Origin of the sequence: Paenarthrobacter ilicis (assembly GCF_016907545.1) — a bacterium.
Taxonomy (GTDB): Bacteria; Actinomycetota; Actinomycetes; order Actinomycetales; family Micrococcaceae; genus Arthrobacter; species Arthrobacter ilicis.
The window spans coordinates 3892183-3973023 of the sequence record NZ_JAFBCD010000001.1 but is presented as its reverse complement, the minus strand read 5'-3'; the positions used below and the strand labels follow the sequence as shown (position 1 = coordinate 3973023).

At 62.6% G+C, this 80841-nt stretch carries 82 protein-coding genes and 1 tRNA gene (1 of these 83 only partly in view); 40 read left to right on the top strand and 43 right to left on the bottom strand.

The window, feature by feature from the left end:
* The 6 genes from JOE60_RS18240 to JOE60_RS18215 form a co-directional block, all read left to right on the top strand.
* Positions 1–1000 (top strand): diacylglycerol/lipid kinase family protein (locus JOE60_RS18240; RefSeq protein WP_204814968.1); only part of this gene is annotated, 1000 nt, incomplete at its 5' end.
* A gap of 140 nt (positions 1001–1140) precedes the next feature.
* Positions 1141–2085, top strand: a complete 945-nt coding sequence (locus tag JOE60_RS18235) for an ABC transporter ATP-binding protein (protein WP_167268116.1) — start codon at positions 1141–1143, stop codon at positions 2083–2085.
* 2 nt (positions 2086–2087) lie between these two features.
* The gene (locus JOE60_RS18230) at positions 2088–2939 is read left to right on the top strand and encodes an ABC-2 transporter permease (RefSeq protein WP_167268113.1); all 852 of its coding nucleotides are present in this window, start codon (positions 2088–2090) and stop codon (positions 2937–2939) included.
* Positions 2940–2965: 26 nt separating this feature from the next.
* Entirely contained in the window at positions 2966–4255 is a 1290-nt protein-coding gene (locus JOE60_RS18225) for a sensor histidine kinase (protein ID WP_167268111.1), read from the top strand.
* Positions 4252–4941, top strand: a complete 690-nt coding sequence (locus JOE60_RS18220) for a response regulator (RefSeq protein WP_167268109.1) — start codon at positions 4252–4254, stop codon at positions 4939–4941. The genes JOE60_RS18225 and JOE60_RS18220 overlap by 4 nt, the downstream gene beginning before the upstream one ends.
* A 67-nt stretch (positions 4942–5008) precedes the next feature.
* Entirely contained in the window at positions 5009–5452 is a 444-nt protein-coding gene (locus JOE60_RS18215; RefSeq protein WP_167268107.1) for an Lrp/AsnC family transcriptional regulator, read from the top strand.
* 84 nt (positions 5453–5536) lie between these two features.
* Here the strand turns inward: JOE60_RS18215 and JOE60_RS18210 are convergent, their stop codons facing one another.
* Genes JOE60_RS18210 through JOE60_RS18200 form a run of 3 tightly spaced genes read right to left on the bottom strand, consistent with a single transcriptional unit; the run spans position 5537 to position 9382 of the window.
* Entirely contained in the window at positions 5537–6916 is a 1380-nt protein-coding gene (locus JOE60_RS18210) for an aspartate ammonia-lyase (RefSeq protein WP_167268105.1), read from the bottom strand.
* Between the two features lie 11 nt (positions 6917–6927).
* Entirely contained in the window at positions 6928–8343 is a 1416-nt protein-coding gene (locus JOE60_RS18205) for an aldehyde dehydrogenase family protein (protein WP_167268103.1), read from the bottom strand.
* Positions 8336–9382, bottom strand: coding sequence for a homoserine dehydrogenase (locus JOE60_RS18200; RefSeq protein ID WP_167268100.1), 1047 nt, complete (start codon positions 9380–9382; stop codon positions 8336–8338). Before JOE60_RS18200 ends, JOE60_RS18205 begins: the two co-directional genes overlap by 8 nt.
* Positions 9383–9668: 286 nt before the next feature.
* On the opposite strand from JOE60_RS18200, the gene JOE60_RS18195 reads away from it, so the two are divergent.
* The 3 genes from JOE60_RS18195 to JOE60_RS18185 all read left to right on the top strand — a co-directional run bounded on the left by JOE60_RS18195 (position 9669) and on the right by JOE60_RS18185 (position 13148).
* Positions 9669–11111, top strand: coding sequence for an amino acid permease (locus tag JOE60_RS18195; protein ID WP_167268098.1), 1443 nt, complete (start codon positions 9669–9671; stop codon positions 11109–11111).
* A gap of 82 nt (positions 11112–11193) precedes the next feature.
* Positions 11194–12348 carry an alanine racemase gene (gene alr, locus JOE60_RS18190; RefSeq protein WP_167268096.1) on the top strand — a complete coding sequence of 385 codons (1155 nt, stop codon included), beginning with the start codon at positions 11194–11196 and terminating at the stop codon, positions 12346–12348.
* Positions 12349–12383: 35 nt separating this feature from the next.
* Complete coding sequence (locus JOE60_RS18185; protein ID WP_167268094.1) at positions 12384–13148, top strand: IclR family transcriptional regulator; 765 nt, start codon at positions 12384–12386, stop codon at positions 13146–13148.
* Here the strand turns inward: JOE60_RS18185 and JOE60_RS18180 are convergent.
* Genes JOE60_RS18180 through JOE60_RS18170 form a run of 3 tightly spaced genes read right to left on the bottom strand, consistent with a single transcriptional unit; the run spans position 13145 to position 15154 of the window.
* On the bottom strand, positions 13145–13945 hold the full coding sequence (locus tag JOE60_RS18180) for an IclR family transcriptional regulator (protein ID WP_167268092.1): 801 nt from the start codon (positions 13943–13945) through the stop codon (positions 13145–13147). The genes JOE60_RS18185 and JOE60_RS18180 overlap by 4 nt on opposite strands.
* Before the next feature lie 25 nt (positions 13946–13970).
* On the bottom strand, positions 13971–14708 hold the full coding sequence (locus JOE60_RS18175) for a cyclase family protein (protein WP_167268091.1): 738 nt from the start codon (positions 14706–14708) through the stop codon (positions 13971–13973).
* A complete protein-coding gene (locus JOE60_RS18170) occupies positions 14705–15154 on the bottom strand; it encodes a hypothetical protein (protein WP_167268090.1) in 450 nt (149 codons plus the stop codon). The genes JOE60_RS18175 and JOE60_RS18170 overlap by 4 nt, the downstream gene beginning before the upstream one ends.
* A gap of 139 nt (positions 15155–15293) precedes the next feature.
* Here JOE60_RS18170 and JOE60_RS18165 point away from each other — a divergent pair, with 139 nt between their 5' ends.
* Positions 15294–16601 carry a M18 family aminopeptidase gene (locus JOE60_RS18165; RefSeq protein WP_167268089.1) on the top strand — a complete coding sequence of 436 codons (1308 nt, stop codon included), beginning with the start codon at positions 15294–15296 and terminating at the stop codon, positions 16599–16601.
* A gap of 222 nt (positions 16602–16823) precedes the next feature.
* Positions 16824–18230, top strand: a complete 1407-nt coding sequence (locus tag JOE60_RS18160) for an amino acid permease (protein WP_167268088.1) — start codon at positions 16824–16826, stop codon at positions 18228–18230.
* A gap of 109 nt (positions 18231–18339) precedes the next feature.
* On the opposite strand, the gene JOE60_RS18155 is transcribed toward JOE60_RS18160, so the two are convergent.
* Together JOE60_RS18155 and JOE60_RS18150 are read right to left on the bottom strand one after the other, a co-directional pair.
* Complete coding sequence (locus JOE60_RS18155) at positions 18340–18999, bottom strand: DUF1345 domain-containing protein (protein ID WP_239528910.1); 660 nt, start codon at positions 18997–18999, stop codon at positions 18340–18342.
* Positions 18996–19157 carry a hypothetical protein gene (locus tag JOE60_RS18150; RefSeq protein ID WP_167268087.1) on the bottom strand — a complete coding sequence of 54 codons (162 nt, stop codon included), beginning with the start codon at positions 19155–19157 and terminating at the stop codon, positions 18996–18998. The genes JOE60_RS18155 and JOE60_RS18150 overlap by 4 nt, the downstream gene beginning before the upstream one ends.
* Positions 19158–19276: 119 nt before the next feature.
* Here JOE60_RS18150 and JOE60_RS18145 point away from each other — a divergent pair.
* Positions 19277–19359 (top strand) — tRNA-Leu (locus JOE60_RS18145).
* 67 nt (positions 19360–19426) lie between these two features.
* Here JOE60_RS18145 and JOE60_RS18140 read toward each other — a convergent pair.
* Positions 19427–19765: a YnfA family protein gene (locus tag JOE60_RS18140; RefSeq protein ID WP_167268086.1), complete on the bottom strand. Its 339-nt coding sequence runs from the start codon at positions 19763–19765 to the stop codon at positions 19427–19429.
* Positions 19766–19996: 231 nt separating this feature from the next.
* Here JOE60_RS18140 and rpsF point away from each other — a divergent pair, with 231 nt between their 5' ends.
* The 4 genes from rpsF (at position 19997) to rplI (ending at position 21784) form a co-directional block, all read left to right on the top strand.
* Positions 19997–20302: a 30S ribosomal protein S6 gene (gene rpsF / locus JOE60_RS18135; RefSeq protein ID WP_167268085.1), complete on the top strand. Its 306-nt coding sequence runs from the start codon at positions 19997–19999 to the stop codon at positions 20300–20302.
* A 50-nt stretch (positions 20303–20352) separates the two neighbouring features.
* Positions 20353–20940, top strand: a complete 588-nt coding sequence (locus JOE60_RS18130; protein ID WP_167268084.1) for a single-stranded DNA-binding protein — start codon at positions 20353–20355, stop codon at positions 20938–20940.
* A 134-nt stretch (positions 20941–21074) separates the two neighbouring features.
* Positions 21075–21314 (top strand): 30S ribosomal protein S18, encoded by a 240-nt coding sequence (gene rpsR, locus JOE60_RS18125; protein WP_003800144.1) that lies wholly within the window; start codon positions 21075–21077, stop codon positions 21312–21314.
* 17 nt (positions 21315–21331) lie between these two features.
* On the top strand, positions 21332–21784 hold the full coding sequence (gene rplI, locus JOE60_RS18120) for a 50S ribosomal protein L9 (RefSeq protein ID WP_142937339.1): 453 nt from the start codon (positions 21332–21334) through the stop codon (positions 21782–21784).
* A 92-nt stretch (positions 21785–21876) separates the two neighbouring features.
* Here the strand turns inward: rplI and JOE60_RS18115 are convergent, their stop codons facing one another.
* Complete coding sequence (locus JOE60_RS18115; protein WP_167268081.1) at positions 21877–22299, bottom strand: DUF1801 domain-containing protein; 423 nt, start codon at positions 22297–22299, stop codon at positions 21877–21879.
* A 58-nt stretch (positions 22300–22357) separates the two neighbouring features.
* On the opposite strand from JOE60_RS18115, the gene JOE60_RS18110 reads away from it, so the two are divergent.
* Positions 22358–23209, top strand: a complete 852-nt coding sequence (locus JOE60_RS18110) for a PhzF family phenazine biosynthesis isomerase (RefSeq protein WP_167268079.1) — start codon at positions 22358–22360, stop codon at positions 23207–23209.
* A gap of 7 nt (positions 23210–23216) precedes the next feature.
* On the opposite strand, the gene JOE60_RS18105 is transcribed toward JOE60_RS18110, so the two are convergent.
* The 3 genes from JOE60_RS18105 to JOE60_RS18095 are packed head-to-tail and all read right to left on the bottom strand — an operon-like array spanning position 23217 to position 25663.
* The gene (locus JOE60_RS18105) at positions 23217–24749 is read right to left on the bottom strand and encodes a DUF6297 family protein (protein WP_167268077.1); all 1533 of its coding nucleotides are present in this window, start codon (positions 24747–24749) and stop codon (positions 23217–23219) included.
* Between the two features lies 1 nt (position 24750).
* Positions 24751–25428, bottom strand: a complete 678-nt coding sequence (locus JOE60_RS18100) for an ABC transporter ATP-binding protein (protein ID WP_167268075.1) — start codon at positions 25426–25428, stop codon at positions 24751–24753.
* Between the two features lie 25 nt (positions 25429–25453).
* Positions 25454–25663 (bottom strand): hypothetical protein, encoded by a 210-nt coding sequence (locus JOE60_RS18095; RefSeq protein ID WP_167268073.1) that lies wholly within the window; start codon positions 25661–25663, stop codon positions 25454–25456.
* A 189-nt stretch (positions 25664–25852) separates the two neighbouring features.
* On the opposite strand from JOE60_RS18095, the gene JOE60_RS18090 reads away from it, so the two are divergent.
* Both JOE60_RS18090 and JOE60_RS18085 read left to right on the top strand, forming a co-directional pair.
* Positions 25853–26752, top strand: a complete 900-nt coding sequence (locus JOE60_RS18090; protein ID WP_167268423.1) for a diacylglycerol/lipid kinase family protein — start codon at positions 25853–25855, stop codon at positions 26750–26752.
* Positions 26753–26806: 54 nt separating this feature from the next.
* The gene (locus JOE60_RS18085) at positions 26807–27544 is read left to right on the top strand and encodes a GAF and ANTAR domain-containing protein (protein ID WP_167268071.1); all 738 of its coding nucleotides are present in this window, start codon (positions 26807–26809) and stop codon (positions 27542–27544) included.
* Positions 27545–27549: 5 nt separating this feature from the next.
* On the opposite strand, the gene JOE60_RS18080 is transcribed toward JOE60_RS18085, so the two are convergent.
* Positions 27550–28434: a hypothetical protein gene (locus JOE60_RS18080; protein ID WP_239528908.1), complete on the bottom strand. Its 885-nt coding sequence runs from the start codon at positions 28432–28434 to the stop codon at positions 27550–27552.
* 125 nt (positions 28435–28559) lie between these two features.
* On the opposite strand from JOE60_RS18080, the gene JOE60_RS18075 reads away from it, so the two are divergent.
* On the top strand, positions 28560–29009 hold the full coding sequence (locus JOE60_RS18075; protein WP_167268069.1) for an SRPBCC family protein: 450 nt from the start codon (positions 28560–28562) through the stop codon (positions 29007–29009).
* On the opposite strand, the gene JOE60_RS18070 is transcribed toward JOE60_RS18075, so the two are convergent.
* Both JOE60_RS18070 and JOE60_RS18065 read right to left on the bottom strand, forming a co-directional pair.
* Positions 29002–29961: a beta/alpha barrel domain-containing protein gene (locus tag JOE60_RS18070; protein ID WP_167268067.1), complete on the bottom strand. Its 960-nt coding sequence runs from the start codon at positions 29959–29961 to the stop codon at positions 29002–29004. The genes JOE60_RS18075 and JOE60_RS18070 overlap by 8 nt on opposite strands.
* Positions 29958–31208: a CaiB/BaiF CoA transferase family protein gene (locus JOE60_RS18065; protein WP_167268065.1), complete on the bottom strand. Its 1251-nt coding sequence runs from the start codon at positions 31206–31208 to the stop codon at positions 29958–29960. Before JOE60_RS18065 ends, JOE60_RS18070 begins: the two co-directional genes overlap by 4 nt.
* Before the next feature lie 143 nt (positions 31209–31351).
* Here JOE60_RS18065 and JOE60_RS18060 point away from each other — a divergent pair, with 143 nt between their 5' ends.
* On the top strand, positions 31352–32317 hold the full coding sequence (locus tag JOE60_RS18060; RefSeq protein WP_338112586.1) for an alpha/beta hydrolase: 966 nt from the start codon (positions 31352–31354) through the stop codon (positions 32315–32317).
* Positions 32318–32409: 92 nt separating this feature from the next.
* On the opposite strand, the gene JOE60_RS18055 is transcribed toward JOE60_RS18060, so the two are convergent.
* The 7 genes from JOE60_RS18055 to JOE60_RS18025 all read right to left on the bottom strand — a co-directional run bounded on the left by JOE60_RS18055 (position 32410) and on the right by JOE60_RS18025 (position 38708).
* Entirely contained in the window at positions 32410–33174 is a 765-nt protein-coding gene (locus JOE60_RS18055) for a DUF1648 domain-containing protein (protein WP_167268061.1), read from the bottom strand.
* 14 nt (positions 33175–33188) lie between these two features.
* The gene (locus tag JOE60_RS18050; RefSeq protein WP_167268059.1) at positions 33189–33563 is read right to left on the bottom strand and encodes a hypothetical protein; all 375 of its coding nucleotides are present in this window, start codon (positions 33561–33563) and stop codon (positions 33189–33191) included.
* Between the two features lie 367 nt (positions 33564–33930).
* Complete coding sequence (locus tag JOE60_RS18045) at positions 33931–34356, bottom strand: hypothetical protein (RefSeq protein ID WP_167268057.1); 426 nt, start codon at positions 34354–34356, stop codon at positions 33931–33933.
* A 290-nt stretch (positions 34357–34646) separates the two neighbouring features.
* A complete protein-coding gene (locus JOE60_RS18040) occupies positions 34647–35147 on the bottom strand; it encodes a hypothetical protein (protein ID WP_204814967.1) in 501 nt (166 codons plus the stop codon).
* A 1036-nt stretch (positions 35148–36183) separates the two neighbouring features.
* Positions 36184–37062 carry a hypothetical protein gene (locus JOE60_RS18035; RefSeq protein ID WP_167268053.1) on the bottom strand — a complete coding sequence of 293 codons (879 nt, stop codon included), beginning with the start codon at positions 37060–37062 and terminating at the stop codon, positions 36184–36186.
* Between the two features lie 2 nt (positions 37063–37064).
* Positions 37065–37571, bottom strand: a complete 507-nt coding sequence (locus tag JOE60_RS18030; RefSeq protein ID WP_167268051.1) for an RNA polymerase sigma factor — start codon at positions 37569–37571, stop codon at positions 37065–37067.
* A 180-nt stretch (positions 37572–37751) separates the two neighbouring features.
* Complete coding sequence (locus JOE60_RS18025) at positions 37752–38708, bottom strand: hypothetical protein (protein ID WP_167268049.1); 957 nt, start codon at positions 38706–38708, stop codon at positions 37752–37754.
* Between the two features lie 577 nt (positions 38709–39285).
* Here JOE60_RS18025 and JOE60_RS18020 point away from each other — a divergent pair.
* Together JOE60_RS18020 and JOE60_RS18015 are read left to right on the top strand one after the other, a co-directional pair.
* A complete protein-coding gene (locus JOE60_RS18020; RefSeq protein WP_167268046.1) occupies positions 39286–40251 on the top strand; it encodes an alpha/beta hydrolase in 966 nt (321 codons plus the stop codon).
* Between the two features lie 90 nt (positions 40252–40341).
* On the top strand, positions 40342–40968 hold the full coding sequence (locus JOE60_RS18015) for an FMN reductase (protein WP_167268043.1): 627 nt from the start codon (positions 40342–40344) through the stop codon (positions 40966–40968).
* 29 nt (positions 40969–40997) lie between these two features.
* On the opposite strand, the gene JOE60_RS18010 is transcribed toward JOE60_RS18015, so the two are convergent.
* Together JOE60_RS18010 and JOE60_RS18005 are read right to left on the bottom strand one after the other, a co-directional pair.
* Positions 40998–41573: a hypothetical protein gene (locus tag JOE60_RS18010; protein WP_167268042.1), complete on the bottom strand. Its 576-nt coding sequence runs from the start codon at positions 41571–41573 to the stop codon at positions 40998–41000.
* A 7-nt stretch (positions 41574–41580) separates the two neighbouring features.
* Positions 41581–42060, bottom strand: coding sequence for a hypothetical protein (locus tag JOE60_RS18005; protein WP_167268040.1), 480 nt, complete (start codon positions 42058–42060; stop codon positions 41581–41583).
* Positions 42061–42640: 580 nt separating this feature from the next.
* Here JOE60_RS18005 and dnaB point away from each other — a divergent pair.
* The gene (dnaB, locus tag JOE60_RS18000; protein ID WP_167268417.1) at positions 42641–44026 is read left to right on the top strand and encodes a replicative DNA helicase; all 1386 of its coding nucleotides are present in this window, start codon (positions 42641–42643) and stop codon (positions 44024–44026) included.
* Positions 44027–44120: 94 nt separating this feature from the next.
* Positions 44121–44846, top strand: a complete 726-nt coding sequence (locus tag JOE60_RS17995) for a hypothetical protein (RefSeq protein WP_167268038.1) — start codon at positions 44121–44123, stop codon at positions 44844–44846.
* A gap of 69 nt (positions 44847–44915) precedes the next feature.
* Here JOE60_RS17995 and JOE60_RS17990 read toward each other — a convergent pair whose 3' ends face one another.
* The 4 genes from JOE60_RS17990 to JOE60_RS17975 are packed head-to-tail and all read right to left on the bottom strand — an operon-like array spanning position 44916 to position 48804.
* Entirely contained in the window at positions 44916–45374 is a 459-nt protein-coding gene (locus tag JOE60_RS17990; protein ID WP_167268036.1) for a ribose-5-phosphate isomerase, read from the bottom strand.
* Positions 45375–45383: 9 nt separating this feature from the next.
* A complete protein-coding gene (locus JOE60_RS17985) occupies positions 45384–47126 on the bottom strand; it encodes a dihydroxyacetone kinase family protein (protein WP_167268034.1) in 1743 nt (580 codons plus the stop codon).
* A 39-nt stretch (positions 47127–47165) separates the two neighbouring features.
* A complete protein-coding gene (locus JOE60_RS17980; protein ID WP_167268032.1) occupies positions 47166–47939 on the bottom strand; it encodes an SDR family NAD(P)-dependent oxidoreductase in 774 nt (257 codons plus the stop codon).
* Between the two features lie 22 nt (positions 47940–47961).
* On the bottom strand, positions 47962–48804 hold the full coding sequence (locus tag JOE60_RS17975; protein ID WP_167268414.1) for a sugar phosphate isomerase/epimerase family protein: 843 nt from the start codon (positions 48802–48804) through the stop codon (positions 47962–47964).
* A 206-nt stretch (positions 48805–49010) separates the two neighbouring features.
* On the opposite strand from JOE60_RS17975, the gene JOE60_RS17970 reads away from it, so the two are divergent.
* The 6 genes from JOE60_RS17970 (at position 49011) to JOE60_RS17945 (ending at position 55167) form a co-directional block, all read left to right on the top strand.
* Positions 49011–50348, top strand: coding sequence for an MFS transporter (locus JOE60_RS17970; RefSeq protein ID WP_167268030.1), 1338 nt, complete (start codon positions 49011–49013; stop codon positions 50346–50348).
* 66 nt (positions 50349–50414) lie between these two features.
* Positions 50415–51314, top strand: coding sequence for a transketolase (locus JOE60_RS17965; protein ID WP_167268028.1), 900 nt, complete (start codon positions 50415–50417; stop codon positions 51312–51314).
* The gene (locus tag JOE60_RS17960) at positions 51314–52333 is read left to right on the top strand and encodes a transketolase family protein (RefSeq protein ID WP_167268026.1); all 1020 of its coding nucleotides are present in this window, start codon (positions 51314–51316) and stop codon (positions 52331–52333) included. Before JOE60_RS17965 ends, JOE60_RS17960 begins: the two co-directional genes overlap by 1 nt.
* A 115-nt stretch (positions 52334–52448) precedes the next feature.
* Positions 52449–53105, top strand: a complete 657-nt coding sequence (locus JOE60_RS17955; RefSeq protein WP_167268024.1) for a GntR family transcriptional regulator — start codon at positions 52449–52451, stop codon at positions 53103–53105.
* Positions 53106–53230: 125 nt separating this feature from the next.
* Entirely contained in the window at positions 53231–54496 is a 1266-nt protein-coding gene (locus JOE60_RS17950) for a hypothetical protein (RefSeq protein WP_204814966.1), read from the top strand.
* Positions 54497–54615: 119 nt separating this feature from the next.
* Positions 54616–55167: an Ig-like domain-containing protein gene (locus JOE60_RS17945; RefSeq protein ID WP_167268022.1), complete on the top strand. Its 552-nt coding sequence runs from the start codon at positions 54616–54618 to the stop codon at positions 55165–55167.
* 76 nt (positions 55168–55243) lie between these two features.
* Here the strand turns inward: JOE60_RS17945 and JOE60_RS17940 are convergent, their stop codons facing one another.
* Both JOE60_RS17940 and JOE60_RS17935 read right to left on the bottom strand, forming a co-directional pair.
* On the bottom strand, positions 55244–56296 hold the full coding sequence (locus tag JOE60_RS17940; RefSeq protein WP_167268020.1) for an LCP family protein: 1053 nt from the start codon (positions 56294–56296) through the stop codon (positions 55244–55246).
* A gap of 75 nt (positions 56297–56371) precedes the next feature.
* Complete coding sequence (locus tag JOE60_RS17935; RefSeq protein ID WP_167268018.1) at positions 56372–57058, bottom strand: hypothetical protein; 687 nt, start codon at positions 57056–57058, stop codon at positions 56372–56374.
* A gap of 176 nt (positions 57059–57234) precedes the next feature.
* On the opposite strand from JOE60_RS17935, the gene JOE60_RS17930 reads away from it, so the two are divergent.
* From JOE60_RS17930 to JOE60_RS17920, 3 genes are all read left to right on the top strand, one after another.
* The gene (locus JOE60_RS17930; protein WP_239528907.1) at positions 57235–58719 is read left to right on the top strand and encodes a sugar transferase; all 1485 of its coding nucleotides are present in this window, start codon (positions 57235–57237) and stop codon (positions 58717–58719) included.
* Positions 58720–58772: 53 nt separating this feature from the next.
* Positions 58773–59165, top strand: coding sequence for a hypothetical protein (locus tag JOE60_RS17925; protein ID WP_167268015.1), 393 nt, complete (start codon positions 58773–58775; stop codon positions 59163–59165).
* 83 nt (positions 59166–59248) lie between these two features.
* A complete protein-coding gene (locus JOE60_RS17920; protein WP_239528906.1) occupies positions 59249–59947 on the top strand; it encodes a DUF305 domain-containing protein in 699 nt (232 codons plus the stop codon).
* Here the strand turns inward: JOE60_RS17920 and JOE60_RS17915 are convergent.
* The 9 genes from JOE60_RS17915 to JOE60_RS17875 form a co-directional block, all read right to left on the bottom strand.
* On the bottom strand, positions 59944–61488 hold the full coding sequence (locus tag JOE60_RS17915; RefSeq protein WP_167268013.1) for a tyrosine-protein kinase domain-containing protein: 1545 nt from the start codon (positions 61486–61488) through the stop codon (positions 59944–59946). The two genes, JOE60_RS17920 and JOE60_RS17915, sit on opposite strands and share 4 nt — an antisense overlap.
* A 128-nt stretch (positions 61489–61616) precedes the next feature.
* Positions 61617–61922 carry a PqqD family protein gene (locus JOE60_RS17910; protein ID WP_204814965.1) on the bottom strand — a complete coding sequence of 102 codons (306 nt, stop codon included), beginning with the start codon at positions 61920–61922 and terminating at the stop codon, positions 61617–61619.
* 107 nt (positions 61923–62029) lie between these two features.
* On the bottom strand, positions 62030–63253 hold the full coding sequence (locus JOE60_RS17905) for a glycosyltransferase (protein ID WP_167268009.1): 1224 nt from the start codon (positions 63251–63253) through the stop codon (positions 62030–62032).
* Positions 63246–64310 (bottom strand): glycosyltransferase family 4 protein, encoded by a 1065-nt coding sequence (locus tag JOE60_RS17900; RefSeq protein WP_167268007.1) that lies wholly within the window; start codon positions 64308–64310, stop codon positions 63246–63248. Before JOE60_RS17900 ends, JOE60_RS17905 begins: the two co-directional genes overlap by 8 nt.
* A complete protein-coding gene (locus JOE60_RS17895) occupies positions 64300–65577 on the bottom strand; it encodes a glycosyltransferase family 4 protein (protein ID WP_167268004.1) in 1278 nt (425 codons plus the stop codon). The genes JOE60_RS17900 and JOE60_RS17895 overlap by 11 nt, the downstream gene beginning before the upstream one ends.
* Entirely contained in the window at positions 65574–66476 is a 903-nt protein-coding gene (locus JOE60_RS17890; protein ID WP_167268002.1) for a hypothetical protein, read from the bottom strand. Before JOE60_RS17890 ends, JOE60_RS17895 begins: the two co-directional genes overlap by 4 nt.
* Positions 66460–67785, bottom strand: coding sequence for a lipopolysaccharide biosynthesis protein (locus tag JOE60_RS17885; RefSeq protein ID WP_167268000.1), 1326 nt, complete (start codon positions 67783–67785; stop codon positions 66460–66462). The genes JOE60_RS17890 and JOE60_RS17885 overlap by 17 nt, the downstream gene beginning before the upstream one ends.
* Positions 67782–69080 carry a hypothetical protein gene (locus JOE60_RS17880; protein ID WP_167267998.1) on the bottom strand — a complete coding sequence of 433 codons (1299 nt, stop codon included), beginning with the start codon at positions 69078–69080 and terminating at the stop codon, positions 67782–67784. The genes JOE60_RS17885 and JOE60_RS17880 overlap by 4 nt, the downstream gene beginning before the upstream one ends.
* Positions 69077–69643 (bottom strand): DapH/DapD/GlmU-related protein, encoded by a 567-nt coding sequence (locus JOE60_RS17875; RefSeq protein ID WP_204814964.1) that lies wholly within the window; start codon positions 69641–69643, stop codon positions 69077–69079. The genes JOE60_RS17880 and JOE60_RS17875 overlap by 4 nt, the downstream gene beginning before the upstream one ends.
* Positions 69644–70330: 687 nt before the next feature.
* Here JOE60_RS17875 and JOE60_RS17870 point away from each other — a divergent pair.
* Genes JOE60_RS17870 through JOE60_RS17850 form a run of 5 tightly spaced genes read left to right on the top strand, consistent with a single transcriptional unit; the run spans position 70331 to position 75941 of the window.
* A complete protein-coding gene (locus tag JOE60_RS17870) occupies positions 70331–71569 on the top strand; it encodes a glycosyltransferase (RefSeq protein WP_208381568.1) in 1239 nt (412 codons plus the stop codon).
* Positions 71566–72609 carry a GDP-mannose 4,6-dehydratase gene (gene gmd, locus JOE60_RS17865; protein ID WP_167267995.1) on the top strand — a complete coding sequence of 348 codons (1044 nt, stop codon included), beginning with the start codon at positions 71566–71568 and terminating at the stop codon, positions 72607–72609. Before JOE60_RS17870 ends, gmd begins: the two co-directional genes overlap by 4 nt.
* A complete protein-coding gene (locus tag JOE60_RS17860; RefSeq protein WP_167267993.1) occupies positions 72609–73574 on the top strand; it encodes a GDP-L-fucose synthase family protein in 966 nt (321 codons plus the stop codon). Before gmd ends, JOE60_RS17860 begins: the two co-directional genes overlap by 1 nt.
* Positions 73575–73578: 4 nt before the next feature.
* Positions 73579–74502 (top strand): nucleotidyltransferase family protein, encoded by a 924-nt coding sequence (locus JOE60_RS17855; protein WP_167267990.1) that lies wholly within the window; start codon positions 73579–73581, stop codon positions 74500–74502.
* A 50-nt stretch (positions 74503–74552) separates the two neighbouring features.
* Positions 74553–75941: a UDP-glucose dehydrogenase family protein gene (locus JOE60_RS17850; RefSeq protein WP_167267988.1), complete on the top strand. Its 1389-nt coding sequence runs from the start codon at positions 74553–74555 to the stop codon at positions 75939–75941.
* Here JOE60_RS17850 and JOE60_RS17845 read toward each other — a convergent pair.
* On the bottom strand, positions 75934–76398 hold the full coding sequence (locus tag JOE60_RS17845; protein WP_204814962.1) for a helix-turn-helix domain-containing protein: 465 nt from the start codon (positions 76396–76398) through the stop codon (positions 75934–75936). The two genes, JOE60_RS17850 and JOE60_RS17845, sit on opposite strands and share 8 nt — an antisense overlap.
* A gap of 154 nt (positions 76399–76552) precedes the next feature.
* Entirely contained in the window at positions 76553–79156 is a 2604-nt protein-coding gene (locus JOE60_RS17840) for a LuxR C-terminal-related transcriptional regulator (protein ID WP_167267984.1), read from the bottom strand.
* A 318-nt stretch (positions 79157–79474) separates the two neighbouring features.
* Between JOE60_RS17840 and JOE60_RS17835 the strand changes: the two genes are divergently transcribed.
* Positions 79475–80038, top strand: coding sequence for an arsenate reductase/protein-tyrosine-phosphatase family protein (locus JOE60_RS17835; RefSeq protein WP_167267982.1), 564 nt, complete (start codon positions 79475–79477; stop codon positions 80036–80038).
* On the opposite strand, the gene JOE60_RS17830 is transcribed toward JOE60_RS17835, so the two are convergent.
* Positions 80035–80841, bottom strand: partial view of an acyl-CoA thioesterase gene (locus tag JOE60_RS17830; RefSeq protein WP_167267980.1) — the 3' portion only. The gene runs 165 nt beyond the window's last position; only the last 807 of its 972 coding nucleotides appear in the window; the start codon falls outside the window, past its right edge; the stop codon is at positions 80035–80037. The two genes, JOE60_RS17835 and JOE60_RS17830, sit on opposite strands and share 4 nt — an antisense overlap.

Below are 80841 nucleotides of genomic sequence, written 5' to 3'. Positions count from 1 at the left end.
TGCCGGCTCGGCATTCCTGACCCGGAAATGGTGGCCCGCCACTCCTGCGGAGCCCAAGCCCCGCCGTACTCCGGCGGAAGCGCCCGCAATTCACGACGGCGACGGGCTGAGTATCGCTGTTAACGCCCTGGGAGGCTCGTACACCCCGGAGACTGCGGACCTGTTGAAGGAGCTCTTCCCGAAGGCATATATCAAGGAGATCGCTGAAGGCGAGGACGTGGCCGGAGAGATCAAGGCGACGGCGACCCGGCCGGGCACCGTAGCGCTTGGCGTGTGGGGCGGTGACGGAACGGTGGGAGCTGCGGCGGCTGCCGCCGTCGAGCATTCACTTCCGCTGGTGGTGCTTCCCGGTGGAACGTTGAACCACTTTGCCCGGGACCTGCGGACCACTTCCATCCAGGAAACGGTGGCCGCCGTGACGAAAGGCCAAGCGGCCTCCGTTGACCTTGGACATGTGGTGGTTCAGCGAGGCCTGGCCGACAATCCCGAGACCATCGAACTGGCCATGCTCAACACAGCCAGTGTGGGCGTCTACCCCAACATGGTGCGCCGGAGGGAGCGGCTCCAGCCGGCCATGGGCAAACCCTTGGCCAGCATTGTGGCGTCCCTGCGCACCTTTGGGATCAACTCCCCCACCACGCTCCTGGTGGACGGCGTGAAACACAAACTCTGGATCCTTTACATGGGCAGGGGGCGCTTCTACCCCAGTGACCATGCCCCGTTGCGCCGGCCGGTGCTGGACGATGGCGTGCTGGATCTGCGCCTCATCTCCGCGGATGAGCCTTTCGCCCGCGCCCGCCTGCTGTGGGCGGTGGTGACGGGCACCGTGACAGCCTCCAAGGTCACGCACCTGACCGAAGCCACGGAGGTCACCATCGAGGCCGTGGGTCAGCCCCTGGTGATCGCCGTTGATGGTGAGGCCAAACCGGGCGTCCGTAGCGCCACTTTCACTGTGAAGCCACGGGTGCTGCGGGTCTACTCGCCCTTGCCCGAAGCTTAGGGGTCATCCGCGAGGACTACCCTGACCGGACCCTGAATCATCCCTGAGACCGGCGATTTCCACACCCTCCCTGAGTAGCGTTGTCAGTACATTCGAAACTCATCTGCACACACAGTGTGCTCCGAGGAGGGAACGCTTCCATGATCGAAGCAAAAGGCCTGACCAAGGTCTATGGCGAGAAAACCGCCGTGGGCGGCGTCAGTTTCACTGTCCAGGCCGGACGGGTAACGGGCTTCCTGGGCCCCAACGGTGCCGGCAAGTCAACCACCATGCGCATGATCATGGGCCTTGACTCTCCTTCGTCCGGATCTGTGACCGTGAACGGCCAGCCGTTTGTCCAGCACAAAGCGCCGTTGCGTGAGATCGGTGCCCTGCTGGATGCCAAGGCCGTCCACACCAGCAGGACGGCCTACAACCACCTGCTGGCCATGGCTGCCACCCACAGCATTCCCACTAGCCGGGTCCGCGAAGTCATTGAAATGACCGGCCTGGGCGATGTTGCCAAGAAGAAGGTCAAGGGATTCTCCCTGGGCATGGGCCAGCGCCTGGGCATCGCCGCCGCACTCCTTGGCGATCCGCAGACCATCATTTTGGATGAGCCGGTCAACGGCCTGGATCCGGAAGGCGTGGTGTGGGTCAGGAACCTGGTCAAGTACCTGGCCTCCGAGGGCCGCACCGTGTTCCTCTCCAGCCACCTCATGAGCGAAATGGCGTTGACGGCCGACCACCTGATTGTCATTGGACGCGGCAAGATCATTGCCGATGCTCCCATCAATGACATCATCACGGGCAAGGGCCACGCCCGGACCCGCGTCCGCACCGATCAGCCGGAGCGGCTGATGCAGTTGCTCGCCGGAACCGGTGTTTCCGTGGAAGTCCATGAGCGCGAACTGCTGGAAGTTTCCGGGATCGATCCCCGCGGCATCGCCACCACTGCCCTGGAGAACCAGGTGATGGTTTACGAGCTCACTCCGCTGCAGGCCAGCCTGGAAGAGGCGTACATGGAGCTCACCAAGGACGAGGTCGAATACCACTCACACATCACCGCCGGGGCACCCGCACCCGCTCAGGCCGGAGGGAAATAGACATGAGCACCAATACTTTGGACCGTAAATCCGTCCGCAATTCGGTGGGCCCGGGACCGGCATTCCACCGCGTCCTGAACTCTGAATTCATCAAGTTCCGCACCCTCATGTCCACCCTCATCCTGCTGGCGTCCACCGCCGTGGTGATGGTTGGCTTCTCAGCCCTCGGCGCGTGGGGAACGGGCCAGTTCGCCAAGCAGGCAGCACAGGATCCCCAGGCCGCCGCAGCGATCGCCGCGCAGGGTGGGGACCTGGCCGTGACCGTACCGACGTCCGGCATCGTGTTTGCCCAGCTGATTCTCGGTTCCTTGGGCGTGCTGCTCATGAGCTCCGAGTTCACCACGGGCATGGCCCGCTCCACGTTCGCTGCCGTACCCCGGCGGATGTCGCCGTTCCTGGCAAAACTGATTGTGGTGATGGTCAGCGCGTTCGTCCTCACCGCAGTGGCAACCTACGTTGCAGGTCTGGTGGCACTGCCCATCCTGACCAACTACGACCTCAAACTTGACCTCGCCAGCTCACAATCGGTCAAGCTCCTGCTGGTCAACAGCATCTACGTGGCTGCCGTGGCAGCCATCGGCATGGCTCTTGGAACCCTGGTCCGGAACTCGGCCGGCGGCATCATGAGCCTGGTGGGCCTGTTCTTCGTGGCGCCGATCGCCTTCCAGCTGATCCCCGGCGATTTCTTCAAAGAGGCCAGCAAGTACCTTCCCGGCAACACCATCAGCCCGCTGACCGCCGTCGAGCATGTCCCGGACACGCTTGAAGCGTGGCAGGCCGCCCTGGTCCTGGGTGCCTGGGTAGTGGTTCCGGTGGCGTTGGCCATGGTGCTCCTGCAGAAGAGGGACGTCTAGGACGGGTGTCCGTCTAGGCTCATTCCATGACTGAAGCTCCACAGATGAGGGACGCGTCGGCCACATCGGCTGACGCGTCCTTCGCTGAAATCGCCCAGCGCCGGCGCGGCAGGATCCGGCGCTACTTCTTCAAGCGCCCCCGCGCCATGGACGCAGTGGTGATCATTTGTTACCTGCTGCTGGCGCTGCCCACCGTCATCACCTCGCTGATTGACGCCAAATGGTTCGTGGTGGCGCTGCTGGTGATGATCGCCGTGGCGTTGATCTTCAGGCGACGCTTCCCACTGCCGGTGGTGGCCGCCGTCGCACTGCTGGAAATCGCTGCCGCCATTTTGAACCCCTGGGGTTCCAACGTTTCGGTGGGCCTCTGGTTCGCCCTGTACGCGCTGGCGTCCCTGCGGAAGCGCTCCACCGCGCTGGTGGTATTCGTGGTGGCGAGCTTGCCGCTCAGCGTGCTGTACCTCTTTATGTGGACAAGTCCCACGCAGATGAGCACGTTGCAGGAAGTGCCGGAAAACTTCCACCTGATCAACAACATCGCCACGGCGATCACCATCATGTTGTCCAACCTCCTGGCCACGGGGATCGGCATTTCCGTCCGTCAGCGCCGCGAACACGAGGCTGAAATTGCCGCGTGGGCAGCCAGGACCACCCAGCTGGGCAAGGTCAGCGAACGGAACCGGATTGCGCGGGAAATGCACGATGTTGTGGCACATTCGCTCACCGTGATGATCAGTTTGTCCGACGGCGCAGCGGTGGTGGCAAAGAAGGATCCGGAACGCGCGGACCAGGTGCTCGGCGAACTGTCACGCACTGGACGGGCCGCGTTGGCGGACATGCGGCGTGTGCTGGGTGTCCTGCGGGATGATTCCGGCCGTCCGGCGCCCCTGTCACCCCTTGAGTCAGGCCACAACCTGGCAAAACTGCTGGAAGGGTTCCGGACCGCGGGACTTCCAGTGCATTACGCGCATACGGGCCCCGCCCTTCCCGCTGATCCCGCCTTCGAGCTGACCATTTACCGGATTGTCCAGGAGTCGCTGACCAACGTGTTGCGCTACGGCCGCGCGCTGAGCCGCGTGGATGTGCAGGTGACGCGGGACGGCGATCTGGTCACCATTGACGTTCACGACGACGGCAGGGGCACCCGGGAGGGCAGCGGCGAAACCGAGGGCAGCCTGGGCAGCGGCCAAGGCATCGCCGGGATGCGTGAGCGCGCCGGGATTTATGCTGGAATTGTCACCGCCGGTCCCAGTAAACGGGGAGGCTGGGCGGTCCACGCCGAGCTCCGCTGGAACGGCGACAAGGGGGAAAAATGACCGACTGCATCAAAGTCCTGCTGGTGGATGACCAGCCACTGCTGCGGATGGGCTTCAGGCTGATCCTGGAAGGCGAAGAGGACTTTACCGTTGTGGGCGAAGCCTCGGACGGTGCGGAGGCCGTCCGACAGGTTGAGGCGCTTCAGCCCGACGTCGTACTGATGGATGTCCGCATGCCCACAGTTGACGGGATCGAAGCCACCCGGCGCATCTCGGACTCCGGTTCTGAGGCGCGGGTGATCATCCTGACCACCTTTGACCTGGACGAATACGCCTTCAGTGGCCTGCAAGCCGGCGCGTCAGCGTTCCTGCTCAAGGATGTTGCGCCGTCGGAGCTGGTCCATGCCGTGCGGCTGGTGGCCAGCGGGGATGCGGTGGTGGCTCCCCGGGTCACCCAGCGCCTGCTGGAAACCTATGTCCGCGGAGGTGCGGTGCCTGGCAGCCAAACCAACCACCACAAAGATCCCCTGTTGGACGATCTCACGCCCAGGGAGACGGAGATCCTCACCACCATCGCCGAGGGCCTCTCCAATGCGGAGATCGCCCACAAGTTCTTCCTCTCCGAGGCGACCGTCAAAACGCATGTGCGCCGGATCCTGAGCAAGCTGCAGTTGCGGGACCGGGTGCAGGTTGTGGTGTACGCCTACGAGACCGGCCTGGTAGTGCCGAGCAACCCGGACTACTGAGCGGTCCGGCGCCCAGTATCATTTCCTTCTGGGCCGACTGGCCAAACGATCCTTTGGAAGGGGACGAATGGAGCGAGCGGGCCTCGACGCCATAGACCAAAGGATCCTGTCAGAGCTGACCAAAAACGCCCGCATTCCGCATGCCGAACTGGCGGGCAAGGTCCTGCTCTCCCGCAACGCGGTGCGCCAGCGGATCGAGCGCATGGAGCGGCAGGGCTACATCCAGGGGTACACCGTGGTGGCGGGCCTTGATACCCAGGATCTGGTGTCCGCCTTCCTCATGGTTTACAGGAAAGACCGGATGCGGGGCGCCGACGTGCTCAGCGAACTCCGCGCCATCCCGGAAGTGGTCCTGTGCGATGTGCTCAGCGGGGATTTCGATCTGATTGTCCGGGTGGAAGCGCGTTCGCATGGGCGGATCCGGGAGATTTGGGAACAGATTTCAGCCCTTCCCGGGGTCACGGATACGGTGACGGCAGTGACGCTGTCCACCGTGATCCGCAGGGCCTGACCCCGGGACAGTGGCCGCCGCCCAGGTGCCGACAGCGGTCCGTCAGGTGCTGACGGCGGTCCGTCAGGTGTTGACGGCGGTCCGTCAGGTGCTGACGGCGTCCAGAATCAACTGCGCGTCGTTTCTTTCCATGAAGCCCAAAGCCGCTACCGCATCTATCACCGCCATCTGCCCATCTTTGGCCTTGTGCGCGACCTCAGCTGCGGCGGCATAGCCAATCGCCGGAATAAACGCGGTGGCAAGGCCGGCAGACCGGGATACCCGCCGCCCGAGCTCTGCCTCGTTGGCCGTGATCCCTTCGATGCAGTGCGTCCGGAGGGTCCGCACGCCATTGGTAAGCCAGTCGAAGCCCTGGAACAGCGCGTTGGCAATCACCGGTTCAAAGGCGTTGAGCTGGAGTTGCCCGTTGTCCGCTGCCATGGTCACAGTGGTGTCCGCGCCCGCTATGGCGAACGCTATCTGGTTCAGGGTCTCCGGTATCACCGGATTGACCTTGCCCGGCATGATGGAGGAGCCGGCCTGCCGGGCCGGCAGCAGGATTTCAGCAAAGCCATTCTGGGGACCGCTGGAAAGCAGCCTCAGGTCGCTGCTGATCTTGGACATCTTGATGGCTGACCGTTTCAGCATTCCTGAGACGTGCATGAAGACTCCGACGTCGGAAGTCGCCTCGAGCAGGTCCGCTGCGGGTACCAACGGCAAACCGGAGATTTCCGAAAGAGCATCGACTGCCCGGGCCCGGTAGCCCGGCACGGCGGTGATCCCAGTGCCAATGGCCGTAGCCCCCAGGCTGCATTCGAGCATGAGGTCCGCCGATTCCTGCAGCCTGCACCGGTCCTCTTCGATCGTGGCGGCAAACGCGTGGAACTCCCGGCCCAGGGTCATGGGAACCGCGTCCTGCAACTGGGTGCGACCCATCTTCACCACATGTGCGAATTCGTCGCCTTTGACCCGCATGGACTCCGTCAAAGCGGCCAACTCATGATCCAAGCAACGGATCGCGGAGATCAGGGCCAGTTTGATGGCCGTGGGGTAGACGTCATTCGTCGATTGGCACCTGTTGACGTGGTCAATGGGGTGCACATACTCATAACGCCCCTTGGCGTGGCCCAGGTGCTCCAACGCTACGTTGGCGATCACCTCGTTGGCGTTCATATTGGTACTGGTTCCGGCACCACCTTGAATCATGTCCACGCAGAATTGGCCGTGGTGTTTCCCGTCCTCGATTTCCCGGCATGCGTGATCAATGGCCGAGGCAACCACGGGGTCGATCGCCCCAAGATCCCTGTTGGCCCGGGCCGCGGCGCGCTTCACCCTGGCCAAGGCCACCACCAGTCCCGGGTACCGGGAAACGGGGACCCCGCTGATGGGGAAGTTATCCAGTGCCCTGGCAGTGTGGGCACCCCAATAGGCAGCTTCCGGAACCGGGATGGATCCCAGGGAATCCCGCTCAAGTCGATGCGTCATGATCCATGTCCTCAGTTATTGATGCAGATGACTTTGGGTTGGGTCATTTCTTCGTAGGCGAAGCGGACTCCCTCACGCCCCATGCTTCCGTACTTGGAACCTCCGAAGGGCATGCCGTCGAACCGGTAGTCGGAGGAATCATTGATCATGACGCCGCCGGCCTGGATCCTGCGGGCTGCTTCCATGGCCTGGCCCAGCGAGGCTGTGAAGATCCCGGCGTGGAGACTGAAGTCAATCGAGTTGGCAACCTCTATGGCTTCGCCGAGGCCGTCCACCGGACGCAGCATCACCACGGGGCCGAACACTTCCTCTGCCCACAAGCGGCTGTCTTCCGGGACGTCTTCCAGGACTGTTGGGTGCAGGACGTTTCCCTGCACCTGGTTCCCCGCGAGAATGACGGCTCCCGCGTTCACCGCGAGATCGATCTTGGTGCGCACTTCTTCCAGGGCGGAGGCGCTGATCATGGGACCCACGTCAGTTGTTTCGTCCGAGGGGTCGCCGGCCACCAACGCCCTGGTCCCAGCGAGGAACAGTTCCTTGAACCGGCCGTATACTTCCTTGTCCACCAGGATTCTTTGAACGCCCACGCAGTTCTGGCCGGCTGCCCAGAACGCTCCGGATACGCAGGACGCTGCCGCCTCCTGAAGATCTGCATCGCCCATGATGATCACCGGCGCGTTTCCGCCCAGATCCATGGACAGCCTTTTGAGGCCCGCCGTCTTCGCGATGCTTTCGCCGGTGGAAAAGCCGCCAGTGAAGGACACCATGCGGACATCCCGTGCAGCAATGATGTGTCCTGCGATCCCGCGGCCGCCGTGGACCACGGTGAGCACGTTGTGGGGCAGGCCGGCTTCCATCAGGACTTCAGTGAGCAGCTGGGCTGACAAGGGGGTAAGGGCGGAGGGCTTGAGGATGACGGCGTTTCCGCCCGCAATAGCCGGTCCGATCTTGTGGGCCACAAGGTTGAGGGGATCGTTGAAGGGCGTGATCGCCAGGATCATTCCCAGTGGCTCCCGGGTGAACCATCCTGTCCGGTTTTCAGAGCCCTGGTAGGCATCGAAAGGGATGACCTCCCCGGCGCTGCGACGCGCTTCGGCCGCGGACAGCCGCAGGGTGTTGACGGCGCGCAGGACCTCCTTGCGTGCCTGCCGGATGGTCTTGCCGGCTTCGGCAACGATTGTCCCGGCAAAGGTGTCCCGCCGTTCTTCCATCAAGGCGGCGGCCCTGTCCAGAATCTCTGCCCGGGCGTGCCGGGAAAGGCCGGCAGCCACACGGGCTCCCGCACGAGCGGCTTCCAGGACGGCGTCAACATTCGCCTCGTCGGTCAGGGGGACAGCACCCACCACGCTGTGGTCGTAGGGGCTGGTGACATTCTGGAAGGCCGGAAGGGACGGAGATTCCGTCGCGGTACCTGTTGCCTTAAGCATGGGAGGCCACCTTTGATGCAGCGTGCATGGCAATGATGTCCGAAAGCAGGGCGTAGGCGGTCTCCACGCGTCCGGCACCCGGTCCGGACACCGTGACCGGTCCCAGGAGGTCGGTGGTGAAGGAGACTGCGTTGGTGGCGCCGGATATTCCTGCCAGGCCATGGTCCAGGGGCAGTGCCACGGGTTTGACGCTCGCGATGACGGAGCCGCTTGGCGTGATGCGCGCGGCGCCCACCAGCTTCCAACGCAGCCCTTGGCGGGCGGCATCCTCGATAGCCCTGCGGGTGACGGAGGAGATGCCTTCGCAGCTGACGTCCTGCAGGGAGATGCCTGCCCCCAGAAGCTGGTTGGCGAGGATCAGGACCTTGAGGCGAACATCGTAGCCCTCAATATCGGCGGCCGGGTTGGCCTCCGCGTAGCCCAGATCCTGCGCTTCCTTGATGGCATCTTCCAGGTCCATCCCGGATTCCATACGGCCAAGCACGTAGTTGCTGGTTCCGTTGAGGATGCCTTCGAAACCGCTGATTTTCAGTCCGGAGAACATCTTCCTGGCGAGCCGGATCACCGGGGTTCCGCTCATCACGGCGCCTTCGAATTCGAAGTGCACGCCATTCATCTCGGCCAATGCCGACAGCTCAGGCCCCTGCAGTGCCACCGGCCCCTTATTGGTGGTGCATACGCTCTTGCCTGATTCCAGTGCCCAGCGGACGTGGGATACAGCAGGCTCCCCGTCTTCAGGGTTGGTGAACGTTGCTTCACACACGATGTCAGCCGTGCAGGTGCGGATCACTGACTCATTGTTGGTGTCCTCCGAACCGCCATGGTCCGCAAACGTCTGGCCCTGGCCCAGACCAAGCACCAGTGGAAGATCGATTCCGTCGGCCTGCACCAGCGAACCCAGGCGAAGATCGGTGATGGCCACTACGCGGAGGCCAAAACCCAGTTCGCTGGAGAGTTCCTTGCCCCGGGTGGCAATGAGTTCGGCCAGGGTGCGGTTGACGCCGCCGAAACCGATCAATGCGAGGTCATAGGTCTTCATGGTTCTCCTTCATGGATGGGGTGGATGGTTCAATCTTGTGGCAGCCCCCTGTCCGTCCCACCATGTTGTTCTGCCCTAATCCGTGGGCAGATCGACCATTCGGCTGCCGTTGTGTTCAGGCCCAGTTTCCGAGCCTGCGTGCATCATGTGCATGAACAAATGCATTTAATGACTACTGGAGCGATTTCTGTGTTACCTTCGTCACTACAGACGCCATCCCCGGCACCCTCACCCCCGGATGTCCCAAGGCGTACCTTCCGCATCTGCCACTTACCGGAGACACCACATGGAATCTTCAACACCCCTGCAACTGGACAATCCGCCCACGGCCACGGCTGCCGAAGCTGAGGCCGGGCTTCGCCGCTCAATGGGCCCACGGCACCTCATCATGATCGCGATGGGTGGTGTGATCGGATCCGGCCTGTTCCTGAGTTCCGGATACACCATTTCCCAGGCCGGTCCCCTGGGTGCAGTGATCGCCTACCTGATTGGCGCCTTCGTGGTGTACCTCGTGATGGCCTGCTTGGGGGAGCTGGCAATCGCCTACCCCGTGTCAGGGGCATTCCACATCTACGCGTCCCGATCCATCGGCCCTGCCACCGGTTTCGCCACTGCCTGGCTCTACTGGCTCTGCTGGGCCGTGGCCATCGGGTCCGAGTTCACCGCCTCCGGACTCCTGATGCAGCGCTGGTTCCCCGACGTCGAGGTCTGGGTTTGGTGCCTCATCTTCGCGGCGGTTCTTTTTGGCTTGAATGCCTTCTCTTCCAAGTTCTTCGGTGAATCCGAGTTCTGGTTCTCCATCGTGAAGGTGGGTGCCATCATTGCGCTGATCGTGTTTGGCGGTGCCGCCTTGTTGGGCTTCCATCCGCTATCCGGGTCCACCAACCACCCATTCCTCCTGGAGAACTTCACCACCTCCGGCGGGCTCTTCCCCAACGGCTTCACAGGGGTACTCGTCACGGCTCTCGCGGTGTTCTATGCCTTCTCCGGCTCAGAGTTGATTGGTGTTGCGGCCGGCGAGACCAAAGACCCTGCAAAGAACATCCCCAAGGCCATGCGCAGCACTGTGATCCGGCTCCTGATCTTCTTTGTAGGCGCCATCGCCGTCATTGCGGCCACCGTTCCCTATGACCAAGTGGGGCTGGACGAGAGCCCCTTCGTCACCGTTTTCTCCTCGGTAGGTATCCCCTTCGCGGCGGACATCATGAACTTCGTCATCATCACGGCCCTGCTATCCGCCGGCAACAGTGGGCTGTTCTCCTGCGCACGCATGCTTTATTCACTGGCCGATGAAGGCCAGGGCCCCAGGGCCCTCAAGCGCCTGACCCGCCGGGGCATTCCCTTGGTGGCGCTGTCCGTGAGCATGGTGGGCGGATTGGCTTCCTTGGTCAGCAGTGTTGCGGCCCCTGAGACCGTCTACCTTGCCCTGGTTTCCATCGCCGGTTTCGCGGTGGTGGGTGTCTGGATGTCCATTACGGCCTCCCACTTCTTCCACCGCAGGGCGTTCATCCGCAACGGTGGACGGCTGTCCGATCTCAGCTACAAAGCTCCGTTCTTCCCGGTGGTGCCGGTCCTCGCTTTCGCCCTGTGCCTGGTGTCCCTGGTAGGCATTGCCTTTGACCCAACGCAGATTGCTGCCTTGTACTTCGGTATTCCGTTCGTGGCGGCCTGCTACCTGTTCTTCCACTTCCGTTACGGGGCGAAAGCCAAGGCGAAGCGTTCACGCTGACGTAAAACCATTGAGGTGTACGTATACCAGCAGCACGGCCGGGCACCATGTCCGGCCGTGCTGCCTTATCCGAGGAACCGGGATGACCTTGAGTGACACCAAGCATGCGGTCACGGCAGGCCTTCCGAGCTGGCTGGAGATCGATGGCTCCGCTTTTGGCCGGAATGTGCAGGCTGTGCAGGGCATGCTGGACGGCCGCGCCCTGTTGTGTGCGGTGATCAAGTCCGATGCGTACGGGCATGGAGCGGACATGCTGCTGCCGTCCCTGGTGGCTGCGGGTGTTCCCTTCATAGGGGTTGGAACCAACGCTGAAGCCGGTTTGGCCCGCAAGCACGGATTCGCGGGCCGGCTCCTGCGGGTCCGGGCAGCGGCACCGCAGGAGGTGCACGCAGGCCTCCCCCATATGATCGAGGAGCTGGTTGCCGATCCGCAGAGCGCCTGGGAAATGAGTCGGATAGCCTCCGGGGCGGGGCGAAGGCTGCGCGTCCACCTGGACATCAACTCGTCCGGAATCAGCCGGCACAGCCTGGATGTCTCGTCGTCCTTGGGCCGGGCCTGCGCGGCAGGAATCGTGGGCCATCCAGGTTTGGAACTCGCCGGCATCATGACTCATTTCCCCCTGGATGACCCGGAGCATATCCACAGTGGGCTCCGGCGGTTCAGGTCAGAGGCGACCGCAATTCTCCGCGCGGCCAACGTGGACCGCAGGAAGGTGTTGCTGCACGCCGCAAACTCTTTCGCAGCGCTCAACGTCCAGGACTCGTGGCTGGACATGGTGCGCGCGGGTGCTGTGCTCTATGGCGACTCGGACCCGAAGCACACCGGATTCGAGCGGTGCCTGGCGTTCAAGGCCCGGATCGGATCCGTCAACCGGTATCCGGCCGGGACCAAGGTGGGTTACGGCCATACCCATACGCTGGCGGTGGACTCCAGGCTGGCCACCGTGACCGTGGGCTACGGCGACGGGTACCGGCGGGCCTTGGGCAGGGGCGGAACTGTCCTGGTCCGGGGGCAGCGGGCTCCGGTGGTGGATGCCATTTCCATGAATTCCATGGTCGTCAACGTTTCCGGGATCAACGATGTGAACCCCGGAGATGAGGTGGTGCTCTTTGGGCGTCAGAATGATGCGGAAATCACCGCGGCCGAGCTCGAGTCCGCCAATGCAGGAATACTCGCGGACCTGTACACGGTGTGGGCCAGGGACTCCCGTGTCCTCAGGGCGGATGTGCACGTGTGAGAATGGCGTGAGTGCTTGGTGGAAGGAGCGGATCAGTGGAGGTGTCTCCGGAAGCTTCGTCTTTGGCGCAAGGCCTGCGCCTGGTCCGGCTGGTTACTGACCGCGAAAAACAGGGCCGCCAGCTGCTGGGAGTCTCCCAGCTGGCCGCCGAGCTGGACATGGAGCAGAGCCGCGTCTCACGCCTGGCGCAGGAACTGTGTGACTTGGGATTGCTGGAAAGGGTGGACCGCGGCCCCTTCCGCGCAGGACCGGGTTTCTTCAGCCTGGCCGCCTCCCTCAACGTTGGCTGGGTCCAGGAATCCCGGGCAGAGCTAGAAGAGCTGGTCTCAAGCCTGGGCCTGAGGTCCCGGCTCTCCGTGCGGCAGGGTGTCCGTGTCCTTTTGCTGCGGTCCTCAACAAATAACTCAGTGCTGGGTGGCTTTGCGAAGCCCGGCATGGTCACGCCTGTATGGTGCACGGGAGCCGGGCGGGCCCTGCTTTGGGACCACACCCCCGAGGACCTTGAATCCTTGCTCCATGGCGTGAACTTTATTGGCACCGGTGGTCCCGCTGCGGCGCATTCCGCGGCGGAAGTCATGGATCTGATGGTGCGGGACAAGCCCGGCGGAGTTGTTGTTGCCGCGGAGGAGTTTGAGCACGATGTGTGGGAACTGGCTGTCCCTGTCCGCTCGGCAGACGGGAAGATCCTGGGAGCCCTCAGCGTGCTGGGGAGCCGATCACAGGTGGAAAACGGCACTCCGGAGATCGCCCCGGTTCTTCATTCGGCCGCGCAACGACTGGGCAGGACGCCCCAGGCCTAACTGTTCCCGACGGAACCGGGCAAGCCCTCCGTGGGCCCCGCACGCCCGCCTGCGGTGGTTTCGAGCCATTCACTCCACGAGTGCAGCGCCACAGCGAGGCTTTCGCGCTGCGGTTCCAGCCTCGATTTGGGGCCAACGATCTGCAAGGCAGCCGTTACTTCGCCTTTGAAGTCCCGGATGGGTGCCGCCAGGGAGTAGAGGCCCGGCTCGGCCTCCTCATCAACAATTGAATATCCGCGTTCGCGGGCGGCACGGAGCCTCTCCAGGAAGTCGTCCACGGACACCGGGGTGTTGGGTCCGTGTTTGGCGAAGTCCACCGATTCCAGGATCTTCCGCACTTCCTCGTCCGAGGCATCCCACAGAAGAGCCTGGCCCGCGTCACTGCAGTAGGCGGGGTAGGGGCGGCCCAACCAGGACCCTACGAGGTTGGCGCTGGCAGGCACTTGCTCGGCAATGGTGACTGTACTGTTTCCGCTCAGCACGCCAAGGAAGCAGGCTTCGCTGGTTTCGGCGGCCAGTCCTTCAAGGGCGGTCAGGCCGTTGGTTTTGAGGCGTTGTTCCGTCACCAGTTGCGCGTCGGCCAGTATTGACCAGTCCAGGCTGTACTCCCGTTGCTCGGATCGCGTCAGGAAGCCGGCCTGCTGGGCACCTTTGAGGCTTCGCGAAACCTGGCTGCGGTCCTTGTCCAAGAGGCCTGCGACGTCGGCCACGGTCCCTCCGGCATGGCCGGAGGCGTGACGGGCTCCGACGGCGAGGATGGCCATCATGCCGCGGCCCATGCTGGAGGTCTTAGACATGGATCGATTCTAGCCATCCGCCCAATCAGTGGATGGCAAAGACCCTGGCAGGGAATCCGCTGCCGCCCAGGGGCTTGGCCCACGTGGCGATCAGCACGGCGCCTGATTCCGGCAGGGAATCGAGGTTGGCCAGCAGTTCTATCTGCCACTTGTTGCGGGCCAGGACGTAGGTTTCCAGGCTGAAGTCCTGCTGGGACGTTGCAAGGCCGGGGTCCGTATCCGTCTGTTCGTGGCCGACGGCGGCCGCGCCCCGCTGTTCGAGCAGGTACTCCAGGACTTCCCGGGACCATCCGGGCGTGTGGCTCAGGCCGTCGTCGTCCTTGTTCGCCATGGCGTCCGGGTTGGGCCAGCGCTTGCTCCATCCGGTCCGGAGGGCCACGAAGGATCCTTCGGGGATCCCACCGTATTGTGCTTCCCAGGCGAGGACATCAGCCATGGTGGGGACGGCGTCGTCGTCGTTTTCAACACGGCCGCTGATGTCGAGCACCACCAATGGCAGAACCATCTCTTCCACGGGTATCTGGTCCAGCGTCCGCCCACCACGAATGAAGTGCGACGGCGGATCGACGTGGGTGCCCCACTGGCCCACTATCGAGTACCTGTGGGCGGTGAAGCCGTCGCCCTTCTCCAGGTCGAAGAGCGCCTCCCGGGTTTCGTCCGGGAAGGCAGGGAAGTGGGGTTGGCCGGGATGGAATGCGTGGGTCAGGTCGGTGAAGGTCTTGTTGTCGAGGAGCGGAGCGAGTTGCTCCCACAGGGTGGTCACGAGGCCACCGCCTGCTGGCCAGCGGACGTCAGGGAGCTGCTGGAGACGCTCAACGGTCCTGAAACCTCAATGACCGGTACCTCCCAGGGGTGGATGTCCACGATCCGCTGGACCAGTCGCTGGACTTCTGCGTCGTCCAAAGTGTCGTCAAAGTAGGAGGTGAACACGAAAGTGGGCGAGATGGTCCGCTGACCGACGCGGCCCAACGTGGGGTTGGCGCCTTCCGCCACGGTGAATCCTTCGAAGCCGGCGGAGGACTCAAAGACGTGGTGGTAGTTGCCGAAGCCGCCTACTTCGGGGCTTTCGCCCAGCGTCTGAAGGAGGGACGCGATTCCGGCGTCTTCTTCCAGCGCAGCAAGATTGCCTCCGGCCAACTGGGTCATGGTTTCCAGGGGGATGGGCCAGTGGATGCGGATCTTCCGGACCGGTTTCAGGTGAATGTTCATGGGTGGTGACCTTCCGTGATGATGTGCTGGAGCCATCGTGGCACACTGTGACGGGCATTACAAGCATATGAAATTGCCTATAGTGACCATTGCTTGGAATGAGCCCTGCTCCTCAAGTCCCGGGGCTAGACTCGAGGGCATGCCTTCGAATGCTCCTTCAGCAGTTGCCCACATTCAGGACCTGGGCGCCTATGTATCGGCGTCTCCCTCCAGCTTCCACGCTGTTCATGAGGCAGCCCGCAGGCTGGATGCGGCGGGGTTCACGGCCTTGGACGAGCTGCAGGCGTGGGAAGCCGGGGCAGGCCGGTTTTACATCATCAGGGACGGCGCGCTGATTGCCTGGGTAACGCCGGACAATGCGGGTCCCACCACGGGATTCAACATTCTGGGCGCGCACACTGACTCGCCGTCCTTCAAACTCAAGCCCAAACCAACCACCGGTAAGTTCGGGTGGCTGCAGGCCGGCGTCGAGGTGTACGGCGGACCGCTGCTGAACTCCTGGCTGGACCGGGAGCTGCAGTTGGCCGGACGCTTGGTGATGCATGATGGCACGCAGCACCTCACGGCCACCGGTCCACTTCTCCGCTTCCCGCAGTTGGCCATCCACTTGGATCGCGCGGTCAACGACAATGGCGTGCAGTTGTCCAAGCAGCAGCACATGAACCCCATTTTCGGGCAGGGGGATCCGGCCGGGGAGGACCTGCTGGCCCTGCTCGCCGAACGTGTGGAGGGCGCCACTGTTGATGCTTCCCGCATCGGGGGGTACGACGTCGTGGTGGCGGACACGCAGGCACCCGCGGTTTTCGGGGCCAACGGTGAGTTCTTCGCTTCAGGCCGTTTGGACAACCTTTCGTCCACGCATGCGGGCCTGGCGGCCCTGATCAGCCACGCAGGTGACGTTCCCGCGGACGGCCCCATAGCTGTGCTGGCAGCCTTCGACCACGAGGAAATCGGCTCCAATTCCCGTTCCGGGGCCTGCGGTCCCATCCTTGAGGACATCCTGGTGCGCATCTCCGACGGCCTTGGCGCTTCGGTGAGCCAGCGGCGGCAGGCCTTGGCGGCGTCGTTCTGCGTTTCCGCGGACGCGGGCCACGCTGTCCACCCGAACTATTCCGAGCGGCACGATCCCGCCAACAGGCCGGTGCTCAACGGTGGACCGCTCCTGAAGATCAACGCAAACCAGCGGTACGCCACGGATGCCCCCGGAGCAGCGTTCTGGGCCAGGCTGTGCAATGAGGCCGGAGTGCCCTACCAGGAGTTCGTTTCCAACAACGATCTTCCGTGTGGCTCAACCATCGGCCCGCTGACGGCCACCCGTTTGGGCATCCGCACGTTGGACGTAGGTATTCCGCTGCTGTCCATGCACTCCGCCAGGGAGCTGTGCGGAGTGAAGGACCCGGCCTATTTGGCCTCCGTCTCAGCCCTGTTCTTCCGCACCGCCGTGTGACCGAACCCTCAAACAGTCATTTCAGGGGTATTTCCAATATTCTTCACAAGAAACATTGGATGCATAAAAGGCTACATTTTGTGCATGATCCCTGTTTGGGTCGCCCCAAAATGGCCGTCTGCACAAGAGCGCAGAAACTTTTGGGGGTTAACGTGAATGAGTCATGTGGCCCGTGGCACACGCCGCGGCCAACCCCAAAAACCTAAAGGACGGCGCAGATCCATGCACGCTGACCAACAACTTTCAAAGTCCCTGAAGCCCCGCCACCTCTCCATGATCGCTATTGCCGGCGTGATTGGTGCGGGGTTGTTTGTGGGCTCCGGAGCTGCCATCCAGCAGGCAGGTCCCGGCATCCTTGTGGCCTACCTTGCCGCAGGGCTCGTGGTCATCCTGGTCATGCGCATGCTGGGCGAAATGGCCGCGGCCAACCCGGAAACCGGTTCTTTTTCCACATACGCCGATAAGGCACTGGGCCGATGGGCAGGCTTCAGTATTGGCTGGTTGTATGCCTGGTTCTGGATCATTGTCCTCGGAATTGAAGCGACGGCGGGAGCCGCCATCATGCACCGCTGGGTGCCCGGCGTTGACCAATGGGTCTGGGCGCTGATCCTCATGGTGCTCCTGACGCTGACCAACCTTGGCTCCGTGAAGTCCTACGGTGAGTTCGAATTCTGGTTCGCCTCCATCAAGGTCGCTGCCATCGTCATCTTCCTCCTGGCCGGCATTGCCGCCATCCTGGGCCTGATGCCCGGTGTCTCCGCCCCGGGTGTGGCGAACCTCCTGGACCAGGGCGGCTTCATGCCCAATGGCCCCGGTGCTGTCCTGGCCGGCATCCTCGTGGTGGTCTTCTCCTTCTTCGGAGCCGAAATCGCCACCATCGCTGCTGGCGAATCCGAGAACCCCGTGGACGCCGTCAAGAAGGCCGTGAAGTCCACCGTGTGGCGCATCCTGATCTTCTACATCGGCTCCATCGCCATTGTGGTCACCCTTCTGCCGTGGAACGACGCTTCCGTGGCAAAGAGCCCCTACGTTGCCGTGATTGAGCTTTACGGCATCCCGGGAGCCGGCACCATCATGGACATCGTGGTCCTCACCTCGGTGCTGTCCTGCTTGAACTCCGGCCTCTACACCGCAAGCCGCATGCTGTTCTCGCTGTCACAGCGCGGCGATGCACCCCGGGCCTGGATGAAGATTTCCAAGCGCGGCGTTCCCGCGGCCGCTGTGCTGGCATCCACCGTGGTTGGCTTTATCACCGTGGGCCTGAACTACATTGCCCCGGATACGGTCTTCCTGTTCCTGGTCAACACTTCCGGCGCCATCGCGCTCTTCGTCTGGCTGGTGATCTCTGCGTCACAGCTGATTCTGCGCCGCCGCATGGGTGCTGCAGCCAAGGACCTGGAGCTTAAGATGTGGTTCTTCCCGTATCTGACCTGGATTGCGATCGCCAGCATCGTGGCGCTCATTATCGGCATGGTCATCATCGAATCCACCCGTGAGTCGCTGTTCCTGTCACTGGGCCTGGCCGCAGTCGTGGTCGGTATCGGTGTATGGCGCTACCGGTCCAAGGGTGCATCGCCCTCGGCTCCGGTGCGTGGAGGAGAAGCCGAGCACACCAACGTGGGTTCCTGACCGGCGTCGTACGAAACAAACGCAGCGGGATGGCTGCCGTCGGAGACGACGGCGGCCATCCCGCTCCGCGTTTAACCCGCAGCACGGGCTATTGCGCCAGCCCGATGACCTATTGCGCCAGCCCGATAACCAGGTTGATGGTGACTGCCAGAATCACGGTGCCGAACAGGTAGGACAGCAGGCTGTGCTTCAGGGCCTCCACGCGGATGCGGTGGTTGCCAAGGTTGGTATCGGACACTTGGTACGTCATTCCCAGGCTGGTGGCAAGGTAGGCAAAATCCGTGTACTGGGGTGGGCGGTCCTGGTTGAAGCTGATCCCGCCCACTTCTCCACCCGCGTCCTCGCCGGGGCTGTAGTACAGCTCTGCGTACCGGAGCGTGAACAGCGTTTGGACCAGCATCCAGGAGAGCGCCACACAGGCCAATGCAAGCGCCCCGGAGCCCAGTTTGTTGCCGCCGCCCTGGGTGTGGGAGTCAACGATGACGGCGGCTGCAGCGGCGATGCTCGCCAGATTGGCCACCAGGATCAGTAGGTCGGTGACGCCCCTGGAAGGGTCCTCCGAGGTCGCGTGCAGTTCTGTTCCTTGGGGATCAAGCCTTCCGATCACCATCCACACCCACACCACATAGACCAAGGCAGCTGTTGCCCACGCGATGGCTGGAGCGCCCACCCAGTTGCCCAGTACACCGGAAAGAACGAACGCCGCTGCCCCGGCGGCCAGCATCACCACAAAGCGAAGCCTGCTCCGACGGGCCCTGAGGGTGCTCATCGCTCGCGTCCATCGGGCGGAGTCATGGCCGCCTCACGCTGCTTGGCCTGCAGGATGCCGTCCCGGACGCCTGAGCGCACCACGAGGTAGAGGCAATAGAGGGCTATCGCCGCGAAAACGATCGTCAGGACCAAAGTGTTCAGAGGTGTGGCATCCATGGGGCCACCCTAGCTCCAAGCCCTTCAGCAAGGCCGAATCCACAAAACAAGGGCAACCGTGTTACTGTCTTTGTCGCTGTCAAGGAGAAAAACGAACACCGACTTCTCCTGATCACTCTGCGCGGGTGGCGGAATGGCAGACGCGCTAGCTTGAGGTGCTAGTCCTCGAAAGGGGGTGGGGGTTCAAGTCCCCCTCCGCGCACAGGGAAACCCCTGGAAGGCTTCGGTCTTCCAGGGGTTTTTTCGTTAACCAGTTTTGTCGTTAACTGTTACGCGCCGGATCGTGGCGCGAACATGATCACACCCACACCGATGATGCAGATGGCAGCGCCGATCACATCCCAGCGATCCGGCCGGAATCCGTCCAGCAGCATGCCCCAGGCCAATGATCCGGCAATGAAGACGCCGCCGTACGCAGCCAGGACGCGGCCAAAGTTCGCATCGGGCTGGAATGCGGCGAAGAAGCCGTAGATTCCCAGCGCAACAACCCCCAGCCCGGCCCACCACCAGGCCTTGCCTTCGCGGACGGCCTGCCAGATCAGCCAGGCTCCGCCGATCTCCGCAACGGCGGCGAGGGCAAAGAGGACGATGGATTTCAGGACTGTCATGGAACCAGTATTCCCCGACGGCCCGTCGCGTTTTCCACATACGCTCCGTGGCCCCTTCACCCCACCCAGCGGGCCGAATAGCTTTGTATGCAGGAGATGCACTAGGATATTGAAGTCTGTGTTACGCCGTCCTGCCGTGTTTTGGTCGGAAAGCGTCAACGCAGCATCGCAAATGAACCTCCTGTTACGGAAATACCGTAACCGCTTAGCCCAAAGGAGGTGGGTTCACATATGCGTCCTTACGAATTGATGGTAATCATCGACCCCGAGGTCGAAGAGCGTACCGTAGAGCAGTCGCTTCAGAAGTTCCTCAATGTCATCACCACCGATGGTGGAACCATCGAAAAGGTAGACATCTGGGGCCGTCGCCGTCTGGCATACGACATCAAGAAGAAGTCCGAAGGTATCTACGCAGTGGTGAACTTCACCGCTGAGCCGGCTACCGCCAAGGAACTTGATCGCCAGCTGTCTCTTAACGAGACGATCATGCGCACCAAGATCATCCGCCCTGAAGACCAGAAGGTTGTTGCTGAGTAATCAGCCCCTTTCAGATCTTTAACCCGCAGGAACGAACAAGGAGGCAGTAGATGGCAGGCGAAACCACTATTACGGTCATTGGTAATCTCACCAATGACCCGGAGCTGCGGTTCACCCCGTCTGGCTCAGCAGTAGCGAACTTCACCATCGCTTCTACTCCCCGGACCTTTGACCGCCAGTCCAATGAATGGAAGGACGGGGAAACCCTGTTCCTTCGCGCATCGGTTTGGCGTGAAGCAGCTGAGAACGTGGCCGAATCCCTCACAAAGGGTATGCGGGTCATCGTTTCCGGCCGGTTGAAGAGCCGTTCCTACGAAACAAAAGAAGGCGAAAAGCGCACCGTAATCGAGCTTGAGGTCGACGAAATCGGCCCCAGCCTCCGTTACGCCAACGCCAAGGTCAACCGTACCCAGCGCTCCGGCGGTGGCCAGGGTGGCTTTGGTGGAGGAAACGCCGGTAACGCCGGCGGCGGCTTTGGAGGCGGCGCTCCTGGTGGAAACCAGGGTGGCGGCAACTCCGGCGGAAACTGGGGCGGCAACAACCAGCCCGCGCAGCAGGATGACCCCTGGGCTACGCCCGGTGTCAGCAATGCAGGCGGCGGTTGGGGCAACGGCCCGGATTCCGAACCTCCCTTCTAAACACCACATAAAAACGTCCGACGCCGGGCGACCCACCCGCAGGTGCCGAACAGGCACCCGGGGTGACAACCGCCGTCGAACACCACCATCCCGTGGATCAATATCCACGGGCTCCATAGAAAAGGAGCTCCACGATGGCTAAGGCTGAACTCCGTAAGCCCAAACCAAAGTCCAACCCCTTGAAGGCCGCTGACATCACCGTCATCGACTACAAGGACGTAGCATTGCTGCGCAAGTTCATCTCCGATCGCGGAAAGATCCGCGCTCGTCGCGTCACTGGCGTTACCGTTCAGGAACAGCGCAAGATCGCCCAGGCAATCAAGAACGCCCGCGAAGTTGCTCTGCTGCCTTACTCCGGCGCTGGCCGCGGCTAAGGAAGGGATTAACTAACATGGCAAAGCTCATTCTGACCCACGAAGTAACCGGTCTCGGTGCTGCTGGCGACGTTGTGGAGGTCAAGGACGGTTACGCACGTAACTTCCTGCTCCCCCGCGGCTTCGCTCTGACCTGGACCAAGGGTGGCGAGAAGCAGGTTGAGACCATCAAGGCTGCCCGCGCCGCTCGTGCGCACGCTTCTGTTGAAGCTGCACAGGCACAGGCTCAGGCTCTGTCCTCCAAGAAGGTCAAGCTCGAGGTGAAGGCCGGCGAGTCCGGTCGTCTCTTCGGCACCGTCAAGCCTGCTGATGTCGCTGCTGCTGTTGAGGCCGCTGGCCTCGGCGCCATCGACAAGCGCAACGTTGAACTGCCGAACCACATCAAGTCTGTCGGTTCGTACACGGCCAACGTTCGCCTGCACGAGGATGTTTCCGCTGTTATCGACCTCGAGGTCGTTGCCAGCAAGTAGTCTCTGACTGCAAAGAAAGCCCCCGCTTCCGGTTATCGGAGGCGGGGGCTTTTCTGTGCCCCCATCCCGGCGGCGAGGGGCTGCGGGGCAGGTCAGGGGGTGTGCAGTTCGGCCATGACGTACTGGTAGCCGGCACGGACCAGTGCTTCCAGCACGTCCCGGTCCACGTCGTCCAGCTTGTTGATGTACACGCAGGCCGTGCTTGTCTTGTGCCTCCCCAGCTGCGGCAACAACGTCTCTGCCTCGGGGTTGCCGGTGATGCCGTAGAGCACCAGGTTGGCCTTGCGGGGTGAAAAGCCCACAGCGGCCGCATCACCCTCCCGGCCACTGGCGTAAGCGTAGTGATAGCTCCCGAAGCCAACAATGGTTGGCCCCCACATGACGGCTTCCTGGCCTGTGGCGTTCCGCATTATCTCCAGCAACTCAAAGCCGTCAGCCCGCCGTTGCGGATCCTCCACCGCGCCTAGGAAGTCCTCCGCGGAAACGGAGGTGGGCTGGGTTTTGTTCTCTGCCATGCCCGTAGTCTTACAGACCGGAAGCGGCGCAGCCAGCGCCCGGTGATAGCCTGCATCAGTGATTCCAGAAGCTCCCCGCAGCCGCCCTTTCAGCCAAGTAGACGTCTTCGCGGACCATCCGTACTACGGGAACCCGCTGGCCGTGGTGGTGGATGCGGAGGGCCTCAGCAGTGGGACCATGCAGCACTTCGCCAACTGGACCAACCTGTCCGAAACAACGTTCCTCCTTCCACCCACAGACCCCGCAGCGGATTATAAAGTCCGTATCTTCACGGGGAGCGAGGAATTTCCGTTTGCCGGCCACCCCACCCTGGGCTCCGCGCACGCGTGGCTGGAGGCTGGGGGAGTACCAAAGAACAGCGGCGTGGTGGTCCAGGAGTGCGGCGCCGGCTTGGTCCGGATCAGGCACGACGGCGGCAGGCTGGCTTTCGCTGCGCCGCCCCTGACGCGGTTCGAACCAGTTGATGCCGGGGTCCTCGCCCAACTGGCGGCAGGGCTACGGCGCTCCGAGGACTCCTTGGTGGACGCATCATGGCTGGTCAACGGCCCTGAATGGATTGGCGTGCTGCTGGAATCGGCAGAGGTGGTGCTGGCCCTGGAACCGGATCTGGCTGCGCTGGGGGATCTCAAGGTGGGTGTGATCGGCCCGCACAGTGAGGGATCCGGCGTCGACTTTGAAGTACGCACCTTTATCCCCGGGGACGCGATGGTGGAGGATCCCGTCACGGGCAGCTTCAACGCCGGGGCGGCCCAATGGTTGATCGGCAGTGGCCGGGCGCCGGAGGAGTACATGGCGGCACAAGGAACGGTGCTGGGGCGGGCCGGCCGCATCCACGTGAGCTCCCGGGATGGGGTGATCTGGGTGGGCGGAGCGTCGGCAACGTGCATCCAGGGCACCGTGGTTCTTTAGCGACCCCTCAAGCCTGCTTGGGCCGGGACAAGGCAACGGTGGCGATGATCCCGGCACTGAAGACAGCTTGGACCAGCATGACGGTCACGGGAACAGCACCCAGATAGAGGGCAAGCAGCAACGGAATCATCGCCAGGATGGTGACGTCCAGCCCGCGCACCAGGGACCCCAATTGAGCGCGGGGAACCGGCCCGAAGGGAGTTTCCACCGGGGGAGCCGTCCAATCGGGTTGGGTCCTGGTGGCTGCACGCAAAGACCCCGCACCCATTGCCGCTCCGGCCAAGGCGCCCACCAGGACCAACCCCGCGTCCGCAGCGCCGAGGATCACCAGGAACGTAGCCAGGACGGCCGTCCAGAGGGCCATGACCATGCAGGGCATCACCAGGCGGCTCACCCTGACCAAGGCCGGGTGCAGGGGCAGCAAAGCATCGACTTCCGGGATCATGGCCGTCTTGCGGGCCACCGTGCCCATGCCGGACGCAGTCGCGCAGCCCGCGATGACAATGACGGCCAACTGGACGAACACCGGAAGTCCGCCGTTCACCAACAAAACGGCCAGCACTCCGACCAGCCACAGGACGGGTGGAAGCAGGGGAGGGCTGAGCCTGAGGAAAGCCACAATGTCAGCCCGGACAAGGGCGCGGAACGGCGTACGGGTGGGCCGCGCGAAGAATGCCGCCGCCCTGCCGCCGTCGGGCCTCTTCCTGCCGGCGTTCAGCGCACGCAGTACCTCATTCGAATCCATCAGAAACAGTGACGCGCCTGCATGTCCCGCCACGGCTCCGCCGCGCATCAGCTCCAGCCCGCCCACCTCGCCCGCGCGCCGGGCCACCAACGCCAGGAGCACGACGGCGGCCATACCGCCCGCGGCTGCCGGCCAGCCGGAAGCCGATGCCAGGGGAAGAACGGACAGCCCCGCAAGGATCAACACTGTGATCGCCCTCCCGGACCGAGCAGGCAAAATACCGAGCTGTTGGGCGGCCGCCAACAGCACCGCGATCATGGCAGAAGCGCCGAAAGTGAGCGTTGCCAGGGCGTGCTCGGCAATGCTGCGATCCACCGAGGTGACCAGGCTGAAGGGGAAGTACCCAATGATCGCGGCGGCCGCGGTCAGCGCAAGATGGCGCAGGAAGGGCGGCAGGACCATCGGCCCCCTGTCCACGGGAAGCGGAAGCCACCACGCGCCCTCCGGACCATTGACCATAAGTGGCCCGAGTTTCCGGGCGAGGTTGGACACGGCCAGTAGGACAACGAACGTCACGGATGTCCAGAGGAACGGCTCCGGCAAGTGGAACCAGGCGCTCCTGATGATGGAATCGGCCTGATCCTGGCGCGCGGCGATCTCATTGCGCAGGGCCAACACGAAGGCGGCGGCAATGGTCAGCGAGACTCCCAGGCCGAGCCCCCAGCTGTACAGGTCAATGAAGCGATCGGCCAAGGAAATTCTGGAACGCCGGTACTGCCGGGCGGATCGGCGCGTGAAGCGCACTATGTCCGTGGCAAGGGTGCGGCTGCCGGGGGCCTGGTCGCTGATAACCATCTCAGGCCCCTGCAATGATCGATGCCCCTTGCTGGGGAGTGAATGCGGCCACTTCCTCATCGATCACCAGGCACGTGGACGCGGTGGCCAGCAGCAACTGCGGATCATGGGTCACCAGAACCACCGCCCCACCCTTTCCGGCGTGTTCGGTGATGCGTTCACCTACGGCACTGCGCATTTGCGGGTCCAGCCGCTGCTCCGGTTCGTCCAGGATCAACAACGACGACGGGCGGATGAGTCCCGCTGCCAGGAGAAGCCTTCGCCTCTGGCCTGAAGAGAGGGCATCTGGAATCGCATGGGCCCTGCCCAGCAGGCCAAAGAATTCCAGCTCCCGTTCCACCCGTTCTTCGGGTTGATCCAAGGAATGGCCGCGGGCGATCAGGAGCAGGTGCTCCCGGGCTGTCAGGGACGGGAAAAAGAGGTCTTCGTCAAAGACGGCGGAGACTTCCCGGCGGAAGCCGATGGCGTCGGGGTCGATTAATAGTCCGTGAACTTTTACCTCGCCGGCCAAGGGGGATTGCCGCCCGGCGATGGTCCGGGCCACAGTGGATTTGCCGGCTCCGTTGACTCCAACGATCCCCAGGACTTCTCCGGCATTCACCACTGCGCTGACGTCGCCGCAGACCGGCGCGCCGGCGTATCCAACGCTCAGACCAGCAATGTCAAGAACTGTCCCCATGCTGCAACCCTACCGTCGGGCGCAGCTACAACACGGAGCGGGCTTCCAGGTCCTCCATGGCCCAGCCGAGGATTTTCAGGTCGAAGGGATCACGTTCCTGGATCCCGAAGAGGTAGGCGTCAAAGTCCCAGGGCCTGGCGTTTCCACCGTTGGCCCAGTACCAGGTCCACAAGTCTTCAATGGCGATGTCGTGCTCCAGGACCATTGTCCTGGCAGTCTCCCGAGAGTCTTCCATGAACGTCCCCCCACTGCTGACGCAGCTCCGGCCGCATCAGGCTGATTGGCTTCGGTCCCGTTTCCTAAGACCCAATTTCATGCTTGCACGATCCGCGTCCCACCGGAACCCCCTGGAATTTGTGAATACTATGGGAGCTTCGAGGGAATGCCGTCTGTAAGGGACCTCGCAATGAATCAGGAGAGCGTCATGGATTCTGCCCGGACCTTTGAGTCGATCGTTATCATCTTCAACCCCAACAGCACGGGGGATGCGCCGGAGTTGGCGCAGCAGTTGCATGACAAGTTGAAGAGCCTCCTTAGCTATAACCCGGAAATCGTTCTGCAGCCCACCGAGCACGCCGGGCACGCCGTGGACCTGGCCAGGGAGGCCGCTGCCAAGGGTGGCGACGTCCTGGTGGTTTCGGTGAGCGGAGATGGCGGTTACAACGAGGTTGTGAACGGCGTGATGCAGGCAGGAAACCCCAAGGCCGTTTGTGCAGTGCGGGCCGCCGGCAACGCCAATGACCACAGCCGGATCATGGCCACCAAGCCTCTGGAAGAGGCCATTGCCGAAGGGCACGTCCACTCCATTGATCTTTTGCGGATCCACGCCGGCCAGCAGGAGGGTGGGGCCGCTGAGTATGCCCACTCCTACATTGGTTTTGGGCTCACGCCTGTGGTTGCTACTGAGTTGGAGAAGGGCGGCAAAGGTGCTTTGACGGAGATGGTGACGGTGATTCAGACGTTCTCCAAGTTTGAGCCATTCGGTATCCGCCTCCCCGATGGCAAGAAGCACAAGTTCGACAGCCTGGTCTTCGCAAACATCCCTGAGATGGCCAAATATGCCACCTTGAGCGACGCTGAGCCCATTCCCAATGACGGCAAGTTCGAGGTGATCATCTTCCCCCACATGCCCAAATGGCGGGTGCTGCTGACGGCATTGCGTGCCACCACTCAAGGCCTGGGGGAGCAGCCTAGCGTCAGCCGTTACGAGTTCACCACGCTGAAACCGTTGCCCTACCAAATGGATGGTGAGGTTAAAGCGGTGGAGGCAAATGTCACCGTCACGGTGGAGAGCGCCCCGTCCGCGTTGGCCACTATCGGCTAGGAGCCATGTCCGGCACTGTTGTGGCGATCATCAGGGTTCTCTAAATTGGTGAGCATGGATGGTGAAGGTTGGGCAGAAGACTTCGAGCAACTGGTGGACATCATTGCGGGCACGGAAGATGTCCACGCCTTTCTGGAAGGACTCACCGGTTTCGCTGCAGCCATGATGACCAGGGCGTGCAACGCCCACATTGAATGCGCGGTGACCCTGCGCCGCCGCAAGCGCACAGCCACTATTGGTGGCAGCAGCAGCCGGGCCGTCACCCTGGACCGCATTGAGCAGTCTTTGGGCTCGGGGCCGTGCGTGGACGCCTTGGATGCCGGCATGCCGGTTCTTCTTGGCGATGTTGATTCGGATCCGCGGTGGCCCGAATACCAGCGTGCCCTTGACGCGGCGAACATCAAGAGCGCGTTGGGCGTGCCCATGGATCTTGGGGAAGATTCAGCAGCTGTGCTCAACTTTTTTGCCCCGGCGCCCGGACTCTTCACTGAACGTACCGTGGCCGATGCCGTGCTCTTTGTAGCGATGGCCAGCAAGGCCATGCGCTTGGCCATCAGGATCGCTGCGGCGGATCAGCGCGGCGATGACCTGAAGGCTGCAATGACCAACAGGACGGTCATCGACCTGGCGTGCGGCATGATCATGGCGCAAAACCGGTGCTCGCATGAGGAGGCCTTTGATGTCCTTCGCAGGGCCTCCAGTGACCGGAACCAAAAGCTCCATGCAGTGGCACAAGATGTGGTTAACCGGGTTTCCGGGAAACCTGGTGTAGCGGCGCATTTCGACGACTGACGTGGTCAGCCTTGGGCGCACGCTGCCGTGACAAAGTCGTAGATGCTGCTGCGGAGCTCCGTCGACGCCGCGATCTTGAGCAGCCCTTGGTGATCACCAACCTTGATGTGCAAAGGAATCAAGGTGCCTACTTTGTCTTCTGCCACAGCGTGCGGATCGCAACGGGCGGGCCGTATCCCCAACGGCACCCCAAGGGGCGCCTGTCCTTGCTTGACCTCCAGGTTCCGCGGCCAGGGGTGGGTTGTCGCTTCGGCCAGCAAGGTGGTGCCATCGATGCTTTCCACCGTCAGCGACCTGGCCGACCCGCCGTCGTCGTTGGGCTTGATAAGGAGGCGTACGACGGCGGTGGCTCCGTCCGCGGCCACCTCCAGTGAGGGGGCAAGGGCAAAGCCCGCGACGGCGGCGGCATCAGTTGCGAGGCACAGCTCGCCGGCGTTCCGGGTCAGGACGCCGAAGGGATCGGTGGCGTCCACCGTTTCATCGGCGGGCTTTTCAGCGCCCGGTGTCGTGTTGCCGGTGAAGGTAACTGTGGCGGTGGGAGTGGAAGCCGACGACGTGTCGCAGCGCGCGGCGGGCAGAGGCGCGGGGAGGCTCTTTGGTTGTCCGGGTGGCAGTTCCAGGTCTCCGGACGCGGCAGCCCACTGGATACTGTCTTCGAACAGTGGGGAGCTCAGCCTGATGCCAGCTACGTGGAGCGGTTCCTTGGTGGTGTTGGTGAGTTGGAGCTGGATGGCCTGTTTGCCGTACTGATCCCGTGATTGGTTGACTTCAACGCTCACACCCGGTTCCGGGGCGGAAGGGGCCGGCGCTTGTGGTGCAGGGCTGCAGGCAGACAGCAGTAAGCACGCAGCCACCATGGCTCCGGGACCGGCCGTCAGCTTGCCGCGCATGGTGACAGTGTAGGACGTGCTTTCCGGGAGGGCACCCTTTCCGGGCGGAGGGCTGGCGGCAGAACAGTAAGCATGCTTAGCTTGGGGCGATGAACCAGTCCCAGAGGTGCGCAGAAAGGTTCCGGATGTCTACAGTGACCGACGTATTCGACTCACCCGCAGCCAGCGTCTGGAAAGTCATTGCCGACGGCTGGCTCTACTCGGGGTGGGTAGTGGGTGCCTCCAGGATCCGCGCCGTCGATGATGCCTGGCCGCGCGCCGGAGCAAAACTGCACCATTCAGTAGGAACCTGGCCGTTCCTGATCGATGACAGCAGCAGCGTGACCAGCTCCGAGCCCGGGCGGATGATCGAGCTCCTGGCCCGCGGCTGGCCGATGGGTGAGGCCAAGGTCCTGATCACCCTTGAAGAACTGGGGGAGGGGCGATGCAGGGTGTCCATCGCCGAGGACGCTGTCCGCGGCCCCGGCAAGATGATTCCCAAGGTGCTGCGCGATCCCACCATCGGTATCCGCAACCGGGAAACACTTCGACGCCTGAAATTGATGGCAGCAGGTGGGGCCGGCCGCCTCAGCTGAACGGCGCGCTGGTCACCCAGTCGAAAGCCTGGGCGTTGGAACGCGTGCCTTGGGCCGCTTTGGAGCGGTTGGGCTCGCCCAGCTCTTCCAGAAGCTTTGCGGACAGGGCCACCAGTTCTCCGAGTACCTCCGGAGTCAGCCAACCAGGACGTGTGGCGAAAAGAATGTCCTCGCTGGAGGTGTTTCCGCTGGCCCCGGGTGCGAACGGACATCCGCCCAGCCCGCCCAAAGCTCCGTCCACCATGGAGGCCCCCGCCTGGATGGCCGCCAGCGTGTTGGCTACGCCCAAACCCCAAGTGTCATGGCCGTGGTACACGATGCGGCGTGCAGGGCTTTCCTCCCGCACCCGGGCAATGAGCCGGGAAACCTGGGCTGGAATGGCCTGGCCCAAGGTATCGCAGATGACGATGTCCGCGGTGCCTTCTGCGCGGGGATCGTTCGCTATGGCCAGGACGCGATCTTCCGGTACGTACCCCTCAAAAGGGCAGGTGAAGGACGTGGCGATGCAGAGCTGTATCCGGCCATCCACTGCACGCGCGTACTGCACAGCTTCAGGCAGCACGGCAAGGCTCTGCTCCGTGGTCCGGCCGATGTTGGCCAGGTTGTGGGAGTCCGAAGCGGACAGGCAGTACTGGAAGTTACGGGCTCCGGCTGCTGCTGCCTTGGCTACATGCCCTGGCGTCGCAACCCAGATCCAGCACTTTTCCAGTTCCCCGGGCGTCAGAGCCGCCACCACTTCCAGCGTATTGGCCATGGTGGGCACCAGGTCCGCCCGCGCCATGGAACCGAGCTCGATTGCCGGAACACCAAGGCGCAGCAGCTCCCGGACGGTCTCGATTTTCTGAGCAGTTGGCAGGAGCTTGCCCGTGAGCTGGAGTCCGTCCCGCAGAGTGACATCACGGAGGACGGCGTTGCCGAGCGTGGCGGCAAGGGGGCTCTGGAACCGGTTCATGGACGGACAGCTTCCCCGTGGCCCGTGGCGGCGTCTATTCGGTCATCATCCATACCCAGAAGGCCGCCCAGCACCTCCTGGGTATGTTCGCCGAGGTCCGGTCCCAGATGCCGGATCGGCAGGGAGTGGCCGCCGATCACGGGCACTATGCCGGGGAAGCCGACGTCCTGCAGCATCTCGTGGCCAGTGGAGACATCAAACTTCTGGATCATGTTCCTGGCTTCATATTGGCTGTCACTACTGATGTCCGCCGCCGTGTAGATGGGCCCGGCCGGTACGCCAGCCGCTTCCAAGGCGGCCAATGCGTCAGGTGCCTCAAGGGTGGCGGTCCAGGCTCCGATTGCCTGATCCAGTTCCTCCCGTTTGGCCCACCGCCCTGCGTTGCTCTGCAACTCGGGATCTTCCGCCAAGTCCGGGCGGCCGATGGTCCTCATGTAGCGCTGGAAAATGGAGTCGCCGTTGCCGGCCACCACAATGCTGGAGCCGTCCTTGCAGACATACGCGTTGGACGGAGCAATGCCCTCCATCCGGCCGCCAACACGCTGCCGGTCCACTCCGTATGCCTGATGATCGGGCACAAGGGATTCCATCATGGAGAACATCGCCTCGTGCAGGGCTACGTCAATGACGCGTTCGGTGAGCGGCGCAGCGTCAGCCGCGTCCCGTCGTCGTGATTCACGCTGGTAGAGGCTCATGACCGAACCAAAGGCGGCGTACAAGCCGGCGATTGAATCGCCGATGGACACGCCAACGCGTACCGGCGCCCGGTCCGGGTCGCCCACCAGGTTCCGGAACCCGCCGTAAGCTTCGGCGACGGCGGCAAAGCCGGGCCGCTGGGACAGCGGCCCTGTCTGTCCAAAGGCGGAAATGCGGGTGATGACAAGGTCAGGGTTGACGCCGTTGAGGACCTCGGGGCCAAGACCCCACTTTTCCAGTGTTCCCGGCCGGAAGTTTTCCAGGACAATGTCCGATTTTGCCGCGAGCTCCAACACTGCCTGCCTGCCCGCGTCCGTCCGCAGGTCAAGGACCACCGACTTTTTGTTGCGGTTCAGCGTGCGGTACAGCATGGACGTGGTGCCCTTGTGCAGGCGCCAGTTGCGCAGTTCATCGCCGGTGCCCGGCCTCTCCACCTTGATGACTTCCGCGCCGAAGTCTGCCAGCAGCCTTCCCGCAGTGGGCGCCGCGATGTAGTTGCCCAGCTCAAGGACGCGGACGCCGGCCAGCGGTGCAATGGTGTGGTTGGTCATGGATAACTTTCCGGCGAGTGGGCGGTGGCATTGACGTGTTGTTCTACTCTTAGCATGATCCACAAAGCGCCTAATGGGGGAGTGTTGCAATGGAGCCGGTCACATCAGTCCGCAGACGTTCGTACCGCCTGAAGAAACTGGAAGTGGCTATCCTCCTGGTATTGCTGGTCCTCCTGGCCCTTTCCGCCACCCCGTGGCCATCGGCCTTGCTGATCCGCAGTGTCTTTGAACGCGGCGCACAGGCCACCATCGACGAGATGACCCCGTATGTGCCGGAAACTCCGCTGCAAACCAGGGAAGGCGTGGTGTACAAACCCGGTTCCACTTTTGACGTCTTTTCTCCGGCCGGGACCACAGCTCCCTTGCCCACGGTGGTGTGGATCCACGGCGGTGCCTGGATTTCAGGGGCCCAGCGTGACGTGGAGCCGTACCTCAGGATTCTCGCCGCCGAGGGGTACACCACCATCGGCATGAGCTACCCCATTGCGCCCGAGGCCACGTATCCCACCGCCGTGAGGGACATCAACGACGCCCTTGCATACATCAAGGCGAATGCGGCCGAGCTGAACGTGGACGCCACCCGGATTGTCCTTGCGGGTGATTCCGCGGGTGCCCAGTTGGCCAGCCAGATGACAACCCTCACCGTGAATCCCAGCTATGCCAACCTGATGGGGATTCAACCGGCGCTGCAGAAATCCGATGTGGCCGGCACCATTCTGAATTGCGGTGTGTATGACCTGCGCGCCATGGCGGATCTGAGCGGCATAGTGGAGTGGGGATTCAAAACCTCCCTGTGGGCCTACACCGGCACCAAGGACTGGTCCGCCACGTATGCGGGGGCCACCATGTCCACCATCGACTTTGTGACCTCCGACCTTCCGCCCACCTTCATCACTGGCGGCAACGGGGATGGGCTGACCTGGTTGCAGTCGGTGCCCTACAGCAACCGCCTGAAGGAGTCCGGCGTTCAGGTGACGGAGCTGTTCTGGCCCGCAGACCACGAGCCATCGTTGCCTCACGAGTACCAGTTCCATTTGAACTTTGCCGAGGCTCAGGAGGCGCGGGCCAAGACGCTCGATTTCCTGGCGAAGCATACGGGGCGGGGTTGAGGATTGTTCTCATACTGCGCTCAATGGTTCCAAGTGCAGTGAATGTGCGCAGCTCCGCAGTACCCGCTGCCGCCTCGCGATGGCCAGGCGTCTCAGAGTGCTGAGATAAGGCCGAAGATGAGAGGCAGGGCGACGAACACTGCCAGGAAGATGATGGTGGCGGTTCGTCCTTTGGTGTTGCCGATGTTCAGTGTGAAGCCGGTTCCTGTTCCGGTGCGTTTGGCTACCCAAATGTCCGGATCGTCGGGGTTGTTGTAGAGGAACCCTGCGATCCACAGCTTCTCTTCTTCTTGTTCTGCCGCTGTTGGGGTGATTCCCCGGCGCAGCGCCGTCCTGCGGGACCATCGGGAAGCGGCCGTGAAAGCAACCGGTATAAGGGCGAAGATCAAAGCGGTTGTCATTACCGCTGGCCATAACGGGACATGTTCCGGATTCGTCCATCCTGCGACGCATAGGTAGCCGATCATGATTGCCGTCAGTATCGATGTCCCGCCTAGTGCGGCGATGGTGCCGCGGATCATTCCTTCCCTGCCGTAGAGGCTCCAATCGGTGGCGTCCTTGTTCGGGGGGACCATGGCAGGCACGGCTGCTGAAACCAAAAGAAGCAGAACATTGATTGCTGCGCTGACCATCAGGGGGGAAAACACGGAGCTGAAGGTCTTCGGTGACCAGGCGTCGGGGCGTCCGCCTGCTCCCCAGTGAGACGGAACGCTGCGCGGAAGCGAGTCGTAGACGGTGGCCCCGTAGAGGAAGCAGGCGCCCAGAATCAGGGCTGCGATCAGGTGTAGCAGCCAAATCGGTCCGCGGCCGCGGCGGGGCGGGATTTTATGAGAGACAGTGTTGTGGAAGCGGGTCATTGTTGGCGCAAGCGCTAAGGAGTGTATTCGGGGTAGTACCGCTGGATTTCAGCGGTCGTTGCCCCTATAGCCTTCATCTGCTCGATACTGACGAGCTCACGGACTTCTCCGTCCGTGGAGGCGGTGCTGTTCCATTCGCCGATCGTTTGGTAGCAGAAGTCGTTCGGGTCATTGAGCTTCTTGGTGTTAAAGCACTCTGGATGATCAGCAGGAAGGCGTTTCTCGCCAGTCACTGGTGTGGAGGGGCCGCTGTCGGCTGGGACTGCGTCCACGTGTTCAACTACCTTGGCTGGCTCTACGGAATCGTTGGCGGCCGCGCACGAAGCGATACTTCCCATCCCAACAAGGGACACTGCGACGAGTATCGATAACAGAAGCTTGCTTTTCATGCCCATTTCCCCCAAGGATTCGGCACTGACATCTAAACGACAGACCAGTATGGCATCCATCCCCAACCTGCCAAAATGGGCTTCTCAGGCTCAGCGCAGCACCGGCCACGAGGAGTCAGGCATATTAGGTACGGGAAAGGAGGGAACGATGTGAAGTGGTACCGATACGTGCACAGTGTTTTATTCGTCGTTTCCTTCATCCCGCTCGTCCTCTCCCTCTGGCCTTTCTGGCAAAGCATCATGCTGCCCTTGATCGCCCTGGTTCCCTTTACGATCAATGAGATCGTGATCGATCGCCGCGAGAAAAGGACGCAGGAACGCCTCCCCGGGACCACCTGGCCTACGGCTGGCTGTTCCTCGCGCGAGGTTAGGGACGGTCGTGTTGTTCGTCGGTGAGGGCCTTGGCGATGTCTTCCGGGTTTTTTACGGCTGAGGGTGCTGGGGCGGGATCGAACAGTCCCAGCGAGTAGGTTGCTGCGCTGCAGTCGGCCTGGGGTGCGGAGATGACGTTGTTCAGTCTGAGTCCGCTGGTCTCACTACCGCTGATGACAAGGATGATCCCGACGGACGGGCCTGGTTCCTGAGGAAGGGAACCTGTGTCGGTTTCCCAATTCAGCGTGGTGCAGCCGCGCACCAACGTCCGGTCTTTTCCTCCGGGTTCAACGGAAGTGGGACTAAAAGGTTGGGGGCCCGGAAGGAGATCCGTTCGATCATTTGCCTTGAAATCATTGCGTGCCTGGTTGGAAAGGAAGGAACGCTCCTCGTAAGTGGCTGTTGCAACAAGTTCAGGCATGCGAAAGTCATTTCGATTCCTCGCCACAGCTATGACCTCAAGGGCGGCTCGGGCTGCCTGAACATGAGAATCCAACTCCAAACCCCCTGATGGCTTTCCCTCCGGCCAGTTGACGCGGGGAAACGGGGGCGCAGGCTCATCCTGCGGGGTGCACCCCGTGATCAGTCCCGTCATGAGAGCTAAGCCAATCCCTGCGGCTAATAATAGTGACCCCAGCCCACCGGAGTTTATGCTGCGGGGGATCGGCGAAAGCAGGGTTTCATTTGTTGTCTGCGGCATCGTTTTCGGCCTCATGGAACTTCGCTATTTTGCACGGAGGGGGAGCGGGACGGTACCGGTCCGGGCCACTCGCCGTAGCGGGCATGAAGGTCGGATCCTTTAAGGCTTAGTGACGTCTTGGTGTACTCGAAAGCATTGATATTGATCTTGGAAAGAGCTGTCGCTGTCAGCGCCGGGGTCCGACCTGGGCCGGTAACCCTGAGGGTGACGTAGTCCTTGGGCGAGACCTCGTCCTGGGACCACACGTGAGCTAAAAGGGAGTCCAAAAGCGCGTCTTCACCTCCAACAAACTCCTCGCCGAGCTCCACATTTAATGACAGGTATGGCGTGAACCCGTCGTATGCACGGCCCATGCGGACTTTGACCCCTGGAATACGATTCAGGTCCGCTCCGGCTGCCGTCGTGGTTCGATGAGCTTTTGAATCATTGGGTCCAAACGAGCATCCGGACAATAGCGTTGCCAATAGCAACACCACCGCAATCACGGCTTTGGGATGCTTGAGGGTGGCCATCTGAGCCTTACCTCGGAATGGATGCCCATCGATCTTCCGCGCGGTTCCCGCCGCTTTAAAGCCAGATTCACTCATAGCGCTGTCAAGAGTTCTTTTCGTGCGGGTCGATGTCTGCCCGACCAGCGCCTTCGATGTATTGGGAGTCTGTGACATCTGAAGGTTCAGGTGCTGGGTTGAACAACGCCACGGGCACGTCCGACGTGGCACAGTCATCATTTAGGTTTGGTTGGCCCACCGTGGCTGTGATCCGCATCTGACCATCGGAGAGGCGCTCCATGCGGAACGATGTCCCGTAGGCGTGTGAGGCTGCTGGAACGGTTCCTTCTCTGGACCCCCACTCTGAAGCAAGACAACCAAAAACCTCGGCGCGGTTTTCGTCACCACGGAAATTGCTTTCGACTTTGAGCGGGAGGAACGGCCGCGGCCCCGGATAAATCTCGACATGCTTGTTCTGCCGAACAAACTCAAGAGTACTTTTGTACGTCCGGCTGCGTAGATCTCTGCCGGTAGTGCGAACCAGCTCAGGGATGGAGAAGTCTGTGACATTCCGCGCGACAGCCTGGGCCTCCAAAGACCTCCGCGCAGCCGCGACCCAGAGGTTGCTTTCAAGCTCATTTGTGGGTGGGTGGTCGCGCCATTGAACTTCTGGATACGCAGGAGCGGGTCTTTTCTGGAACCTGCCAAGCTGACACCCCGTGAGCCCTGTCGCGGTGATGGCCGTCAAAACAACAACGCTCACGAAAGAGCCGAAGCCCCGGCCCCATGAACCCACTCCCGTCCTACGCATGAATGCTCTCCCCCAATATGGAATCCTGACTTCCCCCGAACCCCAACCCTAGGTTGTGCGCATGACATACGCGATGGGCACAACACCCCACCAAGGAAGCACCCGCACCTATGGTGCTTCGATTTGCTGCCTCCAAGAAGAATTCCAAGGAGGAACGGTCAGAGCCTTCGTCAGATTCGACTGACGGCCTCCGTTACACAGCACCGATCACCAAAGAGTTGGCGTTAACGGATTCCAGGTCGAGGGTGGTCATGGTGTGCCGGTTCCCGATGGGGTCGCGGGACCGGGGCCGACAAGCTGGGTCCTTAGGCGGACGGGGATGCCGTTAGTGGCGAATTCGTTGTCCATGGCTTCTTGCGCTGTGGCGAACCTCTTGTCTGGATCGTTCTTGACCGCGAAGCCTTGGAACTCCCAGTTGTGAACGCTGGTCCACACTTGACCGAAGTCAGTCAGATACCGGCCGTTGGCCTGGAGCGTGGCTATGTTGTACCAAGCGTTGCCGCCGTCGAGACCGATGGCTCTGATGCCCTCATCTGAGATGGCATAAGCGAGCCAGCCTTCGGCGCAGCCTAGGACGGTGTAGTACTGCTGTTCATTGACCGGGATGGGCTTGATCGCCCGGACTTGGTCGTTCCGCCGGATATCGATGTTGGCTGGGGTGCATGCGCCAGCAGCTGGGCCGGCGGGCGCGTTGGTTTGCGGTGCCGTGGTTGGCGCCGGTGGGGTGCTGGCCGTGGTTGGGGTGGGCGGAGCACTCCACACCGGGGTTTCGGTGGGCGTGGTTGTTGGTGTGGGGCTGGCCGTCGCGGACGGAGTAACCGTGGGCGAGGAGGTGGGCGTTGGAGTGGGGGTGGCCGTGACAGTGGGGGTGTCGGTAGTGGCTGGTGCCGGGGCCGATTGTGGGGCCAGGTTATCTGCGACAACGATTGCGCCGACTACTGCTGCGGCGGCCACGACAACGCCCGCCGTTGCCGTCCAACCGGTCCGCCTGGATTTGCGCTCAGCCATGGAAATGACGTTGGGATCGTCGGAGAAGACATGGGACCGGCCCGGCAGGACACCGGGGGTGGTGCGGGGTTCGGGGACTTGGGGTTTGGCGTTTTTCATGAGTTGTTCGATGCGGTCCATGGTTAGACTTCCCGTTCTGTCATGAGGTGTTGTGGTGCGGCTTTCGCAAAGGCTTTACGGGCCCGGTGGAGCCTGACCGCGGCAGCGGATGGCGTACATCCAAGGCTTTCCGCCAGTTCCGCGGTGGTGAGGTCATCCCAGTAGGAGAGCATCAGGATTTCCCGGTCGCGGTCCTTGAGTTTGGACAGGATTTCCGCCACGCTGGCTTGCTGTTCATCGTCGCTGGTGGCGGCGGCCTGGAGTCGGGCTTCTTCCGACAGACGTTGCAGGAGCTGATCGCGGCGGCTCCGGCCTTTGTACTCATTGCCAATCACATTCCTGGCTGTAGCTATCAGCCATCCGACGCCGGGTGGCTCGGGCGGTTGTTTCTCCCACACGATCCGGAAAACGTCATTGGCGAGTTCCTCGGCCCGTTCGCGATCGTTGATCCGGTACGCGATGTACTGGTAGATGCGGCTGAAGTGTTCAGCGTGAAGAGCAGTCAGTTCCTGCTCTCTGGTAGCCAACATCTTTGTTCTGTTCCCCCGGGCTGGTGCGATGTGATGTGTCAACCACTTAGTGTCCCGGGAATCGGCGTTTCTTACACAACCGGAGAAAAAGTTTCGGTTTCTGTTCCGGTTGCCTCCGGGAAGACAGAGATACCCGGCAAACTCCCCCAATGAGCGTGCCGGGTATCTGTGTTCCAGGTGTCAGGCAGCGTAGCGAAGACTCGTCAGAAGTGCCCGAAGCTTGACGTATTGATCGGTTTTCATCCACGCCGCGGCGGTTTCAGGCGTCATGGACGCGTCGATCTGGGCTACAGCGGTAGCCAGCCCATTCGGCATGATCATGAAGCTGTTCACGGAGGTGCTGTCGGGACCTTCTGTCATGAAGTAATCAGCCACAACCCCCATGTAGTAGCGGACGGGAAACTCAGGGAAGGGATAGTCATCCCTCACGAACGCGAAGTGTGAGGCCCCATCACGGCTGTCGAAAGCGCTGAGTTTCTGGGAGTCGAGGATGGTGCGGTTGACCGGCCCACTTACAAGCCCACCAGTACCCCCGCTGGTGATGTGAGCAACTTTGACACCGGTTTCGTCAAAGATATTGGCGGCCAACGAGTTCTCCCTGCCACCGGGATTATCGGCATTTTCGTTGTAGTCGTCCTGCTCGATCTGTGCGCTCCAGCCCGCCGGTAGATCAAACGAAATGTGCCCGTCAGGGAAGGTGTACGTGCCAGTCACCGGATCACCAAGTGAGGTGTGAGGTGTGGAAGGAAGCACCGGGGAAACCGGAACAACTTCCGGCGCGAGTGGCGTGGTGTGCGGAAGGGCCGCGGTGGCAGTTGTCTGCGGAACGGCGACCGGTACGGTCGCCACTGCTGGCATCGTGCCCGCATCCTGCCGTGGATACGTGCCCTCATGGGCGGGCGAAGGTACCGCCGGCTGGATGGGAGCACCTGTTTCCTCGGCGGAACTGGACTCAAGCGTTGGCAGTACCCGCGTCGGCTCGGCCACCTTGGCTGGGGGCTGGGTCCTGGCTTCTGCTGCTTGGGTGATGGAAGAACTGGCCGGCGGCGTTGGGGGTGTGCAGGCTGAGAGTGTCAGTGCCAACGCAAGCGATGCGAGAGTCGCGGTCTTGGCGTAGCCGGATCGGTGATACTTCATTGGTCTGGGTCCTTCCCCCATGGAGTGACTGAGCAGATCGGCCTGCTCATACATGTTGTTTCCACGAAGGGACGAATAGTTACAGCCCACAAAGAATCTTTGCCTCGGGCGAGCTGGTCAGAAGGGCTTCGCTCGACACGGCCCCGGACTACCGAGGTTTCCGCCTTTCAAGCTGGCCATACCCACAATGGACATGCTCGCAGGCTTCTTAGCGCCAGACGACGGTATAGGCATAGCCGTTACCGTTATGAACACACCCTTGAACCAGCCGTACGAAAGAACCAAACCCCGGACGGGCTTTGTTAAGGGCAGCATCGCAAGCCGGCTTCGTTCCGAACCAATAAACGTGGGTGCTGGCGGCCTGGGCCGGAGCCGCCAGAGCAATCCCCCCGCCCACCAGGATCGAAGTAGCTACTGCAGCGGACGCCAAAGTCTTCTTTAGGTTATTCATTTCGCTAGACTAATTGCCTCGCTGGAGCAGGTCAATCGATGCATCTCCCCCTACGGCTATGGAGGCCCAGTGCGACAGAAAACCCCGGCATGGAAATTATCTCCATCATGGAACTATTATTGATCCATGACTCTCCCCGCGACTCCGGCGCATGGCACTGAACCCAAGCACCCCCCGGTTCTCTACTGGTTCTCCTGGCTTTGCGCCGCGGCCCTGGTTCTGGTCCCGGCCGTCATGCTCCTGGGGAGCCCGGCCGTGCTGCGTGGGCATCCCCTTCTGCCCATCCTGCTGGGAGTCGCACTCCTTGCGGGTCTGGCGTGGGGCATTCTGCTGTGGCGCCTCCGTGGTGAGCGTCGTCGTCGAACGCGTCTGCGCGCCGCGGTTGCCTGGGTGGGGCGGCTTGCCGTTCTGGGCCTCGTGGCCACGCTCGCGTGGCTGAACCCGTTCGCGTATCAAGGAGCGGGAGCGGGAGCGGCAACGGCCGCGGTAACGGTCCAGGACTCTGCCACTGCCATCACCCTGAAGCCCGCTGACGGCGCAGTAAAGCAGGGGCTGGTGTTCTACCCGGGGGCCAGGGTGGAGGCACTCGCTTACGCTGATCTCCTCAAGCCTGCGGCGGAGTCCGGCACTCTGGTGGTGATCCTCAAGATCCCGCTGGGCCTGAGCCTCCTGGATGGGAATCAGGCACGCGGCGCCATGGCAGATCATCCTGAGGTCACAACGTGGGCCGTGGGCGGCCACTCCCTGGGTGGCGTCAGCGCGAGCTCCTTCGCATTGGCCAACAGTGACGTCCGCGGTTTGCTCTTGTACGCCTCCTACCCCCTGGACTCGATGCGGGACCGCCAAGGGCTCCAGGTGCTGTCCCTGTCCGGAACGAAGGATGGGTTGAGCACGCCGGAAAAGGTCCAGGCTTCCCGTGACCTGCTTCCCGCGGACGCCACATTCACCGCGGTGGAGGGTGGAAACCACGCGTTCTTCGGCAGCTACGGACCGCAACCGGGCGACGGCGACGCCACGGTTTCGCGCGAGGCGGCCCAGGCCCGGATCTCCGCCGAAACGACGTCCTTCATGACCGGTCTCGGCGGCCGCTGACCACCCCGGGAATATGCGCGGGGGTAATCCGGTTCATTGATTTAGATGCATACGCATGTAAACTGGATTATCGAACTACAGGAGAATGCCATGGAATCCCGCCGCATCACCGTTCTGTCTGCCGGCCTCGGCGTCCCGTCGTCCAGCCGTCTGCTGGCCGACCAGTTGGCTGCCTCCGCCGAGCGGCAACTGCGTGCGGCAGGCTATGAGGCCACCATTGACGTGGTGGAACTCCGCGACCTGGCAGTGGATATCGCCAACAACTTTGTCACCGGCTACGCCGCACCGCGCCTCGCCGAGGTGATTGCCGGCGTCGAGCATTCTGACGCCATCATCGCCGTCAGCCCGGTCTTCAGCGCTTCCTACAGCGGGCTGTTCAAGTCCTTCATCGATGTCCTTGACCCCAAATCCTTGGACGGCAAAGCAGTGCTGCTCGGCGCTACGGGCGGCACCGACCGCCACCAGATGGTCCTCGACTACGCCATGCGGCCGCTCTTCACCTACCTCCGCACCCGGATTGCGGCAACGGGCGTCTTCGCCGGGCCTCAGGATTGGGGAAGCAACGACGACGGCGGCTCACCGCTTTCGGTCCGCGTGGACCGTGCTGCGGGTGAACTCGTGCAGTTGCTGAGCGGCCCCCAGCCGAACCGCAAGGTACAGCCGTTGGAATCCTTGCCGTTCGAGCAGCTCCTGGCTGGAATCTCGGCAGGCAGGTAAGGCCCGTTTCCCGCCCCGGTGGAAAACGGTCAGTCGTCCAGGAGTTCTATGAACTCGCGGGCCTGCTTAATGGTGATGTCTGAGTGCCGGGTGAGCGCCATGGCTGCTCCCTCGGCGTCGCCACTTTTGGCCAGTGTCCGGATTCGTCCGTAGATCTCGTCATTGAGCATGTTGCTGCTGACTTCCCGCGTCACCTCGCCCTTGCTGACGATTGCGCGGTAGCGGTACGGAAAGCGCTCTGGCTCATCGTCGTCATCAGCCAGCAGGTCCTTGGCCGGGGCTTCGGGAGTGAACGGTTGCGGGTGCGCCGCCAAGGCGCCCACCGCATCCCGCGAGGCGCGCAGGCCATCCCCCGTGGCCTGCAAGTACACCTTGATGGCTGCCATGCCCTGCCCGCGGGCAATGAGCGAGTAAATCTGACGGTGCTGCTCCTGGTTGAGCTTGGCGGCAGACTCGCGGGCAAGCTCCACTGGATCCTTGGGGGCATTGGCAGCGGCCGCTCCGGCCTTGGTTTCGGTGCTGCGCTTGCTGTAGGAGCGGATCAGCAAAAGGACACCCGCTATGACCACAACAAGGATCAGGAGCGGGATGAGGATTGAATCCATGGTTGTTTCAGAGCCGATCTACATAGTTCTTGGCGGTCATCAGGTCTGAGTGGGTTGCCTGGCGCAGCAGCTTGATGGCCTCAATCTTCTTGCCGCCGCGGACCAGGTTCTGCAACTCAAAAGCCAATTGGGGGTTCAACTGCCCGTTGGGGAGCACTGCCGGCTGTTGCTGCGCTGCCGAGCCCGATGTTCGGGGCGTGCCGGTCTGCGCTTGAAACGGAGTCCTCTGTGCGGCCTGCTCTGTTTGGCTGGCCGTGTTTTGGCTGGGTTTGGTGGACGCCTCGATCCGGGCTCTCAGAGCCAAGGCTTCTTGAACCTGGGCCGCTTGGTGCGCGGCGGATCGGGATGCCAATTCCTGCTGGTACCTCTCCGCGTCGGAAATGCCCGTGTTCCTGGGTTTGAAGGCTGCCGACAGGGCCCAGATGAGGCCCACAAGGATCGCCAGAGGAAGCAGAATGATCAGCACGTCGCCCGAGTTTGTCCCCATGCCTAGAGCTTATGCCAGAACTTGGTTATCCACAGCACATTCCTGAGCGGGCATAAGCTTCCGAGAGTTGCCTGTCAAATTAAGCGGGATGCTGTGAGATGTATCACTTTTAGGGCATGTATGGGCTGGTTTCGCCGGTCTTTGCGGCGCTTCTGGCCGGCGGGCTGTGGATGATTTCCCCAGAAAGTTTTCTTTAGTCCACAGACGATTCAGAACGTTTTCGCAGGTCAGAGCCTTGATTCCCGCAAAAGAAATTCTCTGTCCACAGAGTAGTGCACAGTCTGTGCACAACGTGGGGCCAGTACTCCACAGGTTATCCACAGGCGTGTTCAGACCCCTGCTGTAACGTGTCTGAGGTGTCCATCAAAGGGCGCATTGATCCCCATGGGAGCCCACAGGCTGCCGCTGCCAGGCCAGGCCGCATCAGACCTGGACCCATGGCTGTGGATAACTTGTGGACACGCTATTCTGTCGCACCCCGCTGGCAGAGTCAGGGGGAGCAGGCGGAACCGCGCCTGCGCAATGGCTTTACGGACCGCCCAAGGCAGCACCCGTGGGCGGTACACAAATGGAGGACGGCTTGTCAGTTACGCACTTGGACTCAATCGAGGGCACACGCGCTTCGGACTCGAGCCGGAAACCTCCGCAGGACATCCCCGCAGAGCAGTCGGTACTGGGCGGCATGATGCTGTCCAAGGACGCCATTGCCGATGTTGTGGAAATTGTCCGCGGGCATGACTTCTACCGCCCCGCGCACGAGACCATTTACGAATCCATCATTGACCTTTACGGCCGCGGCGAGCCGGCCGATGCCGTCACGGTGTCGGATGAGCTGACCAAGCGCGGCGAGATCAACAGGATCGGCGGCCCCGCCTACCTGCACGAGCTCATCCAGACTGTTCCCACGGCGGCCAATGCCGGTTACTACGCAGAGATCGTTGCTGAACGTGCTGTCCTTCGCCGTCTGGTCAATGCGGGCACCAAGATCGTCCAGATGGGCTACGGCCAGGACGGCGAGGTGGAGGACCTTGTCAACCAGGCGCAGGCAGAGGTCTACGCCGTGGCCGAGAAGCGTACGGCAGAGGATTACGTGGCGTTGAAAGACGTCATGGAATCCACGGTGGACGAGATCGAAGCGTCGGGCCACCGTGGCGAAGGAATGACCGGCGTTCCCACCGGATTCTACGAACTCGATGAATTGACCCACGGCCTCCACCCGGGCCAGATGATTGTTATCGCTGCCCGCCCTGCCGTGGGTAAGTCCACCTTCGCGCTGGACTTTGCCCGTTCTGCCGCCATCAAGAACAATCTGGCCACTGTCATGTTCTCCCTGGAAATGGGCCGGAACGAAATTGCCATGCGTCTCCTTTCCGCGGAAGCAACCATCGGGCTGCAGGATCTCCGCAAGGGGACCATCAAGGACGAGCAATGGTCCAAGATCGCCACCACCATGGGCCGCATGAACGATGCTCCGTTGTTTATTGATGACAGCCCCAACATGTCCCTCATGGAGATCCGGGCAAAATGCCGCCGCCTGAAGCAGCAGCACGATCTCAAACTGGTGATCCTCGACTACCTCCAGCTCATGAGCTCCGGCAAGAAGGTTGAATCCCGTCAGCAGGAAGTTTCCGAGTTCTCGCGTGCGCTCAAGCTGCTCGCCAAGGAACTGCAGGTTCCTGTGATTGCGCTGTCGCAGCTGAACCGTGGTTCCGAGCAGCGTCAGGACAAGCGCCCCATGGTGTCCGACCTCCGTGAATCGGGCTCCATCGAGCAGGATGCCGACATGGTCATCCTCCTCCACCGTGAGGACGTCTACGACAAAGAGTCACCGCGCGCAGGCGAAGCTGACATCCTCATTGCCAAGCACCGTAACGGTCCCACCAAGGACATCGTGGTGGCATTCCAGGGCCATTACTCCCGCTTTGCCAACATGGCCGGCGAAACCGGTGGTGGCGGCGGGTTCTAGCACGCCACGCGCGGCGAAATAGTCAGCAAGCTGAGGGTAGTCTGGGTGTCGTCCGCCATCGCGGACGTGTCACTTTAAGAACGCTGGGGGAATTGTGAAGAAGAATCCGCTTTTGGGCCTGGGGGCCACTGCCATTTTGGTTGCCGCACTGACTGCATGCGGCGGCGGCACGGCCGCAACGCCGGAGCCGAGTTCAGCACCTGAAACTCCTTCAGCAACTCCGACGCCCGTGAAGCAGTACACCGAGCAGGAACTGGTTGCCATCGCACAGCAGGTCAAGGCATCGGACGGAAGCAGCCCGGCCGTGCTGACGGGTCAGGAGCTGGCTGCACGCTATGACACCCTTGATAAGACGTTGGGTAAAACCACCATCGATCCCGCCAACTGCAAGGACATGGGGATGCTCGGCGTGAATCAGGCCATCTCAGGCTCCACAACGGCCGGCACCGAACGCAAGAAGACAGCGGGCATCATCAGTGATCTGACCCTGACGTCGGGTGTGGAGCTGAAGGTCCTGCAGGATGCCGTGGACAAGAGCAAAACCGAGGCCGGGGAATGCAAGAAGGTGTCCTTCTCCTCTGAGGGCCAGGCCATCACCACCACCACTGAATCAATCGACGGCGTTGGGTCCGTTCCCGGCACGGTTGCCTATAAGACAGTCATGTCCTTGGTGGATGGATCCAGCGGGGCCATCTACCGTGCGCTTGCCATTAAGGACGGAGTCCTTATTTCCGTCACGTCCTCCGGCAGCGGCGATCAGACCGGTGGCGCTGAAGCAGCCGGCGCCATGCTGGACCAGGCAGCAGCCCTGATCAAGTAGTCGGCAAGCACAGAGGCCGGGAGGGACGCGAATCAGCGCCCCTCCCGGCCTCTTGCAGTTCCTGCAGTCCTAGCAGCCTTCGAAGTCGTTGAGTACCTTCACCTTGGCTGCGGAACCTGACGTAGGGTCAAAAACGTAGCCCACCCACTCCCTGGCAAGCCGACGGGCCAGCTCAACACCCACCACGCGCTGGCCCATGGTCAACACTTGGCAATCATTGGAGAGGATGGAACGCTCCACGGAGAAGGAATCGTGGGCCGCAGTTGCACGGATGCCCGGGACCTTGTTGGCCGCGATTGCCATTCCAATGCCTGTCCCGCAGAACAGGATGGCGCGATCGGCCTTGCCGTCACGGATCATTTCGCCAGCCGTTATGCCCACATAGGGATAGGGCCTGGTGAAATCCTCGTCTGCGTGGTTGACGCCGATATCGATCACTTCGGTGATTCTGGCGTCAGCTTCAAGGTCCGCCAGGATCCGGTCTTTGTAATCCACGCCGGCTTCGTCGGCGCCCACAATGATGCGCATGGAATTCTCCTAATGGGTGGTGGCTGCAGGGACAGGAAGCGTGGTGAAGTGAGGCCCGACGGCGGCAAATACCATCGCGAGCGACGTCGCCCCAGGATCCGGGGTACCAAGGCTCTTCCGGGCCAGCGGCCGGGCCCGGCCCTTCAGTGGGCGAAGGTCGGCGGTGGAGGTGGCGGCTGCGGTAGCGTCGGCCGCCGCAGCTGCCCACGCGTCCTCCGCCGCGTCACCCGAAGCAACGCGGTCCTCCAGCGAGGACGCGAACGGAAGCAACGCATCCATCATGGTTTTGTCACCGATCTCAGCCTTACCAAGGCTCGCGATGCGGTCCGCGAAAGCGCGAACAGACCCGGCGAGGCCATCCGGCGTCGGGATTTCTGCGTCTCCCAACCGCTCGCCAAAGGCGCGCAACCCGGCTCCCCACAGGACGCCCGACGTGCCTCCTGCCTTGTCCGCCCACGCATCTCCGGCAGCGGCCAGCAGCGAGCCGGCACCTGCGCCACGCTTCAGGGCCGCGGTTGCTGCTTCCAGGGCGGCTGCTGATCCGCGGACCATGCCACGGCCGTGATCGCCGTCGCCGGCGATTGCGTCCATGTCCCCGAGGATTGATTCGGAATCGCGGAGCAGCGCGGCCGTCGTGTCCAAGGCTCGAAGGCACTGGGCGGCGTAATCGCGGGACTCGGCTGTTGAGGAGTAGTCCGTAGCGGCAACGCCGTCCAACTCAGCTTCCGCAGTGTCAGGTGAAGCGGCATCGAATCCCACCGCACCGCGACGGTACGCAGGTGTCAGCGCTGGAGCAGTCCAGTACTGCTCAAGCTCGTCATCCAACCACGTCAAGGTCAGGGATGCGCCCGCCATGTCCAAAGACGTGACCAGCTCGCCCACTTCGGGCATTACCAGCGTGTGCCCGGCCTCACGCAGCAGCGGAGCCACGGTGCGCCACAGGACAAACAGTTCCTCGTGCTTGGTGGACCCCAGGCCGTTGAGGATCACGGCCAGCCGCTTCGACGTGGAAGAAGGTGTCTCGGCCAGCACGCGTCGCACCAGTTCCCGGCCAAGCTCGACGGCGGACGGCAGCTCTGTGTCGAACAGTCCAGGTTCGCCGTGGATACCAAGCCCCAGGCCCATCTGACCCTCGGGAAGGTGGAACAGCGGCTGATCGGCACCGGGGAAGGTACAGCCGCTGAAGGCCGTGCCAATGGTCCGCGTCAGCTCATTCGCCTTGCGTCCCACACGAACCACGGAGTCCAGATCCAGGCCGGCCTCGGCGGCGGCACCCATGACTTTGAAGACCACGAAGTCCCCGGCGATGCCGCGGCGCTTCTCAACTTCGTCGAGTGATGCGCTGGCTATGTCATCGGTCACCAGAACGTTGTGGGTGGGGATACCCTCGGCGTTCAGGCGTTCGGTCGCCATGCCGAAATTCATCACGTCGCCGGCGTAGTTCCCGTAAGTGAACACCACTCCCGCTCCGGAATTGGCTGCCTTCGCCACCGAGTAAGCCTGCTGGGCGGAAGGCGAGGTGAAGATGTTTCCCACCACGGCGCCGTCGGCGAATCCCGGACCGATGATGCCGGCGAAGGCAGGGTAGTGCCCGGAGCCGCCGCCGGTGATGACGGCAACCTTGGGCGCTGAAGGACGGCCGCGGCGTACCGCACCACCCGAAACCTGCCGGACGAGGTCCGAGTGGGCATCGCAGAAGCCAGCGAGGGCTTCGTCGGCGAAGTCGGCGGGATCGTTGAAGATTCTGGTCATGGTGGGTCCTGGTTCTGGATTTCGGACTGGGGGAGGGGCTTAGTGGATGTGGCTGCCGCCATTAATGTCGATGGTGGTTCCGGTGAGGTACGCGGAGTCTTCCGAGGAGAGGAACGTGATGACGGCGGCTACTTCCTCCGTGGTGGCGTTCCGGCCCAACGGGATGCCGGCGTTGATGGCGGCTTCCTGCTCATCGGTGCTGCCGACGCGGATGTTCGTGTCCACTGCACCGGGGGTGATGGCGTTGACGGTCACGCCGGTCTCACCGATTTCCCGCGCGAGTGCCTTGGTGAAGCCCAGGATGGCGGCCTTGGCTGCGGAGTAGGGAACCTTGCCAAAAACGCCGCCGCCCCGCTGCGCTGAGACCGATGACATGTTGACGATGCGGCCCCAGCCGTTCGCGATCATGTCCGGCAGGAAGGCCTTGGTGACCAAATAGGTTCCGGTGGCGTTAACGTCCATCACTTTGTGCCAAAGGTCCAGCGTGGTTTCCAGGAACGGGACGGGAGAGGTGATGCCGGCAATGTTGGCCAGTGCGCCTACGGCAGGGAGGTTCCCGGCGGCAACTTCTGCTGCAACGGCGGCCTGGGCAGCGATGACGGACGCTTCATTGGCGACGTCGATTTCATAGCCGAAGGCGGGGACGTTGAATTCGTTGGCGATCTCCGCAGCAACCTTGGCGGACTTTTCGCCGTCGAGGTCAAGAATGACGATGCCCCAGCCCTGGTTGGCGTAGCGGCGGGCGGTGGTCAGGCCGATGCCGCGATCGGAGGTAGCTCCGGTGAGGACGGCGGTGCGCTGGATGGTGGTCATGGTGCTCCTTGGGTGGTGGTTGTTAGATGAGGTCTGTGATGAAGCTGGCTGCCTTGGCGGCAGCGGCCGGGCGCTCGTCGTGGGTGACGTCCCGGGTTTCGAGTTCCAGCGAGAAGTGGCCGGAGTAACCGGCGCCTCCCAACGCCGCCAACCCTGCGGCAAAGTTGGCGGCTCCGTTACCGATGCTGAGGTTGATGTTTCCCGGCTGGTCCCCGGAGGCAGGCTTGGCATCGCGGAGGTGGACGTGCTTGACCCGTGATGCGAAGCGGTCAACGAAGTCCACGGGGTCCCCTCCGGAGGCCACGATGTGGCTGAAGTCCATCACCAGGCCAACCTCCGAGCCAGTCAGCCGGTCGGCCAGGAGTTGGGCGCGTTCGGCGTTCCAACACAGCCGGTAGAAGTGCAGGGATTCAGTCCACAGTTCAACACCAAACTCCGCAGCGCGTTCCGCGGCGTGGATGAGCTGCGCTGCAACCAAGTCAATGTCCTCGTTGAGGCCGCGCACGGGTTCGTGGTCGATCGCCCCGCACGGCAGGACAAGGGCTTTCGCGCCGGTCTCTGCTGCGAGGGACAGCAGCATCCCAAGGTGCCGGTCGCGCGCTTCTTGGGCGCCGGCGTCGAGCGGGTTATTGAGGTCGCCGATGTCGCCGTTCACCGAACGGACGCGCAGGCCCGATTCACGCACGACGGCGGCAACCGCCTTCACTGCCCCCGCGTCAAGCACGTACGGCACATGATCGCAGACGCCCGGAAGCGCGCCCAGATCGATCTCCTCGAAGCCGAGCCCCTGCATGGTGTGGAGTGCCGCACCCAGTTCCTGGTGGCGGAAGGTGATGGACGAACAGCCCAGTCGTTGATGAAACATCGTCATTGATCCTCTACGTCGAAGCCTCATCGGTGAGGGCTTCTTAGTGATGCAAGCCACTTTAGATGCGTTAACTGTCAACAGTCAACCTTCAGAGTTGACTGTTGACATTGCTGGTGCGCTGCGTCACAGTTGTCGTATTATGTTGACTGTCGACAGTGAGGTTGCCGAAGAAGCACCGCACTCTTCGAAAGGGAAAAAGACAGATGAGCAATGAAGCTCTGACCATGCGTGGTCCGGTTCATGGAACCAAGGATGCAAAGCGCGTCGCCGTCGGCTCCGGCGTTGGCGCAGTGATCGAAACTTACGACTTCATCGGCTTCGGCACGGCCGCCGCACTGTACTTCGGCACGGCGTTCTTCCCGGGTGCTGACCCGGTGACAGGCACCTTGGCCTCCTTCGCGACCCTCGGCGTCGGCTTCGCTGCCCGTCCCCTGGGTGGCATCATTGGCGGCCACCTCGGCGACAAGCTCGGACGCAAGCCCGTCCTGGTGGCCTCGCTGATCCTCATGGGCCTGGCCACCTTCGCAATCGGCCTGCTCCCCACCTACCAGCAAGTGGGTCTCTTGGCCCCAGCGCTGTTGGTACTGGTCCGCGTGATCCAAGGCCTCGCCTTCGGCGCCGAATGGGGTGGCGCCATCCTGATGAGCTACGAGCACGCACCATGGCGCAAGAAGGGTCAGTTCACCGGAATCGTGCAGGCCGGCTTCCCAGTGGGGCTGCTCCTGGCCAACCTGGTGTTCCTGAGCAGCGTGGGCCTGGGCTCCGAATGGGCCTGGCGCGTACCGTTCCTGGCCAGTATTGTCCTGGTGGCCGTAGGCCTGATCATCCGTTCCAAGGTTCCGGAATCCCCGGTATTCGAGGACGTCAAATCCAAGGGCGACATCGTCAAATCCCCCATCGTGGAGGTCATCAAGACGGACTGGCGCAACATTGTCCGCGGCATCGGCCTGCGCATCGCTGAAACAGCAGGCTACGCAGTGTCCGTCACGTACATGATTTCCTACCTCCACACCAACAAGCTGGCGGACAAAACCGAGACCCTGGTGGCGCTCTGTGTCGCCGCCGGCATTGGCATCTTTGCCACCTACTTCTGGGGCAAGCTGACGGATAAGGTGGGCCGCCGCCCCGTCTACATCTGGTCCACAGCGTTCGCCGTGCTCTTCGGAATCCCCATGTTCATGCTGGTCAACACCGGCTTGTTCTTCCTGATCATTGCCACGATCGTGATCGCCTACGCCGTCTGCCAGAACTCCCTGGCCGGCGCACAGGGTGCCTGGTTCCCGGAACTCTTCCAAGCCAAGACCCGTTCCTCAGGTGCTTCATTGGCCTACCAGATCTCCGCCATGGTCTCCGGCTTCACCCCGTTCATCACCACCTTGCTCTTCGTCAGCATGGGGTGGATGGGTCCGGCACTGCTCTTCAGCGTCTACGCAGCCATCGGCCTGTGGGCCGCGCTCATCACCAAGGAAACTTGGGGCAAGCGCGAGCGTGAGCTCGCCGAGGAAGCCGCCAGCACAACTCCGCACACGGTCAACGCCTAAAGCACCAATCGACGTCGGGCGCGTAGACCCCCGCGGTACGCGCCCGACTCCGGAAGGACATTCCACGTGACTCTCTCATCCACCGAGCCGCAAACCACTGCCATTCCCACCCAACCCACACCCCAACGGGTGGGGCGCATCCGGGCCGCCGCGTACCGCATGCGCCACCACGCCTTGAACATGGGCGAAGTCCAGGGACAGGGCTACGTTGGCCAGGCTCTTGGCGCCGCGGACATGCTCGCCGCCGTTTATGCCGACCAGTTGACGTTCCGCGCTGATGACCCGCACTGGGAAGGCCGCGACCGGTTCCTGCTCTCCACCGGCCACTACGCAATCGGTCACTACTCAGCCTTGGCCGAAGCCGGCATCGTGCCTGTTGATGAGCTGGAGACCTACGGCTCCGACGATTCCCGGCTTCCCATGTCAGGTATGTCCACCTACACCCCGGGCATGGAAATCTCCGGAGGCTCACTGGGCCACGGACTCACCATCGCCGTGGGCATGGCGCTGGGACTTCGGGCCCAGGGCCTGCCCAACCGGGTGATCAACTTCCTGTCCGACGGCGAGCTTGACGAAGGTTCCACGTGGGAGGCTGCCATGGGTGCGCACCACCACCAATTGGGCAACCTGATTGCCATGGTGGACATCAATGCCCTCCAGGCTGACGGTGCCACCAACACCGTTCTGCGGACCGAGCCGGTCACCGAAAAGTGGGAATCGTTCGGTTGGTACACCCAGCGGGTGGACGGGAACGACGTCGGTGCGTTGCTGGCTGCGTTCGACAACATCGCCGCCGTCGCGGCGCCAGTAGGCCAGCCGGCCGTGATTCTGTGCGACACCAAAGTGGGGCGGGGAGTGCCGCTGCTGGAAAACCGCGAGAAGGCGCACTTCATGCGGATCGAAGAAAACGAGTGGCAGATCTGCCGTGAGCAGCTGACTGCAGGATACGAAGGGAAGGCTGCCTGATGAGCGCCACCACCGAAGCCCCCAGCACCACAGCTGCCGTGAAGCCGAAACTCAAGACCTCGGCAATGATTGCGTCCTTCGCCGATCCCGGCCAGAAGACCGCCTCCGCCCCTTTCGGCCATGCGCTGGTCAAAGCCGCCGAAGCCGATTCCCGCATTGTTGGCCTCACCGCCGATCTGGGCAAATACACGGACATGCACATCTTTGCCAAGGCGTTCCCGGACCGGTTCTTCCAGATGGGCATGGCCGAGCAGCTCCTTTTCGGTGCAGCAGCGGGCATGGCCGAGACCGGGCTGATCCCCTTCGCGTCCACGTATTCTGTGTTCGCCGCTCGCCGCGCCTACGACTTCCTGTGCCTGGACATCGCCGAGCCAAACCTCAACGTCAACATCATTGGCGGACTCCCCGGCCTCACCACCGGGTACGGTCCCAGCCACCAGGCCACCGAAGATATGGCGATTTTCCGCGGCATGCCCAACCTGACAATCGTGGATCCCTGCGATTCCGTGGACATCGAGCAGGCAGTGCCGCAGCTTGCAGCCTCCGACGGTCCCACGTACCTGCGCTTGCTTCGCGGCAACGTGCCCACGGTCCTGGATGAATACGGCTACACCTTTGAGCTCGGCAAAGCCAAGGTCCTTCGCGGCGGCAACGATGTTGTCTTCGTATCCTCGGGCCTCATGACCATGCGGGCACTCCAGGCGGCGGACGCCCTGGCCAAACACAACGTGGACGTTGCCGTGGTTCACACCCCCACCATCAAGCCGTTCGATTCGGAGACCGTCCTCGCTGAACTGAACACGGATCGGCTGGCCGTCACATTGGAGAACCACACCGTTGTTGGCGGCCTGTTCGAAACTGTTGCCTCCGCCGTCGTTACCGCCGGCCTGGGCAAGCGCGTGGTTCCCATCGGACTGCCGGACCAGTTCCTCGACGCCGGTGCGCTGCCAACGCTGCACGAACGCTACGGACTGTCCGTCGACAGGATTGTGGCCAAGGTCCTGGCCGAACTCGGCTAGATACGCGCTGGCGGCGCGGGTATGGGCATTCCCTGTCTGTCCCGCGCCGCTGCCCGTAGTATCGACTGTTAACACCGGACTGTCAGCAGTCGCCCGTAGAAGCTAAGGACACGCCATGGCCGCCACCGCCACGTTGCTGGGACTGGAAAAGAAGAGCCTGCGCGAACAGGCGCTGGCCGCCCTCCGTACTGCCATCACCAGCGGGGAGCTGGAACCGGGCAAGCATCTTGTGGAAACCGAACTGTCCGAGATGCTCCAAATCAGCCGCGGAACCCTCCGCGAAGCCCTGCGCCAACTGGAGCAGGAAGGCCTGATCTCCGCCGGTGCCCGTGGCAGGATGTCCGTGCGCCACCTGGACGTGAAGGAAATCCGGGACATCTTTGCCGTCCGCGGCGTACTGGAGTCCCTGGCGGCCAGGACCCTGAGCGACATGGCCAACAAAGAAGCCGCGCTCGCAGAGCTGCGTGCCGCCGTCGATGCCATGGACAAGGCCTCTAAATCCTCCTTGGAGGACCGGATTGAGGCGGACTTGGAATTCCACCGCACACTGTGCCGCTTGTCCGGCAACGAGACTCTGCTGCACTCCTGGGAGTCGCTGGAAGGATCCATCCGCATGTCCATCATGTTTGCCGGCCTGGAACGTGCCACGCGGAACATGAGCGTGGGACGCCATCACGACATTGTGGCGGCTATTGAAACCGGCAATGCAGCGAAAGCGCGTGAAACCATCATTGAGCACATGAATGGTGCCGCAGAGAATCTGGTGGGCTGAGTCCTTAATTCAGTCAGTTTGTACTACGAGTATTGGATGCAATTCTTTTCATCCCCCCGCATGAGCGCCTATAGCGAGTAAATTCGATGTCTGGAGAATCCGGATATTCATAGGAGCTGGTGTCAGTGGAAGAAAAAGCAGAGAATTCCGGCGTGGGCGAACTCCGGTTGGGTGTCCTGGGCAGCCAGGTAGCTGTGCGTTTTGACGCCGGAGTCACTCCAGGGGACCGGGAGACTTTGCGCCGTGCGTGGTCCCGGTGCCTGGATACCTCCCCGGATATCCCACTCAGCCCGCATCTGGAGTGGACCGCCGCTTCTGACCACCCGCACCACATTCCGTACCGGGCCAGGGTTTCCACCGCTGCGGCCACCACTTTTGTGGCCGGCCAAACGTTCGCGGACTTCGCATCAACACTCACCAGCACGGTGACTCTGGCCGGTGTCGCTGCGGGTAAAGGGAGCTTGCTGATGCTCCACGCCGCTGGCTTGGCCGTCGACGGGACGGGCCGAACGGTGGCGCTGGTGGGACGGTCCGGCATGGGCAAGACGACGGCAACCCGGCTTTTGGGCACCGGCTTTGGGTACGTCACGGATGAGACTGTGGCGCTCAACGAATCCAACCGGATCCTTCCCTACCCCAAACCGCTGTCCGTTATTGCAGCTGAACATCCCGCTCCCAAGATGCAGATGGGCCCCGATGACCTCGGGCTGAAGGCAACGCCCGTCGCGCCGCAGTTGGCGGCGGTGGTCTTGCTGGACCGGAACCATGAGGCGGCTACGCCGGTGATCACTCCGCTGACCCTCCCGGAGGCCATCCTCGAACTGGCTCCACAGATGTCCTCCTTGGCAGCCGTCCGCAATCCTCTTGAAAGGCTCTGCGGAACCTTGGATTCAGCAGGCGGGGCTGTCCGTGTCACCTACCGCGAAGCGGAGGATCTGCGGGCTGTTCTGCCGCACCTTATGAATCGCCCACCGGCTCCGCGGGCGTGGAAAGTGGTCACCGCTCCGGGGAAGGAAAGCCTCCCGCGGCAAGCTTCTTCGGAGTCCGGCGCCATCCAGCGCGCCAGGGTGATCGACGCCGTCGAGGTGGTACTTCCGGAGCGGCAGGGAACGGAACTGGTGGCCCTCACCGACCAGGGCGTTGTTCGGTTGGGCGGGGTGGCTCCAGCCGTCTGGGCCGCCTTGGCGACGCCCTGCGACATCGAAGGAATCGCCCAGCGGATCCTCCCCACCATAGGGCTTCCCGCCGGATACCAGGAGAAATTGCTGGAAATTCTGGAGCAGATGCGGTTTCGCGGATTGATTGCCCGGTCTCCAGCGGATCAATTGTCCATAAAAAATGAGCCGAAATGCGCAGGAGCTAGCATGCCGGATAAGCAGTCTCAGTGGTAATTTTCACGACATCTCAGTGTTGAGGGCAATTTCGGCAAACTGCTACATTCCGTGTGCATCACATTCCACCATAGATTTCCGGGTCTGCAAGCGCGCAGGCTCATTTGAAGGAGCAAAGAATGGCCTTAGATCAAGGCGAGGTTAAGAGTAAGAGCATTGACCGCCGCAAGGTGATGATCGGTGCAGCGTGGAGCGTGCCGCTGGTGGCCGTTGCGGCGGCAACTCCGGCGCACGCCGTGTCCCCGGACCCGATTGTTGTGACACCCGACGCCGGGTACAACATCTCGTCCTGGAAGGGCGACCACCACTACGGAAGCGACGAAACCGATCTGGACCAGCGGGCGTACGACTTCCCGGTGACGGTCAAGGACGCCAGTGGCAACCCGGTTTCCGGAGCCACAGTGACTGTGACCACCTCGGGTCAGAACGAAGACGGCGATGTCCTGGGTGTTTACGTCTTCCCGGCACCGGATAACGGCGGACCGGAAAGCGATCCCCACCCCATGGCCACCACGGTCACGGACGCGAGTGGCAAGGCGTACTTCGCGGTCAGCACGCAGAACCTGAGCTCCTCCGAGCGCCCCAGCTACGCCACCATGACCATCACGGTGACGTACAACGGGACCACCACGGTCACCGTGGTCAACGTGACGCTCACCGATTCCGACTAGAAGCATTTTCCTGGGCCCCTGGCCCGGTCTCCACCCCTCATGGGCGGCAAGGCCGGTCCGGGGGCCTTTTCTGCTTCTAGTGTCCGGTTCCGAGTGGGTATTGGGCCATGGTTCCGTCCGTCATGGCCTTGGACAACGCGTTGACGGCGTCCTGATCCGGGGCAACGATTGACTGCCCGTCGTCCGACCATCCCGTCCCGTTCGTGGGAAGGGTGAAGGTCACCAGATCACCGGGTCGGACATCGCGGAGCTCGACGGCGATCGAGGCTATTGCTCCGGGCGTCAGTTGGGCGTCCACTGAGAGATAGGGCGAAAAGTCCGCCACCAGCTTGCTGACCGTGAAGGGGTTGGTGAGGACTTCCTGGCTGAGGATCTTCCGCGTCAGGGCTTGGAAATACAGCTGCTGGTTCTTGGTGCGCTGAAAGTCCCCGTCCGGGAAGGCGTAGCGTTCGTGCACAAACCAGAACGCCGCCTCGCCGTCCATGTGCATGGGGCCTTCCGGGAAGGTGATGTTCGAGCCTCCGGACCAAGAGGGAGTGAAAGCCACAGGTACGTCAACGTCCACACCGCCCACCGCATCGGTCAGGCCTTTGAAGCCGTCAAAGTCGATGAAGACCACGTGGTCGATCCGCTGGTTCAGGAACCCTTCCACTGTCTGGACCATGAGCGGGACACCCCCGTACGCCAGAGCTGCGTTGATCTTGGCGTTTCCGTGGCCAGGAATGGGAACCCAGAGGTCCCTCATGATGGAGACGGCATACATCTTCCGGCGGTCGGCAGGCACATGAACCAGCATCATGGTGTCCGAGCGTTGATCGGAAGCCTCGCCGGACTCCGCCTCGTCCTTGGTTGCCCCGCGGCTGTCGCTGCCCACGATCAAAACGTTCATGGCGCTGCTGCCGTCAGGTGACACAGCCTGGGTTGGCCGGCCCGATTCATCCGGAAAGACGTCCTGGAGTTTGTGGCTCCGGGTGTCAAAGGAGCTGTAGAGGGTCCACAGGAAGATGGTGGCGGCCAGGGTTGCAAGAACCACCAGAACGCCCGCACCCACGAGTACGTAACGTCCTGTGCGCCTTTTCCTGGGTGGACTCTGCTGTTCCGGGCCTGGTGCCGACGTGGTCATGGTCATGGGCGCGCTCCGTATGGCTAGTTGGTGGGAGCCTCCTGGTTACCGCCGGACTCCGCGCTACCAACGGACTCCGCGCTACCAACGGCCGATGGCGGACCATTGAGCGTCCGTGTGGCTGTAACCGATCTCCTGGAGAGCCAAAGCCAGCTCTCCACGGGAGCCGCAGCGGAGGCCGGCAGCGGCTAGCTTCTTGCGTCCACGGGCCAGATGCCCGCGGACGGTGGTGGTGTGCAACCCCAGGGCGGCTGCAAGGGTGGACGCTGTCAGCGCACGCCGGCGGGCGTACAGTTCCAGAATCTGGATTTCCCTGTCCGTAAGGGCTGTGCCCACTCCCTTCCCTTGCCGGGGACGCTCCGGGGTGCTGGTGACAACTCTTTCAATCCTGCGGGGGATTTCGGCTGCCGTAAGGTCTTCTTCCAGCACGGCAACAGCACCTTCAGCTGATAACGCCGCATGCTGCGCCGCATTCAATTTCCCCAGAACAATGCAGCGCTTGCCATGGGCAAATATTGTCCGGACTTTCAGGGGGAGCGGAACCAAATCATCGGCGAATGCATCCAGTGCTACCCACTGGGCAGTTTCCTCCGGATCCCGCTGGCTGAATGAAGACCACGAGGTATGGATGTCGCCGGGGCGGGTGGAGACGTCATCCTTCTGCCACTCCCACGCCACAGCATGGGCCAGCACGGGGTTCCGGTGAATGAAGTCCACCAGAGGTTCATCGCCGAGGGGGCTGGGGAGAGTCGCGCGGAGTGCTGGCACCCCATCAAGCTAGTGCCCTCCCGGGGGCGGCTCAGTGGTTGGTTCGCAGGCGCATCAGTGGGGCTGGTACTTGATGACCGGTTGACCAGGTATGCGTTCCCTTGGCTTTCATAATTGGTAGGGCGGATATTCTCCGCATTTCTCTCTAATTCAACGTAGCCTAAGGGGATTTTCGGTTGGAATTGAACAATCGTCCCGTTCAAAAAGCGACTGAAATTTCACCCCAGCGCAGGGAAAAAGAAAACCCCGAGGGTCCCGGCCGGATCATGCTGGTGGACTTTTTCTGCATCACATGGGCAGTCGCCTTTGCCGAACTCCTGCGTTTCGGCCTGGAGCGGCCCTCCTTGGGCATCGGCTCCGTGCAGACTCCGTATCCCTTGGTCAGTGTGGTCATCGATGTCCTGTGGTGGCTGACGCTGGGAGTAGCGGGAACCCGTGAACAGCGCATTCTGGGCCACGGCTCGGAGGAATACAGGCGGGTCACCACGTCATCCCTGTGGCTGTTCGGTGCCATGGCCATCATTTCCTACGTATTCCAACTGGATACCGCCAGGGGATATGTAGCTGTTGCTTTGCCTTTGGGAATTGGCAGCTTGCTGCTGGGGCGTTTCGTCGTGCGGAAGGACCTGATCCGCCGTCGAAAACTTGGCCTGCACGTCCGGCGGGTATTGGTGATTGGTGGCACCCAAAGCGTTGCCCATTTGGCACGGCAGTTGGGAACCCACCCTGCCGCCGGCTACCGGCCGGTTGCAGCTTTCCTGACCACACCTGCAGCTGGGCCCGAATCCTCCCGGTCCCTCCCGCTCCCGGTGATAGGCAGTGGGCGGAACCTCAGCGGAATACTCGACGCCGTGGAAGCAGCCGACGCCGACACCGTTGCCATCTCCAACGGCGCGGATGTGGATCCGCCAACCCTCCGCCAACTCGGCTGGGCGCTGACCTCACGTGAGATCGGCATGTTCATGGCGCCAGCCCTCACCGACATCGCGGGCCCGCGAATCCATGTGCAGCCCTTGGCCGGACTGCCGCTGGTCCATGTGACAACTCCCAAGATGGAGGGCCCCAAAGCCCTGGCAAAACGTGCCTTTGACGTGGGCACATCCGCCGCTTTGCTCCTGCTGTTGGCCATTCCCATGTGCATTGTGGCGTTGATGATCCGGCTGGACAGCAGGGGAGACGTGATCTTCAGGCAGATCCGTATTGGTCGCTCCGGTGAGGTCTTCAACATGCTGAAATTCCGGTCCATGGTGGTGGATGCCGAGGAGCAGCTGGCCAGGCTCAAGGGTACGGATGACGGCAACGGGGTCCTTTTCAAGCTCAAGGATGATCCCCGGGTCACCCGCATTGGGAAGTTCATCCGCCGCTACTCCATTGATGAACTGCCCCAGCTGATCAACGTCCTCCGCGGCGATATGAGCCTGGTGGGCCCCCGACCGCCGTTGCCCGTGGAAGTTGAAGCCTACGACGACTATGCCCACCGCCGGTTGATGGTGAAGCCCGGATTGACGGGTCCGTGGCAAGTCAGTGGCCGCAGCGACCTCTCCTGGGATGACTCGATCCGCCTGGACCTTTACTACGTGGAAAACTGGTCCATGGTGCAGGACCTGATCTACCTGTTGAGGACGTTCAGGGCCGTGACCGGAAAAGACGGCGCGTACTGACGCCACGGCAGCTTTTTTTGTGCAAAAGCGCCGTGGAAGGGAGGAGGACCGTCATGAGCCCACAGAAGCATATTTACAGGTCCTCCTTCCTTTGTCGGGCAGGACTCGTGGGAGCCGTACTGGCACTTATCGCCGGGATTTTCGGCATGCACGTCATGACGACCGGCCACGCGCATCACGCACCCACTGTGGAAGCCGTGGCCGGCGCCGCGCACCACCCAACGCCCGGCCATGGCTGCCCGGAGTCGAACAATTGCTTCAGCAGCCAGGCCATGACCGGTGGCTGCACCCCGTCCGTGAACTCCGTTACCTTGGCCGCACCACTGCCCGGCAGTTGGATCAGCACCCGATCAGGTTTCGTGGAAACGCTGAGCAGTACCAGCATGATCACGGCCGTTCTTGCAATCGGTCCATCGCCGGGCGATCTCGGCACCAGTCGGACGTAAAGGCCCGTTTCCGCGCCGTGAACTGACCAGCGCCGACTCCGGTCGGAGTAACCGCCCGTCCGGGCCGTTCCGACGCTTCACCAATGACAAATTTCCCAGACGGCGCCTGCGCGCCCACCGATACCTTGAAGGACCCTAAAACCATGATGAATAGAAAGCTGCCTGCTCTTTCCGCAGCCGTTGTGTCTGCAGCACTGGCCCTGGCCGGATGCGCCACGGGCACTGCGCCCTCTGCCACCTCCAGCTCCGCCACGGCCGGCAGTTCGATGCCGGGCATGGATCACGGCAATTCGGGGATGATGCCCGGTAACACCCCGTCTGCCGAGTCAGGGCACAACGCCGCCGACACCATGTTTGCCCAGGCAATGATCCCGCACCACGAACAGGCCGTTGACATGAGCGAAAAGGTGCTGCAGAAAAAGGACATCCCCACGGAGGTGACGGAGCTCGCCACCAGCATCAAAGCTGCCCAGGCCCCGGAAATCCAGACCATGGCAGGCTGGCTGGAAAGCTGGAATGAATCCGCCACCATGGGCGCCGGCCACAGCATGGACGGAATGATGGGCGACGACGACCTCAGGAAGCTTGATGCTGCCCAAGGTGCCGAAGCGGCGAAACTGTATCTCACTCAAATGATCGCCCACCACCAGGGCGCCGTGACGATGGCTAGAACAGAAACGAGCAACGGCCTCAACTCCGATGCCATCAAGCTGGGTCAGGACATCGTGACTTCCCAGGAAGCCGAGATAGTGCACATGAAGGATCTGCTGGCCGCGCTTTAGCCGGCAGACGGGGAACGGCCGGGGGCGGAACGTCGGCCTTTGCCGTGGCCGGGTGGCCTCCAGGTCTGGGCTGTCGCAGCGGCATCCGTGGCCGATATTGCCGAAATCTGCCTGCTTGGAACCTGTGGGGCTGCCACGGCCGGCTCATGCGTGTCAGTGACGCTTCCGTAGTCCCCGTAGTACCCATAATTGTGGCCTGCTTGTCCCTTGGTGGCGACGCAGTTGAGGATGACACCCAGGACCCGTCCCCGGACCCGGGTGAGGTTGCTCAGCGCCCGGAACAACGTGTCCCGGGTTGTTTTGTGCGCCCTGGCTACCACCAAGGTTCCATCTGCCACCCGCGACAACACCGCAGCGTCCGTGACCGGTAGGAGGGGCGGCGCATCAATGAGGACGATGGCCCGTTGGGAAAGGTCCTTGAGCAGCTGCCCCATGGCCCGCGAGCCCAGCAACTCCGACGGGTTGGGAGGGATGCGGCCCGCCGTCAGCAGGCTGAGCCGGGGATTGGGTCCCCACACCTGGAGCACATCATCAATGGTGGCCCGTCCGGTGAGGACATCGGTGACACCAACGTCCGGGATAAGGCCGAACACCTTGTGCACGGTTGGCCGGCGCAGATCAGCGTCCACCACAATGACGTCCCTGCCGGATGCGGCGATGGTGGCGGCGAGGTTGCTGGTCACCGTGCTTTTCCCCTCGGAAGGAAGCGAGCTGGTGATCAGCAGGATGCGGGGTGGATTGTCGACGTCGATGAAGGTCAGGTTGGTGCGGAGCTCACGGAGGGCCTCGGCCATGGCGTGGCCGCCGGGAACTTTGCTGGACCCGGCAGTATCCTCCAGGACGCTGGACTTCTCACTCAGCCGCTTGTCGGTGGGCAGCGTGCCCACCACTGCGAGGCCAAACAGTCGCTCAATTTCGGCCGCGGCGCGGATCCGGCGGTCAAAGTGGTTGCGCGCCAGCGCGTAGCCCAGGCCGAGGAGCAGGCCCGCTGCCAGGCCAATGCCCAAGGTGGCTGTGAGCAGCGGGGACACCGGGGCGGAGGGGAGGCCGGCTTTGGCCAGCGGGACAATTTTGGTGACCGGTTCCGAGGCTGACCCGGCGTTTTCCTTGTCAAGCTCGTAGACCTGGGCCGCCAGCGCGTCCACCCAGGCGTTGGCGACATCCTGGGCGGTTTGCGGATCGGAGGACCGCGCGCTGATCCGTATCTCCACTGAATCCAGCGGGACGCTGAGGGTGATGGTTCCCGCGAGGTCCTGGGCTGATGCTTTCAGGGAGAGCTTCTCCACAACGCGGTCAGCCACTTTAATGGATTCACCCACCGACTGGTAGCTCTTGGCTTTCGACTTGGCCAAGGTATCGCCTGCCAGGGAAAGGCCGAGATTCTCGGCGCCGGTGGCCACCACTATCCCGGTTGACTCAGCCGCATACACCTTGGGTTGGAGGGCGTACCAGCCCAAGGATCCGCCGATGGACACTACGGTGATGGCCAGGATCCCGATCCAATGTGAGCGGACTGCGGAAAGGAGGTCATTCCCTGACATCCCGCGAGGTTCTTCGTCCTGCAGCAATTGTGTGATCCTCTCGATGCGGCAAGGTGCGTACTGTTACACGACTTGTAGTGCCAGTTTCCTTAAAGTCCGTCAGCACTGAGGATCCTTTGTGCACTTCTCTACGTAGCGTCCCGGGACGCAGCGGGCGCCGGCCTGGCCACTGCCAGGCGGTGCCGGGAGAGCTCACCCAGGAAATTGCCCAGGTGCTCCTCCATGGCCTGCGGTTCAACACCTGGAAACAGTGCGGAAAGCTCGTGGAAGAGGTCGGCCTGGGTCTTGGAACCGTCGATAAGATCCCAGATGACGGCGCCCGAGCCCAGAAGAACCAACGGAGAACCTCCCTGCAGATTGAGGAGGGCCACCCGCGTTTCCCCCCGTCCCGGCGCCTCCGCTATGGCCGGCGCCTTGTACCAGAACTGCTTCACTGCGCTTCTACCTGCTTCACTGTGCTTCTACCTGTTTCTCGCATCCGGCGGACGTTGGTGGCCTACGGGACGGCACGGCCGGATCAGTGTCCGGGCCCGTCCCGTCCTCAGTGGTGGCCAGGGGCGATGTCCGTAGCCGGGGACGGAGTTTGTGTCCCGGAAACCGAGCCATAAACCCCTTCCAACTGCTCCGCCACGCGTCCCATGGAAAAGGTCTGCTGCGCGAGGTTCAGTGCCGCCGCAGCCGTGGATTCCCAGAGGCCGGGCTCCTCCAGGAACCGCAGCAGGGAAGCACTGAGACTCTCCACAGAGGAATCACACACCAGGCCGGCACCGGCGGACTCAATGAACGGTGCAAGGCCGCAGCTGTCCGTCACCACCACCGGCAGGCCCACGGACATGGCCTCCAACACGCTCATGGGAAACGGTTCATGGACGGAGGGCAGAACAAGCACTGAAGCGCGCCGCATCCTGTCCACCGTGCGGTGGGGGTGCAGCGGACCCTCCACACGCATGCGGTGAGCGGCCCCGGAACCCTGGATCCGGCGTCGTACTTCTGCTTCTTCACCCTCATCCGGTCCAACAAACGCCACCCCGAAACCCCGCTGGCTCACGGAGGCCAGCCGGGCCGCAGCCTCCACCAACACGGTTGGCCGCTTCCGCTTCTGCAGCCGTGCGAGGTACAGGAACTCAACGGAGTCGCCGGGGGCCTCCGCCCGGTACCGGGAGGCCGGGACGCCATTGACCAGCTGCTCCAGTGCTCCGTCATCGCCGCCCATCAGGTTCTGGAGGGAGTTGCGCTCCTCAGGGGTCAACCAGAAGCAGCGGTGAGCGGCCCGCAGAACACGGATGGTGATGGCCTTGTCCAGGAGTGCGGCGAGTTTGCTGTCCGATTCATCGATCATCCCGTGGGATTGGACCACCACCGGAACGCCGCGGAGCAGGCAGAGCACGGCTGCGGGGAGCATCACCAAGTCCCTGGCCAGGTGCAGGTGCACTACGTCGGCCTCCTTCAGAGCCCGCCAGAGCTGCCTCAGCATGGACGGTGCCGCCATACCCGCGAAGCCGGTTTTCGGCAGCACGCGCACAGCCCGGAAGAGGCGGGTTGCCACGCCAGGACCGAAATATGACGGATCAACCCGGCCCCGCATGCCTGCAAACACCTGCACCTTGTGCCCGCGGGCGGCGAGTTCCTGCGCCTGGTTCTGTGCCACCCGGACGGGCCCGCCGTAGGCTCCGTCCGGGCTGACCAACGTGACAACCTGGACAATCTTCAAGGGCACTCCTGTCAGGGGCTCGCCGTTCACCTTTACACCACCGCCATCAGCCACGTTCGGCCTCCTGCAAAGTCCGCTTCACGGCGGCGAAGTAGCGGTCCACCATGATGCTTTCCCGGTGCCGTTCGGCGTGAACCGCCGCGGCCTCGCGCCTAACCTGGACGTCCTCGGGTTCCCGCAGTAACGCACTGAGCTGACGGTGCAGGTCTTCACTGTCCAAAGGAGTGAACCCCACGGCTTGGGCACCCGCCGCGTCCGGAAGTCCGCCGTGGTTTGCATAGACAACCACGCAGCCCGCTGCCGCGGCCTCCACGGCCACGGTCCCGAACGGCTCGGGCATGCGGCTGGGGATGACCACCAGGGAATTCCGGTTGAGGACACGGTTGGATTCCTCGGGTCCCAAGGAACCAAGGAACGTGACTGCCCCACCCAGCCCGCTGTCTTCAGCGAGCCGTTCCAGCGCGGCCCGCTCGGCGCCGTCGCCCACTATCGTCAGGCTGAAGCCGTCCACCTCCTGGACCAAGCGGGCGGCTGCCTGGATCAGGAGGTCCACTCCCTTGTCATGGCTGAGCCGCCCCAGGTAGACCACACCCACCGGATCGCGTTCCACACCCGGCAGGAGCGTGAAAAGTTTGTCCCGGTAGCTGTTGGGAATCACCTCCACCTCCTGGCGGACATGGTCCGCAAGGACCTTGCTGTTGGCTGCGATCACATCCGCGCGCCCGATGATCCAGTACTTGGCGGCGTACTTGATCCGCTCCAGGCCGCTGAGCTTCTGGCCGGGCATGGTGATCCACATCCGCAGCGTCACCAGCCACGGCTTGCGGACCAGCGCCAAAGGCCACCACAGGGAGATGGCCGGGTTGTTGTGAAATACGACGTCGGCACCCCGGATCAGCTTCACCAGTTGCCATGGTGATGGCCGGCGGATGACGGGATAGGGGAACAGCCGCTCCGGGTCAGGGGCGGCTGTGTTGGTGACCACCACAACGCGGGCTCCATGCCGGTCCATGAACCCCCTGGCCAGGATGTCCGAGGTAATCTCCACTCCGCCCACACTGGGGTAGAACACATGGGCAAACAGGGCGATCTTCAACGGTTCATTGCTCATGCGTGTCACCTCCAATCGAGGTCAGGAATCCGGCGATCCCCGTACGGAAGGGCCCCCACCCGGAATCGCGGGCCAACTCCAACGCCCTGATGCTCCGTTCCTCCACCAACCCCGGCTCATCAATGAACCGCTGGAGCCCGGCAACAATCTGCCCGGGGGCGAACCTGTCCACAACCTCCCCGGCACCTTGCCGGACAAGATCATCCACGCCGCTGCCCACAGTGACGATTTCAGGCAGACCCTGGCTCAGTCCCTCAAGCGCCGCAAGGGAACGGCCCTCCACCAAACTTGGCAGGACGAGTACGTGGTGGTTGCGCATTTCCTGGAGAATCCGGCTCCGCGCCATGGTCCCGCGGTAATCCACCACTCCCAGCATGTCCTCCAGCGCCGGGAACGTTTCTCCAGGGAGCATGCCTATTGCGGTGAACGTGGCGGAGCTCCCCATGGCTTTGGCAGCCGACACCACGTCCGCGATGCCTTTCATCCCAACGATGCGTCCCACGAAGAGGACCTTCAAAGGCCCCTTGCCATCCCACCGAAGGGGTTCCTGTCCATCAGCGACGTCCGGGCAGCCATAGGGAATTTCCGTGATGTGGCCGTTCACCCCCACCGCCCGGAGGCTCTCCGTGACCTGTGCTGAGGGCGAGATGAGCCGGGTTGCCGCATCCAGTTCACGTGATTCCAGCGAATGGATGGCACTGGAGACAAGATCCTGCCGGGCCGTCACCGCCCAGCCGGGTTCCCGGTCCACCAGTCTTTCTGCCCAGTACCTGGTGGTAGCCCAGTGCACGTGGGGTACCTCCAAAACTGTTTCCATGCCGAGGGGCCGCGCCGCTTCAAAAACCCTGGCGGCGAACGTCGAATACCCATAAACGCTCCGTGGCCCGTCGGCGCTGAGAAGGGTTTTGATCGCCTGGGTCTCCACCTTGTGGGCAACCCAGTGGGCAGACAGTGGTCCGGAAGCTGCGCCAAGCCGCCTCACCGGGGCAGGCTGCGCCCGCAGGAGGACGTTCCGGACAAGCTCCCTGGCGGGTGCTACGTGCAGGTCCTTGTCCTCCACCATGGGAAACAACCGGCGGTCAATCAGTGATCTTGCCGCCCGAAAGCGTGCCAGGGATCCGGGCCGGGTCCACCCGATGGACGTCACGAAGGACGCCAGAAGCTGATGCTCACTGAGGGCGGACAGGGTTTGCCGCACATTCTCGTTCCCGAACGGATGAACCAGCACGGTGTGGTTGGAAGGGTGGGGGGTGTCCGGGCGCATCATGGACGGCCTGCCATTTCTGCAGCCACGGCTGCGATCTCAGCCGGCCCAAAGACGGCGGCCAACTGGACGTCGTTGTGTCCCTGTCCCACGTTGTGGTTATGCAGGGCATCGCCTTGCGAGCGTGGGTAGAGGGTGAGGTGCTGCCCTTCGGCGTTGATGACGCGGCGCTGGACGCCGGAACGGATGGCCAGGGCATTCAACCAAATATCATCCGCGCGCGGTGCCAGTTCCCGGAAGGCCGTGCCTGCTTGGCGGATAGCTTCCTGCATCCGGGGAGGGAGTATCACTCCGGCTCCACCCGTCAGGAAGTTGGCATGGCTGGAGGACCCCACAGGTGCCGGGCGCCAGTTGTTGTAGGCGCCGAGTGTTCCATCAGGCAAGGTGTGCATGCGGTGGGCCCGGTAGGCGGGGATCTCGTCGGGGCCACTGGAGTTGTAGGCCCTCAGAAGCACTTCCAACCACCGCCGCGGATACAACAAATCGTCGTCGGCCAGGACCAGGGGCAGGTTGTCACGGGAGTAGGCGGAACAGTACGGGTAGTACTTCTTGTACGGTCCCAGGTCTTCGCAGTGGAGGATTTCCAGCCCCCTTCGCTCCAAGCGCTGGAGCATGGGATAGCGGGAAACAACGAACGCCGGTTCATCCACCCAAAGGATCAAACGGGCTGGCCGGACCGACCCCGCAGCCAGGGATTCCAAAGCATGCCCCACGATGTCCAAACGCTTGCCGTAGGAGGTCATGCTGACCACCGCGCGGGCGGAGCCCCTCACGCTCTGCCGGGAAAAGTGGTTGCGCCGCCTCAGCGCACCGATCAGGGCTGCTTTGCAGGCAGCCCGGGGGAATCCCGGCAAGGGACTGTCCAAGGCAAGCTGCTGCCTTGGGCTAGATGGAAACGGCATGTACGTTCTTCTTCCTTGTTGTTCGAACGAGTTTCTTCAACACCAGTTGCAGGTCGCTTCGCCTGAGTCCGTAAAAGCCAGCCACGCGGATCCCGAACTTCAGCCGCAGCCACACGATGTTCATGGTCCCGGCGATGACGCTCCCGGCCACGGTGGCCAGTGCTGCGCCCAAGGCACCAAGAGCGGGAACAGCGGCAAGGAGCACGGCGGTGTTGAACAGTGCCCCGATCACCATTCCCCAGCTCCGGAGACCGGGACGCCCGCGCGCGCTCAACCCTGCACCGGCAACGGATCCTGGAGTTCCCAGCACCACTCCGGCCAGCACCACCCATGCCACCGCCACGGCCTGCTCAAACTGCGGACCGAAAAACAGCGGAACTGCCCATGGCAGCACCGATCCGATGGCTAAACCTGCCCCGACGGCGGCTGCGGAAGTGAGGCGCGCGGTTTGCTGAAGGCGGTCGGTTGCTCCGCCGTCGTCCGCTTCCGCTGCGTCCGCGGAAAACACGACGTTTCGGACCGCGCCGGCGAGGACCGCCGGAATTTCGCCCACGCTGACGGCCACCGCGTAGAGCCCCAGCTGCACAGCACCGGCCAGCGGAACCATCAGCAGCTGGTCCAGCCGCAACAACATGACGCCCGCCAATGATCCGATCCACAACCGGCTTCCGTAGCTGAGCAGTCGGACCCTCTTGGCCGTGGCGCTCCCGTGTCCGCGGCGGTACTTGAGCAGGTAGGGGAAGGTGGCAACTCCCTTGATGAGCGGCACGCCCAGCATCACCACGGTGGCGCTCAAGGGGGTGAGTGCGTCGGTCCACGCCAACGCTGCCAGGAGCAGCAGCCGCACCACGGCCACAGCGAAGTCAACCACCGCCGATAGCTTCCAGGCATGGGTGCCGGCCAGGACGCTAGCGGGAATGGAAGCCCAATACGTGGGCACGCACAGCACCGCGGTCACATACATCAGCTGCCGGATGTCAGGGTTGTCTCCGGCCAACAGCGGTGCGCTCCACGCCACCGCGCCTGCCGAGAGTATGCCGAGTACCGTCAAAAGGGCGAAGGCCCTCCGCACCGATCGGCGGGCACCCCGCGCCTGCCGGGCCACATGGAACGTCAAGGCTTCCGGAATGCCCAGGCCGCCAACAGCCACCGCAAACAGCATGGGCGCCATGCCTGCCGCCAGGTCACCGCGGCCCTCCACGCCCAACGCCTGGGCCAGGATGGGCGCCGTGGCCAGTGACATCAAGGGCGTGACGGCCGAACCGGCGACTGCGTAAAAAATCCTGCTTCCATGGGTGCCTGTGCTCATGACGCCAACTGGGCCCGCCAGGAACTGTAAGGAACTGCCTTACGACGCCGGACCCCGGCTTGGGCGGTCAGCGCGGGAGAGCAGCTGCTCATCGCCAGCACGAACCAAAAGAGATGCACGTCAACGGAATTGCCGCCGATGGAGCTGTAGCCGTTGATGGCCACAATGACCAAGGCGGCCGATGCCACCCCCGGCCAGGTGTCCCTGTTGCCAGACCTGAAGTTTGTGGCGAGGAGGAAAACCATGAAAATCACGAACGCCAGGACAGCCACAATGCCGAACATCAGCGCCATCATGAAGTAGCCGTTTTCCAGGCTGGACCCCAAAGTGCCCACGCCCTTGAGGTCCCGGTCACCCGGGTAGCCGCCCGCCGTGAATTCCCCGGTGTGGGCCCAGAACCAGTCGAAGGCAGCAACGCGGAGGGCGGCCGAACCGTTGTCGTCCTCGAACTTCAACAGCAGCTTTTCACCCGCCACGCCCTGGATGCTGACCACCAACGCAGCAACAGCAACCGCACCGAACAGCACACTGCGGATAAGGTGACGGCTGCCCAGGGTCATGAGGAACACAAATCCAATGACCGTGAGGACCAAGCCCATGCGCCCGTAGGCCAACGGAACCGTGACCAGGATTGCTGAAGCCACCGCATACCGCAGCAGTGCCGAGCGAACCCAAGCGAGCAGCGGCATCACGGCCGCAAAAAATACCCCCACCTGGATGCCGTGGCCAAAAGTGCCGATCGCGGCACCAAGCTCGGACCTGGTTCCGGTGAGCCAGATGCGGGAAAAAGCATCCTCCCAGACAAGCGGCCGGCCGGTAGCCACCTGCAGTTGGGACAGCACCACCTCCGCCAACGCCAGGAGAACAAAGGTGACCACCAACGTGACCCCGGCTGCGGGGATGGTGCGGATAGCGTGCCGCATGAAGACATACACGTAGTACGGCGCCCACACCATGCCCAGGACGAACATGGCGGTATCCAGCAGTCCAGCGCTGCCGGGATTTCCGACGTCGGCCATCATCACTGCCGCTATGGCGGCGAGGACCAGCTGCGGCCATAAGCCGGCCGAGCGGAGAGCCTGCAGGAAGCGGGCCGGGGCAAACGCGGCTTGGACAACAAGGAACACCAGGAACAAATACGTGGAAGGGTGCAGGCCCGTCATGACCTCGTTCTGGACCACGCCGGGGATAAGGATCCTCGCCACGATCACCGCAGCGAGCACAAAATGCATCCGCCGGAGAAAAACGATGCTGAGAACCAAACAGAAGCCGATCCATACGGCAAGGGTGATCAATGCACCCCACCGGTCCGGTGCAAAGAAGGCATGGGCAGGGAAGCGCCGGCAGGCGAGAGGACCCGGGTTCCGGAGGGAACATCCTTCACCACAAGAACCGAGGCCCCCACCAGGCACGCCTCACCAATGGTCACGCCCCGCAGCACCGTTGCCCGGGCGCCCACCCACGTGCCGTTGCCGATTGCTATGGGCGCGTTGTCGAATTCGAAGGTGGGGGAGGTGAAGGAGTGGCTTCCCGTGCAGAGGAAAGCGCCCTGGGAAATGCAGCAGTCCGAGCCGATGTCCACGGGCTCAAGGTTCAGGATCCAGGCATCCACGCCAATCCACACGTTGTTTCCCACGCTCAACTTCCACGGCCAGTGAACCGTGACGCCATGGCGGATCTTCACGCCGTGGCCGACTGAGGCTCCAAAAGCCCGCAGGATGCGGACCCGCAGGGAGGACGGGCACCACCATGCCCTGAAAACAAGATTCTGAACGGCAAACCAGGCGGCCTGCCACAGCAAGCCCCGCCCCTTGTCGTAGCCGGCGCCTGTGAAGCCTCCAAGTTTCATGCGGTCCATACGCCATTCCTGTCCATCCGGGAGTACCCCTCGATGATGTCCGGGGCAGGGCACCGCGTAGGCCGTTGCCGCCGCTGCCCTCCGTGGTGGGTAGCGCGTTGCCTGGCTGGTTGCCGGTGCGCCCAGTGGCCGCCTGCAAGTCCCGCCGTCGGGCCTGCCGTTGGTCCTCCGTGGGGGTTCGGTGGTCCCTGCGTGGCCCTGGCCGGACAGCCTGCGTGTCCGCCCCGTTCCGGGATCCGCGGCAGCGCCTTCCCTCTTATACGCAGTTAGCCGACCGCGCCCCACGCACGGCACGCCGCACCTACACGGAGGCATCCGGGCCGGGTTGCCCGGAGCTGCGCCCTCGCGTGCGGCTTACCGCGCCCGGACGCCGAGCCACTACGGAGAAGGAGGCTCCTGTCCCGTCTCGGGGTAGAAAGCCGGCCAACAGAATCAATGGGTAATCCGTAAAAACAAATGACGAGGACCCATGGACACCACGACGACCGTACTGGATCGTTCGCCAAGAATTGCCGGCTGCGCCCCCGCCCACAAGCCGGCACACCCAAGCCTCCAAATGCGCGCACTTCCGGCGGCACCGGCTGAACAGCAGGAATTACCGGGAAACAAAGGGCGGCGAATTGCTTTGTTGGCCGGAATTATCGTGGGACACGCAGTGACATTGTTTGGGCCATTGTTCATCAGCGCATGGTCCGCAGGCTCGTGAAAACCCTGGTCATAGGCCTCAACTATTCACCCGAACCCAGCGGAAATGCCCCTTACACGACAAAACTCGCTGAAGGTCTTGCAGCCCGGGGAATGACCGTCAATGTCATTACCGGCTACCCGCATTATCCGCAATGGAAAATTGCCGCCGGCTACAAAGGCCTCAGCATGGATGAAAAGCACGGTGCTGTGCATGTCCGGCGCTTGCGTTCCACCATCCCCAGCCGCCCCACCGGCGCTGGGCGCCTCCTGATGGAGGCGACGTTCGGTGCGCACAGCGTGATCCAACGATGGAACCGTCCGGACGCTGTCCTGGTGGTCAGTCCAGCGCTGTTCTCAGCAGCCTTCGCCATTCTGCGGGCCAGGTTGTTCCGCATCCCGGTGGGTATCTGGGTCCAGGACCTCTACAGCAAAGGCATGGAGGAAACCGGCAACCCCTCCTCACGCTTCACATCCATTATGAGGCGCTTGGAGTCCTGGATCCTCTCAAGGGCCGATCAAGTGAGCGTGATCCACGAACGGTTCCGGGACACCGTGGTCGATCAGTTGGGTGTGCCTGCGGACCGTGTCCGTGTGATCAGGAACTGGACCCACGTCAACCACCACCCTTCCTTTGACAGGTCGACGGCCCGGGAACGGCTCGGTTGGGCACCCAAGGATTATGTGGCCCTCCACGCAGGCAACATGGGTGTCAAGCAAGGCCTCGAAAACGTGCTCGAGGCCGCGCAACTGGCAACCGGCAACGGCAGCGATGTCCGCTTTGTCCTTCTGGGCAACGGCAACCAGCGCAGCGCCCTCGAAGCGAAAGCCCACGGCGTGGACAGGCTGCAGTTCCTGGAGCCGCTACCGGACCGCGCCTACTCCGAGGCACTCCGCTCCGCCGATGTATTGATCGTCAATGAACGGCCCGGCGTCCGGGAAATGTCCGTACCCAGCAAACTCACCAGCTACTTCATCACGGGCAGGCCCATTGTGGCGGCCACCGAAGAAGGCAGTGCAACGTCACACGAAATGACCGCTGCCGGGGCCGGCCTCAGGGTGGAGCCGGGCGTCCCCGCCGATCTCATCGCAGCGATCGAACAACTCCAGGATGATCCCCGCACGGCCGAGGAATTCGGGGCGGCAGGACGCGAATACAGCGAAAAGCTCCTCTCGGAAAAAGCCGCAATCGACAGCTATTACGCGTGGTTAAGCGACCTCGCGCATCAAAAAGAAGGATGACAACCGTGGCCAGGAAAGCTCTCATAACAGGCATAACGGGCCAGGACGGCTCATATCTCGCAGAGTTGCTGCTCTCAAAAGGGTACGAGGTGCACGGTCTCATTCGCCGCGCCTCAACCTTCAACACAGCACGCATAGACCACCTCTACATGGACCCGCACAACAATGACGCGCGGCTCTTCCTCCACTACGGAGACCTCTCCGATGGCGCCCGGCTGGTGACGTTGCTGGCCTCGATCCGCCCTGACGAGGTATACAACCTGGCTGCCCAATCCCATGTCCGGGTGTCCTTCGATGAGCCGGAACATACGGGAAACACCACCGGAATCGGCACTATCCGGCTCCTCGAAGCCGTGCGCATGTCCGGAATCGAAACACGCTTCTACCAGGCGTCCTCATCCGAAATGTTCGGCGCCACCCCACCCCCGCAGGATGAAGAGACGCCCTTCTATCCACGCTCTCCCTACGGCGCAGCCAAGGTCTACAGCTACTGGATCACCAAGAACTACCGCGAAGCCTACGGAATGTTCGCCGTCAACGGCATCCTGTTCAACCACGAATCGCCACGCCGCGGAGAAACGTTTGTCACGCGCAAAATCACCCGCGCCGTAGCTGCCATCAAGGCAGGAAAACAAACAGAGCTGCACATGGGCAACCTCCAAGCCGTCCGCGACTGGGGATACGCGGCCGAGTACGTGGAAGGCATGTGGCGCATGCTGCAGGCCGACGAACCCGAGGACTTTGTCCTGGCCACCAACGACGGATACACGGTCAAGGACTTCCTCCAGTACTCCTTCGACCACGTTGGCTTGAAATGGGAGGACTACGTCCGCTTCGATGAGCGCTACCTCCGCCCCACTGAAGTGGAGGCCTTGATCGGAGACTACTCCAAGGCCAAGGACAAGCTCGGCTGGGAACCCACCGTGCGCACACCCGAGCTGGCCCGCCTCATGGTCGACGCTGATATCGCCGCCTTGGACAGCGCAGGAAACGCCTGGATTGACGCCGTCAATCTGCCCAGCTGGAAAGTGCACGCCTGATGGCAGTGTTCCGTCCGGGCACACTGGACCGTTCTGCCCCCTTCTATGTGGCCGGGCACCGGGGCCTTGTGGGATCCGCTGTGTGGAGGAAGCTCGACGCCGAAGGGTTCACCAACCTTCTGGGCGCACGCTCCCAGGAGCTGGACCTGCGGAACAGGTCCGAGGTGTTCGCATACTTCGAAAGAGAGACGCCCCGCTATGTGGTGCTCGCGGCCGCCAAGGTGGGCGGCATCCTCGCGAACAGCACCTACCCGGCGGACTTCCTCAGCGAGAACGTCCAGATCCAGGTAAATGTCATGGATGCTGCCCAAAAGTACGGCGTTGAGCGGCTGCTCTTCCTGGGCTCGTCCTGCATCTATCCACGTCTGGCGCCACAACCGTTGAAGGAGGAGTACCTCCTCACCGGGCCCCTGGAGAAAACCAACGAGGCCTACGCCATTGCCAAGATCTCCGGCATCCTGCAGGTGCAGTCCGTGCGCCAACAGTACGGCTTGCCGTGGATATCGGCCATGCCCACCAACCTTTACGGCCCCGGGGACAACTTTTCCCCCGCAGGCTCGCACGTTCTGCCCGCGTTGATTCGCCGGTTTGATGAAGCGAAAACCAGCGGTGCATCGTCAGTCACCAACTGGGGTACCGGCTCTCCGCTCCGGGAACTTCTGCATGTGGACGACCTCGCAGAGGCTTGCTTGTTCCTGCTGGAAAACTACGACGGGGCGGAACACGTCAACGTGGGTGTGGGCTCCGATCTGACCATCAAGGCGCTCTCGGACCTGGTGGCCGCGGCAGTGGGATACGACGGCGACATCGTCTGGGATGCCACCAAACCGGACGGTACTCCGCGCAAGCTCATGGACGTGTCCAAGCTGGGGGAACGCGGCTGGACCGCAGGGATTTCTCTGGAGGAAGGGATCGCTGCCACCTACCAGTGGTTCAAGGAAAACCGGAACGACCACAGGAACTAGCTCCGTGGACCTGCCCCCATCCCCAACACCGGAGTCCGCCGATGAGGTCCTTCGCCTGGATGAGTCCATCCAGCTGTCGGCTGCCCTGGTGTCCCACATTGCGGAGGAGAGCAACCTCAGGGTCCTGGTCATCAAAGGACCCGCCGCCACGCTGCTGGGGGCACGGCCGGACAGGTCCTCCTGCGACCTCGATGTGCTGGTGGATCGATCCCACATGGAAGAACTCCTTACCGGGCTGGAACGGAGTGGCTGGGAAGCAAGGATTCATGAGGTCTCCGAAGCGTTCCCGGACCATTCGCGGACATTCCTCAACCCCCGGTGGCCCTCCGACATTGACGTGCATTGGCGATTCCCCGGCTTTTACGCCGGTGAAGCGTCGGTGTTCGACCAGTTGTGGAGCCGCAGGAAGGCAGTCCAGCTGGGAGGCCACCGCGTATGGACCCTCGACGGCGATGATGCCCTCCTGGTGACCTTGCTCCATGCCCTGCGGAGCCCAACGGCCGGCGTGCTGGGGGATATCGCGTTTTGCCAGCGGATCATGGCCGAGGATCCTGCGAGGCATTACCGCCGGTCAGCCGGGTTGGGCGCCTTGGGGGCTCTGGGCCCGGTGTTCACGACGTTCCCGGAGACTGCCGGCCACGACTTTCCCGAGCCGCCCTTGGACTGGATCCTCCGCACCCAGGCGCAACGTCCAGCGACCCTCCGGCTCTTCCACCTGATGGAGATTCCTTGGCGGCAGAAGCCAGCTGCGTTGTGGCAGGCGTTGTTTCCGTCCAAGGAGTCCATCGCCTGGCACGACCTGCGGCTCAAGGACATCACCCTCTGGAGGCAGTTCCCCTACCGCCTCCTGCGAATGTGGCGCGGCCTGGGTGACTCCCTCCAGATCCTGCGCGAACTGCGCGAGATCCGTTCCCGCCGTCGTCACTGAACCCCCTGGACCTGATACCAGCAACTGCAACCATTCTAAAGCGAGGATTTATGCGCATCACCGTCATCGGCACCGGCTATCTGGGGGCCACGCACGCCGCCTGTATGGCAGAACTCGGGTTCGACGTGCTTGGCCTGGATGTTGACCCGGCGCGGGTGGCATCTCTGTCACAGGGACAACTGCCGTTCCACGAGCCCGGCCTGCCTGAGCTCCTCCAGAAGCACGTGGCCAGCGGGCGCCTGCGCTTCACCTCGTCCTATGAGGAAGTGGGCGCATGGGGCGACGTGCACTTCATCGGGGTGGGAACGCCACAGCACCCGGCTTCCGGTGGTGCTGATATGTCGTTCGTGGACGCCGCCACCACCTCGTTGGCCCGGAACATCACCCGGGATGCCCTGATTGTTGGGAAGTCCACCGTGCCGGTGGGCACCACCCGACGGTTGAAAGAGCTTGTCCGGGACAACAAGAACCCCGGCGTGAATGTGGGCATTGCCTGGAATCCTGAATTCCTCCGGGAAGGGTTCGCCGTCGCTGACACGCTGCGCCCGGACCGCTTGGTAATCGGTGTCGATTCCCCGGAGCACGAACTGGTTCTTCGGGAAGTTTATGAGGCGGCCCTTGAAGACGGGGTCCCGCTGATTTCCACGGACTTTGAAACGGCGGAACTGGTGAAAGTGGCAGCCAATGCCTTCCTGGCCACCAAGATCTCCTTCATCAACGCCTTTTCTGAAATAACGGAGATCGCAGGAGGGGACATCAGGACTTTGGCCGACGCCATAGGACTGGATGAGCGCATTGGCCGCCGCTTCCTCAACGCAGGAGTCGGATTCGGCGGTGGATGCCTGCCCAAGGACATCCGCGCGCTCCAAGCCCGCGCCGGTGAGCTGGGTCTCTCGCGCAGCATGCAGTTCCTTGATGAGGTTGACCAAATCAACCTCCGGCGCCGGTCCCGGATGGTCCGGCTCTCCCGGGCGATGCTGGGTTCCCTGCGGGACCGCGAGATCGCTGTCCTCGGTGTCACCTTCAAACCGGACAGCGATGATGTCCGTGATTCACCAGCACTGGATATTGCCGAAAAGCTTCGCGCAGAAGGCGCCTCCGTCAGCGTCTACGACCCCGCCGGCAGCGCCAATGCGCACGGGCGGTTTCCCCGGATTCACTACGCCGCGTCCATGGAGGCCGCCGTGGCCGGAGCGGAACTGGTCCTGGTGCTCACCGAATGGGAGGAATTCAGGACCCTCACACCGGAAATGCTCGCATCCCGGACCAACGCCCGGAAGATCATTGACGGCCGCAACGTTCTGCAGGTTTCAGACTGGGAAGCCGCCGGCTGGTCCGTTGGAGCGCCGGGCCGCCGCTTCTGGTCCGACCGCAGCATTTCCCCGGATGGGGCGTTGGAAGCCGGTCTCGCAGAGCTCCGGGAGGCCGCTGTTATTTGAGCGTGGCCCGGTAGCGGCGGCCCAATGCTGCCCGGCTGGTTCGCGGACCAACGCCCAGCTTGCGCCTCACTGAGGCCAAATGGTTCCGGAGCGTTGCGTCCGCGATGCCCAGCTTCTTGGCAACGTCAAGGCGGGACAACTCCTGGTCCGTCAGAAGGTAAGCATCTGCTGCGATCTTTTCGGCCGCAGTCAAGGCAACCGGCTCACGGCCCGATGCCGGGTCGAAGGGGAGGTGTGTGCCGTTTTCGGAGATGCTCTTCATGGCGCCCAGAAGGACCTTCAACGTGGCAGTTTCCGGAACGTAGCCCCGGACACCCAGGCCAAGAAGGTGCAGGACGCGCGAGCTGTGCAGGACCCCTCCATACACCAGGACTGCTTTGCCTTCCCGAACCTGCGCGAAGACCTGCGCCTCAAGATCCGGCAGCGTGCCATCCACGATGGTGACAGCGCCGGTCACTTTCACCGGCAAGGACGCCGTGGCCTAGTGGACCAGGGCCGTGAATTGGCGGCTGCGGCTCACTACCTGAAGGACGAGCTTGTCTGCGGGCTCGGGCCGCTGGGGCGAACGGAAAGCGGACCAGTGGTGTTGTGATTTCAGCATGGGATTCCCGCTAGATGCCGGAAATGGCGTTGAATCGAGTGGTGTCATGGCCTTGGAAGTCCTCCATGGTGCTGGAGAGGACAGCCCTGGGGACGTTCTGGATCAGGTCCGCGAGCTGCCTTCGAGTGGTGGTGTCGGTCTTTCTGAGTGCATTGGAAATGTGGCTTTCCACGGTCCTGATGCTGATCCCGAAATGTTCAGCAATGTCCTGGTTGCTCTGCTGGCCGGCCAGCATTGCTACCTCGATTTCCCGTAGGGTCAGGGATGACCCTGGTGGTTCCGACCTGAAGTTGATGATGGTTCCCATCGGCTGGAAGCGATCCATGAACTCCTTGCCGGCCCGCCGCAGTTCGGTAGCCGCCGTCGGCTCCCCGCTGAGCTGCCACCGCTGTTCGGCGCCGCGGAGAAGCATGGCGATTTGGTACGTGTCGCCGTCGATGATGTAGGTGGCCAGCAGGTCCCTCAGGCGGGTCAAGTCACCCACCACCGCGGCGTCCGCGATGGCGAGGAACTGGCGGTGGGCCGTGATGTCGGAGTCGGCCAGAATCCGGTGAAGCATTTCCAGCAGACGTGGGCCTGGAAGAAGTCCCAGCGCGAACATGGCGGTGTGCATGGCCTCCAGGGCGAAATCGTTCTCCAACGATTTCTTCACCAAAAGGCAGGCGTCGTGGTCGAAGGCCTTCGCGCTGACGGGACGGCTGGCGGCCAGAAGCTGCAGGGCGGTTCCGGTTCCCGGGAGAGGACCCACCTCCCTGGCTCCCTTGGAGTTTTCCAAGGGAGCTCCCGCTCCAATGTCCCGGAGGGAAGACAGGCCCAGCATGGCAGTGTGCAAGGCATCCACCAGGAGTCCCGGCCGGCCCAGCGAGAAAGCGCGGCCCATCAGGTACTCGGCTTCATCGAACAAGCCGTGGTGCAGGAGGGAGAGCGCGGCAATATAGCTGTGGCTCACGAAGCCAAACTGGTCCACCGCTTCCAGCGCCTGTTGACGGGCCTTGAGAGCCAGGTCCAGGGCTTTCTCTGCGTGGCCGGTGAAGAGAACACCCAGGCCGCTGATGAAGGCTTCAAAGCGGTGAAGGTGGGGGTGGTTGGTTGCCGATGGCAGGACGTCCAGGGCCCGCTGGGGCCTGAGGGAAAAGAGTTCCATTGCCGCCTGGAGGATGGCGGTGATGTCCGAATCATGGGTTGTTGGAATGGTTTGGGCTGCTTGGATTGTTGGGCGGTTTCCGCTGATTCGTTCAAGGAATTCGGCAAAGGCTGCGGCCTCTGATGCGAGTTTGGGCTCATCAGAGGCCAAAGTATGCATGACCGCAAGGGCGCCGGGAAGGTCATGCCCCGTGCCGTACGTCCACCAGGAGAGCGTCATGCTGAAGAAGAACAGGTCCTCTACGGCATAGCCGCGGGTGTCCGTCCGATGGAAGATTTCCTGAAGCCGCTGGGTGTCGGCAGGGGCACCCCAATAGATACTCAGGAGCTTCACCGCATTGGCGACGGTGGGCTGGTTGTCCCAAGCTTGGTAGTGGAGCCGTTCCATGGTTTCGAGCCGCTGCTGGAAGTAACGTGTGCTGGCAGCGTGGTTGCTCCCCATCTCGCTCCGGAGGGTGGAAGCCGCTGACGACAGGAGATCGTCCGTGGCATCAGGTTGTTGCCGCTCTTCGGAGTCTTGTCCCACGTGGCTGGCCACCGCGCTGTGCAGGATCCTCTTGGACCCGAAAGTGTGGGCGTGCAGGTAATCATCCACTATCGGCGGGAATACTGTAGCCAAAGGTGCTCCATCCGGACCTGAAACCACCGAAATCAGGCCATATGCTTCGAGGTTGTCCAGCGCCTCCTCGCCAATGCTGGTGACCAGCCGGCTCACCGGGGTGGGGCCCAGGAGCGAAATCTTCCGCAAGGCGCGGATTTCCTCGGCCCGGAGGCCGTGGAACAAGGCCTCCACGGCCCCGTGCAGGTGCTCGTTCATCAAGCCGTCGCCGCTCATGCACCAACGTCCGTCCTTGAGGACCAGCCGTTCGCTGAGCACGGCTGTTTCGATGATGCGGACCGCCAAACGGACATTGCCTCCGGACTTTGTCAGCACGTGGGCCACCACATCCACCTCCGCCGGCGCACCGAGCATGGAGGCCATCAGCCTGTTGACCTGCGCGTATCCCAAGGGCGTCAACCGCACTGTGGCGTCCGCAATGCTTCCAAGCGCCCCCGCTGGAGACTTCGGGTGGAAAGGGCGGTCATTCATGGTGATGACCAGCGGTACTTTGGTACGCGTCCTGACGATGTTCACCACCGCCAAGGACTCCTTGTCCAAGCTGTCAACATCGTCGATGATGATCACCGGGGACTCGGTCCTGGCCAAGTCTGCCGACAGGAGATCCGCCATTCCCAGTACGCCCACGGTTCTTGACCGGATGTCCAACCCGAGGGCAAGGATTCCGGCGAACGGCACAGATGCCAGCGCAGGGGCAGCAAACATGGAGTAAAGAGCGACGCCGTCATCCTCAAGTTTGGCCGCGACCTCCCGCGCGAATCTGGTCCGCCCGCTGCCTGGCGCCCCGATGATCCTGACAGTCAGGCCTTTGGCGACGTACCCCAGCACGCGATCAACCTCATTGTCACGCAATTTCCGGCCTCCAATACCTCTGGCTGTTTCCGTCCATATGACCTGTGCAACTTGGATATTAATCGTGTTGTGAAATAGTGGGTTTTTTCAAAAGACCGTTCATAGGGTACAGATGGAAATTAGCCTGAACACCAGCCGGGCTGTTCCCTTTGCGGGCAGGGATTTTAGGGAGGACACTGGGAATTGGAATGAATCTTGATGCGAACCACGGATGTACGGTGCATTTGTACCAGACTAAATAGAGAGGCATCCTTGAATTACCCTGAAAAAACATCGAAAGGTGACGCGGGCCCTCCCCTGGAAACCTTTCGAATTCTCGTGGTATGCACCGGAAATATTTGCCGCTCACCCCTGGCCGAGGTGGTCCTGCAGGCCGGCATGGATGAGGTGGCGCCGGGTCGCTTCGCCGTGACCAGCGCGGGAACCCACGCGCACCATGGCAAGGCGGCGCAGACCGGATCCCGGGATCTTGCAGCCGGAATCGGGGCCAGCCTGGAAAGCTTCAGGGCCCGCCAACTGACCCCGGAGCACATTCTCTCCGCCGATCTGGTGCTGATCCTGGCTGCGGTCCACCGGCCGGAGGTGCTCTCCTTGGTGCCCTCCGCACTCAAGCGGACTTTCACGCTGAGGGAGTTTGCCAGGATCCTCCAGCATATGCCTCTTGGAGAATATGTTGGCGGTTCGTGGGTGGATGTCGTTGCAACAGCCCACACCTTCAGGCATCACGCCGCAACGGATGACCCGGCCCTGGACGACGTCACCGATCCCTACGGCTTGGGGCCGGATGCCTACGAACTGATGGCCGCGGAGTTGCTCCCCGGTATCAGTACCATCATCGAGGCCGGTGTGATCCTGCAGCGGAAGAGCAGCATACCGGGCTAGTTGGCGGCCTTCAGCAGGTGGTCCGGGAGGCGGTTCCCGGGGGCTCGACCCCGGATCTCCAGCAGCTCACGGGCGTGGGCGTGCAACTTCTTGTCCTCATCCGATTCCGGTATCCATTCCGGAATGGGAACCGCAGTGCCGGTTTCATCCCGCGCCACCATCACTGTGAGGCAGTAGGTGGTCAGGTTCATCTCCCGGGTTTTTGGATCACCCGAGCGGACATGGACAGCAATGTGCATGCCCTTGGCGCCGGTGTAGACCAACCTGGCCTCCACTTCCACCACGTGTCCTATCAGCAGCGGCCGGTAGAACCTGACGCCGCCGGAAAAGACCGCAACGGTGTCCTTGCCGCAATATCGTGAAGCACAAACGTAGGCGGCTTCGTCAATCCACTTCATCACGATGCCGCCGTGGACTTTCCCTCCCCAATTCACATCAGTGGGGGACGCCATGAACCGCAGCGTGACGCGCTCGGCCGTTCCGGCGTCGGTATATTCTTGGGCGTTCATTGCATTCACGATTTGCTCACGGACGCCAATCCGCGCCAAAGCGTGGTCCCTTTGTTCTATTTCGGACGGCGTGGAGGGTTCGAACTGGGGAACGGGAATTGGCTTGCCGCCCGGGCCCACTGCAACAAAAATCACCATGCACTGGCTGTGCATTGTCTCAGGCCCGCCTTTGGGATCCCGGGAGCTGACGGTGGTGTGGATGTGCATGGAGGAGCGGCCCGTGTACACGATGGTGGAGGTCACTTCCACCATGTCGCCGCTGTTCACGGGATCCGTGAAGTGGATGTTTCCCAC

Coding starts and splice junctions, on each gene's coding strand:
- JOE60_RS18235 (WP_167268116.1), top strand. CDS start 1,141: ATGATCGAAGCAAAAGGCCTGACCAAGGTCTATGGCGAGAAAACCGCC.
- JOE60_RS18230 (WP_167268113.1), top strand. CDS start 2,088: ATGAGCACCAATACTTTGGACCGTAAATCCGTCCGCAATTCGGTGGGC.
- JOE60_RS18225 (WP_167268111.1), top strand. CDS start 2,966: ATGACTGAAGCTCCACAGATGAGGGACGCGTCGGCCACATCGGCTGAC.
- JOE60_RS18220 (WP_167268109.1), top strand. CDS start 4,252: ATGACCGACTGCATCAAAGTCCTGCTGGTGGATGACCAGCCACTGCTG.
- JOE60_RS18215 (WP_167268107.1), top strand. CDS start 5,009: ATGGAGCGAGCGGGCCTCGACGCCATAGACCAAAGGATCCTGTCAGAG.
- JOE60_RS18210 (WP_167268105.1), bottom strand. CDS start 6,916: ATGACGCATCGACTTGAGCGGGATTCCCTGGGATCCATCCCGGTTCCG.
- JOE60_RS18205 (WP_167268103.1), bottom strand. CDS start 8,343: ATGCTTAAGGCAACAGGTACCGCGACGGAATCTCCGTCCCTTCCGGCC.
- JOE60_RS18200 (WP_167268100.1), bottom strand. CDS start 9,382: ATGAAGACCTATGACCTCGCATTGATCGGTTTCGGCGGCGTCAACCGC.
- JOE60_RS18195 (WP_167268098.1), top strand. CDS start 9,669: ATGGAATCTTCAACACCCCTGCAACTGGACAATCCGCCCACGGCCACG.
- alr (WP_167268096.1), top strand. CDS start 11,194: ATGACCTTGAGTGACACCAAGCATGCGGTCACGGCAGGCCTTCCGAGC.
- JOE60_RS18180 (WP_167268092.1), bottom strand. CDS start 13,945: ATGTCTAAGACCTCCAGCATGGGCCGCGGCATGATGGCCATCCTCGCC.
- JOE60_RS18170 (WP_167268090.1), bottom strand. CDS start 15,154: ATGAACATTCACCTGAAACCGGTCCGGAAGATCCGCATCCACTGGCCC.
- JOE60_RS18165 (WP_167268089.1), top strand. CDS start 15,294: ATGCCTTCGAATGCTCCTTCAGCAGTTGCCCACATTCAGGACCTGGGC.
- JOE60_RS18160 (WP_167268088.1), top strand. CDS start 16,824: ATGCACGCTGACCAACAACTTTCAAAGTCCCTGAAGCCCCGCCACCTC.
- JOE60_RS18155 (WP_239528910.1), bottom strand. CDS start 18,999: ATGAGCACCCTCAGGGCCCGTCGGAGCAGGCTTCGCTTTGTGGTGATG.
- JOE60_RS18150 (WP_167268087.1), bottom strand. CDS start 19,157: ATGGATGCCACACCTCTGAACACTTTGGTCCTGACGATCGTTTTCGCG.
- JOE60_RS18140 (WP_167268086.1), bottom strand. CDS start 19,765: ATGACAGTCCTGAAATCCATCGTCCTCTTTGCCCTCGCCGCCGTTGCG.
- rpsF (WP_167268085.1), top strand. CDS start 19,997: ATGCGTCCTTACGAATTGATGGTAATCATCGACCCCGAGGTCGAAGAG.
- JOE60_RS18130 (WP_167268084.1), top strand. CDS start 20,353: ATGGCAGGCGAAACCACTATTACGGTCATTGGTAATCTCACCAATGAC.
- rpsR (WP_003800144.1), top strand. CDS start 21,075: ATGGCTAAGGCTGAACTCCGTAAGCCCAAACCAAAGTCCAACCCCTTG.
- rplI (WP_142937339.1), top strand. CDS start 21,332: ATGGCAAAGCTCATTCTGACCCACGAAGTAACCGGTCTCGGTGCTGCT.
- JOE60_RS18115 (WP_167268081.1), bottom strand. CDS start 22,299: ATGGCAGAGAACAAAACCCAGCCCACCTCCGTTTCCGCGGAGGACTTC.
- JOE60_RS18105 (WP_167268077.1), bottom strand. CDS start 24,749: ATGGTTATCAGCGACCAGGCCCCCGGCAGCCGCACCCTTGCCACGGAC.
- JOE60_RS18100 (WP_167268075.1), bottom strand. CDS start 25,428: ATGGGGACAGTTCTTGACATTGCTGGTCTGAGCGTTGGATACGCCGGC.
- JOE60_RS18095 (WP_167268073.1), bottom strand. CDS start 25,663: ATGGAAGACTCTCGGGAGACTGCCAGGACAATGGTCCTGGAGCACGAC.
- JOE60_RS18090 (WP_167268423.1), top strand. CDS start 25,853: ATGGATTCTGCCCGGACCTTTGAGTCGATCGTTATCATCTTCAACCCC.
- JOE60_RS18085 (WP_167268071.1), top strand. CDS start 26,807: ATGGATGGTGAAGGTTGGGCAGAAGACTTCGAGCAACTGGTGGACATC.
- JOE60_RS18080 (WP_239528908.1), bottom strand. CDS start 28,434: ATGCGCGGCAAGCTGACGGCCGGTCCCGGAGCCATGGTGGCTGCGTGC.
- JOE60_RS18075 (WP_167268069.1), top strand. CDS start 28,560: ATGTCTACAGTGACCGACGTATTCGACTCACCCGCAGCCAGCGTCTGG.
- JOE60_RS18070 (WP_167268067.1), bottom strand. CDS start 29,961: ATGAACCGGTTCCAGAGCCCCCTTGCCGCCACGCTCGGCAACGCCGTC.
- JOE60_RS18065 (WP_167268065.1), bottom strand. CDS start 31,208: ATGACCAACCACACCATTGCACCGCTGGCCGGCGTCCGCGTCCTTGAG.
- JOE60_RS18055 (WP_167268061.1), bottom strand. CDS start 33,174: ATGACCCGCTTCCACAACACTGTCTCTCATAAAATCCCGCCCCGCCGC.
- JOE60_RS18050 (WP_167268059.1), bottom strand. CDS start 33,563: ATGAAAAGCAAGCTTCTGTTATCGATACTCGTCGCAGTGTCCCTTGTT.
- JOE60_RS18045 (WP_167268057.1), bottom strand. CDS start 34,356: ATGCCTGAACTTGTTGCAACAGCCACTTACGAGGAGCGTTCCTTCCTT.
- JOE60_RS18040 (WP_204814967.1), bottom strand. CDS start 35,147: ATGGCCACCCTCAAGCATCCCAAAGCCGTGATTGCGGTGGTGTTGCTA.
- JOE60_RS18035 (WP_167268053.1), bottom strand. CDS start 37,062: ATGGACCGCATCGAACAACTCATGAAAAACGCCAAACCCCAAGTCCCC.
- JOE60_RS18030 (WP_167268051.1), bottom strand. CDS start 37,571: ATGTTGGCTACCAGAGAGCAGGAACTGACTGCTCTTCACGCTGAACAC.
- JOE60_RS18025 (WP_167268049.1), bottom strand. CDS start 38,708: ATGAAGTATCACCGATCCGGCTACGCCAAGACCGCGACTCTCGCATCG.
- JOE60_RS18020 (WP_167268046.1), top strand. CDS start 39,286: ATGACTCTCCCCGCGACTCCGGCGCATGGCACTGAACCCAAGCACCCC.
- JOE60_RS18015 (WP_167268043.1), top strand. CDS start 40,342: ATGGAATCCCGCCGCATCACCGTTCTGTCTGCCGGCCTCGGCGTCCCG.
- JOE60_RS18010 (WP_167268042.1), bottom strand. CDS start 41,573: ATGGATTCAATCCTCATCCCGCTCCTGATCCTTGTTGTGGTCATAGCG.
- JOE60_RS18005 (WP_167268040.1), bottom strand. CDS start 42,060: ATGGGGACAAACTCGGGCGACGTGCTGATCATTCTGCTTCCTCTGGCG.
- JOE60_RS17990 (WP_167268036.1), bottom strand. CDS start 45,374: ATGCGCATCATTGTGGGCGCCGACGAAGCCGGCGTGGATTACAAAGAC.
- JOE60_RS17985 (WP_167268034.1), bottom strand. CDS start 47,126: ATGACCAGAATCTTCAACGATCCCGCCGACTTCGCCGACGAAGCCCTC.
- JOE60_RS17980 (WP_167268032.1), bottom strand. CDS start 47,939: ATGACCACCATCCAGCGCACCGCCGTCCTCACCGGAGCTACCTCCGAT.
- JOE60_RS17975 (WP_167268414.1), bottom strand. CDS start 48,804: ATGTTTCATCAACGACTGGGCTGTTCGTCCATCACCTTCCGCCACCAG.
- JOE60_RS17970 (WP_167268030.1), top strand. CDS start 49,011: ATGAGCAATGAAGCTCTGACCATGCGTGGTCCGGTTCATGGAACCAAG.
- JOE60_RS17960 (WP_167268026.1), top strand. CDS start 51,314: ATGAGCGCCACCACCGAAGCCCCCAGCACCACAGCTGCCGTGAAGCCG.
- JOE60_RS17955 (WP_167268024.1), top strand. CDS start 52,449: ATGGCCGCCACCGCCACGTTGCTGGGACTGGAAAAGAAGAGCCTGCGC.
- JOE60_RS17945 (WP_167268022.1), top strand. CDS start 54,616: ATGGCCTTAGATCAAGGCGAGGTTAAGAGTAAGAGCATTGACCGCCGC.
- JOE60_RS17940 (WP_167268020.1), bottom strand. CDS start 56,296: ATGACCATGACCACGTCGGCACCAGGCCCGGAACAGCAGAGTCCACCC.
- JOE60_RS17925 (WP_167268015.1), top strand. CDS start 58,773: ATGAGCCCACAGAAGCATATTTACAGGTCCTCCTTCCTTTGTCGGGCA.
- JOE60_RS17920 (WP_239528906.1), top strand. CDS start 59,249: ATGACAAATTTCCCAGACGGCGCCTGCGCGCCCACCGATACCTTGAAG.
- JOE60_RS17915 (WP_167268013.1), bottom strand. CDS start 61,488: ATGTCAGGGAATGACCTCCTTTCCGCAGTCCGCTCACATTGGATCGGG.
- JOE60_RS17900 (WP_167268007.1), bottom strand. CDS start 64,310: ATGAGCAATGAACCGTTGAAGATCGCCCTGTTTGCCCATGTGTTCTAC.
- JOE60_RS17895 (WP_167268004.1), bottom strand. CDS start 65,577: ATGATGCGCCCGGACACCCCCCACCCTTCCAACCACACCGTGCTGGTT.
- JOE60_RS17890 (WP_167268002.1), bottom strand. CDS start 66,476: ATGCCGTTTCCATCTAGCCCAAGGCAGCAGCTTGCCTTGGACAGTCCC.
- JOE60_RS17885 (WP_167268000.1), bottom strand. CDS start 67,785: ATGAGCACAGGCACCCATGGAAGCAGGATTTTTTACGCAGTCGCCGGT.
- JOE60_RS17875 (WP_204814964.1), bottom strand. CDS start 69,643: ATGGACCGCATGAAACTTGGAGGCTTCACAGGCGCCGGCTACGACAAG.
- JOE60_RS17870 (WP_208381568.1), top strand. CDS start 70,331: ATGGTCCGCAGGCTCGTGAAAACCCTGGTCATAGGCCTCAACTATTCA.
- gmd (WP_167267995.1), top strand. CDS start 71,566: ATGACAACCGTGGCCAGGAAAGCTCTCATAACAGGCATAACGGGCCAG.
- JOE60_RS17860 (WP_167267993.1), top strand. CDS start 72,609: ATGGCAGTGTTCCGTCCGGGCACACTGGACCGTTCTGCCCCCTTCTAT.
- JOE60_RS17850 (WP_167267988.1), top strand. CDS start 74,553: ATGCGCATCACCGTCATCGGCACCGGCTATCTGGGGGCCACGCACGCC.